Genomic DNA, 115,343 nt, shown 5'->3' on the forward strand with positions numbered 1-115,343 from the left:
GTCGTGAGTGGCCATCAGGACGGTCGTTCCGGTGCGGTTGATGCGGTCCAGCAGCTTCATGATGCCGACCGAGTTCTGCGGGTCGAGGTTACCGGCTCCGGAGAGCACCGGCCCACCCCTCCCGGCCGTCGGCGGCGCGGACGCCTGCCGGTTACTTCACCGGCAGGGCGGTGCGGCCCCAGAGGCTGTTGGTGAGGGTGGCGGTGGCCCAGTACCAGGCGACCACCCCGGCGAGGGCGGCGATCCAGCCGGCTGCCTTGGCGAGCCCGCTGCTGCCGCCGAGGGTGGCGATGGCGGTGAGTAGCAGGGCGACCGTCAGCAGGCCGTAGAGCAGGCGGCTGAAGCGCCCGGAGGCCCAGCCGGCGACCGTGAGGGTGAAGGCGAGCAGGGCCCACAGCAGCAGGAAGAGCCCGGCGGCGTGCTTGCCGGTCCCGGCGGCCACGGACCAGGTGGCCCAGAAGGCGCCGAGGCTGGTGAAGGCGGTGCCGGTGAAGGTCTCTGAGCTGCGGAGCTGCCAGAGTCCGGCGATGAAGAGCGTGACCCCACCGACCAGGTGGGCGAGGGCGACGGCGTCCTTGACCCCGGCGCCGCTGAGGACGCCGGTGGCGAGTAGGCCGTATCCGAGAAGGGTGAGTCCGAGGGCCAGGTATCCGAGGGGACCCGCGTCGGCGGCTGCGGGTCGGGCGTTCGCCCCGGTAGCTTCAGTGCTCACCGGAGGCTCCTTTCACTCTGTGCGCAAGGTGGCGGCATGAGGACGGACGGGGGTTGCTGGGCGAGATGCCGTGCCTCAGGCGCACGGAAGCGGCACACGTCAGGAGGGGGACGGCTGCGGATGCGGGGCGCGGGGCACCGGGACACGAGGTGTCGGGCACGTGGTACTGGGCGCGGACGCACCGGGCATACGGCTCGGGACGCGTGGAGAGGCGTGCGGCGGCTGCGGCTGAGTGGGGAACCGGCGCGTCCGGCCGGTGGAGCCGGAGGCGGTCTGGTGGTCGATGTCCGCTGCGGGGAATTCCCCGGCGTATCCGGTGTACCCGCCTCCGGACCGCTTGCACCCTTGTGAATGTTACGATTTGTGCACCGGTGCGCTTCGGACGGTAACGACTATCGGTCGCCCAGGGGGAGCGGGCGGATGCCGCGTCGGCTCAGTCGACCCGCGGGCCGGGCACCCGGAGGGTGAGGATCGCCATGTCGTCCGAGGGCGGCTCGGGCGCGAAGCGTTCCACCGCCCGCTGGACGCGTGCCGCGACGGCTCCGGCGGTGAGCCCGGTGCAGCCGCTGAGGACCTGGGCGAGCCCGTCGTCGCCCAACATCCGTGAGCCTTCGCGGCGTTCGGTGACACCGTCGGTGACGCAGAGCAGTACCTCGCCGGGATGAAGCACCAACTCCTCGGCCTCCAGCTCCAGTTCGTCCAGCACGCCGAGCAGTGGCTGCGGTGAGGCGGCCGGTTCGACCTGTCCGTCGGTGCGTAGGCGCAGCGGCAGCGGGTGGCCCGCGCAGACCAGGGACAGCGCGGTGCTGCCGTCCGGTCGGGGCGTCAACTCCCCGTACAGCAGGGTGAGGAAGCGGCTGCGGGTGCCTTCGTCGAGGATGGCCGCGTTGAGCCGGGCGAGGACCTGCGGTGCGTCCAGGCCTTCGCGGGCGAGGAGGCGCAGCGAGTGGCGGGCCAGGCCGGTGACCGAGGCGGCCTCGGGGCCGGTGCCGCAGACGTCGCCGATGGCGAAGCCGTAGGTGCCGGGGCGGATCTGGAAGATGTCGTAGAAGTCGCCGCCGACCTCGTTGCCCTCGCCTGCGGCCTGGTAGAAGACCTCCACCTCGACGCCTGGGACCTTGGGCAGGTCGGGCGGCAGCAGGGCGCGTTGGAAGGCCTGGCTGGTGGCGGTGCGCTCGGAGTAGAGGCGGGAGTTGTCGAGGGCGAGGGCGGCTCGGCGGGAGAGGTCCTCGGCGAGTTCGAGCATTTCCTGGCGGAACCGGACACCGGTGCCGACACCGAGGACCAGCAGGCCGATCACCCGGTTGCGGGCGGCGAGCGGCAGGACCACGGTCTCGCCGAGCAGTCCGGCCAGTTCGGGGCTGTCGGCCAGGCCGGCGGCGCGGGCGGTCTCCAACGGGCCCTTCCAGAACCGGGCGCCGGGTGCGGGCTCGGTCTCGGGGGCAGGGGTCTTGTCGAGCAGGGCGCGCAGCGGGTCGATCCGGTCCTCGTCCTCGTGCAGCACGAAGGCGAGGTCGGCGCCGCCGTTCTGGTCGGCGGTGGTGTAGACGGCGCACCAGGCGGCCAGGGTGGGGACGGACATCTGGGCCATCAGGGCGAGGGTCTGCTGGTGCTCAAGGGTGCCGGCGAGCAGGTCGGAGGCCTCGACCAGGAAGGAGAGCGAGCCCCTGCGCAGGCGTTCGAGCTCGGTGAGCCGGGCGCTCTCCAGCGCGAGGGCGATCCGGTCGGCGGCGAACTGGAGGCGCAGCGCGTCCTCGTTGTCGTAGCGCCCGGGGGTGGCGGCGGCCACGCCGAGCGAGCCGGTGAGGCGGCCCTCGACCTTGAGTGGGACGGTGATCAGCGAGCGCAGGCCGGTGCCGCTGAGCAGTGGTGCCGAGCCGGGCCGCACCGAGAGGTCCTCGTGCACGGCGGGCAGCCGGGCGGAGTCGAAGCCGCGGCCGGTGCCGGCCGCGACCGGGATCGGGCCGCTCTGGCGTCCCAGCGGGCTGAGCCCGGTGGCCGCGCGGACCTCGAACTCGGTCTCGTCGTCACTGGTGAGCATCAGGTACGCGGCGTCGGCGTCGAGCAGGTCGCGGGCGCGTTCGACGACGCGCTGGAGCAGGCCGCCGAGGTCGTGCTGGTCGATCGGGCCGACCAGCAGGTCCAGCGGTTCGATGGCCGACGGGGTCTCGACGGCGGTGCTGGGGGAGCGCAGCACACCGCGGTCGATCTCACGGACCAGCAGGCAGAGGGTGGACGGGGTGCCGTGGGTGTCGCGGACCCGGACCTGGAGGCCGTACACCTCGGTGACCCCGCCGTCCGCGTGGCGCAGCCCGAAGCCGCCCTCCCAGCGGGCCAGCCGGAGGGTCTCGGCGAGGCCGAGGCCGATCCCGGCGCTCTGCGGCCAGACGGCCAGCTCGCTCCAGGGGCGGCCGACGACCCGGTCCGCGGGGTGCTGGAAGAGCGCCTCGGCGTCCGGGTTCCAGGCGCGGACCAGGCCGTGGTCGTCCACCTGCACGACGGCGACCCGCACCGGGGCCTCGGCGTCGGGGAGTTCGCCGCCGGGGAGGCTGGGCAGGGCGTAGCGGGTGCCGGTGACGTGTTCGGGCAGCGGCAGCCGGAACCAGACGGTCTTCTGTCCGGCCGCGTACTCGACGCCCCAGCGGCTGGAGAGCGCGGAGCACATCAGCAGGCCGCGGCCGCCCTCGCCGTCCGGGTCGGCGTAGCGGTCGGAGGAGGTGGCGGGGACGTTGGCGAAGGACGGCAGGCCGCGTTCGGGGTGGCGGTCGGTCACCTCGATCCGTACCGAGTCCTCCTCGCGCAGGCAGGCGACCTCGGCGGCGGTACCGGCGTGCACCACGGCGTTGGTGACGAGTTCGCTGACCAGGACGACGGCGTCGTCGACGACCTCGGGGAGCCCCCAGCCGAGCAGGGCGTCGCGGACGAAGCCGCGCGCGGCGGCGGCCGAGCGGCCGACCGGTTCGAAGGTGGCGGATGCGCGCGCGGTGACCACGTGCCACTTCTCCCATCAGGTCGCTCGACGGCTCTGCTCCGGCCCGTTGGCACCGGCCGGGAGAGACTTCCCGTTGGTGCCGGCCGGGAACCCCCTCCCGGCCCGGCCGACCTGGCGGCGGGTGTCGGAGCGGCGGCGGGGAGCGCCCATGGCCAGGTGCAGCGCTCCACCCTACTTTCCGCTTGGTACCCCGTGGGCCCGGGGCACCGAAACAGCCACGAGAAGGTGATTCTGGCCACCAGTTTGTCCGGCACTGGTGGAGACCCTGTGCAACGGGCCGGACACGGAGCGCCGGTGCTGCCAGACTGGGGGGTCCGCCGCATGCGGCGACGCAGTACGGTCGGTGGGGTGTGCCGGCGGCTGTCCGCAGCGGCCGGGGCGATGTTCGGGGGCGGGCCGGTGCCCGTTCCCGATCGGACTTGAACAGTCACGACGTGGGAGGGCCCGTTGAGTTCGGCCACCAAGGACGTACCCGGTACGACTCCGGCGACCGCGCGCGGTGGCCGGGCCGCGCAGGCACGCGGCAGCCAGGGGCGGCGTCCGAGTCACAACCGGGGAGCCGAGCCCGCGGATCTGCGCAAGCTGCTGGCGGCGCTGACGGCGATGCGGGACGGCAACTTCCGCCGCCGGCTCACCGTTCCGGGGGACGGGCCGCTGGCCGAGATCGCGGCGGTGTTCAACGAGGTCGCCGAGCGCAACCAGCACCTGACCGGTGAACTGGCCCGGGTCCGCCGGGCGGTGGGCCGGGAGGGACGGCTGTCCGAGCGGCTGGAGAGCGGGGTCGGCGAGGGCGCCTGGATGGCGGCGGTCGACAACTGCAACGCGCTGATCGACGACCTGGCGCGGCCGATGGCCGAGGTGGGCCGGGTGCTCTCCTCGATCGCCGAGGGCGACCTGGACCAGCGGATGGAGTTGCGCTCGGTCCATATGAACGGGGTGAGCTACCCGCTGCGCGGGGAGTTCCTCAAGGTCGGCCGGACGGTCAACGGACTGGTGGACCAGCTCTCGGAGTTCACCGACGAGGTGACCAGGGTCGCCCTCGAGGTGGGTACCGAGGGCAAGCTCGGCGGCCAGGCCAGGGTGCGCGGTATGTCGGGCAGTTGGAAGGACCTGGCCGACTCGGTCAACACCATGGCCGGCCGGCTGACCGCGCAGGTGCGCAACATCGCCGAGGTGACCACGGCGGTGGCCAAGGGCGACCTCTCGCACAAGGTCACGGTGGACGTGGCCGGCGAGATGCTGGCGCTGAAGAACACCGTCAACACGATGGTGGACCAGCTCAACTCCTTCGCCGCTCAGGTCACCAGGGTGGCCAGGGACGTGGGCACCGAGGGCCGGCTCGGCGGGCAGGCGCAGGTGCCGGGCGTCGCCGGGGTGTGGCGTGATCTCACCGACTCGGTGAACTTCATGGCCAACAACCTGACCGCGCAGGTGCGCAACATCGCCGAGGTGACCACGGCGGTGGCCAAGGGCGACCTCTCGCGCAAGATCGAGGTCGATGCCCGGGGCGAGATCCTGGAGTTGAAGAACACCATCAACACCATGGTCGACCAGCTCTCCGGCTTCGCCGAGCAGGTGACCAGGGTGGCGCGCGCGGTGGGGACCGAGGGCATCCTCGGTGGCCAGGCGCAGGTGCCGGGCGTCGCGGGGGTCTGGAAGGACCTCACCGAGAACGTCAACTCGATGGCCAACAACCTGACCAACCAGGTGCGCAACATCGCGCAGGTGACCACGGCGGTGGCCAAGGGCGACCTGTCGCAGAAGATCCAGGTGGACGCCCGGGGTGAGATCCTGGAGTTGAAGAACACCATCAACACCATGGTCGACCAGCTCGGTGCGTTCGCCGACGAGGTGACCAGAGTCGCCAGGGACGTCGGCACCGAGGGCATCCTCGGCGGTCAGGCGAGTGTGCCGGGGGTGTCCGGTACCTGGAAGGACCTGACCAACAGCGTCAACTTCATGGCGTCCAACCTGACCAGTCAGGTGCGGAACATCGCAGAGGTGACCACAGCGGTGGCCCGCGGCGACGTCTCCAAGAAGATCACCGTCGACGCGCGCGGCGAGATCCGTGAGCTGGTGATGACCGTGAACACGATGGTGGACCAGCTGTCGGCGTTCGCGGACGAGGTCACCCGGGTGGCCCGCGAGGTCGGTACCGAGGGCATCCTCGGCGGTCAGGCCCGAGTGAGCGGGGTCTCCGGTATCTGGCGGGACCTGACCGACAACGTCAACTTCATGGCGTCCAACCTGACCAGTCAGGTCCGCAACATCGCCGAGGTCGCCTCGGCGGTCGCCCGGGGTGACCTCTCCAAGAAGATCACCATCGAGGCGCAGGGCGAAGTCGCGGCCCTGGCGGGCACCTTGAACACCATGGTGGACCAGCTGTCCTCGTTCGCGGTCGAGGTGACGCGGGTGGCGCGCGAGGTGGGCACCGACGGCATCCTGGGCGGCCAGGCCAGCGTCCCCGGCGTCGCCGGCATCTGGAAGGACCTGACCGACAACGTCAACCAGATGGCCAACAACCTGACCGGGCAGGTGCGGAACATCGCCCTGGTCATCACCGCGGTGGCCCGCGGCGACCTCTCGCAGAAGATCGACGTGGACGCCCGGGGCGAGATCCTGGGGCTCAAGACCAGCATCAACACGATGGTCGACCAGCTCGGCGCCTTCGCCGACGAGGTCACCCGGGTCGCCCGCGAGGTGGGTACCGACGGCCGGCTCGGCGGCCAGGCCCGGGTCCCCGGGGTGGACGGCACCTGGCAGGACCTCACCGAGTCGGTGAACGAGCTCGCCAACAACCTGACCCGCCAGGTGCGGGCGATCGCCCAGGTGGCCACCGCCGTGACCAGGGGCGACCTGAGCCTGAAGGTCGACGTCGACGCGTCCGGCGAGATCGAGGAGCTCAAGGACAACATCAACCAGATGATCGCCAACCTGCGCGACACCACCCGCACCAACCAGGAGCAGGACTGGCTCAAGACCAACCTCGCCCGGATCTCCGGCCTGCTGCAGGGCCGCCGGGACCTGGAGGCCGTGGCCTCGCTGATCATGAACGAGTTGACCCCGGTGGTCTCCGCCCAGCACGGCGCCTTCTTCCTCGCCCAGCCGGCCGGGCGCACCGCCGAACTGATCACCGAGGACGACGACGAGAACGACACCGTGCTGCGCCTGATCGGAAGTTACGGCTACCAGCGCCGGGCGATGCCGACCACCTTCCGGCCCGGTGAGGGGCTGGTCGGCCAGGTGGCGGTGGAGAAGCGCTCGATCATCCTCAAGGAGACCCCGCCCGGCTACCTGAAGATCGCCTCCGGCCTCGGCGAGGCCAGCCCGGCCCATGTGGTGGTGCTCCCGGTGATGTTCGAGGGCCGGCTGCTCGGTGTGATCGAGCTGGCCACCTTCAGCTCCTTCACCACCGTCGCGCTGGACTTCCTCAACCAGATCGCCGACCTGATCGGCGTCACCGTCAACACCATCAGCGTCAACACCAAGACCGAGGGCCTGCTGCTGGAGTCCCAGCGGCTCACCGCCGAACTCTCGATGCGCTCCGCCGAGTTGGAAGCCCGCCAGGAGGAGCTGGAGCGCACCAACGAGGAGTTGCAGGAGAAGGCCGAGCAACTCGCCCAGCAGAACCGCGACATCGAGATCAAGAACGGCGAGATCGAGGAGGCCAGGCAGGTCCTGGAGGAGCGCGCCGAACAGCTCGCGCTCGCCTCGCGCTACAAGAGCGAGTTCCTCGCCAACATGTCGCACGAGCTGCGCACCCCGCTCAACTCGCTGCTGATCCTGGCCAAGCTGCTCTCCGACAACAACGAGGGCAACCTCTCCAGCAAGCAGGTCGAGTTCGCCGAGACCATCCACGGCGCGGGCTCCGACCTGCTCCAGCTGATCAATGACATCCTCGACCTCTCCAAGGTCGAGGCGGGCAAGATGGACGTCCGCCCGGCCAAGATCGCGCTGGTCCAGCTGGTCGACTACGTCGAGGCCGCCTTCCGCCCGCTCACCGTGGGCAAGAGCCTGGACTTCGCGGTGGTGGTCTCCCCGGACCTCCCGGTCACCCTGCACACCGACGAGCAGCGGCTCCAGCAGGTGCTGCGCAACCTGCTCTCCAACGCCTTCAAGTTCACCGAGTCCGGCGCGGTCGAACTGCGGATCCGCCGGGCGGGCGGCGCCCCGCAGCACATCCGGGAGCAGCTGCTGGAGAGCGGGTCGATCACCGACCCCGACGAGCCGCTGATCGCCTTCTCGGTCTCCGACACCGGTATCGGCATCCCGGACAACAAGCTGCGGGAGATCTTCGAGGCATTCAAGCAGGCCGACGGCGGCACCAGCCGCAAGTACGGCGGCACCGGCCTCGGACTCTCCATCAGCCGGGAGATCGCCAGGCTGCTCGGCGGTGAGATCCACGCCGAGAGCGAGCTGGGACAGGGCTCGACCTTCACCCTCTACATGCCGCTGCGCAGCGAGGCCCCCGGCTCGGCGGTCACACTGGAGCGCCTGCCGTCGCCGCAGGTCAGGGCCAGCATCGCGGTGACCCCGGCCGGGACTCCGGTGCCGGTGGGCGAGAACCCGGCGGAGCACTGGGCACAGGAGGTGCGCGAGCTGGCGCAGGAGCGCCGCCGGGGCGAGGCCGAGCGGCGGCGGGCGGCCGAGGAGCAGGCCGGCGGCCTCGGCGGAGAGCCGGTCGCGCGGCAGAACGGCGTAGAGCAGTTCCAGGGCCGCTTCGACGGCCAGCGGGTCCTGATCGTGGACGACGACGTCCGGAACGTCTTCGCGCTGACCAGCGTGCTGGAGCAGTACGGGCTGACGGTGCTGTACGCCGAGAACGGGCGGGCCGGCCTGGAGGTGCTGGAGCAGCACGAGGACGTGGCGCTGGTCCTGATGGACATCATGATGCCGGAGATGGACGGCTACGCGACCACCGAGGCGATCCGCCGGATGCCCCAGTTCTCCGGCCTGCCGATCATCGCGCTGACCGCCAAGGCGATGAAGGGGGACAAGGAGAAGAGCCTGGAGGCCGGGGCCAACGACCACGTCACCAAGCCGGTCGAGACCGATCACCTGTTGGCGGTCATGCGCCAGTGGCTGACCGGCAAGTAGTCGCCAACGGCGCTGGCAATCCGGAACGCGCGCCGGGCGCGTCTGACCATGCGTGTGAGGGAAGGGCGCGGCGCAGCGCTCCCGGAGGCGAGTGGAACCGAAAAATATGGGGAATCCGGGTTTCCGGCTGGGCTGGCGGGCCGAGCCGGGAACCGGGTAAGGTCACCCATCGTTGCGAACGGTGACCGGATGGTGACAAGGCGCGGTCTCGGGTCGGTCGCGGTTCGGAGTGTCTCCACGAAGTCTGCGGGCCGCATTTGCGCACAGCGATGTGGCGGGCGAGGGGGTGCGGCTAGCATGACCGGGGCAGTGGTGGGCGGCACGCGGGTGCCTTCCCTCGGAAAACAACCGGCAGGAGGGCGGGTCCTGGTGCAGAAGGCGAAGATCCTCCTGGTCGACGACCGGCCGGAGAACCTGCTCGCGCTGGAGGCGATCCTCTCCGCGCTGGACCAGACCCTGGTGCGCGCCGCGTCCGGCGAGGAGGCGCTGAAGGCGCTGCTCACCGACGACTTCGCGGTGATCCTGCTGGACGTGCAGATGCCCGGGATGGACGGCTTCGAGACGGCCGCCCACATCAAGCGCCGGGAGCGGACCAGGGACATCCCGATCATCTTCCTGACCGCGATCAACCACGGCCCGCACCACACCTTCCGGGGCTACGCGGCCGGTGCGGTGGACTACATCTCCAAGCCCTTCGACCCGTGGGTGCTGCGCGCCAAGGTCTCCGTCTTCGTGGATCTCTACACCAAGAACTGCCAGCTCAAGGAGCAGGCGGCGTTGCTGCGGCTGCAGTTGGAGGCGGAGGAGCAGCCGGCGATCGGCAGTGTGCTGCTCGGCGAGCTGTCCGCCCGGCTGGCCTCGGTGGAGGAGCAGGCGGAGGCGCTCACCAAGCAGCTGGCGGGGTCCAGCGAGGCGGGCGCGGCAGTCACGGCCGCGCATCTGGAGCGCAAGCTCTCCAGTCTGCGCCAGGCGCTCGAAGCCTTGCGACCGGGCGCGAACTGAGCTTCGCGCGCCCCGCGTGCGCCCCTCAAAGACGACAGTGGAGCGTGACCTCTCGGAGCCTGGCGAGTCGGCGCGTCGGCCGGGGCTGGTGCCCGGCCGGCTGTCACCGGATCCTCGCCTGACGGGGCGTCGGCGACACGTGGCGATCGGTCACATGTGCACCATGAGCGGCCCCCGGTAGGCTGCTGACTCATGGCCACACGTACGCCCGGCAGTGCCGCACGCAACTCGAAACCCGGGCCGGCCAAGCAGGCCTCCACCGCCAAGCCCGCCGCGAAGAAGGCTGTTGCGAAGAAGCCCACCGCCAAGCCCACCGCGAAGCCCGCGGCGAAGAAGGCCGTCGCGAAGAAGCCCACCGCCGCCAAGCCGGCGGCCAAGCGCGCCCCCGCGAAACGGACCGCGGCCAAGCCCGCCGCCAGGGTCGCGGCATCGCCGCCGCCGCGGCCGATACTCTTCCGGGCCGTCCGGGCGGTCTGGCTGGGAATGGCGCACAGCATCGGCGCGGTCTTCCGGGGCTTCGGCGACGGCGCCAGGAACCTCCACCCCGACCACCGCAAGGACGGGATGGCGCTGCTACTGCTCGCGCTGTCCCTGGTCACGGCGGTGGGTACCTGGTTCAGCCCGCAGGGCTGGCTGGGCGAGGCGGCCACCGACGTGGTGTCGGGGCTGTTCGGCCGACTCGATGTACTGATGCCCCTGCTGCTCGCAGTCCTGGCGGTCCGTCTGATGCGCCACCCGGGGGTGCCGGAGGCCAACGGCCGGGTCGCGATCGGGCTGAGTGCGCTGATCGTGGGCGTCCTCGGCCTGGTGCACATCGGCTGCGGCGCACCCGGGATGTCCTCCGGTGCGACCCGGATACGGCTGGCCGGGGGCATCCTCGGCTGGGCGGTGTCGACGCCGATGATGGCCGCCGCCGGACCGCCGCTCGCGGTGCCGCTGCTGTTGCTGCTCGCCTTCTTCGGCCTGCTGGTGGTCACCGCCACCCCCGTCAACCGGATCCCCGAGCGGCTGCGCCTGTTCGGGGAGCGCCTGGGCATCGTCGAGTCGCCGTACGCCGAGTACGACCAGGAGTACGGGCACGAGTACTCCACCGAGCCGCCCGAGGACGCGGACCCGGACGCGCTGCCGTTCACCGTCGGGAACGAGGACGCCCCCGAGGACGAGGTGGCGGCCCGGCGGCGGCGCCGGCGCAAGAAGGCGGACGAGGCCGAACAGGCGGCCGCCGACGACGCGTTCACTCCGGACCCGTACGCGACCCGGGACATCGCCGCGGGGGTCGCCGCCGAGTTGGGCAGCGCCCTGGCGCACGGGGTGCCCGCCTCGCCCGCGGTGGCCGGAATCATGCACCAGGTCCAGGACCGCACCGCTCCGCCGGAGGAGCCCGCGGTCCCGGCCGCCCGCACCGCCGACCGGGTCGACCTGTCCAAGCACGGGGCGGACCCGGTCCGGATGGAACAGCTCCAACTGCCCGGCGGCGGCGCGTACCAGCTGCCACCGTCGGACCTGCTGGAGCACGGTGCGCCCGCCAAGGCCCGCAGCGCCCTCAACGACGAGGTGGTGGCCCAGCTCAGCGGCGTCTTCGCGGAGTTCAAGGTGGACGCCAGGGTGACCGGCTTCACCCGCGGCCCGACGGTGACCCGCTACGAGGTCGAGCTCGGCCCCGCCGTGAAGGTCGAGCGGATCACCGCGCTGGCCAAGAACATCGCCTACGCGGTGGCCAGTCCGGACGTGCGGATCATCAGCCCGATCCCCGGCAAGTCGGCGGTCGGGGTGGAGATCCCCAACCGGGACCGGGAGATGGTCAACCTCGGCGACCTGCTGCGCTCGCGCAGCGCCGTCGAGGACCCGCACCCGATGGTGGTCGGGATGGGCAAGGACGTCGAGGGTCAGACCGTGACGGCCAACCTCGCCAAGATGCCGCACATCCTGGTGGCCGGTGCGACCGGTGCGGGCAAGTCCTCCTGCATCAACTGCCTGATCACCTCCGTGCTGGTCCGCGCCACCCCGGACGAGGTCAAGATGGTGCTGGTCGACCCCAAGCGGGTCGAGCTGACGGCGTACGAGGGCATCCCGCACCTGATCACGCCGATCATCACCAACCCCAAGAAGGCCGCCGAGGCCCTCCAGTGGGTGGTGCGCGAGATGGACCAGCGCTACGACGATCTGGCGGCCTTCGGCTTCCGGCACGTGGACGACTTCAACGCGGCGATCCGGGCGGGCAAGGTCACCCCGCCGCTGGGCAGTGAGCGCGAGCTGAAGCCGTACCCGTACCTGCTGGTGATCGTGGACGAGCTGGCCGACCTGATGATGGTCGCCCCGCGCGACGTCGAGGACTCGGTGGTCCGGATCACCCAGCTGGCCCGGGCGGCCGGAATCCACCTGGTGCTGGCCACCCAGCGGCCCTCGGTGGACGTGGTCACCGGTCTGATCAAGGCCAACGTCCCGAGCCGGCTGGCCTTCGCCACCTCGGCGATGGCCGACTCCCGGGTCATCCTGGACCAGCCGGGCGCCGAGAAGCTGATCGGCAAGGGCGACGCGCTCTTCCTGCCGATGGGCGCCGGAAAGCCGGTCCGGATGCAGGGGGCCTTCGTCACCGAGGCCGAGATCGCCAAGGTGGTCCAGCACTGCAAGGACCAGCTGGCCGCGACCTACCGGGACGACGTCATGGTCGGCGGCGGGTCGAAGAAGGAGATCGACGAGGAGATCGGCGACGATCTGGAGCTGCTGATCCAGGCCGTCGAGCTGGTGGTCTCCACCCAGTTCGGCTCGACCTCGATGCTCCAGCGCAAGCTGCGGGTCGGCTTCGCCAAGGCCGGGCGGTTGATGGACCTCATGGAGTCGCGCGACATCGTCGGGCCGAGCGAGGGTTCCAAGGCCCGCGACGTGCTCGTCAAACCGGACGAACTGGACGCCGTCCTGCTCACCATCCGCGGCTGACGGCAGCGGGGCCTCACTCGTTCGGAGGAAGCGGGTGAGGCCCGGTAGACGTGGAACCACCGACTCGGCCCGGGACGTCCACCGGGAAGGGGAGCCGGTGTGCCCGCCCGGTTGACCGCGGGTCAGCGCCCACCGGCAACAGGGGGCGCGTCGGGGTCCGCTCCGCTTGAGAAAGGCTCCGCCCCCGCCCCTAAACTGTCTTCTCAGCAGATGGCCAACGTCGAAAGGCGCTCTCCAGTGACCATCGGCAAGTCCCTCCGCCGCGCCAGTCGCCGGTCCTCCGCCACCCCCTCGGGGGCCGTTCCGGAGCAGCTGCCGTCCGCCGGGCCCGCCGCCGAAGCGGGGAGCATCGGCCGGGTACTCGCTGCGGCCCGGCTGGCCGCCGGGATGACGGTCGATCAGGTGAGTTCCGGTACCCGGGTCCGGGTGCCGATCGTGCGCGCCATCGAGGACGACGACTTCAGCCGCTGCGGCGGAGACTTCTACGCCCGCGGCCACATCAGGTCGATCGCCCGGGCGGTCGGTGTCGACGCCGAGCCGCTGGTCGCCAGGTACGACGCCGCGCACGGCGGACCGCCGGGGCTGCAGCGCCCGCGCCAGCTGCTGGACACCGGGCCGATCAAGGTCGCCGACCACCGGCGCCCGAACTGGACGGCCGCGATGACGGTTGCGATCGTCGTGGTGGTCGCGCTGATCGGCTTCAACCTGTTCGCCGGCAAGCCGAGCCGTTCCACGGCCGGCTCGGCCGACACCCCGCGGTCCGCCGCCGCCTCGACCGCGCCACGGTCCGGCCGGCCGTCCGCCACCACGGGGAGCGCCGCGTCGAGCGCCGCGGCATCGAGCCCTGGCGCGATCGCTGCCGCCCCGGCCGACAAGGTCACCGTCAAACTGGTCGCGGAGAAGGACACCAGCTGGGTTTCGGCCACCGACAGCAACGGTAAGTCGCTCTTCCAGAACAACCTGGACCAGGGCACCGACCAGACCTTCACCGACCCCAAGCAGATCAAGCTGGTGATCGGCAACGCGGCCGCCGTACACGTGTACGTCAACGGCAAGGACCTCGGCCCGGCGGGCGCCGACGGCCAGGTGGTGCACCTCACGTACACCCCGGGAGACCCGCAGACGGGCTGAGCGGACCCGTACATTCCGGGCGCGCGGCCTCCGGGGCGAACGGCACCGGAAGTCGCGCGTTAATCTTGGCCCTATGCCTGAACGCCGTACAGTCGCCCTTGTCACGCTCGGATGCGCCCGCAACGAGGTGGACTCCGAGGAACTCGCCGGGCGACTGGAGGCCGACGGCTGGCAGCTCGTCGACGACGCCTCCGAAGCCGACGTCGCCGTCGTCAACACCTGCGGGTTCGTCGAGGCTGCCAAGAAGGACTCCGTGGACGCCCTGCTGGAGGCCAACGACCTCAAAAACCACGGTCGTACCCAGGCCGTCGTCGCGGTCGGCTGCATGGCCGAGCGATACGGCAAGGAGCTCGCCGACGCGCTGCCCGAGGCGGACGGCGTGCTGGGCTTCGACGACTACGCCGACATCTCCGCCCGCCTGCAGACCATCCTCTCCGGCGGCCACCACGCCCCCCACATCCCGCGCGACCGCCGCAAGCTGCTCCCGCTGACCCCGGTCGAGCGCCAGGCGGCCGCCGCGGAGGTCGCGCTGCCGGGCCACGGCGCCCCCGAGGACCTCCCGGAGGGCGTCGCCCCCGCCTCCGGCCCGCGCACGCTGCGCAAGCGGCTGGACGACAGCCCGGTGGCCTCGATCAAGCTGGCCTCCGGCTGCGACCGCCGCTGCTCGTTCTGCGCCATCCCCGCCTTCCGCGGCTCCTTCATCTCCCGCCGCCCCTCCGACGTGCTGAACGAGGCCGCCTGGCTGGCCGGGCAGGGGGTGCGCGAGGTGGTACTTGTCAGCGAGAACAACACCTCGTACGGCAAGGACCTGGGCGACATCCGCCTGCTGGAGACGCTGCTGACCGAGATCGCCGCCATCGAGGGCATCGAGCGGGTCCGGGTCAGCTACCTGCAGCCCGCCGAGATGCGGCCCGGCCTGATCGACGCGATGACCTCGACCTCCGGCGTCGTCCCGTACTTCGACCTTTCCTTCCAGCACTCCGCCCCGGCGGTGCTGCGCCGGATGCGCCGCTTCGGGAACACCGACCAGTTCCTGGAGCTGCTGAAGACCATCAGGGACAAGGCCCCGCAGGCCGGCGCCCGCTCCAACTTCATCGTCGGCTTCCCCGGTGAGACCGAGGAGGACTTCGCCGAGCTGGAACGCTTCATCACGCACGCCGGGCTGGACGCGATCGGCGTCTTCGGCTACTCCGACGAGGACGGCACCGAGGCGGCGACCTACGACGGCAAGCTGCCCGAGGACGTGATCGCCGAGCGGCTGGCCAAGCTGTCCCGGCTCGCCGAGGAGATGACCGCGCAGCGCGCCGAGCAGCGGATCGGCACCGAGGTCACGGTGCTGGTCGAGTCGGTCGAGGACGGCGTGGTCGAGGGCCGGGCGGCCCACCAGGCTCCCGAGACGGACGGCCTGACCACCCTGCTGGGCGCCGAGCACGCCAAGGTCGGCGAGTTCCACCGCGCCGTCGTGGTTGGCACCGAGGGCGTCGACCTCGTCGCGGAGCTGATTCCGGCCAACACGGCCAGTGCGGACAGCGCGGACAACGCCGGGGCCGAGGCATGACCCAGGGGCCGGGCGCCCCAGCAGCGCCGCACCCGGGCCGCCCGGGGGCGGCGCTGCCGCCGCAGCCGGGCCTCTGGAACATCGCCAACGTCCTGACGATGGTCCGGCTGCTGCTGGTGCCGGTGTTCGTGGCGCTGCTCTTCGCGGCCGGCGGCCATGATCCAAAGTGGCGCTCGGTCGCCTGGGCCTCGTTCGCCATCGCGATGATCACCGACCTGTTCGACGGGGAACTGGCCCGCCGCAAGGGCCTGGTGACCGACTTCGGGAAGATCGCCGACCCGATCGCCGACAAGGCGATCATGGGCTCCGCGCTGGTCGGCCTCTCCGTCCTCGGCGACCTCGCCTGGTGGATCACCGTGGTCATCCTGGCCCGCGAGCTCGGCATCACCCTGCTGCGCTTCTGGGTGATCCGCTACGGCGTCATCCCGGCCAGCCGGGGCGGCAAGCTGAAGACCCTCACCCAGGGCATCGCGGTCGGCATGTACGTGCTGGTGCTCACCGGCTGGCTGGCCACCGGGCGGGCCGTGCTGATGGGCCTCGCCGTGGCGCTCACCGTCGGTACCGGGCTGGACTACATCGGACAGGCGATCCGGCTGCGCCGTGCCGGCATGGCCAAGGAGCGGGCCGAGCAGTGAACGACACCACCCCGGCGGACCGCGCGGCGGCACCGGACCACGGACTGGCCGAGCAGGTGCATGCCGCACTGCGCGGGCGCGGTGCCACACTGGCCGTCGCGGAGTCGCTGACCGGTGGCCTGCTGGCGGCGGCCCTGGTGGACGTCCCCGGCGCCTCCAGGACCTTCCGCGGCTCGGTCACCGCTTACGCCACCGACCTGAAGGCGTCCGTGCTCGGGGTGGACGAGGGCCTGCTGGCCGTCCACGGCCCGGTGCACCCCGTGGTGGCCCGGCAGATGGCCGACGGCGTCCGCAGACTGCTGGGCGCCACCTACGGACTGGCCACCACCGGAGTGGCCGGACCCGAGCCGCAGGACGGCCGGGAGGTCGGTACGGTACACGTGGCGCTGGCCGGGCCGGAGGGAACCTTCGTCGTCTCGCCCCGGCTGTCGGGAGCACGTGACAGAATCCGTGCCACTGCGGTGACCGCCGCGCTGGAGTTGCTCAGCGACCACATAGCGGCCGAATCCCCGTCGCGCTGAGATTGCCGGCAGTTTTCCTGAACCGGTACTGAACTGGCTGTCAGGGCTGGAGGATCGTGTTACACCAGATGGCCTGGTTGGGCAGAAACCAGGTAGCCGGGAAGTCGCGTGGCCTCGGCTGCGGGTCCAGAGCGGGCGCGTGGACGGTCCGGCCGGGGAACAAACAGGGGAGGGGACAGCCTTGCAGCCCACAGTGAACACGACCAGGGTCCCCGCACGCGATGCGGACAAGGCGGTACGGTGGGGGCGTGACATCTCGATCCGCAGTCCGAGGAGGGAGGCACCGATGATCCTGCTCCGTCGCCTACTGGGCGATGTGCTGCGTCGGCAGCGCCAGCGCCAGGGCCGCACACTCCGCGAGGTGTCGGCGGCCGCCAGGGTTTCGCTCGGGTACCTCTCCGAGGTCGAGCGGGGGCAGAAGGAGGCGTCCTCCGAACTGCTCTCCGCCATCTGCGACGCGCTTGATGTCCGGATGTCCGAGGTCATGCGCGAGGTCAGCGACGAGCTGTCGCTCGCCGAACTTGCGGCAATGGCCACCCTCTCGGATGGTGAACTGCTGAGGCCGGTACTCGAACCGGTTCCGCTGCCCGCTCCCGGCGTCGACCGGATGAGCGGTATCTCGCCCAAGGCTGCGGCCGTGGACGTGGTGGCGGCCTGACCGGACCTCGCCCTCCCCGCGTCAAGCGGGGGACGAGTGAAGGAGGCCGGCGATGCGGATGGTCCGGGCGGCCTGTGCCGCCGCACGACGATTCGTTCCCGCCCCTGGGCGAATAGAACTCGACCGGTGTTGGGGCCTGGCCGTGCCATCGACCGCGGCGGGCTTGGCACTCCTGTCGGCCCACGGGCTGCCGAGCGGTGATGCGGTGCTCGGGGTACTGGCGCTGGGCGGGTGGGGCATCGGACTCGTACCGGTGCACAGCAACCGCCGTCCGCTGACCGGGTCACAACACCGTACGGGTGAACCGCCCGAGGCGGAACCGGCGCCGCCGTTCGACGGCTAGCGCGTCCGGTTCCCAGGGGAAGCCAGGACCGCTCAGGCCCGCAGACGCAGGCCGCGCGGGGTGGGGTGGAAGCCGGTCTGCTCCAGGAGGCGGCCCAGGTCGGAGGTGAGCGCCGGCTCGCCGTTGGCACGCTCGATGGTGACGCTGCTGCCCAGGGCGCCCTGCCGGACCGCATCGGCCAGCGCCTCGACCGCCGCCGGCAGCGGCTGCCAGGCCAGCAGGGACTTCCCGCCGCGCTCGACGTACAGCACCAGCTCGCCGTCTATCAGCACCACCAGGGCACCCGCCTTGCGGCCGGGGCGGTGTGCGGCGGCGGTCGCCTTGCCACCCGACGGGGTCGGGGGCTCCGGCCAGGGCAGTGCGGCGCCGTAGGCGTTGGCCGGATCGGCCGCCGCCAGCACCAGGACCTGGGGCGGCTCGACTCCGGTGCCGCTGCCCGGCCACCCGGTGGCGGCGGCCCGCTCCAGCCGGCCGTTGACCGAGCGCAGCCGGTCGGCCGCGCCGTCCATGGCGAACTGGGCGCCGCCGAGGCCCTCCACGAAGTAGCCCCGCCGGGCCCGGCCGCGCTCCTCGAAGGCGGCGAGCACCCGGTACACCCCCGCGAAGCCTCCCGGAACGCGCTCGGCGGCGACCGTGCCCCGGGTGAGCACACCGTGCCGGTCGAGCAGGCTCTGGGCCTGTGCGGCGGCCCGGACCGTAGCGTCCTCGGTGAACACGGGCAGCAGCGACCAGCGCCCGGCCGCCGTCGGCGGGCCGGAGCGCAGTGCGCTCGTCGGGCGGCCGAAGCCGCGCCCGGCCCCGCCGTAGCGGCCGCGTGGGGTGGCGCGGGGCGTGCGGTGCGCGGTGGCGCCGGCGGTGCGGCCGGAGCCGAGCAGGGCCCGCAACGGGGCCAGGGTGTCGTTGGTGACGTACCCGGCCCAGACCAAGTCCCAGAGGGCTTCGGTGAGTTCCGCGGCGGGTGTGTCCGGCACCCGGTCGGCGAGCTGGCGGAAGAACAGGCCGTATCCGCCGGCCAGGGCGTCCAGCAGGGCGGTGTGCACGGGTGTCAGCGCGGGCGGCACCGGCTCGGGGCGGAGCAGGTGGGCGGACTCTGGCAGATGCAGGCTGATCCAGCCGTCCTTGCCGGCCAGCGCGCCCGCGCCGGACCAGCCGACCTCACCGGCCGCCATCAGCTCGTCCAGCATTCCCGGGGTGTAGCCGGACAGCCGGGCCGGCAGGATCAGCTTCTCCACGGCGGAGGCGGGCAGCGCGGAGCCCTGGAGCTGTTCGACCACGCGCAGCAGGCCGTCGAGACCGCGCAGCCGGTGGCCGGCCAGGTGCTGCCACTGGGGCAGGAAGGCGGCCAGCGTGCGCGGCGGGACCGGCTCGACCTCCTGGCGCAGCGCGGCCAGCGAGCGGCGGCGCAGCCTGCGCAGCACCTCGCTGTCGCACCACTCGGCGGTGGCGGTGTGGCCCTCACGGGGGGCGGCGTGAAGCGCCTCCCAGGACGGGTGGTGGGGGGCGACGGGCGGGCGGAACTCGCCCTGGACCAGGCGGCCGGCGGCAGTGAGCCGGTGCAGGGCGCCGGTGACCACGGCCGCGCCCAGGCCGAACCGTGAGGCAGCCTCAGCCGCCGTGAACGGCCCATGGGTACGGGCGTACCGCGCGAGCAGATCGCCCAGCGGGTCCTTCACCGGCTCGGTGAAGGCCTCCGGAACGCCGACCGGCAGCGGGGTGCCGAGGGCGTCGCGGAGCCGTCCGGCGTCCTCGACCGCCGCCCAGCGCGGTTCGCCGCCGATCCGGACCCGGATGGCGCGGCGGGCGGCCTCCAGCTCCAGTGCCCAGATCGGCTCGGCGCCGCGTGCCGTCAACTCGGCCTCACTGAGCGGGCCGAGCAGGCGGAGCGCGTCGGCGACGCCCTCCATGTCCTTGATCCGCCGGTCGGGGGTGAGGCGTTGGAGCTCGGCCTCCAACTCGGCGAGCACGTCCGGGTCCAGCAGTTCACGGAGCTCGGCCTGGCCGAGCAGCTCGGACAGCAGCCGGGAGTCCAGCGAGAGGGCGGCGGCGCGGCGCTCGGCGAGCGGGGAGTCGCCCTCGTACAGGAACTGGGCGACGTAGCCGAAGAGCAGGGAGCGGGCGAAGGGGGAGGGTTCAGGGGTGGTGACCTCCACCAGGCGTACGGCGCGCGACTCCAGATCGCGCATCAACTCGACCAGACCCGGGACGTCGAACACGTCCTGGAGACATTCGCGGACGGCCTCCAGCACGATCGGGAAGGAGCCGTACTCGGCAGCCACCTCAAGGAGTTGGGAGGCGCGCTGTCGCTGCTGCCACAGGGGCGTGCGCTTGCCGGGGCTGCGCCGGGGGAGCAGTAGCGCGCGCCCGGCGCACTCGCGGAAGCGCGAGGCGAACAGTGCGGAGCCGCCGACCTGGTCGGTGACCAGCTGTTCGATCTCCTCGGCCTCGAAGAGCGCGGCGTCGGCGCCGACCGGAGCCTCGTCCGAAACGGGCCCCTCGGACGGGAAGTCGAGCAGGTCGGCGTCCGGCAGGCGGAGCACGATGCCGTCGTCGGCGTGCATCACCTGCGGGTCCAGGCCGTGCTTCTCGCGCAGGCGGGCACCGAGGGCCAGCGCCCAGGGAGCGTGCACCTGAGCGCCGAAGGGGGAGTGGATGACGATCCGCCAGTCGCCGAGCTCGTCGCGGAATCGCTCGACCACGATGGTGCGGTCGTCCGGCAGGTGGCCGCAGGCGGCGCGCTGCTCGGCAAGGTAGGTGAGCAGATTGCCGGCCGCCCAGTCGTCGAGACCGGCCGCCTTGAGGCGGGTGGTGGCCTCCTCGGGTGTCAGCGAGCCCAGCTCGCGGACGAACGCGCCTACCGCGCGGCCGAGTTCGAGCGGACGACCGAGGGCGTCGCCCTTCCAGAACGGGAGCCGCCCGGGGATGCCGGGGGCCGGAGTGACCAGCACCTTGTCGTGGGTGATCTCCTCGATCCGCCAGGAGGTGGTGCCCAGGGTGAAGACATCGCCGACCCGGGATTCGTACACCATCTCCTCGTCCAGCTCGCCCACCCGTCGCCCGCCGCCACCCTTCTTCGGGTCGGTGCCGGCGATGAAGACGCCGAACAGGCCGCGGTCGGGGATGGTGCCGCCGGAGGTGACGGCGAGGCGCTGGGCACCGGGTCGGCCGGTGACCGTGCCGGCGACCCGGTCCCACACCAGACGGGGCCGCAACTCGGCGAAGGCGTCGGAGGGATAGCGGCCGGCGAGCATGTCCAGCACGCCGTCGAAGGCGGACTGCGGCAGGGTGGCGAAGGGCGCGGCCCGGCGGACCAGGGCGAGCAACTCGTCCACGTCCCAGGTGTCCAGGGCGGTGATGGCGACCAACTGCTGCGCCAGCACGTCCAGTGGGTTGCGCGGGATGCGCAGCGCCTCGATCCGCCCGGCGCGCATCCGCTCCGTCACCACCGCCGACTGCACCAAGTCGCCCCGGTACTTGGGGAAGACCACGCCGGTGGAGACGGCCCCGACCTGGTGGCCCGCCCGGCCGACCCGCTGCAGGCCGGAGGCGACCGAAGGCGGTGACTCGACCTGGACCACCAGCTCCACCGCGCCCATGTCGATGCCCAGCTCCAGGCTGGAGGTGGCCACCACCGCCGGCAGTCGACCGGCCTTCAGCTCCTCCTCGACCAGGGCGCGCTGCTCCTTGGAGACCGAGCCGTGGTGCGCCCTGGCCAGTACCGGGGGCGCGCCCTTGGCGACACCGGACTCGCCCATCAGCTGCGCCGGGGCGTGCGATTCGGTTGGCGCCCCGGCGCGGCCCCGCGAATCGGACTCGGTGCCGGCGGCGCGCTCGACGGCGATCTCGTTCAGCCGGTTGCAGAGCCGCTCGGCGAGGCGGCGCGAGTTGGCGAAGACGATGGTCGAGCGGTGGGCCTGGACCAGGTCGACGATCCGCTCCTCGACATGCGGCCAGATCGAGCTCTGCCGGGCCGGGTCGCCGTCCGCGCCGGCGGGCAGCTCGTCCAGATCGGCGACCGGAACGACCACCGAGAGGTCGAACCGCTTGGCGGCGGGCGGCTGGACGATCGCGGCGCCGCGCTGCGGGCTGAGGAACCTGGCCACCTCCTCGACCGGCCTGACGGTGGCGGAGAGGCCGATCCGGCGGGCCGGGCGCTCCAGCAGTTCGTCCAGCCGCTCCAGGCTGAGGGCGAGGTGGGCGCCGCGCTTGGTGCCGGCGACGGCGTGCACCTCGTCCAGGATCACGGTGTCGATGCCGCGCAGCGCCTCCCGGGAAGCGGAGGTGAGCAGCAGGAACAGCGACTCCGGGGTGGTGATCAGGATGTCCGGCGGATGGCTCGCGAACCGGCGGCGGTCGGCGGCGGGGGTGTCGCCGGAGCGGATGGCCACCTGGACCTCCGGCTCCGGCAGGCCCAGCCGGACCGCGGCCTGGTGCAGCCCCGTGAGCGGCGCGCGGAGGTTGCGCTCGACGTCCACCGCGAGGGCCTTGAGCGGCGAGATGTAGAGGACCCGGCAGCGGCGCTTGGGGTCGGCGGGCGGCGGGGCGCTGCTGAGCCGGTCGAGCGCGGAGAGGAAGGCCGCCAGCGTCTTCCCGGAACCGGTGGGGGCGACCACCAGGACGTCCGTCTCCCGCCGGATGGCCGCCCAGGCCTCGGACTGGGCGGTGGTGGGTGCGGTGAAGGCACCCGTGAACCAGGCCCTGGTCGCGGGGGCGAACCCCGCGAGCGGGTCGGGAGCCGAGTCCTCTCCGGTGCGTCGCGCCATGCCCCAATGGTGCAGCCCGGCACTGACAACCGGAGCGGCCCCGCCGGTGCGGGCCGCCGGAGCCGCGGTACGGGCCGTCGGCGGTGCTGCCGGGGGCGGAGCCGGGCGACCGTCTGACCTAGTCCAACGGGTCAATTGGGATAAACCGCTCATATTGTGATGATTCAGTCCGGTGATCGCTGGAGCCGAGGAGCGGAGGCGGCGCGATGGAACGGGTCGGTCCGGCCTGTGGCAAGCCCGCGAAGCGCTCCGGCGGCCCGGCACGCGTCCTGCTGGCCATGCTGCTGACCGCCCTGCTGCTCGGCGCCGTCCCCTACATCTCCGGGCCCGGCCGCTCCTACCTCAGCTACCTGGTGCTCGCCGACCGGCAGGACGCCGGGGGAGCCACCCGGGCCGCCGGGCTCACCCGGGCGGCGGGCGGGCAGGTGGTCCAGGAGTACCCGCAGATCGGCGTGGTGCTCGCGTACGCCGACGACGGGTTCGCCGGACGGCTCCGCGGGCAGCCCGGGGTGGCGGCGGTCGGGGCGACCAGGACGGAGGCGGTGCCCGGTCCGCCGGGCTCGTTGGCCGGCATCGGCGACTTCCAGCGCGGCGACGCACTGGGCCCGGGGGCGCGGGCGACCGGGCAGCTCCGCGGCGGGCCGGCCGCGCGGTTCCCCGAGCCAGGGGACGGTTGCCGTGACCGGGCCGGGTGCGACGGCCTCACGCCGGGACCCGCGTCCGACGGCACCATGGGGTCCGCCGAGGCCGCCGTGCCCGACCCGCGGGAGGCCGCCGAGTGGAACCTCGCCATGATCGGTGCGGTCGAGGGCCCCGAGAGCGCCACCACCCTGCTGCGCGGCCCGGCCCTCGACCGCGGCTCGGACCGGCCGCTGCCCTCCGCCCAGCAACTGCGCCGGGTGCTGGTGGCGGTGCTGGACTCGGGGGTCGACGACACCCACCCGGACCTGCGCAGCGCCGTGGACCCGCAGGCGTCGGCCTCCTGCGCCGACGGCCGCCCCGATCCCCGGTACGGCGCCTGGCGCCCGGACGAGGGCGTGACCGAGAGCGGCCACGGCACCCACGTCGCCGGGATCATCGGTGCGGCCCGGGACGGCAAGGGCGTCACCGGGGTCGCCCCGGGCGTCAGGATCGCCGCCGTCCGGCTGCTCGGGCCGCTCGGCCAGTACTACACCGAGAACATCGTCTGCGGCCTGCTCTGGGCGGCCGACCACGGGGCCAAAGCGATCAACGACAGCTACTTCGCCGACCCCTGGAAGTACAACTGCCCCGAGGACCCGGACCAGGCCGCGCTGATCACCGCGGTCGGCCGGGCCGTCGCGTACGCCCAGCGGCAGGGCGCCGTGGTGGTGGCATCCGCCGGCAACGACGGGCAGGACCTCGGCGCCGCCCGGGCCGACCAGCGCAGCCCGAACGACCGGACCTCCGGACCCGCGGAGGACCGGCGCCTGGGCACCGAGTGCATCCGCCTCCCCGGCGAGCTGCCCGGTGTGGTGGCGGTCGGCGCGGTGGACCGCAGCGGGATGCCGACCGGGTACTCCAACTACGGCCACGGCCGGATCACCCTGGCCGCACCGGGCGGCGATCCGGACGGCGGGGCGCTCGGCGGGATCGTCTCGGACTGGCCCGGCGGCCGGTACGCCGCGCTCGCCGGCACCTCGATGGCCGCCGCCCATGTGACCGGCGCGATCGCGGTGGCGGCCGCCGAGCACCCCGACTTCGGACCGGACCGGACCGTCGCGCTGCTCATCCTGGCGGCCGCGGCCAACTGCCCGCTCGGACAGGGCCGTTGCGCGGAGCGCGACTACTACGGCGCCGGGGTGCTCGCCCTGCCCAGGGGGTGAGGGCCGCAGCCGGCCCGGCGGCCGCGGCGGCGGACCGGGGAAAGGGCGTGCGGCCGGGTGGACGGTTCGGGCAGCATTGGCGGATGCACGTTCATCTGGAGACCGAGCGCCTGATCCTGCGCCGCTTCACCCCCGAGGACGTCGACCTCCTGATGGAACTCGACTCCGACCCGGAGGTGATGCGCTACCTGTCCGGAGGCCGGGCCACGCCCCGGGAGGAGGTCGAGGAGCGGATCCTGCCGCTGTACTTCTCCTACTACCGGCGCTTCCCGGCGCTCGGTTACTGGGCGGCGCTGGAGCGGGCCGGTGGCGGGTTCCTGGGCTGGTTCGAGTTCCGGCCGCCGGATCCGGACCGTCCGGACGAGGTCGAACTCGGCTACCGGCTGCGGCGCCCGGCCTGGGGCCGCGGCTACGCCACCGAAGGCGCGCGGGCGCTGATCCGCAAGGGATTCGGCGAACCCGGCGTGGAGCGGGTCTTCGCCCAGACCATGACGGTCAACCGGGGCTCCCGCCGAGTGATGGAGAAGGCCGGGCTGCGCTACGTGCGCACCTTCTTCGCCGACTGGCCCGAGGCGATCGACGGCTCCGAACACGGCGAGGTCGAGTACGCGCTGGAGCGGGCCGAGTGGCACCGGCTCCAGCCGGGTCCGCGCTGACGGAGGGGATACTGGGGCCATGAGGCTGACCGAGTTCTGGCGACGGATGTACGAGCACTTCGGCGAGGCGTACGCCGAGTCCTTCGCGAGCGACCACGTGATGAGCGAACTCGGCGGACGGACGGTCCGGCAGGCGCTGGAGGCCGGCTGGGAGGCCAAGGACGTCTGGCGGGTGGTCTGCGACAGCCAGGGGGTCTCGGCGCTGCTGCGCTGAGGCCACGGGCCGTCCGGTGCGGCGGAGTCCCGGCGCACCGGGGCGCAGGCCGGCCAGCACCGGCCGGCCATGGGTGAGACTGGGCTGGTGGTTAGTAGCGCAGAGCCCCAGAAGACCGACCGGACCGTCTCGGACCAAGACTCTCCGCCCGCCCGCCGCACCGCCCTGCGGGGTGAGGCGATGCCTCGTTGGCTACCCAGGGCGATGATGCTGGCGCTGCTCCTGGTGGGCGCGTTCAAGCTCGCCGACTGGGCGTTCCACCAGCTCATCGACCTCTTCGTGATGCTGCTGGTGGCCTTCTTCCTGTCACTGGCGATCGAACCGGCGGTGGACCGGATGGCCGCCCGCGGGGTGCGGCGCGGCCTCGGTACGTTCCTGGTCTTCATCGCCCTGGCGATCGCGGTCGCGGGCTTCCTCACCTCGCTCGGCACGCTGCTGGTGGACCAGGTGGCGAGGATCGCCGGCGATCTGCCCCACCTGGTCGACAACCTGATCGGCTGGATCAACCGGACGTTCCACCAGGACCTGTCGCCCGGGCAGCTCCAGCAGCGGGTGCTCCGGGACTCCGGGAGCATCGAGAAGTACGCCCAGCAGGCCGCCGACAATGTGTGGGGCCTGTCCAGCACACTGGTCGGCGGGCTGTTCCAGGCGTTCACGGTGGGCCTGTTCACCTTCTACCTGACCGCGGACGGGCCCCGGGTGCGGCGGACCGTCTGCTCGCTGCTGCCGCCCGCGAAGCAGGCGGAGGTGCTCCGGGCCTGGGAGATCGCGCTGGCCAAGACCGGCGGCTACCTCTACTCCCGGGCGCTGCTGGCGGTGGCCTCGGCCGTCGCGCACTGGGTCGTGTTCGCGCTGCTCGGACTCCCGTACGCGGGGGCGCTGGCGATCTGGGTCGGGGTGATGTCGCAGTTCGTCCCGACCATCGGCACCTACCTGGCCGGGGCGCTGCCGGTGATCGTCGCGCTCACCGTGAAGCCGGTGGACGCGCTCTGGGTGCTGACCTTCGTGATCGTCTACCAGCAGATCGAGAACTATCTGCTGCACCCGCGGATCACCGCGAAGACGGTGGACGTGCACCCGGCGGTGGCCTTCGGCTCGGTGATCGCCGGGGCGGCGCTGCTCGGCGCGGTCGGCGCGCTGATCGCGATCCCGGCGGCCGCCACCCTGCAGGGCTTCGTCGGGACGTACGTCCGCAGGTACGAGGTCGCCACCGACCCGCGGATCGACCGCGGCGAGGAGCGTAGGCGGCTGGCCAGGGAGCGTACGAGGGAGACCGCGAGCCGGTTGCGACGCCTGGTCGGTTCCGATGGACCGGAGGATTCCGCAGGTCAGAGTGGTGACGGCGAGGGAAGCTAGGCAGTTCGTTCTATTCGAACGCCTGTTCCCTATACTGTTCAGTGGCGAGTTATCCACAGGCTGAGCCCGATTCGGGTCGATTGTCGGTGGGACGCGCTAGCGTCGAGGACGATGAAGCGCACAGCACAGAACCCGAGGGTGGAAGCCATGGCAGGTACGGACCGCGAGAAGGCTCTTGAGACCGCACTCGCCCAGATTGAGCGGCAGTTCGGCAAGGGCTCGGTGATGCGCCTGGGCGAGAAGGCCAACGAGCCGGTCGACGTGATCCCCACCGGGTCCACGGCCCTCGACATCGCGCTCGGCGTCGGCGGTATCCCGCGCGGCCGGGTCATCGAGATCTACGGCCCCGAGTCCTCCGGTAAGACCACGCTCACCCTGCACCTGGCGGCCAACGCCCAGCGCGCGGGCGGCACGGTCGCGTTCGTGGACGCGGAGCACGCACTCGACCCGGAGTACGCCAAGAAGCTCGGCGTGGACACCGACGCCCTGCTGGTCAGCCAGCCGGACACCGGTGAGCAGGCCCTGGAGATCACCGACATGCTGATCCGCTCCGGCGCGATCGACCTGGTGATCATCGACTCCGTCGCGGCACTGGTGCCGCGCGCGGAGATCGAGGGCGAGATGGGCGACTCGCACGTCGGTCTGCAGGCCCGGCTGATGAGCCAGGCTCTGCGCAAGATCGCCGGCGCGCTGAACCAGTCGAACACCACCGCGATCTTCATCAACCAGCTGCGCGAGAAGATCGGTGTGATGTTCGGCTCCCCGGAGACCACGACCGGTGGCCGGGCGCTGAAGTTCTACGCCTCGGTCCGACTGGACATCCGCCGGATCGAGACCCTGAAGGACGGCACCGAGGCGGTCGGTAACCGTACCCGGGTCAAGGTCGTCAAGAACAAGGTGGCGGCCCCCTTCAAGCAGGCCGAGTTCGACATCCTCTACGGCATCGGCATCAGCCGCGAGGGCGGCCTGATCGACATGGGCGTCGAGCACGGCTTCATCCGCAAGTCGGGCGCCTGGTACACCTACGAGGGCGACCAGCTCGGGCAGGGCAAGGAGAACGCCCGCAACTTCCTGCGGGACAACCCGCAGCTGGCCGACGAGATCGAGAAGAAGATCAAGACGAAGCTGGGCATCGGTGTGAAGGGCGGCGCCGAGGACGACACCGCCCCGGCCGCCGAGGCCGATGGCGCCGCCAAGCCGATCACCGCCACGGCCACCAAGACCGCGGCGGCGAAGAAGGCGGCGGCCAAGGCCTGAGTCGGTCGAGGCACGAGTGAGGTACGAGGACGAGTGGTCGCCGGGGGCCGCCCCCGGCTCCGGTGACCACGGCCCACCGGACTGGTGGACGGGAAGCGCGGAGGAGGAGACTCCGGACGACTTCGCGGAGCTCGGGGTGGTCCGCGCTTCCGAGCTGCCCTCCGGGCGGCGGCGGCGGAGGACGGCCGTGGCCGCTGAGCAGCCGGCGGTCATCGACGAGCCCGCCTCCGAGGAGCCGGTCGGAGAGCGGCGGCGCAGCCCCCTGGGAGAGGGGCGGCGCGGTCGCGGGGAGGGGCACCCGGAGCGGTCCGGCCGGCCGGAGCGCTCGGGCGGGGCGGCTCGCGCGAAGAGGGCGGAGCGGTCGGCGCGCGAGGAAGCGGTCGACCCGGAGGCCAGGGCACGGGACATCTGTCTGCGCCTGCTCACCGGCGCGGCCAAGACCCGTAAGCAGTTGGCCGAGGCACTCCGCAGGCGGGAGATCCCGGACGAGGTCGCGGAGGAGGTGCTCTCGCGCTTCGAGGAGGTCGGGCTGATCGACGACGCCGCCTTCGCCGAGGCGTGGGTGGAGTCGCGGCACACCGTTCGGGGCCTGTCCCGGCGGGCGTTGGCGCAGGAGCTCCGGACCAAGGGGGTGGCCGGTGACCTGGTCGAACAGGCGGTCGCCCAACTGGGCGAGGACGACGAGACGGAGGCTGCCCGGGCGCTGGTCGACCGGAAGCTGCGGTCGACCCGGGGGCTGGAGCGGGACACCCGGATCCGCCGCCTGGTCGGCATGCTCGCCCGGCGCGGCTATTCGGAAGGCCTGGCCTTCCGAGTGGTGCGGGACGCGCTGGACGCGGAGGGCGACTCCGCGGGGGCTTGGTAGTGCCGACCGGGGGATCACGGCTGGTCGGGCTGCCCTCGGAGCGCGGGGGGATCGCGGAACGGAAGGGCGGGCCGGGTACTCCGGCGGGCAGGGGCGCCGCCCCACCAGGGGCCGTCGTGCAACCTGCTCCCGGAGCCCGGAGCCCGGAGCCCGGAGCCCGGAGCCCGGAGCCCGGAGCCCTGCCAGCCGTCGGTGTCTTCCGAACCGCGCCGTTCCCGCTGCCCGAAGAGTTGACCCACAGTCCGAACGGCTTCACCCCAGCGCCGACCGGAGGGGCTTCCCTGCTGCAAAGGGCCTTCCCCAGGCCTCCGCCCGGGGCGTCAGTTCCCGGCGCTGGCCAGCGAGGGCGGCCCGCCGCGGGCGCGGTCGGCGAGTGCCTGGAGGTCCTCGCCACGGCAGCCGTGGGTGGTGCCGACCAGATGGCCGTCGGGACGGATCAGCAGGACGGTGTGCGGATCGGCGCCCGGGTACTGCTCGGTGACCAGGACTTCGGCGGGCACCGGCAACGCTGCTGCCACCTCGGCGAGTTGGGGCATCATCCCGGCACCCAGCCAGTGCTGCGAGGCCCACACGGCGGTCCCGGGAGCGACCAGCAGCAGCAGGAAGCCGGCCCCGAGCCTGGCCCGCAGCGAGTCGGGCACCCCTTCCGTGGTGAGGACGGGAACGTCGGGGACGAGCACACCCGGTGCGGTTGCGGGCAGGTTCTCGCTGAGCGTGGTTCCGCGACCGCTCCCGCGCTGCACCGGCACCCGGCCGGGTACGCCGGACGGTGCCGCCGGGTAGGCGGGCGCGCCGCCGAAGCGTCCGGTGCCGAGCTGTCCGTCGGCGAGCAACGGGGCGTGCTTGCGGAAGGAGCCGGTGAACAGCGACCGCCTGGTGTGCTGCCAGCCGCGCAGCGGTCGCAGCAGCGGCATGGCCTGGTCGACCGCGCGCAGCCGGGCGCCGACCGCGCCGCGCCGCTCGGCTTCGTACCCGTCGAGCAGCGAGCCATCGGGCTGCGGCCCGCCGGAGTGCAGGTGCCAGGCGAGGGCGAGCCGCCAGGAGAGGTTGTCGGCGTCCCGCAGTCCGTCGACCAGGTTCTGCATGCCGAGCGCGCCGTGCAGGTGGGCGGCGTCCCCGGCGAGGAAGCAGCGGCCGACCCGGAAGCGGGCGGCGAGGCGCTGCTGGTAGGTGTGGTCGGCGGCGGCGAGCAGCTCGTACGGGGGCAGTTCGCCGCACCAGCCGGTGAGCGTGGACTTGACCCGGGCGAGCAGGGTGTCACCGGTGACGATGCCGGGCCAGGTGGCGTGCGGGTCGATCGGTGCGGTGGGTGCCGGGCGGCCGGGCGGCAGTCGCCAGTCGAGCCGCCAGAGGCCGTCGGGCAGTGGGCGGGCGGAGGCCTCGCGGTCGCCGCGCCACGGCGGCTCGCGGTGCAGCCGGGCCTCGCCGGGGAACGGCAGGTTGACGCGTACGGTGGCGACGGCGTGCCGGTCCACCGCCGGGCGGCCCGGGAAGCGGATCTTGAGCAGCTTGCGGACGGTGGAGCGGGCGCCGTCGCAGCCGACCAGGTGGCTGCCGCGCCACCAGGTGCTGGTGCCGTCCTGGGTGTGGTGGGTGCGTACGCTGACGCCGTCCCGGTCCTGTTCGAGTTCCAGGACCCGGCTGAGCGGGGTGAGCTGGATCAGTGGCGTGGCGGTGACCGCGTCGCGCAGGCCGCGCTGCAGACGGTGCTGCGGCAGGTGGAGCACCGGGTCGGCGCCCAGGTCCAGCCGCAGCACCTCGGAGCGGTGGCGCCAGATGCCGAACGCGTCCCAGCGGGCGGCGTCGGAGGCGGCCCTGGTGTAGCCGAGGCGGGTGAGCAGGGCGGTGCTGTCGCCGCCGAGGACGACGGTGCGCGGCCCCTCCGGGCAGACGCCCGCGCCCTCGTCCAGGACGATGCTGGGCACCTCGTGCCGGGCGAGGGCGAGTGCCAGGGCCAGTCCGACCGGTCCGGCGCCGACCACGATCACGGGGTCCACGCGCGGACCTCCGTCCGGCCTCGGATCCCCACGGGTGCCGCCGCGCGCGCCGGGACCTCCGGGTGTACGGGGCATACGGAGGACACGGCGTCGGCTGCGGTGCAGGAGGTCCCGGGTGCTGTCACGAAGAGCAATGCAACAGATCGCCTGGGTGTCCGTCAAGCAGCGGCAGTTGTACGCCGGTTCGCGCCGCGGCGCCCGCGCGCCTCGAGCCACTTGGCCAGCGCCGTGAGCGCCAGGCACATGCCGATGTAGATCACGCCGATCACGATGGTGACCGGAATGTAGGGGTAGCCGTTGGGGGTGGAGGTGTTGCTGGCGATCAGCTTCCCGGCGTAGAGCAGCTCGGTGTAGGTGATGAGGAAGCCGAGCGAGGTGTCCTTGAGGGTGACCACCAGCTGGCCGATGATCGTCGGGAGCATCGAGCGGACGGCCTGCGGCACCAGGATGGTGAACAGCACCTGGGTCTTGCGCATGCCGAGCGCGTAGGCGGCCTCGCCCTGGCCGCGCGGCACCGCGTTGACGCCGCTGCGGATGATCTCGGCCTGGACGGCGCCGTTGTACAGGGTCAGCCCGGTCACCAACGCCCAGAGCGGGGACGTGGCGAACACCGAGTGGTAGAACGCGAAGATCATGATCAGCAGCGGCATCGCGCGGAAGAACTGCACGATCGCCTTGGCCACCGCGCGCACCGGCCTGTGGTCGGAGAGCTGTCCGGCCGCCAGTAGCGAGCCCAGGGCCAGCGAGAGGACGGCGGCCAGGCCGAAGGCGGTCAGGGTGCTCTGCAGGCCGTCGAGGATCCGCTGCTGGATGGCGGTGTACTGGAACGGGTCCCACATCGCGGCGGCGAACTGCCCGGCGCCGGCCAGGCTGTCGTACGCGTACCAGAGCAGGGCGGCGATGCCGAGCAGCGAGAGCACCCCGAAGGCGCGGTAGCGCGCCCTGGCACGGGGACCGGGGGTGTCGTAGAGGACGGTCGAGGTCAGGGCGCTGCTCATCGGGCCACCGCCAGTCGGGTCTCCAGGAGACGGAAGATCACGGCGACCACGGCGCTCACCAGCAGGTAGGCGGCGGCCAGCCAGAAGAAGATCGAGAGGATGTTGTAGCCGCGCTCGGTGAGGGTTCCCTGCACGCTGAAGAGCTCGGAGACGCTGAACGCGCCGGCCACGGCGGAGTTCCTGGGCAGGGCGATGAAGACGCTGCTCATGGGACCCAGCACCGAGCGGGCCGCCTGCGGCAGCACTATCAGGCCGAGGGTCTGGCCGAAGTTCATGCCCAGGCTGCGGGCGGCCTCGGCCTGCCCGAGCGGCACGGTGTTGATGCCGGAGCGCAGCACCTCGCAGACGAAGCTGGCGGTGTAGGAGCCGAGTGCGATCACGGCGAACACGAAGCTGGAGAAGTGGACGTCCAGTCGGGGGAGCCCGAAGGCCACCGCGAAGAACAGCAGTGTCAGCGGGGTGTTGCGGAAGACGTTGACCCAGACGGTGCCGAAGACGCGCAGGGCCGGGACGGGGGAGACCCGGAAGGCCGCCAGCAGGGTGCCGAGCAGCAGTGCGAGCAGCGCGCTCAGTGCGCTGAGCTCGACCGTCTGCAGGAATCCGGCGCGGAAAAGCGCGAAGTTGCCGTCCTCGAAGAGTATGCCCATGCCGGCGGCCCTCCTCTCGATCAAAGGGGCTGTCAGGTGGTCAGAACTGTCGGCGTGTCAGGCCGGAGTCTCAGTAGCGTTCCAGGGCCGGGACGGCCGAGGCCGGGGCGCCGGAGAGGCCGAGGGTGGCGTCGTACGCCTTCTTCCAGTCGCCGTTGTCCTCGTGGGCCTTCAGCGCGTCGTTGATCGCGTTGCGCAGGACGGAGTCGTCCTTGGCCAGGCCGACGCCGTAGGGCTCCTTGGTGAAGGGCTTGCCGACCACCTTGAGCTTGTCGGGGTTCTTGGCGGCGTAGCCCTTGAGGATCGCGTCGTCGGTGGTGACCGCGTCGACCTCACCGGTCATCAGCTTGTCCACGCACTGCGAGTAGGTCTCGTACTTGGTGATCTTGGCGCCGTAGGGCGTGATGTTGTCGATCGAGGTGGAGCCGGTGACGGAGCAGACGGACTTGTCCTTGACCGACTCGGGGCCGGTGATCGTGGTGTTGTCCTTCGCGACCAGCAGGTCCTGGCCGGCCACCAGGTAGGGGCCGGCGAAGGAGACCTGCGCCTTGCGCTTCTCGTTGATGGTGTAGGTGCCGACGTAGAAGTCGATCTGGTGATCGCCATCGCCGGAGAGGGCGTTCTCGCGGTTGGCCGAGGCGATCGTCTTCCACTCGATCTGGTCCGGGCCGAAGCCGAGGTCGGCGGCGACCATTCTGGCGATCTCGATGTCGAAGCCCGAGCGGGCGCTGGCGCCGGAGCCGGCCGAGAGGTCCTCGAAGCCGAGGAAGGGCTGGTCGGACTTGGCGCCGATGACCAGGTGCCCGCGCTTCTTGGCGTTGTCGAAGGTCTTCGAGCCCGTCAGCTTGACGTCGGTCTTCACCTGGTACGTGGGGGGCTTCGGGGCGGCGCTGCCGCCGGCCGCGTTGTCGCTCGGGGATCCGCTCTTGCCGCAGGCCGCGACGGCGGTCAGCGCGAGTACCGACATGGCGGCGGCGATGGTGCGACGGGTCCTCATGAGGGTTGCTCTCCTCGGTCTTGGCCACGGTCAACCGGGCCGCTGGGCTTAGGGGTTCCTGGCGCGGTGCCCGCGCGCCAACCATTCCGGCGGAGTTCGGGCACGCCCTCGGGCCCGGTTCCAACGGAATCGGGTCAGACGCTAGATCAGTTGTGGCCTCAGTGGTGCAGGATCTTCGAAAGGAAGTCCTTGGCCCGGTCGGTGCGCGGCGCGGTGAAGAACGCCTCGGGGGTGTTCTGTTCGACGATCCGGCCGTCCGCCATGAACAGCACGCGGTTGGCGGCGGAGCGGGCGAAGCCCATCTCGTGCGTCACCACGACCATCGTCATGCCCTCGGCTGCGAGCGAACGCATCACCTCCAGCACCTCGTTGACCATCTCGGGGTCGAGGGCGGAGGTGGGCTCGTCGAACAGCATCACCTTGGGCTTCATGGCCAGTGCGCGGGCGATCGCCACCCGCTGCTGCTGGCCGCCGGAGAGCTGGGCGGGGAACTTCTCGGCCTGCGCGCCCACTCCGACCCGCTCCAGCAGCTCGCGCGCGGTCTGCTCGGCCTCGGCCTTCGGGATCCCGCGGACCTTGACCTGGGCGAGCACCACGTTCTCCAGCACGGTCTTGTGTGCGAAGAGGTTGAAACTCTGGAACACCATTCCGACTTCGGCCCGCAGCTTGGCCAGTTCCCGCCCCTCGGCGGGCAGCGGCCGGCCGTCCACGGTGATGGTGCCGGAGTCGATGGTCTCCAGCCGGTTGATCGTCCGGCACAGGGTCGACTTCCCGGAGCCGGACGGGCCGATCAGCACCACCACCTCGCCCCGGGCGATCTCCAGGTCGATGTCCTGGAGCACGTGCAGCGCCCCGTAGTGCTTGTTGACACCGCTCAGTGCGACCAGGGGGTCGGGACGGGAGTCGGTGCCGGTGGTCTCGGTCATCGCGCCTTGCTCCCTCGGGTCCGACCCGGGCGACCCCCGGGGCTGCGGTGCTCGTGCTGGTGTCGTCTGCGCCGGGGGCCGGTGAGCCGGCGGAGCCCGACGGCCCCCGGTTGGGCAGACCCTAGAAGCGTCGACGATGTCATGTCAGCCGATCTGAGGGGAACTTGAGCATCACGATCCGGCCACGTGGCGGGGTCGGAGCGGGGGCTGGGCCCGCTGTACGCCCGGCGGTTGCGGGTGGGAGTGGCCGTGCGCGAACGATCGGACGGCGGTGGCCTGATGACAGGACCCGGCGGACTCGACCATACTCCGCAAGGACCGGGCCAAATCCGGACCGATCCCTCACCGGACAGACCACGGAAAGGAGGCAGGAGGTGCGCCTGCTGCTCGTCGAGGACGACGAACGGGTCGCCGCCGCGCTGGTCGCCGTGCTCGGTAGGCACGGCTTCCAGGTCCGCCATGCCCGCAGCGGGCACGAGGCGCTGGACGCACTGGTGCCCGACGGCAACGAGCCGTACCGGGTGGTCCTGCTCGACCTCGGGCTGCCCGACCGGGACGGCTTCGAGGTGTGCAGCCGGATCCGTGCGCACAGCGGGGTCCCGGTGATCATGGTGACCGCGCGGGCCGACGTCCGCTCGCGGATCCACGGCCTCAACCTCGGTGCCGACGACTACGTCACCAAGCCCTACGACATGGGCGAACTGCTCGCCCGGATCCACGCGGTGGTACGGCGCTGGCCGGCCACGGGCGCCGGGACCGAGCCGGGCGACCAGCCCGCCCAGCCCGGCCCGCTGGAGTCCCGCGGCATCTCGATCGACCGGGAGCGCCGCCGGGTCAGTGTGGACGGCCGCGACGTACCGCTCACCCGCAAGGAGTTCGACCTGCTGGCGCTGCTCTCGCAGAGCCCCGGCGTGGTCTACCGGCGGGAGCAGATCTTCAGCGAGGTCTGGCGCAGCGGCTGGGAGGGCAACGGCCGCACCCTGGAGGTGCACATCGGATCGCTGCGCAACAAGCTAGGCCTGCCCGGACTGGTCGAGGCCGTCCGCGGCGTGGGCTACCGGCTGATCGCCGAGCAGCCCCGGACCGACCCCGCCAGCCCGGACTCGGGGCGCTGACCTCTCGTGCGCAACCGTCTGCTCGGCATCCTGCTCTCCCTGATGGCCTGCGTGCTGGCGGCCCTGGGGGTGCCGCTCGCGGTGTTCATCGCGGCCGCCGAGCAGAGCACGGTGGTGGTCGACCGGCTCGACGACGCGGCCCGCTTCGCCCAGGATCTGCCCACCCAGGGCTACCTCGGGGCGGACACCGCGATGAAGGGCGACTCGACGCCCGACCCGGGAGACCCCGGCCGCCGCAACGCACTGGCCGTCGAGGCGGAGCGCTACCACGGCCTGTACGGGATCCGGATCGGGATCTTCCAGCGCAGCGGCGCCACCGCGGCCAGCTCGCCGGAGGGCTGGCGGGTACCGGACGCCGGCCCGGGCCGGCAGGCCTTCCAGGAGGCCCTGGACGGGCGCCGCAGCCACAACCCGCCACAGGTCTGGCCGTGGACCCCGGAGCGGACCCTCACCGTGGCCACCCCCGTGGTCCGGGACGGCGACGTGGTCGCCGTGGTGCTCACCGACTCCCCGACCGGACCGCTGCGGGCCCGGATCCTGCACCACTGGCTGGTGCTCGGCGCGGGCGAGGCGCTGGCGATGATCGTGGCCGTACTGCTGTCGGTGCGCCTCACCAGCTGGGTGCTGCACCCGGTCCGCACCCTGGACCGGGCCACCCACGACATCGCCACCGGACGGATGAACGCACGGGTCGCGGCCAGTGCGGGCCCGCCCGAACTCCGGCGGTTGGCACGCTCGTTCAATCACATGGCGGACAACGTGGTGCTCGCCCTGGACCAGCAGCGGGCCTTCGTCGCGGACGCCTCGCACCAGCTGCGCAACCCGCTCGCCGCCCTGCTGTTGCGGGTCGAGCTGCTCGGCCTGGAACTGCCCGAGGGACACGAGGAGGAGCTCGGCCAGGTCCGTGAGGAGGGCGTCAGGCTGGCCCGGGTGCTCGATGACCTGCTTGGCCTGGCCACCGCCGAACACGCCCGCCCGGAGCCCGAGCAGGTCGACCTCACCGCCCTGGTGCTGGCCAGGATCGACGCCTGGCGTCCGGTCGCCGGTCAGCGCGGGCAGCGGCTGGAGTGGGAGGGGCCGCCGTCGGCGGTCGGGCTGGCCGATCCGATCGGGTTCGGCAGCGCGCTGGACGCGGTGCTGGACAACGCGCTCAAGTTCACCCCGGACGAGGGTCGGATCGGGTTGCGGATCGCGACGGGCAAGCGCGAGGTCGCGGTGACCGTCACCGACGCGGGCCCCGGGCTGACCGAGGAGGAGCTGGCCAGGGTGGGCGACCGCTTCTGGCGCAGTCCCCGGCACCAGAACATCGACGGCTCCGGGCTCGGCCTCTCGATCGCCCGGACCCTGCTGCTGGCGGGCGGAGGCTCACTCGACTTCGCCCCCGCCGAGCCGACGGGCCTGGCGGTGACGCTCGCGGTGCCCAAGGGCGACGGCTGAGCCGCCGGGCGAGCGGGGGAGCGGCCTCCTCGACGAGCGGGCCCTGGGAAGCAACGGCACAACCGGCAGCCTCAGGGTTTGACCGAGGTGTAGTAGCGGCGGGCGCCCTCGTGGAGGGGGAGCGGGGCGGTGTAGACGGCGGTGCGCAGATCGACCAGCTGGGCGGCGTGCACCTTGGCGCCGATCACGTCGCGGCTGTCGATCACCGCCCTGGTCAGGTCCTCCACCAGGCGGGGGGCGACGTCGTCCCTGGTCACCAGGAGGTTGGGCACCGCGAGCGTGGGCACCGCCGCGTCGCTGTTCTTCGCCTTGGGATAGGCGTCGGGCGGAATGGTCGCGGCTCGGTAGGCGTCGGTGCCGCCGCCCTCCTGCTGGTGCACCGACTCGGCCAGGTCGCCGAGCGGCACGATCCGGATCGGGAACTGCTCCGACAGGTCGGCGAGGGCGGAGGTCGGCAGCCCGCCGGACCAGAAGAAGGCGTCCAGCTTGCCCGCCTTCAGCTGGTCGGCGGCGTCACCGACGCCGAGCATGACCGGGTGGATGTCGTGGTCCGGATCCAGACCGGCTCCGGCCAGTAGCCGTCTGGTCACCAGGTTCACGCCGGACAGGCTCTGGCCGACGCTCACCCGCAGCCCGCGCAGGTCCGCCGCCCGGTGCACCGGTGAGTCGGCCGGGACGACCAGCTGCAGGTAGTCGTCGTACAGCCGGGCGATGGCCCGCAGCCGGGACTTCTGCGGTCCCTGGTACTCGGCGACCGCGTCGGCGGTCGCTATCGCGAACGCGTCCCGGCCGGAGAGCACCCGCTCCAGGTTGTCCACCGAGCCCTCGGAGTTGTCCAGCTGCAGCTTCAGCGCGGGCAGGTGCGTGCCCAGGTAGTCGTGCAGCAGCAGCCCGTACTTGTCGTAGACCCCGCGCGGCACACCGGTCGCGAGTCTGGGCGGGCCGCCCGGGTAGACGTCGCCGTCAGCCGAGGCCAGCCACCAGCCCGCCAGCGCGCCGACGACCAGCAGCAGCGCGGCGGCCGCCCGGCCGAGCCGGCTGCGGGCCACCACGCGCAGCACGGTGCCCGGCGCGAAAGTCATGCGGGGGATCCTGCCAGGACTGGGCCATGATCGGGAGAGGTTCACGCGGGTGGACTGCGGTCTCGTACCCTTGGGTCCGTGGGTACGAGCCAGGAACCGAAGAGCTACAAGGTCGTCACGTACGGCTGCCAGATGAACGTCCACGACTCCGAGCGCCTCGCCGGACTGCTGGAGGACGCCGGATACGTCAAGGCCGAGCAGGGCGGTGGCGACCCTGACCTGGTCGTCTTCAACACCTGCGCGGTGCGCGAGAACGCCGACAACAAGTTGTACGGCAACCTCGGCCAGCTGGCGCCCGTCAAGAACCGCCACAAGGGAATGCAGATCGCCGTCGGCGGCTGCCTGGCGCAGAAGGACCGCGACTCCATCGTGCAGAAGGCACCGTGGGTCGACGTGGTCTTCGGCACCCACAACATCGGCCACCTGCCCGCGCTGCTGGAGCGCGCGGCGGTGGAGAAGAAGGCCCAGGTCGAGATCCTGGAGTCGCTGGAGACCTTCCCCTCCACGCTGCCCACCCGCCGCGAGTCCGCCTACGCCGCCTGGGTCGCCATCTCGGTCGGCTGCAACAACACCTGCACCTTCTGCATCGTGCCCGCACTGCGCGGCAAGGAGGAGGACCGCCGTCCCGGCGACATCCTCGCCGAGATCGAGGCGCTGGTCGCCGAGGGCGTCGTCGAGGTCACCCTGCTCGGCCAGAACGTCAACGCGTACGGCTCCGACCTGGGCGACCGGGAGGCGTTCTCCAAGCTGTTGCGCGCCTGTGGGCAGATCGAGGGCCTGGAGCGGGTCCGCTTCACCTCGCCGCACCCGCGCGACTTCACCGACGACGTGATCGCCGCGATGGCCGAGACCCCGAACGTGATGCACCAACTGCACATGCCGCTGCAGTCCGGCTCGGACACCGTGCTGCGGGCGATGCGCCGTTCCTACCGGCAGGAGCGCTTCCTTGGGATCATCAGATCGGTCCGCGAGGCGATGCCGGACGCCGCGATCTCGACCGACATCATCGTGGGCTTCCCCGGTGAGACCGAGGAGGACTTCGAGCAGACCCTGCACGTGGTCCGCGAGGCCAGGTTCACCAACGCCTTCACCTTCCAGTACTCCAAGCGGCCCGGCACCCCCGCCGCCGAGATGGAGGACCAGATCCCCAAGGCCGTGGTGCAGGCGCGCTACGACCGGCTGATCGCGCTCCAGGAGGAGATCTCCTGGGAGGAGAACAAGAAGCAGGTCGGCCGCACCCTGGAGATCCTGGTCGCCGAGGGCGAGGGCAAGAAGGACGACAAGACCGACCGGCTCTCCGGCCGCGCCCCCGACAACCGGCTGGTGCACTTCACCCGGCCGGCGGAGCCGGTACGGCCCGGTGACATGGTCACGGTCGAGATCAGCTACGCGGCCCCGCACCACCTGCTCGCCGAGGGGCCGGTGCTCTCCGTGCGCCGCACCCGTGCGGGGGACGCGTGGGAGAAGCGGCAGGCCGCGCCGGCGGCGAAGCCGGCCGGGGTGATGCTCGGTCTGCCGACGATCGGTGTGCCGGCCGCACCGGCCGCGCCCAGCGGCGGGTGCAGCACCTGCTGAGGCGTCCGTAGGACGGCTGTCGAGGGGCGCGGTCCGCCGACCGCGCCCCTCGGTGCATGCGGTCGCGGTCTAGAGTGATCGACATGCTGGTTGCCGCCGCCGTCTGCCCCTGCCCCCCGATGCTCGTACCGGAAGTGGCCGCCGGTGCCGCGCCCGAACTGGAGGTGCTGCGCACCGCCTGCGCGGAGGCGGTGCGGGAACTGCTCGACTCCGGGGCCGAGCTGCTGGTGGTGGTCGGGACCGGCCCGCGGGCCCAGGTCTGGACCGAGGGCGGCGCGGGCTCGTTCCACCGGTACGGCGTGGACCTGGCCGTCCGGCTGCCCTCCGGCGGCGTCGACGGACCGCCGCTCGCCCCCTCGCTGACGCTCGGCGCCTGGCTGCTGACCGAGGCCGGTGCCGCGCTGCCCACACACGCCTGCGCGGTGCCCGCCGACGCCCCGCCCACCCGGATGCTGAGCCTGGGCAAGGGGCTGGCCGACCTCGCGGACCGGGTGGGCCTGCTGGTGCTGGGCGACGGCAGCGCCTGCCGTTCGGTCAAGGCACCCGGCTATCTGGACGAGCGCGCCGAGGGCTTCGACGCGGACGCCGCCCGCGCCCTGGGTGCCGCCGACACCGAGGCGCTGGCCGCCCTCGACCCGAAGCTCGCTGCCGAGCTGCTGGCGGACGGCCGCGCGCCCTGGCAGGTCCTGGCGGGAGCAGCCGAGGACGCCGGGCTCGGCGGGCGGCTGCGGTACGCCGAAGCGCCGTACGGGGTCGGCTACTTCGTGGCGTCCTGGTGCTGACCGCCGCGCCCGGGGCCGTACCGCACCGGGGCTGACCGCACGGCGCCGGTCCACGACCGGAACCGGTCAGCCGGCCGGCGGCCGGTCCTCCTCCGCGGAGGACTCGTCCCTGGGCTTGGCGGCGAAGCTGTCCACGACCTCCTTGGTCTTGGCCGTGCCGTGCTCGATCTTGTCGGTGTACCTGTGCTTGGTCGCCTTGTCGACGGCCTCGCCGGCCTTCTCCACCATGTGGTCGATCGTCTCGTTGTGCTTACCCGCGAGCTCGCTGGCCTTCTCCTTGAGCTCGTCGGCCCTGCTCTTGAGGGTGTCCATCAGGCCCATGGCAGTCTCGCTCTCCTGGTGGGTCGGCTGTTCCGAAAGGTTCAACGTCGGGGACACCCTCGTTGTTCTCCGGAACGATCTCCAGTACCGGCGCACGGTGTCCCGGCCGACTTTGCGAGACTTGGACCGTGAGCAGCTCCCGTGTCAATCCTCCCCGCGTCGTCTCCGTGGTCGGCGCGACCGCCGCCGGAAAGTCGGACCTGGCGGTCGCCATCGCCCGCAGCCTCGACGGCGAGGTGATCAACACCGACTCCATGCAGCTGTACCGGGGGATGGACATCGGGACGGCCAAACTCACCGAGGCCGAGCGCGGCGGCGTTCCGCACCACCTGCTGGACATCTGGGAGGTCACCGAGGGCGCCAGCGTCGCCGAGTACCAGCGCCTCGCCCGAGCCGAGATCGACCGGCTGCTCGCGGCCGGACGGACCCCGGTGCTGGTCGGCGGCTCGGGGCTGTACGTCCGGGCGGCGATCGACGAGATGGAGTTCCCGGGCACCGACGCCGGGGTGCGGGCCGGGCTGGAGCAGGAGCTGGACGAGCACGGATCCGGCCTGCTGCACCGCCGGCTCGCCGAGCTCGACCCGGTCGCCGCCGAGGCGATCCTGCCGAGCAACGGCCGCCGGATCGTCCGGGCGCTGGAGGTCATCGAGATCACCGGCCGCCCGTTCACGGCCAGTCTGCCGGGCCACCGGTCGGTGTACGAGACGGTGCAGATCGGGGTCCGGGTGCCGCGTCCCGAGTTGGACGAACGGATCGCGCTGCGGGTTGACCGGATGTGGGCGGCCGGACTCCTTGACGAAGTGCGGGAGCTGGAGAAGCTCGGGCTGCGCGAGGGCCGTACGGCCAGCCGGGCGCTCGGGTACCAGCAGGTGCTGGACCACTTCGCCGGCGAGTGCACCGAGGACGAGGCGCGTGCCGAGACCGTCCGGGCCACCAGGCGGTTCGCCCGCCGCCAGGAGTCCTGGTTCCGCCGGGACGAGCGGATCCACTGGCTGGACCGTCCCGCCGGTGCCGATCCGGTCGAGCTGCTCGGACGGTCGCTGGAACTGATCGCCGGCTGAGGCCGGTGTCACCGGTGGTCTGATCCGGCCTCAGGACCGCCGGATTCCGGCCACCGGGGGATGCACCTGCATGTGCATGGCGAACTCGGGGTTACGGCCTCATCACGTCCTGGCCACGGATCACCCGCCGACCCCTCGGGACGCCCTGTGCCCACCTCTGGACATGCCATCATCGAGGGCATATGGGGTCAGTCGCGTGGGCCGACCTCACCGTTCACGAGTCCGTGAGCTCGTGTCGAACCGTCAGGGGAGGCGGCGTGTCGCCGGGTACCGGCCCCGAGATCGAGCAGCTGCCGAACGACGCCGAAGACAGCGCCGAGATCACGCTGCCCGAGCTCGCCGTACCCACCACCTCGTACGCAGTCGCCGTGCCCGCGATCGGGGACCTGGCGGTGCCCGGTGTGGTGCACGAGCGGGAGATCCGGCCGCGGCGCAGGCTGCGCTGGTGGCAGATCCTGCCGATCGCCCTGGTCGCCACCCTCGGCTCGCTGATGTTCGCCTTCCCGCTCGCCTTCGGTTCGAGTGACAACGCCTCGGCCATGATCGGGATGCTCGGGCTGCTGCTCACCGCCGCCTCGGTCGGTTGGGGCGCGATGGCGGCCAGGGTCGCCGGGTACAAGTGGCCGGGGCTGCCGCGCCGGGGAACCGGGCAGCGGGCCAGCCGCCGGGCCATCGCGGTCTACACCCTGATCGCGATCGTCTCCGTGGTGCTGGCGGTCTGGCGGGTCGTCCGCCTCAGCGGCTGAGCCGAGGGCCGGCCCACCGGCCGGACACGGTGACCGGGCCGCGTGGGCGGTCAGTACCATCGGCACTGTGAGTGCTACCGCGACGGGCCTGCCCTTCCTCAAGGGCCACGGCACCCAGAACGACTTCGTGATCGTCCCCGACCCGGACGGCCTGCTGGACCTGGGCCCGGACGTCGTCGCCCGGCTGTGCGACCGCCGGGCCGGCATCGGCGGCGACGGGCTGCTGCGCGTGGTGCGCTCCGCCGCCGACCCGGCGGCCGCCGGGCAGGCGGACCAGGCCGAGTGGTTCATGGACTACCGCAACTCCGACGGCTCGATCGCCGAGATGTGCGGCAACGGCGTCCGGGTCTTCGCGCGCTACCTGGTGCACGCGGGGCTGGTCGAGCCGGGCCCGATCGCGGTCGCGACCCGGGCCGGGGTGCGGCGGGCGGTCATCGCCGAGGACGGCGTCGACGGGACGCCGGGCGCGGTCACCGTGGACATGGGCCGCGCGCTGCTGCCGGGGCCGGACGGGATCGAGGTCTCGGTCGGCGACCGCAGCTGGCCCGCGCGGAACGTGAACATGGGCAATCCGCACGCCGTCGCCTTCGTCGACGACCTCGCGCAGGCGGGCGAACTGCGGACGGCGCCGCGCACCACACCCGGGAGCGCGTACCCCGAGGGCGTCAACGTCGAGTTCGTGGTGGACCGGGGGCCGCGGCACGTCGCGATGCGGGTGCACGAGCGGGGGTCGGGGGAGACGCTCTCCTGCGGCACCGGAGCCTGCGCCGTCGCGGTCGCAGCGGCACGGCGGGACGGGCTCGACCCGGCGGTCACCGGCGAGGCGGTCTCCTACACCGTGGACCTCCCGGGCGGCAGCCTGGTCATCACCGAGCACCCGGACGGCCGGGTCGAGATGACCGGCCCCGCGGAGATCGTCGCCGCCGGCACCATCGACCCGGCCTGGCTCGGCGTGCTTCCGCTCCGCTGAGGGCTCGCGGGGGCGGCGGTGAGTTCCTTGCGGGTGGGTCCTCCGGCTCGGAGGGCTGCCCGGGTGCCCCGGCACCTCCGCAGCTCACCACGGGCCGGAACGCACCGCCGCAGGGGAACCGAGCGGGACGCCGGGCGGCGGCGCGCCGTGTTCCTGCGGGCGCTTCGCTTTGCCCCGTAGCGGGGTAGCCGAATCCGCCCGATCGGGTGATCTCGGTGACGGGTGGGAAGCAGGGCATCGCGGAACGTGTTGTGCTCGGTAGCATGGACCACCGGGGTCGGGAGCCGCTCCGGTGATCGCTGCCGGAGGTGCAGATGACCATCGACGCAGGCCGACCCCTGACCGGTCAACCAGCAGTCGGCCCATCCCCGCTCGGCCAACCCGTCATCGACAGCCACGGCGCGCCCGCGGGCCCGCCCGCCCGGGCCGGCCGGGCCTCGTTCGGCCGCGCCGCGCTGGGCCGGGCCGGCCGGGCCGCCCTGCTGGCCACCGGCCGCACGCCGGTCCCCGACGCGATCGAGCCGATCGTGGAGGCGCACCGCCGTCACCACCCGCACGCCGACCTGACCCTGCTCAGCCGCGCCTACCGCACGGCCGAGGCCAGCCATCGGGGCCAACTCCGCAAGAGCGGTGAGCCGTTCATCACGCATCCGCTCGCGGTGACGATGATCCTCGCCCAACTCGGCGCCGGTACCACCACCTTGGTGGCCTCGCTGCTCCACGACACCGTGGAGGACACCGAGATGACACTCGCCCAGGTCAGTGCCGAGTTCGGCCCCGAGGTGGCGTATCTGGTCGACGGCGTCACCAAGTTGGAGAAGGTGGACTTCGGTGCCGCGGCCGAGGCCGAGACCTTCCGCAAGATGCTGGTGGCCACCGGGGACGACGTCCGGGTCATGGTGATCAAGCTGGCCGACCGGCTGCACAACATGCGGACGATCCGCCACATGAAGCCCGCCAGCCGGATCAGGATCGCCAAGGTCACCAGGGACGTGTTGATCCCGCTGGCCGAGCGGCTCGGAATCCAGGTGCTGAAGGTCGAGTTGGAGGACATCGTCTTCGCCACCCTGCACCCGGAGGAGCACGCCCGCACCCGTGCCCTGGTGGCCGCGCACGAAGCGGAGCCGGACACCGTGCTCCAGCCCTTCGCCCAGGCGCTCACCCGGCAGCTGGCCGAGTCGGGGGTGGCGGCGAGCGTCACCGTCCGGGCCAGGCACTGCGTCTCGGTGCACCGGTTCCTGCTCAAGCGCGCCGCCGCCGCGGGGCCGGACGGCCGGCCGCAGGGCCTGCGGCCGGCCGACTTCGGGCGGCTGCTGGTGACGGTCGAGGAGAACGCCGACTGCTACGCCGTCCTCGGCGAGCTGCACACCTGCTGGACGCCGCTGCCGGGCGAGTTCAAGGACTTCGTCGCGGCGCCGAAGTTCAACCTCTACCAGTCCCTGCACACCGCCGTGACGCTGGCCGGCGGCGAGGTGGCGGAGGTGCTGGTGCGGACGCGGCAGATGCACCGGGTGGCCGAGTTCGGCGTGGTCGCGCTGGGGGACCCGCTGGTCCCCGGCGGCCAGCCCGGCGAGCCCGAGCGGGCGGACGGGGCGGATCCGGCCCGCCCGGGCTGGCTGAGCAGACTGCTTGAGTGGCAGCAGGAGACCCCGGACCCGGACACCTTCTGGTCAGCCCTCACCGCCGACCTCTCCGACGACCGTGAGATCACCGCCGTCACCGAGGACGGTCTGACCCTCCAGCTGCCCGCCGGGGCCAGCTGCGTGGACGCGGCGTACCTGCTCGGTGAGGAGACCGGCCACCGCTGTCTCGGTGCCCGGGTGAACGGGCGGCTGGTCGCCCTCTCCACGGTGCTCGGGGACGGCGACGTGGTCGCGGTCCTCACCGAGCAGGCCGGTCCCGGCCCCGGCGCCGAGCCTTCGGGGCCGGCTCCCGGGTGGCTGGAGTGCACCAGAACGCCGGCCGCCAGGCTCGCCATCGAGCGCTGGCTGGCCGAGCATCCGGCCGGCGCCCGCGAGCCCGCTCCGGAGCCCGCCCCGGCGGCCGGTCCGCCCCCGGGGCGCCCGCCGGGGTTCCCGCCCGCCCCGGTCACCGCCCGCGGCGAGCGGTCCCCGGTGGCGGTGCCCGGCCGTCCGGGCGCACCGGTCCGGCTCGCCCGGTGCTGCACGCCGGTGCCGCCGGACGTCGTGGTCGGGTACGAGATCAGGGGCGGCGCGTTCGCGGTGCACCGGGTCGGCTGCCCGGCGGGGGAGCGGTTGCGGGAGGCCGGCCGCAGCCCGGTCGTGCCCGACTGGGTGCCGGGGGTCTGTCCGCCCTGCGGCTTCCGGGTCACCCTGGAGGCCCAGGCGCTGAACCGGCCCCGGCTGCTCGCCGACCTGACGGCGGTGATGTCGGCGGAGGGCATCGGCATCGTCTCGGCCGCCGTGGAGCCCCCGCAGGACCTCCAGGTGCGGCACACCTACACCATCGAGCTGCCGACCCCCGGGACACTGCCGCTGGTGATGCGGGCGATGCTGCGGGTCTCCGGGGTCTACGACGTCTACCGGGCGGGGCTGCCGAGGCTCCCCCCGGCCGGCCGGGGGGAATGAAGCGGGCGGGGGCGGGCGCCGCCGGGTGAAATGAGGATGACCCACCCAGGTCGGGCATGCGACCATTCAGGGGAATTCACGGCCGGTCCACGGCGTTCACCGGTACGCAGTAGTGCCGGTGCGGACCGTGGCCCGCAGGGGTAGCTCATCATCTTCGTCCGGTAGCAGGGGCGGGTTTCTGGGCAGGCTCCGGGGTGCGCAGGGCTGCGCACCGGCCCTCCCGACACGCAAAGGATGAGATGACCTCCACGTTCGACAGCCGCAACCATTCCGACAAGTCCGCGAGCCGTCTGTACGGCCTGCGGGCGGGAGCCCTCATGGACGAGGACCTCGCGGCGATCGACGAGGACCTCGACCAGCACTTCGACGGCGAGCAGTACGACCGCACCGAGCGTGCCGCACTCCGCCGTGTCGCCGGTCTCTCCACCGAGCTCCAGGACGTCACCGAGGTCGAGTACCGGCAGCTCCGCCTGGAGCGGGTCGTTCTCGTCGGCGTCTGGACGGACGGCACGGCGGACGAGGCCGAGAACTCCCTGGCCGAACTCGCGGCGCTGGCCGAGACGGCCGGCTCCGTGGTTCTCGACGGCGTGATCCAGCGCCGTGACAAGCCGGACGCCGCGACCTACATCGGCTCCGGCAAGGCACAGGAGCTGCGCGACATCGTCGCCGCCACCGGCGCCGACACCGTCGTCTGCGACGGTGAGCTCACCCCGGGCCAGCTGATCCACCTCGAGGACGTCGTCAAGGTCAAGGTCGTCGACCGGACGGCCCTGATCCTGGACATCTTCGCCCAGCACGCCAAGTCCCGGGAGGGCAAGGCGCAGGTCTCGCTCGCGCAGATGCAGTACATGCTGCCGCGACTGCGCGGCTGGGGTCAGTCGCTCTCCCGGCAGATGGGTGGTGGTGGCTCCGGCTCCGCCGGCGGTGGTATGGCCACCCGTGGTCCCGGTGAGACCAAGATCGAGACGGACCGCCGCCGGATCCGCGAGAAGATGGCGAAGCTCCGCAAGGAGATTGCCGAGATGAAGAAGGGCCGGGACACCAAGCGTCAGGAGCGCAAGCGTCACCAGGTCCCCTCGGTGGCCATCGCGGGCTACACCAACGCGGGCAAGTCCTCGCTGCTCAACCGGCTCACCGGCGCGGGCGTGCTGGTGGAGAACGCGCTGTTCGCCACCCTGGACCCGACCGTGCGCCGGGCGCAGACCCCGAGCGGCCGGATCTACACCCTGGCCGACACCGTCGGCTTCGTCCGGCACCTGCCGCACCACCTGGTCGAGGCCTTCCGCTCGACCATGGAAGAGGTCGCCGACGCGGACCTCATCCTGCACGTGGTGGACGGCTCGCACCCCGAGCCGGAGACCCAGCTGGCCGCCGTCCGAGAGGTGATCGTATCGGTCGAGGCACAGGACGTGCCGGAGATCGTGGTGATCAACAAGGCCGACGCCGCCGATCCGCTCGTGCTGCAGCGGCTGCTGCGCCGCGAGCCGCACGCCATCGTGGTCTCGGCCCGTACCGGGCAGGGCATGGCGGAGCTGTTGCAGCTGATCGACGACGAGCTGCCGCGCCCCGCGATCGAGGTTCAGGCCCTGGTGCCGTACACCAGGGGCGATCTGGTCTCCCGGGTGCACGCCGAGGGCGAGCTGCTCGGCACCGAGCACACCGGTGACGGGACGCTGCTGCGCGCCAAGGTCTCCGCCGAGCTGGCGGCCGAGCTGGAGCGCTTCGCGGTCGTCGCCCAGGGCTGACAGCGGCGGGCAGAGACGACGAGGGCCCGGGCCCGTCCGCACTTGGACGGGCCCGGGCCCTCGGTGTCTGTCAGCCCTGCCGCTTGCTGATGAAGTCGAACACCGACTTCGCCTCATCACCCAGCGAGGGACCGGCCATCCAGGCCGCCGGGCGCGGGCCGATCGAGTTGTTGCTGATCAGCGCGGGCTTGCCGTCCTTCACGACGAACCAGCCACCGCCGCTGGCACCGCCGGTCATGGTGCAGCCGATGTTGTACATGGTCGGGCGGCTGGCGTCGAAGGAGAGTCGGGCCGGCGGGACGCTGGAGTCGCAGTGCTCCAGCTCGCGGCCGTCGAACGGCGCGGCCTGTGGGTAGCCGTACGAGGAGACCGTGCTGACCTGGTTGCGCGGGGCGTTGAACCAGACCGGTATCGAGCCGCCCACGGTCTCCTCCAGCGACTTGCCGCCGCCCTCCTCGTTGTGCACCCGGATGACCCCGAAGTCGTACTGGCTCACCGGGCCGCCGCGCTCGCCGCCCTCCTCGGTCCACTGCGGCGAGACGACGGCGTAGTCGGCGTCCCACACGCCGTACGGGACGACCTGCTGCTGGGAGCCGGTCTTGCCGTTGCTGGCGGCGCCGCTGCGGTTGAAGGACGGCATGAAGCTGATCTTCTTGAACCAGTCCTTGCCCTTGCCGCCGTGCAGGCAGTGGGCCGCCGTCCAGACGAGGTTGCTCTTGCCCGGGTGGGCCGGGTCGCTGACCACGGTGCCGGAGCAGACCGCGGCCTCCTGGTCGTCGACCTGCATGTAGATCTTGCCGAGCACGGCGGTGTTGGTGGAGTACGGGTGCGGCTGCGGCTTGGCCTGGATCGGGGCCGGCGCGGGGTCGTTGTCGGACGCCGTCCGGCTGGACTGGACACCGGCCTCCTGGTTCTCCATGCCCTTGGCGGCCTGCATCTTGGCCTGGTCCCAGAAGCCCTTGATCACCTCAGGCTTGAAGCCGTGCTGCTCGGCCCACTTGGTCCAGTCGTCCGCGCTCCAGTTCTTGATGTTCTGCAGAACCTTGGACAGGTCGATGCCGCCCTTGCTCGCGGTTGCCGTCGCGGTCACCGACGGCGAGGCGACGGCCTGCGAGGAGCTGTCCTTCTTGTCCGGACCGCAGGCGCTCGCGGTCAGCACCAGGACGGTGGCGACGGCGGCGGTCAGCCCGGCGCGGCGGCGCGGGCTTGTGCTGTGCGTAGAGGTGGTGTTCATGAGGTTCCCCGTTTGCCGATACTGATCCGAGCGGTCAAGTCCCGCTCGTCGGTTACTTCTTGCTGATGTAGTCGAGCGCCTGGCTGGCCACGCTCTCCAGGTAGGGGCCACTGAGCGAGGTGTGGTCCGAGGCGCCGAGCGAGGTGTTGCTGACCAGGGCCTGGCGGCCGTCCGGCATCGTGGCGAACCAGCCGCCGCCGCTGGAACCGGCGGTCATGGTGCAGCCGATGGTCAGCATCGGCGGCCGCTGCGGGTCGAAGGAGAGCCGGACCGGCTTCCCGCCGTCGCACCGGTCCAGCTCCTGACCGTCGAAGGGCTTCACAGCCGGGTACCCCCAGGCGGAGACGGACAGTTGATCACGCGGCGCGTCGAACCAGACCGGAAGCGCGGTGCCCACCGTCTCCTCCAGCGACCTGCCGTCGCCGTCGGGGTTGTGCACCTTCAGCACCGCGAAGTCGTACTGGTTGGCCGCGCTTCCGCCGTGACCGCCCTCGGCCGTCCACTGCGGCGAGGTGATCACGTTGTCCGCCCACCACATGCCGAGCGGCGCCACGTCCTGCGGAGCGGGCTTGTGGCCGGCACTGGCCGCCCCCGAACTGTTGTAGGCCGGGACGAAGACGATGTTCTTGAACCAGTCGCCGCCCTTGCCCTCGTGGACGCAGTGCCCGGCCGTCCAGACCAGGTTGCTCCTGCCCGGGTGGGCCGGGTCCTGGACGACGGTGGCCGAACACTGGCCGGTTCCTCCGCCCGGCGCGGTCGAGAAGACCTTCCCGGAGGCCGCATACCTGGTGTAGGGGCGGGGCACCGCCACCGCCTGGACCGGAGCCGGCTCGGGGTCGGTCACCTCGGAGTCGGCCGGGGGCTTGGTGGCGACCGGCTCAGGCTGCTGGGGCTGGGCGTTCTTCATCCGGTCCGGGTTCCACAGGTCCCGGATGACCGGATTGTTGAAGACGTGCTTGGAGGCCCAGCGGTCCCAGTCGTCGTACTTCCACTTCTTGAGCTCGTCCCAGCTCTTCGGCAGCCCGTCCAGCAGACCCGAGGGCAGGTCGGACGGCAGGTGCAGCTTGGCGCCGGGGCCCGCGCTCGCCGTGTCGCCCGGTGTGGGCGAGGTGTTCGTGGGCCCGTCGCCGCCGCACCCGGCGACCGTGAACAGGGCCGCCGCGGCGAACAGCGCACAGGCCGCACGACGTTTCGATGACATAGCCATTCCCCCCGTGGCTTCTGGACCAGCGGCCCCGGACGCGCCTCGGGCCCTGTGGATTTTCCCACCCCGGAGCATGACGGACGCGACCGCCCCCTGGTTGCCAGTGCTGACGGATGGTCATTGATCCGTGACCCGACCGGTCTGTCGGCCAGTCAAGCCCGGCGAGTCACCCCCAGGAATGAGGGATCCGACGGTATTCACCGGAACGAGTGAGTGGATCTTGTGATCACCCGTCGGGGATAGGTACCCCTTGCCTGTCGCCTGCCGGAAGCGCGCCGCACCACCCCCGCGCACCCCCATGACCCCCTGCGCCCCCGATCGCTCGCGTCCGCAGCCCCATGCGCCCCAAGGAGCAACCTTGAGCACCGCCCTCACCGGAGCCCCACCCGCCGACGCCCCCCACCGGGTCACCGACAGCGACCCGCTGCTCCACCCCGATCCGGCGGCCGCCGCCGAGCACGCCGCGGTGGAGAGCCTGCTGCGCTGCTGGGCCCGGGAGACCGGGGCGGCGCCCGGGGCCGACGGGCTGCTGCGGATCCCGGTGCTGGGCGGGGCGGCCAGGCTGGCCGCGCCCGTACGGTACTGGTCGGCCTGCGGCTGGCACCGCTTCGACCCGGCCACCCTGGAGGGTGAGGCCACCCCCGTCGACGCGGTCACCCTCGCGGCACTGGTCGCCGGCGCCGCCGCCACCCGCCCCGACTCCGGACAGATCGCCGACCTGGCCGCCCGGGTCGCCGACTCCGTGGTCCGCACCGCCGACGTGCTCGCCCACCGCCGCCGGGTCGCCGAGGCCGTCGACTGGCCGTTCCTGCAGGCCGAACAGGCGCTGCTGCTCGGCCACCCCCTGCACCCGACCCCGAAGAGCCGCGACGGCCTGGGCCCGGCCCAGAGCGCGGCGTACTCGCCCGAACTGCACGGCGCCTTCCGGCTGCACTGGTACGCCGTGGACCGCGACCTGCTGGCGGCGGACTCGGCCACCGGGCGGCCCGCCGAGGAGCTCACCGCCGAACTGCTCGGCGACGAGCGCCTGTTGCCGCCCGGCACCGCCGCGCTGCCGCTGCACCCCTGGCAGGCGAGGGAGTTGGCGCTGCGCCCCGAAGTGGCCGGGTTGCTGGCCGACGGACTGCTCCACGACCTCGGCGCACACGGCGGGTTGTGGCACCCCACCTCCTCCGTCCGCACCGTCTGCCGCCCGGGCGCACCCTGGATGCTCAAGCTCTCGCTCGGCCTGCGGATCACCAACTCCCGCCGGGAGAACCTGCGCAAGGAACTGCACCGGGGCGTCGAGGTGCACCGGCTGCTGGAGAGCGGCCTCGGCGCCGAATGGCGCGCCGCGCACCCCGGCTTCGACATCGTCCGCGACCCCGCGTGGATCGGCGTCGACCTCCCCGCGCTCGGCGATCCCAACGGCCTGGACACGGTGCTGCGCAGCCAGCCCTTCGGCCCCGCCGAACGGGTGCTCTGCGTGGCCGGTCTGGTCGCCGAGCGCCCGCTCGGCCCGGGCGGAACGCTGCCGTCCTGGCTGGGCGACGTGCTGCGCGGCCTGGCCGCCCGCAGCGGGCGGCCGGTGCAGGCGGTGGCCGCCGAGTGGTTCCTGCGCTACCTGGACACCGTGGTGCTGCCGGTGCTCTGGCTGGACGGCCGAGCGGGCATCGCCCTGGAAGCACACCAGCAGAACAGCCTGGTCCTGCTGGACGAGGACGGCTGGCCGGCCGGCGGCCGCTACCGCGACAACCAGGGCTACTACTACCGCGCCTCGCACGCCGGGAAGCTGGCCGCCCGGCTGCCCGGCATCGGCACGCACAGCGACACCTTCGTCGACGACGGGGTGGTCGACCAGCGTTTCGCCTACTACCTCGGCATCAACCACGTGCTGGGACTGATCGGCGCCATGGGCTCCCAGGGCCTGGCCGAGGAGGACGTCCTGCTGGCCGCCCTGCGCCGCTTCCTCGCCGGAGAGCGGGCCGCGGCCACCGGTTCGGGCCTGCCGCGACTGCTGCTGGACGAGCCCGTCCTGCGCTGCAAGGCCAACCTGCTCACCCGGCTGAACGGCATGGACGAACTGGTCGGCCCGGTGGCCACCCAGTCCGTGTACGTGGGCATCCGCAACCCGGTCGCCAGCCGATGAGGCCCCCGAGTGCGGCCCGTGGCGGGCTTGAGGGGATCCCCTTCCGGGGGCCGGTGGCGACCGGCGCCGGGGAGTTCCGGCTCCGCCCGGTCCGGCTGCCGCAGGACCTGCCGCTGCTGACCGCCTGGATGAACGACCCGGAGGTGGCCGACTTCTGGGAACTGGACGGGCCGGCCGAGGTCACCGCGCGGCACCTGCGCGCCCAGCTCGACGGCGACGGCCGCAGCCTCCCCTGCCTGGGCCTGCTGGACGGCCTCCCGATGAGCTACTGGGAGATCTACCGCGCCGACCTCGACCCGCTCGCCGAGCACTACCCCGCCCGGCACCACGACATCGGCATCCACCTGCTGCTCGCCGGCACCGCACGCGGCCGCGGCCTCGGCAGCGTGTTGCTGGCCGCGCTCGCCGCCCGCATCCTCGACGCCGAGCCCGCCTGCCGGCGGGTCGTGGCCGAACCGGACGTCCGCAACGCCAGGTCCGTCCGGGCCTTCACCGGCGCCGGGTTCGAGCTCACCGCCGAACTCGACCTGCCCACCAAACGCGCGGCTCTGATGATCCGCGCCCGCTCCTGACACCCCCTTGGACACCATGGACAACCTGCAGCCCGAGCCGTACGACCTGCTCGGTGTCGGCCTCGGCCCGTTCAACCTGTCCCTGGCCGCGCTGGCCGACCAGGTCAGCGGCCTCAGCTCGCTGTTCTGCGAGGCCAGAGCGGAGTTCAGCTGGCACCCCGGGATGCTGGTGGACGGGGCGCGGATGCAGGTCCCGTTCCTGGCCGACCTGGTCTCGCTGGTCGACCCCACCAACCCCTGGTCCTTCCTCAACTACCTGCGCCAGCAGCAGCGGCTCTTCCCCTTCTACTTCGCCGAACGCTTCCAGCTGACCCGCCGCGAGTACGACCACTACTGCCGGTGGGCCGCCGAACGCCTGCTCAACTGCCGCTTCGACACCGCCGTCACCGCCCTGCACTGGTCCGCCGAGGAGGAGCTGTTCCGGGTCGAGACCTCGGCCGGCCCCTTCCGGGCCCGCAACGTCGTCCTCGGCGTCGGCACCCGGCCCGCGTACCCCGAGCCGTTCGCCCCGCTGCGCGGCAACCCCCGGATCTGGCACTCCGCCGACTACCTGGCCAAGCGCCACTCACTCGCCGGAGCGCGGGACATCACCGTCGTCGGCTCCGGCCAGTCCGGCGCCGAGGTCTTCCTCGACCTGCTGCGCACCCGGGGAACCGACGGCACCCGACTGCGCTGGCTCACCAGGACCAGGGCGCTCGCCCCCATGGAGTACTCCAAGCTGGGCCTGGAGCACTTCACCCCCGACTACACCCGCTACTTCCACACCCTCGCGCCCGCCGTCCGCGACCGCCTGGTCCAGTCCCAGTGGCAGTTGCACAAGGCCGCCAGCGCCGAGACCCTGGCCGAGATCCACGACCACCTCTACGAGCGCACCATCGGCCGCCCGATCGACGCCGACCCGGTCGAGATCATCCCCGGCACCGCCGTCACCGAGACCCTGGCCGGCCCCTGCGGCGGCTTCGAGCTGCTCTGCCGCCACCCGGACTCCGGCACCGAGCACACCGTCCGCACCGACGCCGTGGTGCTCGCCACCGGCTACCGCGCCGAACGCCCCGCGGCCCTCGACCCGATCGCCGAACTGATCGACTGGGACGAGCAGGGCCGGTACCGGGTCGACCTCGACCACCGGATCGCCACCGGCCCCCGGCTGAGCGGCGGCCTCTACGTCCAGAACGCCGAGCTCCACACCCACGGCGTCGGCACCCCCGACCTCGGCCTCGGTGCGCACCGCGCCGCCGTCATCCTCAACGCCGTGGCCGGCAAGACCGTGCACCAGCTGCCAGAGCGCGCCGCCTGGACCAGCTTCGCGCCGCCCACCGCCACCACCGTCCTTCCCCGACCCCAGGAGCGGAACCGTGCCGCAACACCAACCCGCTGACCATCCCTCCTCGCCGGACATCGGCCGGGTGCCCCCGTCCCCCGGCCTCCGGCCGGACGGACCCATCCCCCAGCCTCCGGCCGGGGGGACTCCCAGCCAGCCTCCGGCCGGGGGGACTCCCAAGGCCCGGAGGGCGGGGGGCGAGGGGTCCTTGCTCCACCGGCCGGCCGAGCTCACCGAGGAGCACTGGCAGCGGGCCTGCCGGGCGATGCTGGCCAAGATGCTCGGCGAGTTCGCGTACGAGGAACTGATCACTCCGGCGCCGGAGGCGGACGGCTACCGCCTGGAACTCCCCACCGCCGACTACCGCTACACCGCCCGGCGCGGCGCCTACGGCAGCTGGCAGGTCGACCCGGAATCGATCACCTCCACCGCCGGGGTGGACCCGCTGCGCTTCGTCCAGCACGCCCGGCACACCCTCGGGCTCACCGGCGACACCCTCGGCCACCTGCTGCGCGAGCTCACCGCCACACTGCTCGCCGATACCCGCCAGCTCGCCACCGAACTGACCGCCGCGGAACTCGCCGACCTCGGCCACGCGGAGCTGGAGGGCCGGCAGACCGGCCACCCCTGGATCGTTCCCAACAAGGGCCGCATCGGCCTCTCCGCCGGCGACGTCGCCGAGTGGGCCCCCGAGGCGCGCACCCCCAAGCGGCTGCCCTGGCTGGCCGTCCACCGCAGCCTCGCCCAGTACCGGGGCCCCGCCGACCTGTACCGCAGCGAGCTGGACAACCTGGCGGAGCTCCGGGCGCCGCTCGGCGAGCGGGCCGAGGAGTACCACCTGCTGCCCGTCCACCCCTGGCAGTGGGACGAGGTGATCCTTCCGCTGTTCGCCCCGCAGATCGCCGCCGGGCTGATCGTCCCGCTGCCCGGCGACGGCGACCTGCGGCTGCCCCAGCAGTCCATCCGCAGCTTCTTCAACCTCAGCCACCCCGAGCGCTGTACCGTCAAGCTGCCGCTCTCCATCCTCAACACCCTGGTCTGGCGCGGACTGCCGACCGAGCGCACCCTCGCCGCCCCCGCGGTCACCGCCTGGATCCACCGTCTGCGCGACAACGACCCGTTCCTGCGCGACGAATGCCGGGTGATCCTGCTCGGCGAGATCGCCTCGGTCACCGTGGACCACCCGATCTACCGCGAACTGCCCGAAGTCCCCTACCAGTACAAGGAACTGCTCGGCGCGATCTGGCGCGAACCGCTGGGGCCGGGGCTGCGACCCGGCGAGCGGGCCCGCACCCTGGCCGCGCTGCTCTCGACCGGCTCCGACGGCCGCGCCCTGGCCGCCGAACTGGTCGCCCGCTCCGGCCTGCCCGCCCGGGACTGGCTGCGCCGGCTGTTCGCCGTGATGGTGCCGCCGCTGCTGCACTTCCTCTATCAGTACGGCACCGTCTTCTCCCCGCACGGCGAGAACGCCATCGTGGTCTTCGACGAGTACGACCGCCCGGCGCGCCTGGCCGTCAAGGACTTCGTCGACGACGTCAACATCAGCGACCAGGACCTGCCCGAGTTCGCCGACCTCCCGGCCGAGGTGGAGGCCGTACTGCTCCGCCAACCCCCGGAGTACCTCTGCCAGTTCCTGCACTCCGGCCTGTTCATCGGGGTCTACCGCTACCTCGCCCCGATCGCCGAGCGCCAGCTGGGCGTCGCGGAGGACGAGTTCTGGACCCTGCTGAGTGAACGGATCCTGGCCCACCAGCGCCGCTTCCCCGAGCTGGCCGACCGCTTCAAGCTCTTCGACCTCTTCACCCCGCGGATCGACCGGCTCTGCCTCAACCGCAACCGTCTGCTGCTGGACGGTTACCGGGACCGCCCCCAGCGCCCGCACGCCGCCGTGTACGGCCAGGTCGACAACGCGCTGAACCCCGGCGGCCCGAGCGCTCCCGTCTGCCAGCGAGACCGGACTGTCACTCCCGCGCCGTAGGGTTGGAGTGCCATGACCAACGACTCCGCACCCCAGCCCCTGCCCGGCGCATCCGAGGCCCCGGAGCCCGTCTCCCGCGCCCTCGTCCCGCAGCTGCTGCACGCCGCCGTCACCGCCGTCGGCGGTGTTGAGCGCCCCGGCCAGGTCCAGATGGCCGAGGCCGTCGCCGACGCCGTCGAGCACGGCGAGCACCTGCTCGTCCAGGCCGGCACCGGCACCGGTAAGTCCCTCGCCTATCTGGTGCCCGCCCTCGCCCACGGCGACCGGGTGGTGGTCGCCACCGCCACCCTGGCGCTGCAACGCCAGCTGGTGGAGCGGGACTTGCCCCGGACGGTGGAGGCGCTGCACCCGGTGCTGCGCCGCCGGCCGCTGTTCGCGATGCTCAAGGGCCGCTCCAACTACCTCTGCCTGCACCGGGCCAACGAGGGCACCCCGAGCGACGAGGGTGAGGGCCTGTTCGACCCGGTGGAGGCCCTCGGCGGTCCCACCGGCAAGCTCGGCCAGGACGTGCTGCGGCTGCGCGAGTGGGCCGAGGAGACCGAGACGGGGGACCGCGACGACCTCTCGCCCGGTGTCTCGGACAAGGCCTGGGCCCAGCTCTCGGTCACCTCCAAGGAGTGCCTGGGCGCGACCAAGTGCGCCTACGGGCAGGAGTGCTTCGCGGAGAAGGCGCGTGAGCGGGCCAAGCTGGCGGACGTCGTGGTCACCAACCACGCGATGCTGGCGATCGACGCGATCGAGGGCGCGCCGGTGCTGCCCGAACACGCGATGCTGATCGTCGACGAGGCGCACGAGCTGGTGAACCGGGTGACCGGCGCGGCCACCGCCGAGCTGACGGTCGGCGCGGTCAACCGGGCGGTCAAGCGGGCAGCCAAGCTGGCCAACGAGAAGGCGGTGGACCAGCTCCAGGCCGCCGCCGAGAACTACCACGGCCTGATGGAGACCGCGCAGGCCGGCCGGGTCGAGGAACTGCCCGAGTACCTGGTCTACGCGGTCGCGGGGATCCGGGACGCCTGCCGCCAGATCATCACCTCGCTCGGCGAGACCAGGGACAAGGGGCTCACCGACGAGGACGCGGTCCGCAAGCAGGCGATGGCCTCGGCCGAGACGCTGCACGAGACGACCGAACGGCTGCTCGAGGGGTCCTCGTTCGACGTGGTCTGGATCGAGCGCAGCGACCGCTACGGCCTCGGGCCCGCCTCGCTGCGGGTGGCCCCGCTGAGTGTCTCCGGCCTGCTGCGGGAGAACCTCTACAAGGAGCGCTCGGTCGTGCTGACCTCCGCCACCCTCAAGCTGGGCGGCGACTTCAACGGCGTCGCCGCCTCCGTCGGCCTGCCGGCGGAGGGGCGGCTGCCGGACGCCCGCGGCGCGGACGAGCCCGAGCCGGAGCTCGGTGAGGACGCCCCGCCGTACTGGCGCGGCATCGACGTCGGCTCGCCGTTCTCGTACCGCAAGCAGGGCATCCTGTACGTCGCCAAGCACCTGCCGCAGCCCGGACGGGAGCCGGACCGGCCGGAGATGCTCGACGAGCTGGCCGAGCTGATCGGCGCGGCCGGCGGCCGGACGCTCGGCCTGTTCTCCTCGATGCGGGCCGCGCAGGCGGCCGCCGAGGCGCTGCGCGGCCGGCTCGACAACCGGATCCTGCTGCAGGGCGAGGACACCCTGGGCGAGCTGATCCGGGAGTTCGCGTCCGATCCGGAGACCTGCCTGTTCGGCACGCTCTCGCTCTGGCAGGGCGTCGACGTGCCGGGCTCCGCCTGCCAGCTGGTGGTGATGGACCGCATCCCGTTCCCGCGCCCGGACGACCCGCTGATGAGCGCCCGTCAGAAGGCGGTCGAGCAGGCCGGCGGCAACGGCTTCATGGCGGTGGCGGCCACCCACGCCGCGCTGCTGATGGCACAGGGCGCCGGGCGGCTGGTCCGGGCGGCCGACGACCGGGGTGTGGTTGCGGTGCTCGACTCACGGCTGGCCACGGCCCGCTACGGCGGCTTCTTCCGATCCTCGATGCCGGACTTCTGGTACACCACGGACCGCAACCAGGTCCGCCGCTCCCTGGCCGCCATCGACGCCTCGGCGTCGCCGATCCGGCCGGTCGCCAAGCGCGGCGCCTAGGACCTGTCCTGGCGACGGCACGTTTCAGCAGGGGCGGGGAGAGCCCGGTGCCTCCGGTGGCTCTTCCCGCCCCTGCTGAAAGGGCTTGCGCCGTGGTGCCGGCGGCGCCGTTCAGAGCCGGCGGAGGACTGCGACGACCTTGCCGAGGATGGTGGCGTTGTCCCCGGGGATGGGCTCGTACGCCGGGTTGTGCGGCATCAGCCAGATCCTGCCGTCCTCGCGCTTGAGCCGTTTGACCGTGGCCTCGCCGTCGATCATCGCGGCCACGATGTCCCCGTTCTCGGCGACCGGCTGGCGGCGTACCGTGACCCAGTCGCCGTCGCAGATGGCGGCCTCGATCATCGAGTCACCGCGCACGGTCAGCGCGAACAGCTCGCCGTCGCCGACGAGTTGACGGGGCAGCGGGAAGACGTCCTCGACCGTCTGCTCGGCCAGGATGGGCCCGCCGGCGGCGATCCGGCCGACCAGCGGGACGTACGAGGTGGAGGGCCGGCCGGCGGCCTCGGCGGTGTTGGGCCGGGCGACCTCGACGCCGCGGACCTCGTACGCCCGGGGGCGGTGCGGGTCGCGGCGGAGGAAGCCCTTGCGCTCCAGGGCCATCAGCTGGTGGGCGACGGAGGAGGTGCTGGAGAGGCCGACCGCCTGGCCGATCTCCCGCATGCTCGGCGGGTAGCCGCGCCGTTGGACGGAGTCCCGGATCACCTCGATGACCCGGCGCTGGCGCTCCGTCAGCCCGGCTTCGTCGGTGCGGATGCCGGGGGGACGGCCGGGGAGCGAGCGGGTGGGGGTCGCGACTCCGAGCGGGGAGTCCGGGGCGACGGCGTGTTCGATCGACTGGTCCGGGAGGCGGCCCGATCCGGTCGGACCGGCCAGCGTGGCACCGGCCAGGCGCTGGTCTTCGCTACGGCTCATGCTGACGTCCACGCTCTGCTGGTCCATGGTGCGCTCGGAACGCTCCTGCACCGGGATGGAGTTGCTCTTGGTATCGACGGTGTTCATGGCGGCCCCTCTTCTCGACAGGCGTTCTCCCTCTTGTCCAACTCAACTGGTGCACCTATCGAAAGGTTGCGCCAAACACACGTTCGAGTGAATTATTTCGAAGTGGGCTGACTCGATCAAGGCTTTGGGTGTACATCGATTAAATGTTCGATGGCGACAGTCTATTTCACTCCCTGTGAAGATCTCGACCCGCAGCGGCGTGGCGAGCGTCCAGACCTAGATCTTGTGGCTAGTGTCCTCGCCTGGGCCCACAAGTTGTGGTTCAGCCTCCTCTATCGCGTACAGTGGTCCAGGTCTGCTGTCACGCCTGGTTGGGAGTCCTCGGGATGCATTGCCCCTTCTGCCGGCACCCGGACAGCCGTGTTGTGGACAGCCGCGCCAGTGACGACGGGAGCTCGATCCGCCGTCGTCGCCAGTGCCCGGACTGCAGTCGCCGCTTCACCACGGTGGAGACGGCCACCCTGATGGTCATCAAGCGCAGCGGTGTCACCGAACCGTTCTCCCGGGAGAAGGTCATCTCCGGCGTCCGCAAGGCGTGCCAGGGCCGACCGGTCACCGAGGACGCGCTGGCCCAGCTCGGCCAGCGGGTCGAGGAGTGCGTCCGGGCCAGTGGCAGTGCCGAGCTCTCGACCCACGACGTGGGTCTGGCCATACTCGGCCCGCTCAAGGAACTGGACGTGGTCGCGTACCTGAGGTTCGCCTCGGTCTACCGCGCCTTCGACGATCTCGAAGACTTCGAGGCCGCCATCGCGGAGCTCCGCGCCGAGCGGCCCTTCACCGCGGACGGCGCCGAAGCCGTGCCGTCCCCCGCTGCCGCGCCCTAGTAGGGCCGGTCGGCACCAGTTGGCCCGTCGTGGCCGACGCGCGCCCGAAAACGGTGCGCAGAACAACACAAACCGTGCACAGGCTGCCGGCACCTCCGGCTGCCCGCACACCAGGAAAAGCGAGCCAGCGATGCCCGGAAGCATCGGGGCATCCGGGGCGTTTGCCCAGGAGGAGGAGAAAGTGACAGACACGACGAGCGGTTCCGCACGCGGGTCGAAGTCCGAGAAGGCGACCAAGGCGGCCGGCAAGGCCCCCAAGGGCGGCCTCCGGATCGAGCGCATCTACACCACCCCTGGCGTTCACCCCTACGACGAGGTCACCTGGGAGCGGCGTGACGTCGTCATGACCAACTGGCGTGACGGCTCGATCAACTTCGAGCAGCGGGGCGTCGAGTTCCCCGACTTCTGGTCGCTCAATGCCGTGAACATCGTCACGTCCAAGTACTTCCGCGGTGCCGTCGGCAGCCCGCAGCGCGAGTGGAGCCTCAAGCAGATCATCGACCGCGTGGTGCTCACCTACCGCGCCGCCGGTGAGAAGCACGGCTACTTCTCCACCTCCGAAGACGCCGAGATCTTCGAGCACGAGCTGACCCACGCCCTCCTCCACCAGGTGTTCAGCTTCAACTCGCCGGTCTGGTTCAACGTCGGCACCAAGCAGCCGCAGCAGGTCAGCGCCTGCTTCATCCTGTCCGTCGACGACTCCATGGAGTCGATCCTCGACTGGTACAAGGAAGAGGGCATGATCTTCAAGGGCGGCTCCGGCGCCGGCCTGAACCTCTCCCGCATCCGCTCCTCCAAGGAGCTGCTCTCCTCCGGCGGCAACGCCTCCGGTCCGGTCTCCTTCATGCGCGGCGCCGACGCCTCGGCCGGCACCATCAAGTCCGGTGGCGCCACCCGTCGGGCGGCCAAGATGGTCGTGCTCGACGTCGACCACCCGGACGTCGAGGCCTTCATCGAGACCAAGGTGAAGGAGGAGGAGAAGATCCGCGCCCTGCGCGACGCCGGTTTCGACATGGACCTCGGCGGCGACGACATCACCTCCGTGCAGTACCAGAACGCCAACAACTCCGTCCGTGTCTCGGACGAGTTCATGACGGCGGTCGAGAACGGCGACACCTTCGGCCTGCGCGGCCGGCTGACCGGCGAGGTCATCGAGACCGTCGACGCCAAGAAGCTGTTCCGCAAGATGGCCGAGGCCGCCTGGGCCTGCGCCGACCCGGGCATCCAGTACGACTCGACCATCAACCACTGGCACACCTGCCCGGAGTCCGGCCGCATCAACGCGTCCAACCCCTGCTCCGAGTACATGCACCTGGACAACTCCAGCTGCAACCTGGCCTCGCTGAACCTGATGAAGTTCCTGCGCGAGGACGACTCCTTCGACGCCGCCACCTTCGCCAAGGTCGTCGAGCTGGTCATCACCGCGATGGACATCTCCATCTGCTTCGCCGACTTCCCGACCGAGAAGATCGGCGAGACCACCCGCGCCTTCCGCCAGCTCGGCATCGGCTACGCCAACCTCGGCGCCCTGCTGATGGCCACCGGCCACGCCTATGACTCCGAGGGCGGCCGCGCGCTGGCCGGTGCCATCACCTCGCTGATGACCGGTACCGCCTACCGCCGCGGTGCCGAACTCGCCGGTGTGGTGGGCCCGTACGACGGCTACGCCCGCAACGCCGCCCCGCACCAGCGGGTCATGCAGCAGCACGCGGACGCCAACTCCGCCGCCCGCGCCCACGACGACCTGGATGCCCCGGTCTGGGCCGCGGCCAGCGAGACCTGGCAGGACGTGCTGCGCCTCGGTGCGCAGAACGGTTTCCGCAACGCGCAGGCCTCGGTGCTCGCCCCGACGGGCACCATCGGCCTGATGATGGACTGCGACACCACCGGCGTCGAGCCCGACCTGGCCCTGGTCAAGTTCAAGAAGCTGGTCGGTGGCGGCTCGATGCAGATCGTCAACGGCACCGTCCCGCGCGCCCTGAAGCGCCTGGGCTACCAGGACGAGCAGGTCGAGGCGATCGTCGCCCACATCGCCGAGCACGGCAACGTGGTGGACGCCCCCGGCCTGAGGGCCGAGCACTACGAGGTGTTCGACTGCGCGATGGGCGAGCGCTCCATCTCGCCGATGGGCCACGTGCGGATGATGTCGGCGATCCAGCCGTGGATCTCCGGCGCCATCTCCAAGACGGTCAACATGCCGTCCACTGCGACCGTCGAGGACGTCGAGGAGATCTACTTCGAGGCGTGGAAGCTGGGCGTCAAGGCGCTCGCGATCTACCGCGAGAACTCGAAGGTCGGCCAGCCGCTCTCGGCCAAGAAGGCCAAGGAGGAGGAGAAGGCCGCAGAGCCCGCGGTCGAGAAGGTGGTCGAGTACCGCCCGGTGCGCAAGCGCCTCCCGAAGGGCCGCCCCGGCATCACCACCTCCTTCACGGTGGGCGGCGCCGAGGGCTACATGACCGCCAACTCCTACCCGGACGACGGCCTGGGCGAGGTCTTCCTGAAGATGTCCAAGCAGGGTTCGACCCTCGCGGGCATGATGGACGCCTTCTCCATCGCGGTCTCGGTCGGCATGCAGTACGGCGTCCCGCTGGAGACGTACGTCTCGAAGTTCACCAACATGCGCTTCGAGCCGGCCGGTCTGACCGACGACCCGGACGTGCGGATGGCGCAGTCCATCGTGGACTACATCTTCCGCCGCCTGGCGCTGGACTTCCTGCCCTTCGAGACCCGCTCCGCGCTCGGCATCCACTCCGTCGAGGAGCGCCAGCGTCACCTGGAGACCGGTTCCTACGAGCCGATCGATCCCGAGGACGTCGACGTGGAGGGCCTGGCCCAGTCCGCGCCGGTCGCGGCCAAGCCCGTCGTCCAGCAGCCGGTGGCCGAACATCCGAAGGCCCCCAAGGTCCAGGCTCACAACTCCACCGAGCTGCTGGAGATCCAGCAGGGCCTCAACGCGGATGCACCGCTCTGCTTCTCCTGCGGCACCAAGATGCGCCGGGCCGGAAGCTGCTACCTCTGCGAGGGCTGCGGCTCGACCAGCGGCTGCAGCTGATCACTTCCGGATCCGCTGAGCTGAACCCGTCCTGAGGGGCGGTTCCGAAGGCGGGGCGAGGACTTTCGAGTCCTCGCCCCGCCTTTTCGCATTCATCGGCAGGAGGTTCGTCGAGCAGGTCGGCGATGCGCGGGGGCTGGGGTGGTCCTGGCAGGAGATCGCGGCCTGCTATTGCTCGCGCTCCAGGAGGCCGGCCGGGCGGGCGGTGGCCGGAGCGAGGCCGGGCACATCCTGTTGGGGCTGCTGCGTGAGGGCGGTGGCGTCGCGGTTCTGGCGATCAGGGAGCGCGGACTGGATCCGGCCGCCGTGGAGCAGGGGGTCAACCGGGCGCCCTCGGCTCAGGCGGCCCCTGACACCCCGTCCCCCGGAGGCCAGTTGGGGCCAGCCGGTTTCCGATACGGAGCGCGAACGAGTGAGACGGTCTGTCAACTGGACAGTTGAGCAAATAGGGTGAATGGATATGATCTGTTGACTGCGTGTATTTGTCGACTGTTCGGAGCCTTCCCCCCGTCGGGCCCCGGACAGTGGCGCGCTGTCGTTCGGTCCGCACTGACGCCCGCCCCCGAGGATCAGGTTGATGAGAGCTCGCACGCGCCTCTACCGCGTGGCGCACCCGCACCCGAACGGCAGGACCGCGCTCTGGGCGGCGGCCGGGATCCTGGTGGGAGCGGCCACCGGGGCCGTCGCCATCGCGGTCGTCTCGGACGCCGAGCGGACCGCAGTCGCCGCGACCGTGGCGGGCGGCATGGTCCTGTGGTCGGCACTGGTCGTGGTGGCGTGCCGACAGGCCGAGCGCTTCCGCCGGATCCGCGAGGAACTCGCCACCGCCCGCTACGAGCTGACGGACATCCGCTCCCGGTCCACGGCGCTGCAGTCGGAGCTGGCCACCACCCGGGCCACCGTGACCGCACTGCGCACCAACCTCACCGCAGCGCAGAACGACGCCGAGTCCGTCCGGGCCGAACTCGCCGCAGCCGGCACCGCGCTCGCGGACGCCGAGGCGGCGACGGTGGAACTGCGCGAACGGAGCGAGGCCGAACTCGCGGCGCTGCGCGAGCGGATGGACGAGACGGCGGCCGAGCTGCGCGAGCGCACCGAAGCCGCTGAGCACGAGCGCGCCGAACTAGCCCGGCTCACCGACGAGGTGCTGCCCGAGGTGGTCGCCCGGCTGCGCTCCGGCAGCTCGGTGGACTCCGCACTGGCGCCGCACACCGCCGTCACCCACGCCGGGCTGCTGCGTACGGTGGCCGAGGAGGTCGGTCGCGGCGAACGCCAGCGGGCGGCGGCCCTCGCGGTGTGCGCCACGGCCGCCGGCCGGGTGCAGGCGCTGGCCACCAGCATGCACGCCGAGCTGCGCGAGATGCAGCACCAGCACGGCGAGGACGTCCTCGGCGACCTGCTCAGCCTGGACCACTCCACCGCCCAGGTCGGCCGGATGGCGGACAGCATCGCGGTGCTGACCGGCGCCCGCTCCGGGCGACGCTGGACCAAGCCGATCGGCGTCGAATCGATTCTGCGCGGTGCGCTCGGCCGGATCGGCGCCTACCAGCGGGTGCGGCTGCACTCCGCCAGCACCGCCGCGGTGGCCGGTTTCGCGGCCGAGGGCGTGATGCACGCGCTGGCCGAGCTGCTCGACAACGCCGCCAACTTCTCGGCTCCGCCGGCCGAGGTGCACGTCTACGTCGAGGAGGTCCACTCCGGCCTGGTGATCACCGTCGAGGACGGCGGTCTCGGGCTGAGCGAGAGCTGGCTGCGCCGCGCCGAGCAGGCCGTGTCGGCTGCTCCGCTGGACCTCACGCAGCTCTCCGCCGGTACTCGGCTCGGCCTCGCGGTGGTCGGTTCGCTGGCGCGCAAGCACGGCCTGTCGATCTCCTTCCGGCCGTCGGCCCGGGGCGGGACCGGCGTGGTCATGCTGATCCCCGAGCGACTGGTCACGCACCCGGGCCCCGCCGCAAGCCGGGCTCTGGCGGCCGCCCGTACCGGTGCGGAAGACGGGCCGCAGGGCCGGGCCGAGCACGGCCGCACCGAACGGCCGCGGGCCGAGCAGGTCCGGCCGGAGCGGATGCGCCCCGCGCTCGAACCGAGCCGTTCGCCCTCCGCCCTCATGTCGGGCACCCGCTCCGAGCAGGGGCGGTCCGAGGCGGCGGCCGGTACCGCGGCCACCGGCGACTCGGGGACGAGTGACGGCCGGCCCGCCACGGCCGGCAGCCTTCCGCAGCGCCGCCGGGGCCAGACCCTGGCGGCGGCCCAGCCGTCGGCCAAGCCGTCCGCGCCCGCGCTGTCGGCGCAGCCCGTACCAGCCGACTCGGCCGTCTCCGCGGCCCGGTTCGGCGCCTTCCGCAGGGCCCTCCAGCAGGGGCCCGACACCACCGACGCCCTCCCGAAGGATGACTCCCGATGAGCAGCAGCACCGACCGCGACCTCGACTGGCTGTTGGAGAACCTGCTGTCCGGTACGCCCGGCGCCCGGCACGCGCTGGTGCTCTCGGCCGACGGTCTCAAGCTCTGCCACACCTCGGGTCTCGGCATCGACCAGGCCGACCAGCTGGCGGCGATCGCCTCCGGGATGCAGAGCCTGGCCCACGGGGCGTCGATCGAGTTCGGTGACGGCACCGGCGGGGTCCGGCAGTCGATGACGGAGTTCCACGGCGGGATCCTGTGCATCGTGGCGGCCGGTGAGGGCGCGCACCTGGCCGTGGTCACGGACGACGACGCGGACGTCGGCGTGGTCGGCCACAACATGCACGGTCTGATCGAGCAGATCGGCACGCTGCTGAGCGCGCCGCCGCGGACGGACGTGACCGGGAACGAGGCCGCGGTGTGACCGGGCGGCCTGGACTTCCGGGCCTGCCGGGCCGTGACGAGGACCCGGACCGGCTCTACACCGTCACCCGGGGACGCAGCCGCCCGCCGGAGCACGCCTTCGACCTGGTCACGCTGATCGTCAGCGAGCAGGCGCCGGTTCCGGGCATGCAGTCCGAGCACGTCCGGATCCTGGAACTGTGCCGGACTCCCACGGCCGTGGTGGAGATCGCGGCCGAGCTCGCCCTGCCGGTGAGCATCGTCAAGATCCTGCTGGGGGATCTGTTGGAGACCCACCGGATCACCGCGCGGCACCCCCGGTTCGCGCCGACCAAGGCCCGGCTGCCCGACCTCGACACGCTGAAGCAGGTGCTGCATGGACTCCAACGGCTCTGACACCCACGGCAGGGAGCCGCGCGGTATCGCCCCGCTGCGCAGTACGGCGGAGAACGGTCTGAAGATCGTCGTGGTTGGTGGTTTCGGTGTCGGCAAGACCACCCTGGTCGGTTCGGTGAGCGAGATCCGTCCGCTCAACACCGAGGAGACGATGACCAAGGCGGGTGAGGGCATCGACGACCTGTCGGGGATCCAGAGCAAGCGCTCGACCACGGTCGCCTTCGACTTCGGCCGGATCACGCTGAACGACCGGAACGTGCTGTACCTGTTCGGGGCCCCGGGCCAGGAGCGCTTCTGGTTCCTCTGGGACCGCCTGTTCACCGGCGCCCTCGGCGCCGTGGTGCTGGTGGACACCCGGCGGATGGAGGACTCCTGGTACGCGATCGACCGGCTTGAGCACCACGGCACGCCGTTCATCGTGGCCCGCAACAACTTCACCGGGCCCGAGCACACGCTGCAGGAGGTCCGGGCGGCGCTCGACCTCCCCGACGAGGTGCCGCTGGTGGACTGCGACGCCCGGGACCGGGAGTCCAGCAAGCAGGTGCTGATCGAGCTCGTCCGCCATCTGTACCGCCTGGCGGGTGCCGAGGCCGAGCTGTCCGCTTCGTTCGCGCTGTCTGCTTCGTCCGAGCTATCCGCTTCGCCTGCGCTGTCCGCTTCGTCCGTGCTTTCGGCTGAGTCCGCGTTGCCGGCCGAGCCTGAGCCGGTGTCCGATCGGCCGGTGGGGCCGTTCGCCGGGACGCCTGCGGAGTTCCCCGCTGATCTGCCCGCCGAGTTCCGCCTAGAGGAGTGCACCCCGTGACCGAGCCCGCGATCACCCCGCCGCCGGGATGCCCGGCGCACGCGAACGCGGCCCCGCTGTACGGTCCCCGATTCCAGACCGACCCCGGGCAGCTCTACCAGGAGCTGCGCGAGACCCACGGCCCGGTCGCGCCGGTCGAGCTGGCGGGCGGCGTGCCGGCCTGGCTGGTGATCGGGTACCGCGAGCTGCAGCTGGTGACCAGCCAGCCCAAGGTCTTCGGACGGGACTCCACCCGCTGGAACATGTGGTCCAGGATCCCGGCGGACTGGCCTCTGAAGCCGATGATGGAGCCGGCGCCCTCGCTCCTCTACGTCGAGGGCGAGGAACACCAGCGCCGGAAGGCCGCGGTGACGGACGCGCTCGCGGGCGTGGACCCGTACGAGCTGAAGAAGCACTGCGAGGAGATCGCCGACGGGCTGATCGACGAGTTCGCGGGCCGGGGCGAGGCGGACCTGGTCGCGGAGTACGCGCACCGGCTGCCGCTGCTGGTGCTCTGCCGTCTCTTCGGGCTGGGTGAGGACGAGGCGCCGAGGCTGATCAGCAGCCTGCTCGCGATGCTGGACGGCGGTGCCGACGCGCTCGCGGCGGCGCAGCAGCTGCTGGACATCATGCTGCGGCTGGTGCGGGAGAAGCGTGAGCGTCCGGGCGCGGACGTCACCTCGTGGCTGCTGGCGCACGAGGCCGGGCTGAGCGACGAGGAGGTCATGCGCGACATGCGGGTGATTCTGATCGCCGGCCACCAGCCCAGCGCCTACTGGATCGCCAACGCGATGCGGTTGATGCTGACCGACGAGCGCTTCGCCGCCTCGCTCTCCGGTGGCCGACGGAGCATCAGCCAGGCACTGGCCGAGGCGCTCTGGGAGGACACCCCGACCCAGATCTTCGCGGGCCGCTGGGCGACCAGGGACACCCAGCTCGGCGGTCAGCGGATCGCGGCCGGGGACATGGTTCTGCTCGGCTTCGCCGGAGCCAACGCCGATCCGACCGTCCGGCAGGAGAACGGTGTCCCGGCGGAGGGCAACCGGGCGTACATGAGCTTCAGTTACGGTCCGCACAGCTGCCCTTTCCCGGCACAGGAGGCGGCTGAGGTGATCGCCGCGACGGCCATCGAGGTGTTGCTGGACCGGCTGCCGGACGTACAACTGGCAGCGGCCGAGAGCGCCCTGGTCTGGCGGCCCTCCGCCTGGGTACGGGCGCTGGTGGCACTGCCGGTGGCTTTCACCCCGGGGCACGCGCTCGGTTGAGCACGGCCGCCCGCCCGATGCTGTCCGGGGCGGCGTGCTCCGACCCGGGCTGCTGATACGGCCAGCCCGCATCGGGGCGTCCGAACCGGGTGCCTGATTCGGGCTGTCCGATTCCGGCGGCCTGATTCGGACCGCTGACCCGGTCAGCTCCGGGCGGGCCGTCCGATTCAGTCCGCCCGGGGTGGACCGCCTGGTTCGGTCCGTCCGAACCATCTCGTCCGATTCAGTCTGTCCACCCGAGGATCGCCTACCTGAGGAGAGAGCGGATGACCGCCCCGATAGTGATGGACCCGTTGGCCCGTGACAATGCGGCCGAAGGTGCGCTGCTGCGTGCGGCAGGGCCGGTGGTGCCCGTGGAGTTGATGGGGGTACGGGGTTGGGCGGTCACCCGGCACGCCGCCGCGCGTGATCTGCTGACGGATCAGCGGCTGGCGAAGAGTGCCGAGCACTGGGCGGCGTATCGGCGTGGGGAGGTTCCGAAGACCTGGCCGCTGATCGGGTTGGCGCTGCCCCGCCGGAGCATGGTGACCACGGACGGTGCGGAGCACCGTCGGCTGCGCGCGCTGGTCGCGCAGGCGTTCACGCCCCGCCGGGTGGAGCTGATGCGTCCGGCGGTGGAGAAGATCGCTGCCGAACTGCTCGACCGGCTGGCCGATCTGGGGCCGGTGGTCGACCTGAAGACCGCGTTCGCCTTTCCGCTGCCGATGACCGTGATCGGTTCCCTGCTCGGCGTGCCGGAGGCGGACCACGCCTATGTGCGCGAGCTGTACGAGCGCTTCTTCAGCAGCGTCAAGGACCCGGTTCAGGTTCAGCAGACGATCACCGCGCTCAATGCCTTCGTCGACGATCTGGTCGCCAAGCGCCGGGCGCAGCCGGGTGACGACCTGGCGAGCGCTCTGCTGGCGGCCGGCACCGAGGGCGCCCTGGAGGGCGGTGCGCTGAGCGACGAGGAGGCGGCGGCCACCCTGCGGGTGATCATCGCGGCCGGCCACGAGACCACGGTCAACCTGATCACCAACGCGGTGCGCGCCCTGCTCACCCACCCCGACCAGCTGGCACTGGTCCGCTCGGGCGAGGTGGAGTGGACGGCGGTGGTCGAGGAGTCACTCCGCTGGACGCCACCGACCAGCAACTTCCTGTTCCGCTTCGCGACCGAGGACATCGCGTACGGGGACACGGTGATCCCCGGAGGGGATGCGGTGCTGGTCTCGTACAACGCGATCGGCCGGGATCCGGCGCAGCACGGTGTCACCGCCGAGATCTTCGACGTCACCCGGGACCCGGCCCGGCACCTCTCCTTCGGGCACGGGCCGCATGTCTGCCCGGGCGCGCAGCTGGCCCGGCTGGAGGCGTCGATCGCGCTCCCGGCCCTGTTCGAGCGTTTCCCCGGCCTGCAACTGGCAGTGGAGGAAAGCGAGTTGCGACCCACTCCGGCGATGGTCGTGAACAGCCTGCGGGAGCTGCCGGTCCGGTTGTGATCGGACGGTGCGCGGTGGGGCCGGCCGGTGGCGGTCGCCGGCCGGTCCCCAGCACGGCCCGGTCACAAAGCGGGCACCGGCGGATGAAGGTCGAACGCACACCTTGGCGCCGGGTGACCAGTGGGTTAACGTCTTCAAGCCAGCCCAGGCCGGTCGGCCTTTTCCACGCGGCCTTCCGCCCGCTCCGCAGCCGATCTCGGATTCGGCCGGCCTCAGGTCCGCCGCTACCGGGCCTGCCGGCCTCAGGTCCGCCGTTCTCAGGTTCAGCGCAGTCAGGTCCAGTCGATCTCCGGTACAGCGCAGCGTAGTTCTCTCTCACCGCAGGCATCCAAAGCCCTGGCAAGGAGGACCGCCATGACCCTCGCCACGATCGCCACCACAGGCCGCCGATGATCCGGAACCCATGGCCGGCCCTGTCCGCCCGCCGCCGTTCACTCGCCGTACCGGCCATCCTCGCGCTTGTGCTCGCCGCAGCCTGTTCCAACAGCACGTCCGGTTCGAAGGGCAGTAGCGGCGCGGTTCCGACCCTGACCGGCGGCTGCGCCAAGTACCAGGCGTACGCGGGGCATTCGGGAACCAAGGTGACGATGTACGCCTCGATCCTCAGCCCGGAGTCGGACTCGTTGGAGAAGTCCTGGGCCGAGTTCAGTACTTGTACGGGCATCAAGATCTCGTATGAGGGCTCCAACGACTTCGAGTCGCAGCTTCAGGTGCGCGTGACCGGCGGAAACGCTCCGGACTTCGCGATCATCCCGCAGCCCGGCCTGCTGGCCCAGATGGTGAAGAGCGGCAAAGTCGTGAAGCCGCCCGCCCAGACAGTGGCCAACGAGGACGGGTGGAATCCGGCCTGGAAGACCTATGGCTCGGTCGACGGCACCTTCTATGCGGCGCCGATGAGCGCCAACATGAAGTCGCTGGTCTGGTACTCGCCCAAGGCGTTCAAGGCAGCGGGTTACCAGGTACCGCAGACCTGGGCCGAGCTGATGGCACTCAGCGACAGGATTGCCAAGGCCGGTGGCGGGAAGCCGTGGTGCGGTGGCATCGGCTCCGGCACCGCGACCGGCTGGCCGGCCACCGACTGGTTGGAGGAGGTGGTGCTCGGTTCGTACGGCGGCGACGTCTACGACCAGTGGGTCAGCCACCAGGTGAAGTTCAGCGACCCGAAGATCATCACGGCTATGCAGACGGTGGCCGGCTGGATGCAGAACCCGGCCTGGGTGAACGGCGGGTTCGGTGACGTGAAGTCGATCGCCACCACCACGTTCCAGGATGCCGGGGCGCCGATCCTCACCAACAAGTGCTGGATGCTGCAGCAGGCTTCCTTCTACCAGGCGCAGTGGCCCAAGGGCACGAAGATCGGCCCGGACGGCGACATCTTCGCCTTCCGCCTTCCCGCGGTGAACCCGGCGGTGCCCAGCCCGGTCGAGGGCGGTGGCGAGTTCGTCACCGCGTTCTCCAACCGGCCCGAGGTGCAGGCGGTGCAGAACTACCTCTCCAGCTCGGACTGGGCGAGTAGTCGGGTGAAGGTCTCCACGGGCTGGGTCTCGGCCAACCAGGGTGTGGACAAGAGCCTCTACACCGACCCGATCGACAAGCTCTCCGCTGAGGCACTGACCGACCCGGCTGCGACGTTCCGCTTCGATGCCTCCGACATGATGCCGCCAGCTGTCGGCGCCGCACAGGAGTGGAAGTCGCTGACCAAGTGGTTCGCCGAGGGACAGGCCATCCCGAAGGTGGCGGCTGACATCGATGCGGCCTGGCCGCAGTAGACAGTCGCCACGGGCGGCGCGGGGCCACCCGCCTGCGCCGCCCGTTTCGGACTCTGCCGTTGTTCCACTGGCCAGCTTCGGTGTGTCTTGCGCCTTCACACCCGCACGCTCGGACCCGCGTGCTCCGTATCCGTACGTCGTGCGGCGGCTGCGCTTCCTGGTGCCCCGTCTCCCGCTTGTGCGGCTTCCGTTCCTGCGACTCCCTGTTCTGCGCCGCGCGGTTGGGTGCCTCCTGGTTCTGCGCTACCCGGCTTTCTGCTCCTCGGTTCTCTGCTCTCCGGTTCTCTGCTCTCCGCTCCTGCGCTTTTCGCTCCTGCGCTTTTCGCTTCCGTGCGTCTGGGCTTCGAGGAAGGGAGTTCTCTATGCGCGCGGCCCTGCTGGCCGACTCTGCGTGGACCGACGTCACCGTCAAACTCGGGAACAGCATCGGCGCCATCGCCGCCTTCCTGGGTGTCTTGCTGGCGATCTTCTTCGCTGCTGGACGTGCGACGGGCCGGTTGGGGCGTCCACTGGCCGTCCTGGTCTTCCTGGGCCCGGCCGTCATTCTGCTGATCGTCGGTTTGGTCGCCCCGCTGGTCCGTACGATCTACCTCAGCTTCCGCAATGACGACTCCGCCCGTTTTGTGGGCGGGAGGAACTACGGCTGGGCGCTGACCACCGATTCCATCCACCAGGTGCTGCTCAATACGGCGCTCTGGCTGGTGATCGCGCCGCTGGCGGCCACCGCGCTGGGGCTGGTGCTGGCGTTGCTGATCGAGCGGATGAAACGGCAGGCGGTCTACAAGTCGCTGATCTTCATGCCGATGGCGGTCTCACTGGTCGGCGCCGGCATCATCTGGAAGTTCGTCTACGAGGCCCGTGACCCCTCCCAACCACAGATCGGTCTGCTCAGCCAACTGGCCATCAGTCTGGGCTGGTCGCATCCGCCGAACTGGATCCTCTCCCATCCGTTGAACAACTTCCTGTTGATGGCGGTGATGGTCTGGGTGCAGACCGGGTTCGCCATGGTGGTGCTGTCGGCCGCGATCAAGGCGATCCCGGACGAGGTCACCGAGGCGGCCAGGCTGGACGGGGCGCGCGGGCTGCAGCTGTTCTGGTTCGTCACGGTGCCGATGATCCGGACCACGGTGGTGGTGGTACTCACCACCGTCATGATCACCACACTGAAGGCATTCGACATCATCCGGACCATGACCGGCGGTAACTTCGGTACCCAGGTGCTGGCCAACGAGATGTACTCGCAATCGTTCGAGCAGTACAACCTCGGCCGAGGTAGCACCCTTGCGGTGGTCCTCTTCCTCGCTGTCCTTCCGCTGGTGGCCTACAACATCGTTCAGCTGCGCAAGGAGCGTGAGACCCGATGAGCGACGCGGCCGTGCCCGCCTCCGAACCCGCTCCGGAGACCCAGCCCGCTCCGGAGACGCGGCCCATCCCGGACGTGCGACCCACCCCCGGGGTACAGCCTGTGGCGAAGGCGCAGTCGACGTCGGGGAGGAAGGCGGCACAACCCGTGCGCCCCGGGGTGAAGGCTGTGCGTAAATCCTTCAGCAGCCCGCTCGCCTCGGTCTTCGTGGTCGCCGTGACGGTGCTCTGGACACTACCCACCTTCGGTCTGCTGGCCACCTCACTCCGCCCCAAGGAGGCGGTGTCGAGCAGTGGTTGGTGGGAGGTCTTCGTTCACCCCGACCTGATCCTCTCCAACTACCACACCGTGCTGTTCGAGGGCGGGTTCGGCGTCAGCGGTGGCATGATGCCCTATCTGGTCAACTCGCTGGCCATCAGCGTTCCGGCGACCGTGTTCCCGCTGGTGCTGTCCGCGATGGCCGCGTACGCGCTGGCCTGGGTGCGCTTCAAAGGAAGCGATGCCGTCTTCTTCGTGATCTTCGCGCTGCAGGTGGTGCCACTGCAGATGGCGCTGATCCCGTTGCTCCAACTCTTCTCCGGTGGTGCCCATCTGGGCAGCCTGACCATCCTTCCGGCTCTGGACATGGGAGGAACGTACGTACCGGTCTGGCTCGCGCACACCATGTTCGCGTTGCCGCTGGCCACCTTCCTGCTGCACAACTTCATCTCGCAGCTGCCTAGAGATCTGATGGAGGCGGCGGTGGTGGACGGGGCATCGCACTTCAAGATCTTCAAGTCGATCGTGCTGCCGCTCTGCACACCGGCCTTGGCCTCGTTCGCGATCTTCGAGTTCCTCTGGGTCTGGAACGACCTGCTGGTCGCGCTCACCTTCGCCGGCGGCACCCCCGAGGCCGCGCCGATGACCGTTCGGCTGGCTCAGCTCTCCGGGTCCTTCGGAGGCCGCTGGGAACTGCTGACGGCCGGGGCGTTCCTCTCGCTGATGGTTCCGCTGGTCGTCTTCTTCAGCTTGCAGCGCTACTTCGTCCGGGGGCTGCTGGCCGGATCGGTCAAGGGCTGAGCGGCTCGGGGTGCGGGCCGAGTCGGCCGGGTCCGCGCCCGGCGCCGTTGCACACCGGCTGGCTCTCCGGAGGTGGTGGGGTGGTCATCACGGCCCATCCCGCCACCCCCGGGCGCCGGTCAGTGCATCGCGGCCACTGCGCCTTCGTGCTGCCACCCCGGCCACCGCGAGGAGCATGACCGGGACGAAGATCAGGCTCATGCCGAAACCGAAGATCACTGAGGGGCCGAGTATGCCGTCGACATAGCTGCTGCCGGCGTTCATCTGAGTGAGCCAACTCAGACCGATGGTGACCAGCAGGGCGCCGCCGGCCATGAACAGCTTGGGCCCGTACTTCGCCTGCAGTGCGGAGGCGAGCTGAGCCGCGCTTGATTGCGACGCTGATGGGCAAGAAGGCCACGCCGGTCTTCAACGGGCTGTAGTCGAGGACCCGTTGGACGAAGATCGTGACGTAGAAGAAGATGCCGAACATGGCTGCCGACAGGCAGAGCATCATCACCAGGCCACCGGTCCGGTTCCGGTTGGCGAACAGGTGCAGCGGAGTGATCGGCCGTGAGGTGCGCCGCTCGATGATCAGGAATGTCGCCAGCAGGACAGCGCCGACCGCGAACGAAACCGTCGAGAGCGAGTCGCCCCAGCCGTCGGAGGCGGCCCGGATGAAACCGTAGACCAGGCCGACCAGGCCGAGCGTCGAGGTCAGCGCGCCGGGCAGGTCGAAGCGGCCCTCGTTCCGCTCCGATTCGCTGATGTACAGCGGTGCCGCGAGCGCGATGAGGACGGCGATCGGGACGTTCACGAAGAGAACCCAGCGCCAGTTGAGGTACTCGGTGAGCAGGCCGCCGGCCAGCAGTCCGATGGCCGCGCCGGAGCCCGCCACCGCCGAGAAGACCCCGAAGGCCCGGTTCCGCTCGGGCCCCTCCTCGAAGTTGGTGGCGATCAGCGCGAACGCGGTCGGCGAGCTGATCGCACCGCCGATGCCCTGCAGGGCCCGGGCGGCCAGCAGCATGCCGGAGTCCTGCGCGAGACCGCCGAGCAGTGAGGCCAGGCCGAAGACCAGCACGCCGGTGATGAAGACCTTGCGGCGTCCGAGGATGTCGCCGGCCCGACCGCCGAGCAGCAGAAGCCCGCCGAAGGTCCTGGACGCCCTCGGTTCCGCTCTGCCACCGCCCGCCGACATCCCGGATCTCGGGTCCGTGCGAGCCGAGCTGACGCAGCTCATGGAGTTCTTCAGTGCCGCATTGGACTCCCGGGCGGGAGCCGCGATGCGCGCCCTGATGGCCGAGTTGGAACATGAACAGGCCCGCACCTTCAAGGGCTTCATCGTGGAGCGGGTGCTGGAACCGGCCACCCTGCAGATCCTGCACCGGGGCGAAGTCCGCGGCGACGTCAGGCCGGGGGCCGCGACCAAGTTGGCGGCCGAGGTCGTCCCGGCCATGCTGCTCTACCGGGCCAAGCTCTGCGACGGGCAACTGGAGCCGGACTTCGGTGCGGCGATGGTCGACGAGGTGCTGTTGCCGATGGTGCGCCCGGTCCATCTCGGCTGAGCGTTGGCCGTGGCCGTGCGCTCTCCGCGCGGTTCCTTCGGGGCGCGGACGGGTCCAAACCGGCTGGGTTACGGGGTGAGCACCAGGACGTAGGCTGGGGAGGCGCCCAGGACACAGCCGAAGGACCTCCGATGCCCTACGATCCGCCGACCCACTCGGTCGAACGCTCCCTCCGTCGGGCCGGTGCCCGGTTGGTGGCAGGCCTCGATGAGGTCGGGCGCGGAGCCTGGGCAGGCCCGGTCACGGTCGGGGCGGCGGTGACCGGTCTGCGCAAGCCTCCGGAGGGTCTGACCGACTCCAAACTGCTCACCGAACGCCGCCGCACGGCACTCGCCCCGGTCCTCGCCGACTGGGTCACCGCCTATGCGCTCGGCCACGCCTCGCCGCAGGAGTGCGACGAGCTCGGCATGACCGCAGCCCTGCGCCTTGCCGCCGTGCGCGCGCTGGAGGCACTCCCGGTGCGGCCCGACGCGGTCATCCTCGACGGTAAGCACGACTACCTCGGCGGCCCCTGGCGGGTGCGCACCGTGATCAAGGGCGACCAGTCCTGCATCTGTGTCTCGGCCGCCTCCGTCCTCGCCAAGGTGCACCGGGACGGTCTGATGGCAGAACTCGGCGAGGCGTACCCGGCGTACGGCTTCGCGGAGAACGCGGGCTACCCGTCCCCGGTGCACCGGCTGGCGCTGGAGGAGTACGGGCCCACCGAACACCACCGGCTGTCCTGGGCCTACCTCGATGCGCTGCCCAAGTGGAGCCACCTGAAACGGGGGAGGGTGGCGGAGCCGCAGGACGAGCAGCTTTCGCTGGGATTCTGACGTCTTCTGACGAATCGTCCTCCTGTCTGCGCGGGTGGCCGGTCTCCTGGCGGGTGCCCGACAGGTGGGGCGCCCGTGCGCATCCGACCGGCGTTTGATAGATATCCGGGTATGCCTGTCTTCCCCGAGGAGCCGGAGATTCACGAGACCATTCCGGGCCCCGGCGTTCCCTTCCTCCGCGAGTCGGACGCACGCGCCCCCCGCAAGCCCGCTGTCGTGCCCGGGCCGCGGCCCGCGGCACCGCGCCCGGCCCCGCCGAGCGGCGGGCCCCGACCGACGCCGCCTCCGGCTCGCACGCCGATTCCCAAGCCGACGCCCGGTGTTCGCCGCCCCGCGCCCGCGGCCGGCCGCCCGGCCGGGCAGCCCGAGGTGCGCATGGTTCCGGCCGCCGTGGAGGATGTCATCGAGCGGGCGGACGAGACTGTGGACCTGCTGTTGGAGTCCGGATGCCGCCCCGGCGACATCCTGGTGCTGACGGTGGGTGAGCCGCACCCGTGGCAGCAGCACGAACTCTCCTTCGGCGCGGACCGGTACTGGGCCCAACTCGCCGAAACCGGAGACGTCTTCTATGCGGAGGCCGCCGCGACCAATCCGCTTCGGCGTGACGTGGTGGTACTGGTCGTCAACGCGGCCCGGTCCGCACGGGTCGATCAGCTGGCCCGGAAGGCGCTCGGCCACGCCGGGACGCTGCTGGTGGTCTGCGGTGAGCCCGAGTTGACGGCAGCGGTCTTCCCGGACGCGAACCGGCCGGTCCCGGTCTGAGCCGGCCTGCTCTGACACCGGTCCGCCCCTGCCGCACGAGTTCAGCTTGAAAGGCCCAACTCGTAACAGCACGGGCCAAGTGGCCGGTTCCGCCAGGCAGTCCCGCCCGGTACGGGCCGGTCAGGCTTGCGGTGGGCCGGAGCCGGCCCGGTCGGCCGATCCGGCTGGGCGGGGCGGCCTCCCACGTCGGTCTCCCCCTCGGGTCTGTGAGTCGGCATCTCCTCGCTGACGTCGGCTCACACCGGCCGCCTTACGGTGGCCCGGTACTCCGGGCCGTCCTGCCGGTGTCCTCGGTTCTGCCGAGTCCGTCCGGCCCGCGGTCCGGCACCTCACGACGGCCGCTCGAGGAAAACCCTCGACACGCCCTCAGCGCGCGGCTGTGCGGCGGGCGGTCTTGAACGAGGTGACACCGGCCGGCCGCCAGGCCCATTCCGGGGCGGACTCCCGGGCGGAACGCGGCGTGAGTTCGCTGACGGTGTGCAGGGGGCCCTCGGCCCAGGAACCCGAGTGCGGTGTGCGGCCGTGACGGCCGTCGCCGAGCGACCGCCAGCCGGTCGGCGTCAGGGCGATGTACGAGCCGCACCGCAGACCGTGCAGTGTGGCCGCGTCGCGCAGCGCCCACATCCAGGAGCCGTCCTGCTCCGTCCAGTCGCCGGAACCCTCGCGGCAGTGCAGCAGGACTGCGGTTCGGGTGGGCCGCGCCAGCCGCAGATCGTGCGCGGTGATCTGTCGGAGGTGGGCAAGGATCGCGTTCCGGTGGTGCCAGCCGTCCTCGACATGCGGCCGTACGGCGAACGATGCGGAGGCCGTCGCACGGTGCCGGGCGTCCAGCACGGCCACCACGGTGGTGCCCGGCTGGGGCAGGTGCAACCGGTGCAGTTCGGTGACGAGCTCGCGTGGGGCGCGCAGCAACGGGATCCCGGAGTCGGTCCAGGTCTCCAGGTCGATGGACCGTTTCCGGGCGGAGGAAGACCGAGGTCGGTCGATGCGGCTGATCGCGATCCTCCTGACCCGCCCGCCGGGCGTACCGGTACCCGCGTACGCCGGAGGCCAGGTCCACTGGACCGCGAGCGGGGTACGGACCAATTCTCAGGTCAGACCGGTCCGACCGGCAACGACGACTAGAGGTATGCCGCCCGCATTCGGACGATCTGCCATACATATTCCGCAGCCGGACCTGAACCATTCGCCTGACGGGCCAACCGGTGGCCGGAGCCGGTGCGCGGCCGGCGGGCGAGCACCGTCAGGACGAGTGGGCGACCGGTCAGGCCTGGACCGCCAGCACGAGTGGCAACACTGCGCTCGCCCCAGCCTGTCGTAGCAGTCGTGCCGCCACCGTGACCGTCCAGCCGGAGTCGACCAGGTCGTCGATCAGCAGCACGGGACCGGGCGCGGCCGCCAGTGCCGAGGAGAGACCGACCGGTACCACCAGCGTGCCCGCGAGAGTGTTCAGTCGCTGGGCGCTGTTGCTGCGCGGACCGTGCGGCGGTCGGCCGGAGACGTACTCCAACCGGCCCAGCAGTGGTAGCCGTCCGATCGCGGCGAGCTCCGCAGCGAGACTCTCCACCAGCATCGGCCGGGTGGACGAGGCCATGGTGACGACCCCGACCGGCCGGGTGAGCCGGCTGCCGTCGGCTGTCTCCGGGCCGGCCCAGCCACCGGGGCCGCGCGCCCAGTCGGTGAGCACGCTGACCAGCGCGTCCCGTACCTCGGCCGGGACAGGACCGTCGGGGGTCTGCTCCGAGAGCAGCGTGCGCAGCCGGGTGCCCCAACCGATGTCCGAGAGCCGACCCAGGGCCCGGCCGGTCTCGGCCTGCTCGGTCGCCGGGATCCTCCCCTTGAGCCCCACGCCGAGCGCGTCCATCCCGGTGGGCCAGAGCCGACGCGGCTCGAAGGTGACGCCGGGACGTCCGAGCGCGGCCCTGGCCGCCGCCAGCGCCTCGGCGGAGACCTCCGAGGAGTGCCGTGCCCCCGCGCAGTTGTCGCAACGACCGCACGGCGACGCGGCCTCGTCGTCCAGCTGCCGCCGGAGGAACTCCATCCGGCACCCGGTCGTCGCCGCGTACTCGCGCATCGCCCGCTGCTCGGCCTCGCGGGACTCGGCGACCTTGGCGTAGCGCGCCGCGTCATAGGACCAGGCCGCGCCGGTGGCGGTCCAACCGCCACGCACCCGGCGGACCGCGCCGTCGACGTCGAGGACCTTGAGCATGGTCTCGAGCCGTGCCCGGCGGAGGTCGACCCGCGGCTCCAGAGCGGCAGTGGAGAGCGGCCGCCCGGCCTCGGCGAGGGCGTCGAGCGTCCGGCGGACCTGCTCTTCGGCCGGGAAGCCGAGCGAGGCGAAGTACCGCCAGATCGCCTCGTCCTCACGGCCGGGGAGCAGCAGCACCTCGGCCCGCGCCACGCCGCGCCCGGCCCGGCCGACCTGCTGGTAGTAGGCGATCGGCGAACTCGGTGAACCGAGATGCACCACGAAGCCGAGATCCGGCTTGTCGAAGCCCATGCCCAGCGCGGAGGTCGCGACCAGGGCCTTCACCCGGTTGGCCAGCAGATCCGCCTCTGCGGCGCGCCTTTCGGCGTCCTCGGTGCGTCCGGAGTACGAGGCGACCTGGTAGCCGCGGGCCCGCAGAAAGTCCGTGACCTCGTCTGCGGCGGCCACGGTGAGGGTGTAGATGATGCCGGAACCGGGCAGCTCGGCGAGGTGGTCGGCCAGCCAGCCGAGCCGGTGTGCGGGGTCGGGCAGCGACAGGACGCCGAGGCTGAGGCTCTCCCGGTCGAGCGGACCGCGCAGCACCAGCGCGCGGGTGTCGGCACCCGGCGTACCCACGGTGCTGGGGGCGGTCGCGTCATCCGGCCCCATGCCGGAGCGGGTCGCGCTCACCTCGGGCGCGCCCGTCCCCAACTGCTCGGCGACATCCGCGGTGACACGCGCGTTGGCGGTGGCCGTGGTGGCCAGCACCGGCACGCCGGGGGACAGCTCGGCGAGCATGGTCCGCAGCCGGCGGTAGTCGGGCCGGAAGTCGTGGCCCCAGTCGGAGATGCAGTGCGCCTCGTCCACCACCAGCAGACCGGTGGCGGCGGCGAGCTTGGGGAGCACCTGGTCGCGGAAGTCGGGGTTGTTCAGCCGCTCCGGGCTGACCAGCAGGACGTCCACCGCGCCGGCGGCGATCTCGGACTGGATCTCGTCCCACTCCTCGGGGTTGGCCGAGTTGATGGTCCGGGCATGGATCCCGGCCCGGCCGGCCGAGTCGACCTGATTGCGCATCAGGGCGAGCAGTGGAGAGACGATCACGGTCGGGCCCGCACCGCGGGCGCGCAGCAGGGCGGTGGCGATGAAGTAAACGGCCGACTTGCCCCAACCGGTGCGCTGGACCACCAGGGCGCGGCGATGGTCGATGACCAGGGCCTCGATAGCGAGCCACTGGTCCTCGCGCAGTGCGGCGCCGGGACCGGCCAGCTCGCGCAGCACGGCCTCCGCCCGGGCCCGGACGGCGGCGCGGTCGGGGGTGGTGTCTTGGGCTTCGATGGGTGCGTGCATGGCTCCATGGATACCGGGTGAGACGGACAAGCAGCGAATGCCGGGAATGGGCAGGGTTCTGAATATCAGAGGACAGTCCGCCAAGTTGGTGCCTTTTATCCGGAAATGTTGCCAATTTTAATTCACCCGAATGAGTGAGTTAGTGCTGTAACCCCCGGTTTGTCCACAGGTTGGAGCCGGCCCCGGCCACAGGGTGCCGAGCTGCGGCACGCTTCCCGGCATGAACGAGGACTTCACTTCCGCCGTGCCCTTCGGGCCCGTTCCGCGACGCCTCCCCACCCAGCTGCCCGTCCGGATGCGAGGGCCGGCCGACATGGCAGAAATGCTGCCCTACCTGCTGGGTTTCTTCCCCGACGACAGCATCGTCGCCGTGGGCCTGAGCGGCCCCCACCTCCAGCAGGGCGGGGTGATCAGGCTGGACATCCCCGACGACCCCGTCCGGTGGCAGTCGATGGGGACGGAGGCGGCACGGCTGCTGGTCGAGCTGTCCGAGCAGCGCGATCGCCGCCCCGAGCAGGTACTGCTCTACCTCTGCCGAGACCCCGCGAGCGGTGACGGCCGCAGCGTGGTCGCGGAGCTCAAGCCGCTGGCGCAGTACCTGGCCCAGGCGTTCGGTGACCTGGACGTCGTGGTGAAGGAGTCCCTGTGCGTCTCGGCCGGCCGCTGGTGGTCCTTCCTCTGCGCCGGGACGGGCTGCTGCGACCCCAGCGGCGTACCGGTCCGTCCGCCCGGGATGGTGAGCCCGGCCGCTGCGGCGGCCACCTTCGCCGGGCTGGCCCCCAGGGGCAGCCGGAAATCGATCGTCGCGGGTCTGGCGCCGATCGGACCGCCCGACGACGAGCCGCAGCGGGTGGCGATCGAGCGGGCGGGCCCCCAGCTGCTCCGCGAGATGACCGAGCCGGGCGGCCGCCAGGCCGCGGTGGCCCGCACGGTCGAGCTGCTCGACGAGAGCATGGCCGAGTTCCAGGCAGGTGCGCGCGAGATCGCCCCCGAGCGCGTGGCGAGGCTGCTGGTCGGCCTGCAGGACAAGATGGGCAGGGACCGCGCCGCCGAGTACGCGGAGTCGGAGGAACTCGGCTCCGCTCAGCGGCTCTGGCGCTTCCTCGCACAACGCTGCGTCCCGCCCTTCGAACACCTCGCGGCGGCGCCCCTGACGCTGCTCGCCTGGACGTCCTGGCTCGCGGACGACTCCGCGACGGCACGGGTCGTGCTGGCGAAGGCACTCGATCTCAACCCCGAGTACACGCTGGCACAACTGATCTACGAGTCGCTCAACGGCGGGTTGCTGCCGGACCAGCTGCTGGAGAGCGTGCGCCGGGAGCGGGCAGTCCGCCGCGACCCGGAGCTGCCGTCCAGGGCTCCCTCGCCCGCCGATCAGCCGCCTGCGCCGGACGTCGGGACCGGGCGGGTCACTGGAACCGGCTCGGTCGCCAGCACGGCGAAGCCTGAAACACCGGCGCCTGAAACGTCGATCGACGGGACACCCGCCGGTGGATCGCCGTCCGAAGAACCACCGGCCGCTGCCCCACCGGGCACAACACGGGCGGGTGATCGGCTGCCCGACGAACAGGTCACAACAGCGGTGCCCGACGAGGAGGCCGGAGGCACCGCGAAAGTCAGGGAGGGCACTCCGGTTGTCCCGGACCTGGACTGTGCGTTGCCGGCTGTTGCGAGCGGGGTGGCATCTTCCGGCGCCGACGAAGGTCGGGGGCCAGGCGAGGTCCGGGGTCCCGAGGCCGGCTACGGCCGGTCGGACCGGGCTGCCGATCGTGGAGACCCGAGCCGCCCCGGCCGAGGCGGCCTACGGAGTCAGGTTCGTCAGGCGGGCCGGCGGCTGTCGGGCAGGCTTCGACCGGAGAGGCCGGGGGCGGCGGTGACTCAGCGCGCTGCCGTCCAGCAGCACGGCGGTGCTTGCCGACGTCGCGCTCCCAAGTGGAACAGGAAGCCGGCATGAGCGAGTGCTCGCCCCAGGCGACCTCGCCCGCCCGGGCCGGAGGCGTGGCCACTGCGAAGTGGCCACCGCCCCGGCGCCGATGGGGCCGTGTGCCGTCGACCGAGCGGATCACCCGCCTCAGCCGCTGGCTCACGGATCGGCTACAGCTCGCCGCGCGCCATCCTGATCAGCCGGTCCAGCACCGCTCCGCCGCTCACCCGCAGACCGTCGTGCTCCCATTCGTTGGTCACCCAGGTGCGCAGCCCCCGGACAGCCTGTGCCGTCTCCAGGGAGTCGGCGGTGTCCACGTACATGTCGTCGTGGAAGACCACCGCGAAGACCGGCACCTGGTTGCCGGCCAGCCGCACCGGGTCGTACAGATCGGGCCAGTTGCCACGCTCGGCGAGGAACTGCGCCGTCTCACGCAGCGGTTGGAGCGCCGGGTCGGTCTCGAACAGCGCCGGGAAGATCATCTCGCCGGTGAACAGCACCGGCCGGCCCTCCGCCAGCGCCTGCTCGGCGTCGAACTCCGGGAACTCCTTGCGGACACTTTCCGCCGCCCACTCCGTCCCGGCCGGGTCCACCGAACGCTGGCCGTAGATCGACTCGTGCAGCACGGCGTACAGAGGCCCATGAGCGAAGGACAGCTGCGCCTGGACACCGGCGAGGAAGGTGTCCGACAACTCCGGCCCGTCCAGGCCTTCGACCCAGGCCTCTTCGAGCAGGTAGTGCAGCGTGTGCGAGCCGGTCCCGAATCCGAGCAGCATGCCGAGCCCCTGGAACGCCTCGACGGTCAGCAAGCCACCGTCCGGAAGCCGGGCCGCTGCCTGGACCAGGTGCGCGGCGATCCGCCGAACGCGTTCCACATCCTGCGGGTAGCGCGCGTAGTGCGCCTCGTTCTTCCTCGCCACACGCGGGTAGGCGGCGCGGTACACGTCCTCCGCCGAGCTGCGCAGCCCCGCCAGTCCGCCGGTCACGAACGCCTCGCGAAGGCCCTCCGGGGCCAGCGACAGGTAGGTGAGCGTGCAGAAACCGCCGAAGCTCTGGCCGAGCACGGTCCAGCGGCCGTCCTCGCCGAGCAGCCGACGGCGGATCACTTCGGCGTCCCGGACGATCGAGTCGGCTCGGAAGTGGGCGAGGAAGTCCGCCTGTTGCTCGGGGGTTCCGCGCCGAGCGAGCGTCTGCCGGTTCGCCGGAGTGGAGCGTCCGGTACCGCGCTGGTCGAGCAGGAGCACCCGGTAGTCGTCCAGGGCCCGGGCCAGCCAGCTGTCCCGGCCCAGCGGGCGTGCGGCCTTGCCGCCGGGGCCACCCTGGAGGAACAGCAGCCACGGCAGCTCGTCCGATTCCCGTCCGGCGGCTACCACTTCACGGGCGTACACCTCGATCTGCTCACCGTCGGGCAACTGGTGGTCCAACGGCAGCTGGAAGACGTGGTCGGTCGTGACGATCCCGGGCAGTCGGCTGGTGGTGGACATGCAATTCCTCGGTATGAGCTGGTCATGGGCGCGGCACGGCGGATACCAACGCGGATTCCGGTGAGGGGCCCGCCGCCCACGCACCGTACCGTGCTGCCGTACCGGGACCCGGTGCGGCAGCCGGCACCGAGGCAACCGGTCTCGGGGAACGGCTCCGTCCTCCGGATGCACGACCGCCGGGAACGGCCGTCGGAACCCAGCGTGCGAATCAGGGCCACAACCCGGCTCGGAGTCGAACGGACTTGCCGCTCGAGAAGATTGATCGAACCTTCCCTCGATTGGAGCCGGCTCGGAGCGACACCGGCGGTCCAGCAACAGGGTGTTGGTAGAGCGGTTGTCATTGCTCCGGCGTGACCTGGGGGAGGTGAGCCGCGTTCATCCTGCGGGGTGTCGCCCTGCGGGGTGTTGCCACCGATCGGACTGGTGCCGAGTGCTCGGGAGGCGGAGGTGTACGGGACTGGCCGTCTCGTACCCGTCCTGGGGTGGGTCGTGTCGGTGCTCGCGGAGCCCGGCCCAGGCCGGGACGGGTGAGGAGCGGGTAGGCCGGTTCCTGGGTCTGACCGGCCCGCCGGAGCCCGCCCGCCGCGCAAGGCCGGACAGGCGACGTGAGTGGGTGCCGTCGGGGGAGGCACCGAGTGCAGGGCGAAGAGCCCAGTCGTCGGCGGGTGTCCGCCCGTGACGGCGGTAGACATCAGATCGCTATCGAGCACGCTCGCGGCCGACCGGTACGGCCAGCCGTCGGTCGGCCGAGGGAGGAGAGCCAGGTGACCGCCATCAGGCCGCCAGAGGCAGTGCCACAGACGGCGCCGCCGACCGCACCACCATCCGCATTGTCAGCTCGGGCCGTTCCCCGCTCAGAAGCGGCGCCGGTTTCCGCGGCAGCGGTGCCGACGTCAGCCGCACCGCCGATGCCACCCGAACCGCTGCCGGCTGTCGCGTCGTTCGAGGAATCGCGATTCGGATTGCTGCCGACCCGACCAGGCATGGCTATCGCCACCGCCCTTACCGCCGCTCCCGGGGCCGCCCCGGCTGAGGCCCCGGCACGTCCAGCGGTGCCTCCCGATCGGCCGGTCAGGGGCCTGGCGCGCCCGGCGCACCAGGCACGTCCCCAGCAGACGCCCCTGCACACCGCTGCCCACGCCGGAGTTCTGTGCGTCAACGCCCCGGCAATGGCCGTCTCCGGGACCGATGGCCAGCTCCGCGGCCAGAGCCTCCACGGCTTCTACCGCTCGGGGATCCGAGTACTGGCCCGAATGGAACTCCGGCTGGGCGGACTCGAGCCGCTGCCCCTCCAGGGGGCCCTGACATCGGCGGCCGAGGCGCGCTTCGTCGGTGCGGTCCGCATCCCCGGGGATCCTGACCCGGACCCTGCGCTGACCGTCGAGCGGCTCCGCCACGCCGACGGTGTGGAGACCATCACCGTACGGAACACGGGAGGCCGTCCGGCCCGCCTTCCGCTGGAGATCGCCCTTGGGACGGACCTGGGGTCGCTGGCCGACATCGCCGCCGGGCGGCGGCTGGCCGACCTCTCGGGCCAGGTCCAGTCAGCCGGGCTGCGGTGGGTCAGGCCGGGACGCAGCACCACCGTCGCAGCACGTCCGTCCCCGCACGCCGTCCTTGCCGGCGCCGGGGTGCTGCGTTGGGACTTGGAACTGAAACCCGGCGCCCGCTGGTCGGTCGAACTGCAGGCCGAGGCCGAGTCCTCGGCGGCGGCCTTCCGCCCCCCGACCGGTCGTGCCCAGGGCGTGCCACTGCCCTGGTCGGAGCCAGGGGTGCGGTGCGACGACCCCCGGGTGGAACTGCTCGTCCCACGTTCCCTGGACGCACTCGGCGGTCTGCTGCTGGCCGATGCCGACCGGCCGACGGACCTCTACACAGCGTCCGGGGTGCCGTGGCGGTTCGGTCTGACCGCGGCCGACGCGATCTGGGCAGCCAGGCTGATGCTGCCCCTCGGCACACGTCTGGCAGCCGGGACACTGCGTGCCCTGGCGCGGCGTCAGCACCACAGATCCAACAACCCGGGTGGTCGAGCAGCCTCCGGCATCACCGCAGGCTCGACGTCCACGGTGGCAGTGCCGGCCGCGTCGACCGTGACCGGGGCAGAAGGTGCGGCGGGTATCGGGCCAGGGCCGTGGGCCGGGCCGGAGGGTCTCCTCCCGGGCGGACTGAGACACGGTGGCCCAGAACTTCCGCCGTCCTGCACGGCCACCGAGGCCACACTGCTCTTCGTGACCCTGTTGGCCGAGGCCTGGCGCTGGGGGTTGCCCGAGCAGGAGGTCGCCGAGCTCCTCCCGGCTGCCGAACGTGCTCTCGCCGCCTTGCGCGCCAATGTCAGCGACGAATCGGGGGCCTTCCTGTCCGACGGACCGGGCAGTTTCGTGACGGACCTCGGACGTTCTCCCGAGGAGCGGGCCGCCCGTCCACTGCCGCCGCGCTGTGAGGTGCAGGCACAGGCCTACCGGTGCGCGCTGCAGGGGGCCGAGCTGCTCGACGCCTTCGGCCGTCCCGGCGGTGCGGAGTGGCGGGCGTGGGCGATCAGCCTGCGCGAACGCTTCCGAGAACAGTTCTGGATCGATGACCTGTCAGGCGGTCGTCCAGCAGCGGCACTCGTGGGCCCGGGGCATCCGGTGTCCGCGGTCGCGGCCTCTTTCGTGCACCTCCTCGACTGCGGGCTGTCGGCCGATGGCGCGTATCACGAAAGCCTGCTCGACCGAGAACAGACCCGGGCGCTCGCACAGCGTCTGGTCGCCCCCGAGTTCGACTGCGGTTGGGGCCTGCGCACCCTGAGTGCGAAGTCCCCGCGTTTCAACCCGCTCGGGCACCGCAGCGGCGCGGTCCGGGTGCACGAGACCGCGCTCGCCGTCGCGGGGCTGGCCGAGGCCGGGTTCGAACGGGAGGCCGGGGTACTGCTGGAGGGCCTGTTGAGCGCGTCCGTGCAGTTCGAGGGCCGGCTGCCCGAGATGTACGCCGGCGAACAGCGGACGACGGGCTGCCCGCCGGTGCCGCACCCCGCCGCCTGCCGCCCGGCGGCGGTCTCAGCAGCCGCATCGGTCCACCTGGTGCTGACGCACGCCGGAGTACGTCCCGATGTCCCAGCAGGCCGGGTGGTGGTGCGCCCTGCCAGCACGGCTCCGCTGGGCGAGCTGGAGCTCACCGGACTGCGCGTGGCGGGGGAGCCGTTTTCGGTCAGGATCAGCCGGATCGGTGTCGCCGTGGTGGAGGAGGCACCGCCGGCACTTCAGCTGGGTACGCGCTGAGCCGCGTGTCCATGGTCCGACACGATGCCGGATGGACAGGCCGGTGCGGAGGGGAGACCGGGAGAAGGAGGACAGAGACGAGGCGGGACGGTGACGGCGGAGGCGGAGATCACGGAGGAAGCGGGTGACTCGATGCTGGAGCGGCGCGAGTCCGCACAGGAGGAACCGGTGCGGCGATCGACACGGACAGCCTGTCGACGGGCAGGAGCAGCGCGATGGTGTAGTCCGACAGATCAGCCCCGTCTGTCCCGCACAACCCTGTGTTTATCGTCAGAAAGACGACTATGATCGTCGCCATGTCGCGTTATGACCGGTCGGCCTTCCCCCCGTTCGCTGTCACGGTCGACTTGGTGGTGCTGACGGTGCGCGAGCACGCGCTGTGTGCACTGCTGGTACGTCGTGGTGAGCCTCCGTTCCAGGGGTACTGGGCGCTGCCCGGGGGCTTCGTCCGTCCGGACGAGGGCCTGGCTGAGGCGGCCTCCCGGGAGCTGGCCGAGGAGACCGGCCTGCGCGCGCACTCCACTCCGGGGCACGGTGCGGCCGGTGCTCACCTGGAGCAGCTGGCGACCTACGGTCACCCTCAGCGCGACCCCCGGATGCGAGTGGTCAGCGTGGCGCACCTGGCGCTGGCGCCCGACCTGCCCACCCCGCGCCCCGGCGGAGATGCTCGCAGTGCCCGCTGGGCGCCGGTCGCCGAGCTGCTCGGGCCGGGCCAGACCGAGGGGGTCCCCCTGGCTTTCGACCACGGCGAGATCCTCGCCGACGGTGTGGAGCGGGCCCGGTCCAAGATCGAGTACTCCTCGCTCGCCACCGCGTTCTGCCCGCCGGAGTTCACCGTCGGCGAGCTGCGCCAGGTCTACGAGGCGGTCTGGGGCGTGGCCCTGGACCCGCGCAACTTCCATCGCAAGGTCACCGGCACCCCGGGATTCCTGGTGCCCTCCGGCAGCACGACGACCCGCCAGGGCGGCCGCCCGGCACAGCTCTTCAAGGCGGGCGGAGCGACCGACCTCAACCCGCCGATGCTTCGTCCCGAGTCCTGACAGGTCGGCCGGCGGCCAAAGCTGGACGAGAGTGAACTGATCACCTTGCGGATCTGTCGCCTGATTGAGTGAGCTGCGCGGCCATGCCGTGCATGATTCATCCGCAATGTCCGAACAATCTCGTGGTGCGGCCTAGTGTGCTGGCGCGGGTACGCCCCCGGGGACCATCCGTGGTGCCCGCAGACCCAGTCGACCTAAGGCATGGGAGCAGGCAGCGATGATTCAGATCACCGGACTGACCAAGGTCTACCGCCGGGATCGCCCGCCGGCTCTGCTGGACCTGACCTTCGACGCCCGCCGGGACACCGACCGCCGCTTCGTCCTCGGTACGGTCCTGCTCGGCGACGCCGCCGTCGCCGCGGTGCTGGCCCACCAACTGCCTGCGGGCGCCCTCTCGGTGCCGGCCGCAGTCCGGTCGGTGACCGCGGTCGTCCCGCTGCTGCCGCTCCCGATCGCCGCACTCGGAGCGGGCGCGCTGGGAGGCGCTCTCGTACGGGCACGAGGCGGGCACGAGGTCAGGCACCCCGGTCTGGCGGCCTTGCGGGTCTCGTACCGGCACAGGAACGGGCTGCTCGCGGGGAAGCCGGCGGTGATCGGGCTGTTCGCGGCGGCGCTCGCCGTCGCCACCACCGCGCTGGACGCCGTGGTGTTGCGGTTCGCCCTGCCAGCGGACGTGGACGCGGGGCGGCCGTTCACCGGGGACGTCCCGAGGCTGGCGGCCGCGGGCACGATCCTCGCGGTGTACGGGGTGCTGATGGTGCTGGCCGGCTGGGCCGGGCTGCTCGCGACCCCGCTGGTGCGCAGTGCGGCCGCGGGGCTGCTCATCCTCTGTGCGCTCCCCGCACTGTTGGAGCCGGCGCTTGTGCCGGTGCTCCGTCAGCCGGGTCAGCCGCTGCCCGACCAGATCCGTGAGCTGCTGCCGTTCCAGTACGGGCTGGACTGGCTGGGGGCCGCTACCGAGGGGGCAGCCGCGGCGCCCGGTCCGGCGCCGGCCCCCGCACTGCAGCCGCTGTTCCCGGCCGTCTTGCTCGCCTCTGCGGTGGCCTTCGTGGGCGTCTGCCTTCTGGTGCAGGCCGGCGGCGCGCCTTCTGACTGAACGTCGGCGCCTTCCGCCGGCCGCCGCCGAGGGCGTCGGTACGACGGGCCCGGGCCCGTCCCGGGACAGCGCGCCGCGATGTGATCCGGACCGGCATGGCGCGGCACAGCCCACGGTGACCTGGTCGGACAGGGGGCGTGCAGCGGGTCGGGCGGCCGCCCTGGGGTGGCGACCCGTCACGGCAGTCGAAGAGGAGAGATCGAAAAGAGCGGTTTCTGCCTGATAAGAAGTCAATTATCCGGTCAGGGGCGATCACCCTTTCGTGTGCTTTTCACGAGAATTCTCAAGCCGACACCACCGATCGCCGACAAAGGACGTGTGAGTACCCTTGCGCACCCCACCATGACCGCAGCTCGTTCGGCAGACCCAGTCGGCGCCGGCGAGCTTGACCGCTTCTCGTACGCCGATCGGCCCACTCCGCCCCCGCCACGCTGGGAGGGCGCGGAGGCCGACCTCGGCAGGGTCGGCCGGAAGACCACCAGCAGCCGCGGCCGCGGTCTGCATGGCCAGTTGGTCCAGCAGCTCGGCCAGATGATCGTCTCGGGCGACCTCGGGGCAGACCGCCCGCTGGTCCCCGAGGAGATCGGCCAGCGGTTCGAGGTATCCCGCACCGTCGTCCGCGAGTCGCTGCGGGTGCTGGAGGCCAAGGGCCTGGTCAGCGCCCGGCCGAACGTCGGCACCCGGGTCCGCCCGGTCAGCGACTGGAACCTGCTCGACCCCGACATCATCGAGTGGCGGGCCTTCGGCCCGCAGCGGGACGAGCAGCGCCGCGAGCTGTTCGAGCTCCGCTGGGCGATCGAGCCGCTCGCCGCCCGCCTCGCCGCCGGACACGGCCGGGAGGACGTCCAGCAGCGGCTGGTGGAGCTCACCGAGGTGATGGGCCACACCGCGGCCCAGGGCGACCTGGTCAGCTTCGGCCGGGCCGACACCGAGCTGCACGCACTGGTCCTGCAGCTGGCGGGCAACCGGATGCTGGAGCACCTCTCCGGGATCGTGGCCTGCGCCCTGCAGGTCTCCGGCGGCTCGGCGACCACCTGCGAGCGGCCCTCCGATGCCTCGGTCAGCCTGCACGCCCGGCTGGTCGACGCGCTCGGCACCGGCGACGGCACCGCTGCCGAGGCGGCGGTCCGGGCGCTGCTCACCGTCCATCCGGAGATCGAGCCCTCGGTGCCGGGTCCGCGCGAGCACTGATCCGGCCCGGCTTGAACCGGGCTCCGGACCGGGCACATCCCGGAGAAGCCCGGGGGCCCGTCCGGAGGAGACCGGGCGCCCGTCCGGAGAGGACCGGGTGGCTCCCGGACGCGAGATCGGGCACCGCCCGGAGACAATGGCATCACGGCCCTTCGGCCGAACCGACCGAGCTCCGCGACCGCCGCAGTCCCCGGACCGCCGCGGTCGCGCGGCCGTCCGGGCCGGCCGGGAGGGCCGTCTTTGCGCCGACGCACCGGTGTGACCGGCGCCACGACGGCCATGCGTAACACTTGAGGGGCGGCAGCGATGTGTACGGAGCGGAAGCAGCTCCGGAATACCAGCCCAGTGTCAGAATGCTGTGTTGGTCTGCGGCGCTGCTGCCGTCCTACAGACCCAGTCCTGGGGCTCCGAGCCGGTCGGAATCGACACCGCGCGTCATCGCGTGTCACTTCCCGCTCCTCGGGTGGCCAGGTACGGGGTTCGAGTCCACTCATCGTCCGAGAGGTTGTTCGTGTCGGCCAGCACATCCCGTTCGCTTCCCCCCGAGATCGCCGAGTCCGCGGCTCTGCTCGCGCTCATCGAGCGGGGCAAGGCCCAGGGGCAGATCGCCGGTGACGACGTGCGCCAGGCGTTCGAGGCAGACCAGATCCCGGTCACCAAGTGGAAGAACGTCATGCGCAGCCTCAACCAGGTGCTGATTGAGGAAGGGGTGGACCTGATGGTCAGCGCTGCTGAACCCGCCGGGTCCAAGCGCAAGAGCGTTGCCGCCAAGAGCACCACCAAGCGCACCGCGACCAAGGCCGTCACCACTCGGACCCCGACCGCCCCCACCCGGCCCCCGGTACGGATCGCTCCCGCGGCGACCCCGGCGGCCCCGGCCGTTGCCGCGGTGGTCTCCACCACCGAGGTCACGGTGGTGGAGAGCGTCGAGACCGCCGAGCTGAAGGCCGTGGCCAAGAAGGTCGCTGCCCCCGCGAAGAAGGCCGCCGCGAAGAAGACCGCCGCGCCCGCCAAGAAGACCGCCGCCAAGAAGACCGCCGCCAAGGCGGCCAAGGGTGACGAGGAGCTGCTCGGTGACGAGGAGCTGCTCGACGATGTCGCACTGCCCGGCGACAAGGCCGAGGGCGACGCTCCGGAGGAGGAGTCGGAGGGCTTCGTCCTCTCCGACGACGACGAGGACGACGCGCCGGCCCAGCAGGTCGCCGTCGCCGGTGCCACCGCCGACCCGGTCAAGGACTACCTGAAGCAGATCGGTAAGGTCCCGCTGCTCAACGCCGAGCAGGAGGTCGAGCTCGCCAAGCGCATCGAGGCCGGTCTGTTCGCCGAGGACAAGCTCAGCGCGGCCGACAAGCTCGCCCCGAAGCTCAAGCGCGAGCTGGAGATCATCGCCGAGGACGGCCGTCGCGCCAAGAACCACCTGCTGGAGGCCAACCTCCGCCTGGTGGTGTCGCTGGCCAAGCGCTACACCGGCCGCGGCATGCTCTTCCTGGACCTGATCCAGGAGGGCAACCTGGGTCTGATCCGTGCGGTCGAGAAGTTCGACTACACCAAGGGCTACAAGTTCTCCACCTACGCCACCTGGTGGATCCGCCAGGCGATCACCCGCGCGATGGCCGACCAGGCCCGCACCATCCGCATCCCGGTGCACATGGTCGAGGTCATCAACAAGCTGGCCCGCGTCCAGCGCCAGATGCTCCAGGACCTGGGCCGCGAGCCCACCCCGGAGGAGCTGGCCAAGGAGCTCGACATGACCCCGGAGAAGGTCATCGAGGTCCAGAAGTACGGCCGAGAGCCCATCTCGCTGCACACCCCGCTGGGTGAGGACGGCGACAGTGAGTTCGGTGACCTGATCGAGGACTCCGAGGCGGTCGTCCCGGCCGACGCGGTCAGCTTCACCCTGCTCCAGGAGCAGCTGCACTCGGTGCTCGACACCCTGAGCGAGCGCGAGGCCGGCGTAGTCTCGATGCGCTTCGGCCTCACCGACGGCCAGCCGAAGACGTTGGACGAGATCGGCAAGGTCTACGGCGTCACCCGTGAGCGCATCCGCCAGATCGAGTCGAAGACCATGTCGAAGCTGCGGCACCCGTCGCGTTCGCAGGTGCTTCGCGACTACCTGGACTGATTCCCGGACCGCCCCCGAAGGGCCCGGAGCCTTGCGCTCCGGGCCCTTCGGCCTGTCCGGACACCGACGGCGTAGGGGTGCGCGTCATCCAGCCCTGCGCCGGATCGCTCGTGCGGGTGGTGCGGCGACGGGCGTCGGAACTTTGCGTAGTCGATCACATACGCTGTGCCGGTTGTCCGCTGCCGAACCTGTCTGGAGAAACCGGTGCTGCCCACCCTGGACGTCCATCCGGCCACACTGCCGCCTCGCAGGCGCCGCCGCCGGGTGGTGACGCTGGCGCTACTCGCCGCCCTGCCGGCCTCGCTGATTGCAATGACCGTCGCCGCCGCGCCCGCCGAGGCACAGCGACGCGTGGTGGGCGGCGGGATGGTCACCACCGCCACCCATCCCTGGATGGTGGCGGTGGCCAGCCGCAGGGAGTTCGGCAACTCCCGGTCCGGGCAGTTCTGCGGCGGCACCCTGGTGGCGCCGACCAAGGTGGTGACGGCCGCGCACTGCTTCTACGACGAGCACACCGGCCGGCGGGTGGACCGGCCGGGGTTGCGGGTGGTCGCAGGCAGGGACGACCTCACTCGGCGTACCGGTAGGGAGATCGAGGTCCGCGAGGTGCTTGTCCACCCCGGCTACTCGTACGCGACCAACATGCAGGATGTGGCGGTGCTCACGCTCGCCGAGGCCCAGCCGGCGTCCGCCGCGCTCGACTACGTGGCGCCCGGCGAGACGGAGCCGTACGCGCCGAGCACTCGGGCGCAGGTCTACGGCTGGGGTGACACCAGGGGAGACGGTAGTTACTCCAACACCCTGCACGGCGTCGATGTGCCGATCGTCCCGGACGAGGTCTGCGCACGCGCGTATCCGGGCGGCCCGGAAGGGGCGTTCGACGCCAGGGGAATGGTCTGCGCGGGGGAGGAGCGCGGCGGCAAGGACGCCTGCCAGGGCGACAGTGGCGGTCCGCTGTTGGTGGGTGGCCGGCTTGCCGGGCTGGTTTCCTGGGGCACCGGTTGCGCCGACCCCAATCACCCCGGCGTCTACACCCGGCTGGCGGCGGTGTCCGACTGGCTGCACTCGGTGATCTGACGACCGCTCTCCGTACTCCCGTACTGACCTTGGGTGTTGCGGTGGGCACGCTCCGACAGCGTGTCAGTTCGGTCGTGGGGGCGGGGGCGGGAAACGCCGCAGCCGGACGGCAAACCCCTTGCGGGGCCTGCCGTCCGGCTGGTGTCGGCCTGGCTCGACTCAGCTCGCCGGGCGAGCGTCGAGGTCAGCGCTCGTCGTCGGAGGCCGAGGCGGAGGTCGTCGAGAGGCGACCCGTCTCGTCCTGTATTTCGACGGCGATCTTCTTGAGCTCGGGCTCGAACTTCCGGCCGTGGTGGGCGCAGAAGAGCAGCTCCCCGCCGCTTGCGAGTACGACGCGCAGGTAGGCCTGGGCGCCGCAGCGGTCGCAGCGGTCAGCCGCGGTGAGCGGGCTCGCAGGTGTCAGAACAGTAGTCACGTCGCCTCTTCTCTAGCTCGACGAGCTGTCGTACCAGGGTGAACATCCAACCAGGTCGAAATCGTTCCCGCTCGTGGCTTTTCTTCTCTGAGGATTCTGCTGTGTTGTTGCTGAGGACGTGCCCAGGGCTTCGGTGGTTCATGCGTACCGATTCCCAGGATCCGCCCCGGCCCTCGAACGCCCTGACGAAGCGGGATCGGGGTCCGCGTAGCATAATCCTCAGCTGGGTTGGAGCATAAGCCCCGTCCCCGGCACCGGTAGCCTGCATCACAGCAGTTCCGCCGCCTGTCGTTGGCGTCTCGGTGCGCCAGGACCCTTGGTGGCAGGTGGAGATGGCGCTCCCGGGTACCGGGCTCCGGCGCGGGTCTTGTTCGCGCAGCGCGTACAAGCTGCGCGGGCCGAGCCGTCTGTGTCTCAGGCATTGGGAACACTGTGCGAGTCGGCCTGTGGACCGGGCCGGAAGTCAGTCGAGCGTCGGACGGAAGTCGGACGGGTCAGAACTTCGATGAGGAGCACCGCGTGAGCGCTGAAAAAACCGTGCCGTCCGGCTTGTTGGCCGGAGACGACGGTTCCAATTACACCGCTCGGCACCTGCTCGTCCTGGAGGGCCTGGAGGCTGTCCGCAAGCGTCCGGGCATGTACATCGGGTCGACCGACAGTCGCGGTCTGATGCACTGCCTGTGGGAGATCATCGACAACTCGGTGGACGAGGCGCTCGGTGGTTTCTGTGACCGGATCGAGGTGCTGCTGCACGAGGACGGCTCGGTCGAGGTGCGCGACAACGGCCGTGGCATCCCGGTCGACATCGAGCCGAAGACCGGGCTGTCGGGTGTCGAGGTCGTGATGACCAAGCTGCACGCCGGCGGCAAGTTCGGCGGCGGCTCCTACGCCGCCTCCGGTGGTCTGCACGGTGTCGGCGCCTCTGTGGTCAACGCGCTCTCCGCGCGCCTGGACGTCGAGGTGGACCGCGGCGGGCACACCCACGCGATCAGCTTCCGGCGCGGCACCCCCGGCATCTTCACCGAGCTCAGCCCGGACGCGCCGTTCGAGGCGACCAGCGGGCTCACCAAGAAGGGCAAGGCGCCCAGGGGCCGCACCGGTACCCGGATCCGCTACTGGGCCGACCGGCAGATCTTCCTCAAGGACGCCCGACTCTCCCTGGAGAGCCTGCACAACCGGGCCCGCCAGACCGCCTTCCTGGTCCCGGGCCTGACGATCGTGGTCCGTGACGAGCGGCTGACGGAGAGCGACAAGGTCGAGGAGACCACCTTCCGTTTCGACGGCGGCATCGGCGAGTTCACCGAGTTCCTGGCTCCCGACCGGGCGATCTGCGACGTGCTGCGGCTGCACGGCGAGGGCAGCTTCAAGGAGACCGTCCCGGTCCTGGACGAGCGCGGGCACATGACCCCGACCGAGGTCACCCGTCACCTCGGGGTGGACATCGCGCTGCGCTGGGGCGCCGGTTACGACTACACCCTGCGCTCCTTCGTCAACATCATCGCCACCCCCAAGGGCGGCACCCACGTCACCGGCTTCGAGCGCTCGCTGGCCAAGACCGTCAACGAGGTGCTGCGGGCAACCAAGTTGCTGCGCGTGGCCGAGGACGACATCACCAAGGACGACGCCACCGAGGGCCTCACCGCGGTGGTCACCGTCCGGCTCGCCGAGCCGCAGTTCGAGGGCCAGACCAAGGAGGTGCTCGGCACCTCGGCGGCCAACCGGATCGTGGCCGCGGTAGTGGCCAAGGAGCTCAAGGCGTTCCTGAGCTCCGCCAAGAAGGAGCAGAAGGTCCAGGCACGGGCCGTGCTGGACAAGGTGGTCGCCGCCGCCCGTACCCGGGTCGCCGCGCGCCAGCACAAGGAGGCGCAGCGCCGGAAGACCGCGCTGGAGACCTCCTCGCTGCCCGCCAAGCTGGCCGACTGCCGCAGCGACGACGTCGACCGCAGCGAACTGTTCATCGTGGAGGGCGATTCGGCGCTCGGCACCGCCAAGCTGGCCCGCAACTCGGAGTTCCAGGCGCTGCTGCCGATCCGCGGCAAGATCCTGAACGTGCAGAAGGCGTCCGTGAGCGACATGCTCAAGAACGCCGAGTGCGCCTCGATCATCCAGGTGATAGGGGCGGGTTCGGGCCGTACCTTCGACATCGACCAGGCCCGCTACGGCAAGGTCATCTTCATGGCCGACGCCGATGTCGACGGTTCGCACATCCGCACCCTGCTGCTGACGCTCTTCCACCGCTACATGCGCCCGATGGTCGAGCAGGGCCGGGTCTTCGCCGCCGTCCCGCCGCTGCACCGGATCGAGCTCACCAACCCCAAGCGCGGTCAGGAGAAGTACCACTACACCTACTCCGACGCCGAACTGCGCAGCACCCTGCTGGAGTTCCAGCGCAAGGGGCAGCGCTGGAAGGACCCGGTGCAGCGGTACAAGGGCCTCGGTGAGATGGACGCCGACCAGCTGGCCGAGACCACCATGGACCCGCGCCACCGCACCCTGCGCCGGATCAACCTCGGCGACCTGGAGCAGGCCGAGAAGATCTTCGACCTCCTGATGGGCAACGAGGTCGCGCCGCGCCGGGAGTTCATCGTGGACTCGGCCGCCACCCTGGACCGCTCGCGCATCGACGCCTGACGGTCGCCGGTTGGAAGGGGCCCTCCACCTACGGGTGGAGGGCCCCTCGCCCTTCCGGATCAACCCTGGCTCCGAGGTCTCGACGGCCCGCGCTCCGTAGCGTCGGTGGTGTCAAGGAAGCACCCCCGTCCGGTCGGAGAAAGCGATGCCCGCCCTCACCAACGTCCTGATCGCGATCGCGGTGGCCGCACTGATGGTCGGCCGTCAGCTGCGTGCCCGCAAGATCGACACCGAGCGCCGGTTCTGGATCCTCCCGGTGGTCCTGGCCGGGCTCGGGCTGCGCGATCCCGCGCTGATCGACTCCACCCACCGGGCCGAATCCGTCGGACTCCTGGCCACCTCGATCGTCGCGGTGCTCGCGGTGGGTTCGGCGTGGGGCTGGACCGTCCGGCTCTGGCAGGAGAGCGACGGCAGCGTGTGGGCCAAGGGAACCATGGCCACCGTCGCGGTCTGGGGTGTCATGATCGCCATTCGGGTCGGTCTCTACGGCCTCGGCTCGGCACTCCACGTGCACCAGAGCAGCAACGCCCTGCTGCTCAGCGTCGGGGCGCTGCTGCTGGTTCGCGGCCTGGTACTCAACTGGCGGGCCCGTAGCCTGGAACGGCCCTGCGGTGCCGGTGTTTGATCCGGCCGTCCCAGTAACGAGAGGACCGTCCGTGCCGCTGGAGGAGTGGACCCGCTGGCCGCCCCGGGAGGGGCTGCGCCGCGAGGAGAGCATGCCCCGGCGGATCATCGCGTGGGCCACCAGGGCCGTGGTGTTCACGGTGATGATCTGGGGCACCTTCTCACGCGGCCGCTTCGGGTTCTGGACGGCCGCCGCGGTGGTGGCGGAGATCGTGGCGGCCGCGGTCCTCGCCACCGCCCTGCACCGGTGCAGCCGCGACCAGCGGTTCTGGCCCACCATGGCGGCCACGGCCGGGCTGCTCGTGGTGGGCGCGCTGGCCGAGTGGCAACACGCCGTGCCGCTCTCGGACATCATCTGGCTCGGCCTCGGGGTGACCGTGCTGGTTCGGCTGCCGCGTGGGCCGGCCGTGCTGGCGGCGGCAATCTCCTTCGGTACGTACGCCGCGGTGAGCTGGGCGAGCTGGCTGTCCACCGTCTCCACCGTCGGCGGCCTGGCGCTGCTCGGATGCCTGCTGAGGCTGGACGCCGAGTCCCGGGCTACCGCGCACCGGCTGCTGGTCCAGGAACGGGCAGCGCACAAGGCCGAGGCGGAGAACGCGGCGCTGGCCGAACGGGCCAGGATCGCCCGGGAGATCCACGACGTACTGGCGCACAGCCTCTCCGCACAGCTGGTCCACCTGGAGGCGGCCCGGTTGATGCTGGACACCGGGGCGGAGCGCGAGCAGGTCAGGGAGCGGGTGGTGGCGGCCCGGCGGATGGCGCAGGACGGCCTGACCGAGACCCGGCAGGCGCTCTCCGCGCTGCGCGGCGAGTTCACACCGGTGGGGGAGTACCTGGTGGAGCTGACGGGGCAGGAGGGCGCGGAGCTCATCGTGCGCGGCACGGCCAGGCCACTGGCCGCCGAGGCCGGGCTGGCGGTGCGGCGCACCGCCCAGGAGGCGCTCACCAACGTTCGCAAGCACGCGCCCGGCAGCCGCGTCACGGTCCGGCTCGGCTACCTGGAGGGCCGTGTGGAGCTGGAGGTGCGCAACACCCGTCCGCCGCGCGGTGCGGGCTCGGGAGAGCTCGCTGCCAGCGGAAGTGGGTACGGTCTGCTGGGGATGCGTGAACGCGCGGAGCTGCTCGGCGGCGAGTTGCTGGCGGGCCCGGAGGACGGAGGCTGGCGCGTGCTGCTGCGGGTGCCGGCGTGAATGAGGTGGGGCATGAGTGAGCGGCCGACCAGGGTGGTGGTCGCCGATGACCAAACGGTGGTACGCGAGGGGATCGTGATGCTGCTGGGGCTCCTGCCGAACATTGAGGTGGTCGGTGCGGCGGCCGACGGCGAGGAGGCCGTCCGGCTGGTGGCCGAGCAGGAGCCGGACGTGGTCCTGATGGACCTGCGGATGCCGCGCTGCGACGGGGTCGAGGCCACCCGCCGGATCCGGGCCGAGCATCCGAACACCGAGGTCGTGGTGCTCACCACCTACGCCGACGACGACTCGCTCTTCCCCGCCCTGCAGGCCGGTGCCCGCGGGTACCTGACCAAGGACGCCGGCGCCGAGGAGATCGCCCGGGCCGTCGCGGACGTCTGCTCCGGCGCGGCGGGACTCTCACCCCAGGTGCAGCTGCGGCTGCTGGAGCGGCTGTCGCAGCCTCCAGCGCCACCGGCGCTGGGGCAGGACGGGCCGGCTCCGGGGGCGCCGAAGCCGGCGGCCCGGCCCGAGCTGCCCGACGGGCTCACCGTCCGGGAGGCCGAGGTGCTGGCGCTGATCGCCGACGGGCTGTCCAACGCGGAGATCGCGCGGGAGCTCTTCGTCAGCCAGGCGACGGTGAAGACGCACATCAACAACCTCTTCGCCAAGACCGCCGTCCGGGACCGCGCGCAGGCGGTGGCGTACGCGTTCACCCATGGGATTAGGCGCAGTTTGTGAGCTGACGTTTCGCTCACCTGATCAGGTGAACGTATCTGCAATCGGCCATAAGGGTGTGCGCAAGGGCTCCATCATGGTCCGGTCAGCGGGCGTGCGGAACCGCATACTCCGCCACCTGCACCAGCACACCGACGCCCCACCCCCCTCGTGGCGTCCAGGTCCAGGAGCAGCATTGGCACAGCAGGAGAGGTACGACTGGTGGGCGGCGCGGCCCATCAGGCGCAAGGCGGTCCTCGGGTCGCCGGCGGTACGCCTCGCACCGAGGCGGTCGGCGGTGAGGCCGGCCGTCGAGTCGGCGGTGGAGGCCTCACCGGCGCCCGGGCCGGCCGGGACGGCTCCGGCGACCGACGCCGCCGAGGTCTACCGGGCGGTGCAGGCCAGCGCGCCGTTCCAGGAGATCCGGCGCGGCTACCGCGGCTTCGTGTTCCCGGCGACCGCGGCCTTCCTGCTCTGGTACCTGCTCTACCTGGCCGCGCAGGCCGTCGCCCCGGGGCTGATGCGCAGCCAGGTGGCCGGCCCGGTGAACGTCGCGTGGCTGCTGGGCCTGTTGCAGTTCGCCTCCACCTTCCTGCTCGCCTGGCTCTACGCCAGGCACGCCCGTGACAAGCGGGACCGAGCCGCGCTCGGCCTCCGCTGGGACACCCAGGACCAGCTGCGATGACCCCGGCCCCGAACCCCCGCCTGGCGCCCACGGCGACCGCCCAGCCGGAAGCCTCGTACCTCGCCCCGCACCCGGCACCGCTCACCACCACACCGCCGCAGCCGGCCTCCGCCCCCACGCACACCGGGAGCGGGATGCTGACCGGCGGCGCGCACCACGACCTGGCCGTCGTCCTGTTCGCGGTCATCGTCCTGGTCACCCTCGGCATCACGCTCTGGGCCGGGCGTCGTGGTCAGGCCGCCGAGGACTTCTACACCGGCGGGCGCGGCTTCACCTCGCTGCAGAACGGCTTCGCCCTCTCCGGGGACTACCTCTCAGCCGCCTCCTTCCTCGGCGTCACCGGCCTGATCGCGCTGTACGGCTACGACGGCGTGCTCTACAGCATCGGCTTCCTGGTCGCCTGGCTGGTGGTGCTGATGCTGGTCGCCGAACTGGTTCGAAACGCCGGGCGGTACACCCTGGCCGACGTGCTGGCCCTGCGGATGCGCCAACGCCCGGTGCGGGCCGCCGCGGGCACGGCCGGCGTGGTCGTCACCCTCCTCTACCTGATCGCGCAGATGGTGGGCGCGGGCAGTCTGGTCGCCCTGTTGCTCGGTACCGACAGCGGCCTCGCCAAGACGCTGACCATCATCGGGGTCGGCGCACTGATGATCATTTATGTCACGGTCGGCGGGATGCGGGCCACCACCTGGATCCAGATCGTCAAGGCCGGGCTGCTGCTGACCGGCGCGGCGCTGCTCACCGTGCTGGTGCTGGTCCGCTTCCACGGTGACCCGTCGGCGCTGATGCGGGCCGCCGCCCGGAACAGCGGCGTCGGCCGGGCCTACCTGGAGCCGGGGCTCAAGTACGGCGCCAGCGCCGTCAGCCGGCTGGACCTCTTCAGCCTCGGCCTCGCCCTGGTGCTGGGCACGGCCGGTCTGCCGCACATCCTGTCCCGCTTCTACACGGTGCCCACGGCCCGGGCGGCCCGTCGCTCCACGATGTGGGCGATCGGCCTGATCGGCGGCTTCTATCTGATGGCCATCGTGCTTGGCCTCGGCGCCACCGCGGTGATCGGCGCGAAGACCGTACGGGCCGCCAACCCCGCCGGGAACACCGCGGTCCCGCTGCTCGCGCTGGATCTGGGCGGCGGTATGGGCAGTACCGGTGGCGTGGTGCTGTTCGCGCTGATCTCGGCGGTGGCCTTCGCCACCATCCTGGCCGTGGTCGCCGGGCTGACCCTGGCCTCCTCCGCGGCCTTCGCCCACGACCTCTACGCGAGGGCCTGGCGGCGCCCCGGCGGCCGGGAGGTGACGGAGCGCCAGGAGGTGATGGCGGCCCGGGTGGCGGCGGTGGCCATCGGGGCGACGGCGATCGTGCTCAGCCTCTTCGCCCAGCAGTTGAACGTGGCCTTCCTGGTCGGACTCGCCTTCGCGGCGGCCGCCTCGGCCAATCTGCCGACGCTGCTCTACACCCTGTTCTGGCGCCGCTTCACCACCCGTGGTGTGGTCTGGTCGGTGTACGGGGGGCTGGTCCCCGCCGTCCTGCTGGTGGTGTTCTCGCCGGTGGTGTCCGGGACACCGGCGGCGCTCTTCCCCGGGGTGGACTTCCACTGGTTCCCGTTGGAGAACCCCGGTCTGGTCTCCATTCCGATGGGTTTCCTGGCGGGCTGGATCGGTACCGTCACCTCTTCCGAGGTCGCGGACGCCGACCGGTACGCCGAGCTGGAGGTCCGGTCGCTGACGGGCGCTGGCGCGGCTTAGGGCCTGTCCGGTCGCCGGGGGTGTGGGGAGCCGAGCCGCGGCTCCCCACACCCCCGAGGCATCAGCGGGTACAGGTGGTGATCTGCTCCTCGGCGCTCACCGCCGGGCCACCGGTCGCACAGACCACCGTTCGGTACTCGGTGACCACCGAGGGCGTGGACAGCTGTATCGTCCCGCTGCGGATCATGGTGGTGGAGACGACGGTCTCCCAGGGACTGCCCCAGGCGCGCTGGATCTTCACCTCCACCCGGAGCATGGTCAGCTGGTCGTCGGCGGCGTAGACCCTGGCCGAGCCGACGATTCCGGAGCCGCTGCCGCTCGCCTGCTGCCAGGCGCAGGGGCGGTTCAGGGCAGCGAGGCATGCGGGGGTCACGGCCTCCGGGGTAGCCGGGGCGGCGAGCGAGGGTCCTGCCGCGGCTGCCAGGATCGCCGCCGTGCCGACCACCAGACCTGCGATACGCGAGATCATGGCACTGTTCTCCTTTGAATCAGAGCCGGATGTGCTTGCTCTGCCGACTATTTCATCCGCGTAACGCGCTAGTCACTATGGGTAACGTCACGTTTCGTGATCGGTCATAGTGAGAAGAGTTACCAGTTTCGGAAATTCCTGTCAGGTTCGCGTAGAGCGCGGGTGTTGAAACGATCGGCTTTGAACGGTCGACGGCGTGTACCGGCGGGCGGCGGAGGGGGTGACGGGTCAGTCGCGGGACGACAGCAGGTAGCGGTGCTCGGGGCACCCGGTGTCGCCGTAACGCGGACTCAACCGGCTGTCGCGCTCCAGCTGTTTGAGGTGGCGCTGGGCGGCGGAGCGGCCCAGCCCGGAGCGGTCGGCGACCTCCTGGGCGGAGAGCGGACGGCCGGCCCGTCTGAGGGCGCCGAGCACCAGGTCGGTGGTGGGCGCCGAGTGACTTCGACCGTGCCGCCGGTGAGCGCGTCGAGTGCGTTGTCGACCAGGTTGCCCAGCACGTTAGTGCGCCGAGGCGATCAAGGCCCCCTGTCGATGTTCACCGCTGACGGGGTGATGCCGCCCGACGGGCCGAAGGCCGTCCTCGCCGTGCTCGGCGCCTTCCCCTCGGACGTCAAGGGCAAGGAGGGGTCGATCGACCCGAGCAGGACCTACAGCACCGAGTTCGTCAGTAGGGCCGGCTGAGCCAGTGGTCGGCCGGCGGCCCGTCCCCCGCCCATGGCGGATGACGGGCCGTCACCGCTGCGGCGGTATCTCCCGCAGTGAGACCATGTCCATCCGGGACGGGGTGCCCGGGGCCTTCCCGCAGCTCTCCGGGCGGGCCGGCTCGCTCGCCCGCTCCGCGACCTCGGCCAGCCAGCGGCGACCGTCGCTGTGCCGCACCTCGATCGCGTCTCCCGCCCGGCCGACCGCGAGGGCGTCGGCCGAGGTCTCACCGGTCAGCAGCCGTACCGCGTGCTCCGCCGCCTGGCCGGGGCGGTCCCAGTACGAGCGGCCCCGCGACCACTCGGGAAGCATGTGCCCCGCGGCCGTCGCCGCGAGCACCTCCTTGGCCGCCGTTCCGGTCAGCCGCCCATAGGCGTAGCCGTACGGCAGGACCAGCATGGTGGGGGAGAAGCGGTGACCGCCCAGGTGGGTGATCTCCCAGACCTCGCTGTGCCCGGCCGCCGCGAGCTCGGCCGCCAGCGGACGGCCCAGCAGCGCGCAGCAGCGGTCCCGGCGGCCGTTGGTGCACACCAGCGCGATCGGGCCGCCCACGTGGGCCTCGCCGAAGCCGCCGTGCTCGCCGGCGCCGAGGGCCGCGAAGTCCAGTTCCAGCAGCTCCGCCGGATCCTCCACGGCGGCCCGGCGCACCCAGGCGCGGCCGGGGGCGGTGTGCGCCACGATCGCCTCGTGCCGGACGGCGGGCAGGCAGTCCGCGTGCCGTCCGGGGTGGCGGATCAGCGCGATCCGGACACCCGTACCCGCGCAGGCCGCGTCCAGGGCCCGGCCGACCTCGGCGTCCAGATGGCTCTCGGTGAGTGCCTTGGCGCCCCACGGCCCGGACTGCTCGATCAGCAGCCAGGTGGCGGCGGTCGCGGCGGTGGCGGCCAGCGGCTCGGTCAGTTCGCGCGACAGCGTCGTACAGGTGATCACCCGGGCAACCCTACCCGCGGGTGGTGTGGGCCACGAGGGTGACGGAGAAGCGGGAGCGGTGCCGGCGAGTGTTTCGGACAGTCGTCCGATCCCGGCGTCGCGACGCCATGCTGACCGGCATTACCAAAACTTGACTGTTCCTTGGGGGAGTCTTGGGCTTATACTTCTCGGTCGAGATCGGCGATCTCGACAGACTGCTCGCGGATCTGCACCGGAGTCAGGACGAGTTGCGGACCGCGCTCAACGCGATGCGGGACACCGGCCCGAAGGCCACCGGCAGCAAGACCCTCGACCATGCCTGCGGCGAGTTCCACGACGGCTGGGACGACGCGATCAAGAAGATCGCCGACGCCACCCGGCAGGTCGAGGAGGGCCTCACCATCACCAAGCGGGGCTACGCGGAGACCGAGCAGGTACTGCGCGGCGCCTTCAGTGGAGGCGCGGCATGAGCGAGACCGCGCAGTTCCCCGCCCTCGGCTTCGACCCGGCGCCCGGCAGTCCGGCGAGCGTCGACGCCCTGGTCGGCAGGCTGACCACCGCGGCGGGCGCCCTGGAGAGCGCCCAGCAGTCCCTCTCCTCGCTCAACAGGGCCGGCGGCTCCTGGCAGGGCGACGCCGCCCAGGCCTTCGCCGGAAAGGTCACCGAACTTCCCGGGCTGCTCAGGGACAGCGACGACGCGGTGCGGACCGCGGCTCGGCAACTCCAGTCCTGGCGCGACCAGCTCACCTCCTACCAGGACACCGCCCGGCGCTACGAGGCCGAGGCGCAGGCGGCCAAGCAGCGCCGCGAACAGTGCGAGAAGACCGAGCAGCAGGCCCGGATCCGCTACGACAGCGCGGCCGACTCCCCGGCCTTCGCGTTGGCCGGCCGGTACTTCGCCGACGAGGCCCAGCTCCGCGACGCCCAGGCCGGGATCGACAGCGCCCAGCGGGAGTTGAACCAGGCGGGCAGTGAACTCGACGACGCCAGAAGGGCGTTGGGGGACGCCCAGGACGCCTTCGAGGCGATAGTCAAGCATGCCGGGGAACTCAGGGAGGACCACCAGGACTCCGCCGCCAAGGTGGCCAAGGCACTGCGCACGGCCAACCAGAGCGCCCCCGAGACCAGCCTCTGGGACAAGGTCAAGGACTCTCTCGAGCGGGCCGGGCACGCCATCAAGGAGTGGGCCACCAAGCACGCCGACCTGCTGAAGAGGATCGGCGACTGGCTCTCGATCGCCTCCACCGTGCTCGGCGTCGCCGCACTCGTCACGGCCTGGTGCCCGCCGCTCGCGGGTGCCCTCGTCCTGGCGGGTGGCGTGCTCTCGGCCGGTGCACTGGCCACCCACGGCCTGGCCAAGCTGGGCGGCGCCGACGTCGGCGCGATGGACCTGATCGGCGACGGGCTGGGCATCCTGCCCGCCGGCAAGTTCTTCGGTACCGCCCTCAAGGGCGGTACCAAGGTCACCACCAAGCTGGTGCCCAAGGTGGTCAACGGCGCGCGCTCCTCCACCGGGATGGTCCGCGAGGTCGGCAAGAGCCAGCTCGTCCGGCACATCGGCGACGCCACCCGCGGCAGCGCCGTCCGGACCACCCAGGCCGCGGAGCGGGGCGCCGACCTGGTCACCGAGTTCAAGGCGCTGCCCGGCCTCGGCAACCGGATGAAGCTCGCCTGGGAGACCCACGTCGGGGTCACCGCGGGCGAGACCCTGGTCGAGGGCTTCAAGACCAGCAAGCTGGCCCAACTCCCGGTGCTGCGCGACATACCGTCGCTCAAGGCGGCGATCCGCGCCGACGGATCGCTCGACCCGATGTCCTGGTGGTCGCGCGGCCCGCTCGTCGTCCCGCAGCTGCCGGGCATCGTCACCGACGTCCGCGACGCCGTGAAGGGGGAGTAGATGTACGGCCACGCCGCTGTGCCCCTGCCGCCCTCGGCCGGGCCGAGGTCCAGGCTGGGCCTGCTCCTCTGGCTCCCGGTCCAGGTCGTCTGGGTGCCGGTCGACACCCTGCTCCGGCTGCTGGTGATGCCCTTCCTGGAACTGAGCTCGTTCCTCACCGACGGCGAACGGCCCGACGCCGAGTCGCTCAGATTCGCCCTCCGCCCGCTGACCCGCTGGGTCGGACCGGTACGCCTGGTCCGGGAGTGGGGCACGGACCCGGCCCGCCGGGACGCGCACATGAACCGGCTCTGCTCCGCGGCGCTACGGGCGTACGGGCCGAACGGCCTGCGCCGGTGGTCCACCTGGCGGTACGGCGTGCTGGGGGACGCCGTGGTGATCTCGCCGAAGGACTACCGGGGCCTGACCGCCGAGCGGATCCACGCGATCGCGGCCTCCCGCGGCCTGCGAGCCCGGTCCGCCGGACCGTCGGGGGTCAGCCTGACCCCCACCGGATGGGTTTCGAAGTAGGAGGCAGGCCATGACCGACACCAGAGGCGAGACGGGACCCGGGCCGCAGCGCGGCTTCGACTTCGACGTCCCGGTGCACTTCCACGACCTGGGCATGCACCTCACCGACGAGCAGCGCTGGGCGCATCTCTCCGAGGTGGCCGCCGAGATCTGGTCCGGCGGCACCGGGTACCAGCGGAAGACCGTCCAGCGGCTGTACGCCGACCTGGCCGGTGCCGCTGCCGCCGACGGCGCGAGCTACGCCGGGATCTGCATGTTCGCCACCGAGGACGACCGGGTCAGCAGTGCGTCGCTGATCGTGCGCAGCGAGACCATCGAACCCGCGGACGTGGAGACCGTCGCCTCCGTGCTGCACGAGACGCTCTCGCTCAACCCCGACTGCGACGTCTACCGCACCGAGGTCGAGGCGGGACCCGCGATCGTGCGGTTCACCGGTATCCAGTGGACACCGCCCCCGGCCGCCGAGGGCGCACCACGGCCCGCCGCGATACCCATGGCGCAGATCGACGTCCACCTGCCGCTGCCCGAGGTCTCCTCGCTGCTGGTGATGTCGCTGACCACGCCCTCGCTCCCGGACCTGCCGCACTACGTCGCCCTGCTCTGTGAACTCGCCGAGAGCGTCCGACTCCTGGACGACGAGCCGGACCGGCAGCCCACCGGGAGCGAAGCCAGGATCCAGGCCGCCTTCGGATGAGACGCAGGGAGGCGGAAGCTCGGTGAAGGGGGCCGCGCGAGACATCGGTGATGATCTCGCGCGGCCCCGGCACTGCTCCGACTACCTGGCCGGGCCGGCCACCGCGACGATCGGCTTCGACACCGGCGTACCCGAACCGTCGCGGCGCGGGTCGCGCTCCGGCAGGTCCACCGGAGCCCCGCCGGCCGCCGAGGCCAGCGCCGGAGCCGGACCCGCCCAGGCGAAGGCCAGCGCACTCTCGCCACGAAGGAAGCGCTGGCAGCGCACCCCGCCCGTCGCCCGGCCCTTGCGCGGGTACTGCTCGAACGGCGTCACCTTCCAGCTGGACTGCACCTCGCCCGCCAGCGTCCCCGGGGAGCCCGCGACCGAGACCACCACCGCGTCCGCGGCCGGGTCCACCGCCGTGAACGAGATGACCCGCGCCCCGTCCGAGAGCTTGATGCCGGCCATGCCGCCCGCCGGGCGGCCCTGCGGACGCACCTGGCCCGCCGGGTAGCGCAGCAACTGCGCGTCCGAGGCGATGAAGACCAAGTCCTCCTCGCCGGTGCGCAGCTCCACCGCGCCGACCAGCTCGTCACCCTCCCTGAGGGCGATCACCTCGAACTCGTCCTTGTTCGCGGGCCATTCGGGCACCACCCGCTTCACCACGCCCTGCACCGTGCCCAGCGCGAGCCCCGGCGAGGACTCGTCCAGCGTGGTCAGCGCCAGCGCCCGCTCGCCCTCGTCGAGCCGCAGGAACTCGCCCACCGCGGCGCCGCCGGACAGCGACAGCGAGGGCGCCGGCGGCAGCGCCGGCAGGTCGATCACCGGCAGCCGCAGCACCCGGCCGAGTGACGTCACCACACCCACGTCGCCCCGCGCCGTGGCCGGCACCGCCGAGACGATCACGTCGTGCTTCGAGCGCTTCCCCACGGGCTCCGCCAAGTCCAGCGGCTCACTGTCCATCGTCCGCGCCAGCAGGCCGGTGGCGGACAGCAGCACCCGGCACGGGTCGTCCGCCACCTCCAGCGGCACCGACAGCGCCGCACTCGGCACCGCCCCCGCCTCCAGCAGCACCGTGCGCCGCTCGGTGCCGAACTGCTTGGCCACCGCACCCAGTTCGCCCGACACCACGCCGCGCAGCTTGGTGTCCGACTCCAGGATCTCGGTCAGCTCGGCGATCTCGGTGTTCAGCTTGCGCTGCTCGTCCTCCAGCTCCACCCGGTCGAACCGGGTCAGTCGGCGCAGCGGAGTGTCCAGGATGTACGAAGTCTGAGTCTCCGACAGCGAGAAACGCTCGATCAGCCGCTCCTTCGCCTGCGCCGCGTTGTCGCTGTTGCGGATGATCGCGATGACCTCGTCGATGTCGACCAGCGCCACCAGCAGGCCCTCGACCAGGTGCAGCCGCTCCTGCCGCTTGCCGCGCCGGAACTCGCTGCGCCGGCGGACCACCTCGAAGCGGTGGTCGACGTAGACCTCGAGCAGCTCCTTCAGACCGAGCGTCAGCGGCTGGCCGTCGACCAGGGCGACGTTGTTGATGCCGAAGGTCTCCTCCATCGGCGTCAACTTGTAGAGCTGCTCCAGCAGCGCCTCCGGGACGAAACCGTTCTTCACCTCGATCACCAGGCGGAGACCGTGCTCACGGTCCGTCAGGTCCTTGACATCCGCGATGCCCTGGAGCTTCTTCGAGCCCACCAGGTCCTTGATCTTGGCGATCACCTTCTCCGGGCCCACCGTGTACGGCAGTTCGGTGACCACGATCCCCTTGCGGCGCGCGGTGACGTTCTCGATCGAGGCCGTCGCGCGGATCTTGAAGGTGCCGCGGCCCGAGGCGTACGCGTCCCGGATGCCCGAGAGCCCCACGATCCGCCCGCCCGTCGGCAGGTCCGGACCCGGGATGAAACGCATCAGCGTCTCCAGGTCCGCGTTCGGGTGCTTGATCAGGTGCCGGGCGGCGGCCACCACCTCGGAGAGGTTGTGCGGCGGCATGTTGGTCGCCATGCCCACCGCGATCCCCGAGGCGCCGTTCACCAGCAGGTTCGGGAAGGCCGCGGGCAGCACCAGCGGCTCCTGCTCGCTGCCGTCGTAGTTCGGCCCGAAGTCGACGGTGTCCTCGTGGATCGACTCCACCATCGCCATCGACGCCGCCGTCAGCCGCGACTCGGTGTACCGCATCGCGGCCGGCGGGTCGTCGTTGCCCAGCGAACCGAAGTTCCCGTGGCCGTCGATCAGCGGCAGCCGCATCGAGAACGGCTGCGCCATGCGCACCACGGAGTCGTAGATCGACGCGTCACCGTGCGGGTGCAGCCGGCCCATCACCTCGCCGACCACACGGGCGCACTTCACATGCGCCCGGTCGGGACGCAGGCCCATCTCGTTGGCCTGGTACAGGATTCGGCGGTGCACCGGCTTCATGCCGTCGCGGGCGTCCGGCAGGGCACGCGAGTAGATGACCGAGTAGGCGTACTCCAGGAAGGAACCCTGCATCTCGTCGACCACATCGACGTCGAGGATCCGCTCCTCGAAATCTCCGGGCGGCGGGGTGGGCGAACTACGGCGGGCCATCGCGGCGGGGCTCCCTTGTGTCTGGTTGTCGGCTGCTCGGTCGGCTGCGTGGATCCTGTGATAACTGACTCAAACCGTACGAGGGCACGGCGCCCCCCATTGTGGACCCTCCCGCTGACAGCAACTGTCAAGGGCTACCCGCAGCCCTTCCCCCGGCCGCACTTCCGCCCCTGGCGAACGCCCCGAGAACACGGACACATCCCCGCCCTTCGCGCGTTGGACCACAATGGGGACACGGTACGTACCCCCCGACCAGCAGTCGAAGACGGGAAGGACCCCAACGCATGGCCAACCCGGCCCCCGCCGCATCCCAAGGCCTCGCCATCACCGAACACCGCCTGGCCAACGGCCTGCGCGTCGTGCTCTCCGAGGACCACCTCACCCCCGTCACCGCCGTCTGTCTCTGGTACGACGTGGGCTCCCGCCACGAGGTCAAGGGCCGCACCGGCCTCGCCCACCTCTTCGAGCACCTGATGTTCCAGGGCTCCGCCAACGTCTCCAACAACGGCCACTTCGAACTGGTCCAGGGCGCCGGCGGCTCCCTCAACGGCACCACCAGCTTCGAGCGCACCAACTACTTCGAGACCATGCCAGCCCACCAGCTGGAGCTCGCCCTCTGGCTGGAGGCCGACCGCATGGGCTCCCTGCTCGCCGCGCTCGACGAGACCTCCATGGAGAACCAGCGCGACGTCGTCAAGAACGAGCGCCGCCAGCGCTATGACAACGTCCCGTACGGCACCGCCTTCGAGAAGCTCACCGCGCTCTCCTACCCGGACGGTCACCCGTACCACCACACCCCCATCGGCTCGATGGCCGACCTGGACGCCGCCACCCTCGAGGACGCGCGCGAGTTCTTCCGCACCTACTACGCGCCCAACAACGCCGTCCTCGCCATCGTCGGCGACCTCGACCCCGAGCAGACCATCGCCTGGGTCGAGAAGTACTTCGGCACCATCCCGGCCCACAGCGGCAAGCAGCCCCCGCGTGACGGCAGCCTCCCCGAGACCATCGGCCGCGAGATCCGCGAGACCGTCGAGGAGGACGTGCCCTCCCGCGCGCTGATGGCCTCCTACCGGCTCCCGCACGACGGCACCCGTGAGGCCGACGCCGCCGATCTCGCCCTCACCATCCTGGGCTCCGGCGAGTCCAGCCGGCTCTACAACCGCCTGGTGCGCCGTGACCGCACGGCCGTTGCCGCCGGGTTCGGCATGCTCCGCCTCGCCGGTGCACCCTCGCTCGGCTGGCTCGACGTCAAGACCTCGGGCGACGCCACCATCCAGCAGATCGAGACCGCCGTCGACGAGGAGCTCACCCGCTTCGCCGCCGAGGGCCCCACCGCCGAGGAACTCGAGCGCGCCCAGGCCCAGATCGAGCGCGAATGGCTCGACCGGCTCACCACCGTCGCCGGCCGCGCCGACGAACTCTGCCGCTACGCCGTCCTGTTCGGCGACCCCAAGCTGCTGAACGCCGCGCTCGCCAAGGTCCTCGACGTCACCGCCGAGGAGGTCAGGGCCGTCGCCGCCGCCCGGCTGCGGCCCGACAACCGGGCCGTCCTGGTCTACGAGCCGACCACCACCGCCGACAACGACCAGAACGAGGAGGCGGCGGAATGACCGACCACACCCCGACCATGACCTTCCACCCCCAGCCCACCCCCGGCACCCCGACCCCGTGGGCCTTCCCGGCACCCGAGCGCGCCGCCCTCGGCAACGGGCTCACCGTGCTGCACTGCCACCGCCCGGGCCAGCAGTTGGTCGCCGTCGAAGTCCTCCTCGACGCCCCGCTCGCCGTCGAACCGGCCGGCCTCGACGGCATCGCGGGCATCCTCGCCCGCGCCTTCAGCGAGGGCACCGACACGCTCGACGCCGAGCAGTTCGCCGGCGAGCTCGAACGCGCCGGCGCCACCCTCGACGCCCACGCCGACCACCCCGGCATCCGGGTCTCCCTGGAGGTCCCCGCCTCCCGGCTGGAGCGCGGCCTCACCCTGCTCGCCGACGCGCTGCGCGCCCCCGCCCTCCCCGAGGACGAGATCGACCGCCTGGTCGCCAACCGCCTCGACGAGATCGTCCACGAGCTGGCCAACCCCGCCCGCCGGGCCGCAAAGGCCTTCTACGCCACGCTCTTCGACGAGACCGACCGGCTCTCCCGCCCGCGCAGCGGCACCGCCGAGACCGTCAAGAACGTCACCCGGGCCGCCGTCCACGCCTTCTACCAGGCCCACATCCGGCCCGCCACCAGCACCGTGGTGGTCGTCGGCGACCTCTCCGGCACCGACCTGCTGCCGCTGCTCGAGAGCACCCTCGGCGCCTGGACGGGCAGCACCGCCGAGCGCAGCGTGCACGCCCCGGTCACCGCCGACGACACCGGCCGCGTCGTGATCGTCGACCGGCCCGGCTCGGTGCAGACCCAGCTGCTCATCGGCCGCATCGGACCCGACCGCCACGACTCCCGCTGGGCCGCCCAGATCCTCGGCACCTACTGCCTGGGGGGCACCCTGACCTCTCGCCTCGACAAGGTCCTGCGCGAGGAGAAGGGCTACACCTACGGCGTCCGCGCCTTCGCCCAGCCGCTGCGCTCCGCCGCCGACGGCAGCGGCCGTGCCCTGCTCGCCATCAGCGGCTCGGTGGACACCGCGTCCACCGCCCCCGCGCTGGCGGACACCTGGACCATCCTGCGCACCCTGGCCGCCGAGGGTCTCACCGACAGCGAGCGCGACGAGGCCGTCCAGTACCTGGTCGGGGTCGCCCCGCTCAAGTACGAGACCGCGGCCTCCGTCGCCGTGACCCTCGCCGACCAGGTCGAGCAGGGCCTGCCCGACGACCACCAGGCCGAGATCTACCGGCAGCTCGCGGCCCTCCCGACCGCCGCCGCCACCGAGGCCGTCGTCGCCGCCTTCCCGCCCGACCGCCTGGTCGCCGTCCTGGTCGGCGACGCCGCCGCCATCGCCGACCAGGTCAGGGAACTCGGCATCGGCGAGGTCACCGTCCTCACCTCCTGACCGCTGCCCGCCGGTGGGCCCGATGGAGCATCAGCTCCGCCGGGCCCACTCGCGTTTATCCGCTTGCGCCCTCCCCGGCCGGCGTGGATAGATATCCACCGCAGCACGGAACACCCGGCACGGCAGGAGAGGAGGCGATCACCATGCGGGTCGAGCCCACCATGTACCGGCGCTCCCCACGATCGCGCTATCTCCGCCGCCGCCCTGCCTGAGCGCCGACGCTCTCTTCGGACTTCCCCGAGCCACGCCGGAAGCTTCGCGTGGCACCACACCACACCCAGGCTCGAACCAACCGACCTTTGGAGGTCGTGCAACCATGTCGTACACCGAGGTACCCGGCATCCGTGTCCCGATCCGGATGTGGACCGACCCGGCCACCGTCGAGGGCCAGGCCCTGCAGCAGCTGCGCAACATCAGCTCCCTGCCCTGGCTGCACGGCCTCGCCGTGATGCCCGACGTCCACCTCGGGAAGGGCGCCACCGTCGGCTCCGTCATCGCCATGAAGGGCGCGGTCTGCCCGGCGGCGGTCGGAGTGGACATCGGCTGCGGAATGAGCGCCGTCAAGACCTCGCTGACCACCGAGGACCTGCCGGACGACCTGTCGCGGCTGCGCTCCAGGATCGAGCAGATGATCCCGGTGGGCCGGGGCATGCACTCCGACCCGGTCGACCCGCGCAAGCTGCACGGTCTGGCGACCGCCGGGTGGGACGACTTCTGGCAGCGCTTCGACGGCATCGCGTCCGAGGTGCGGTGGAAGCGGGAGCGGGCCGCGCAGCAGATGGGAACGCTCGGCTCGGGCAACCATTTCATCGAGTTCTGCCTGGACGAGACCGGGACCGTCTGGCTGATGCTGCACTCCGGATCGCGCAACATCGGCAAGGAGCTGGCGGAGCACCACATGGGTGTCGCCCGTTCGCTTCCGCACAACCAGGGCCTGGTCGACCGCGACCTCGCGGTCTTCATCGCGGACACTCCGCAGATGCGGGCCTACCGCGAGGACCTGTTCTGGGCGCAGGAGTACGCCAAGAACAACCGGGCGATCATGATGGCGCTCTTCCAGGACGTCGTCCGCCGCGAGTTCCCGAAGGCGAAGGTCGCCTTCGACGAGGTGATCAGCTGCCACCACAACTACGTGGCGGAGGAGCGCTACGACGGAGCCGACCTGCTGGTGACCCGCAAGGGCGCGATCAGGGCGGGCTCCGGTGATCTGGGGATCATCCCGGGCTCGATGGGCACCGGTTCGTACATCGTCCGCGGTCTCGGCAACGAGGCGGCCTTCAACTCGGCGTCGCACGGCGCGGGCCGGAAGATGAGCCGCACCGCCGCGAAGAAGCGCTTCACCACACAGGACCTCGTGGAGCAGACCAAGGGCGTGGAGTGCCGCAAGGACGCCGGGGTCGTCGACGAGATCCCCGGCGCCTACAAGCCGATCGAGCGGGTGATGGCTCAGCAGAAGGACCTGGTCGAGGTGGTCGCACACCTCAAGCAGGTGGTCTGCGTCAAGGGCTGAACCGTGGGGCCGGGGTGCGCCGGGGCGCACCCCGGCCCCACTCGTGCGGGCCCCCGGTGCCGCTCACCCCGCCGCCAGGCGGAAGCTGACGGTGCCGAAGGTGACCAGATCACCGGGGCGGACCCGGACGGCGCCGATGATGCGCAGGCCGTTGACGTGGGTGCCGTTGGTGGAGCCCAGGTCGTGGAGGGTCCAACCACCGTCGTGGTGGCGGAGTTCGGCGTGCTGACGGGAGACCGAGCTGTCGGTGAGGCGGAGGTCGGAGCCGGGGATGCGGCCTATCCGGACGGGCTGGTCGCCGGGGGCGGGGAGGCAGAGACCGGGGGCCTGCTCGGTCCGCCAGGCGCCGCGGAGGCGGGCGCGGAAGGCGGAGAGCCCGCCGACGGCGCGCAGCAGCAGACCGGGCAGCCTGCCGCCCTGGGGCAGGTCGCTGAGGACGGCGTCGAGTTCGGCCCGACTGCGGGCGTTCAGGACGAGTTCGAGCCGGCCCAGGAAGGTGTCGTGGGACAGCCGGCCGCTGCCGACGCCATCACGCAGGACGGAGACCGCATGGTCCCGCTCGGCCTCGGTCGGCCGGGGGACCTGGGTGCGGATCTCTGGAAGTGCCATGTGGAAATTGTCGGTTGTCGCGGTGTGAGGTGTCCAGAACTCGGCCGGGCGCCCGGTGCGGGTGGCGGGAGGGTGCGAGCCTCGCGGCTGACGGGCCGCCGGGCGACCAGCGGGGCCCTTCGCGATGAACGGCGGGCGGCGACCGTCGAGTCGCGTAGGCGCTGGACCCGGCCTGGAGCTCAGCCGGCGGGCCGGGAGGCGGTGCCCACGCCGGACGAACCGGGAGTCGAGCAGGGGCCGCCCGGCGACGGCAGTGCGTACCGGGTCGGCGGGGCGCCTCGACGGTGGGTCCGTCCGACTCACCCGAGATGGGAGTGTCTCCACCGATGGGGAGGAATATCACCATTCCGGGCGGACCGGATTCCGGGCGGACCGGCAGAATGGCTGGGTGGACTACCAGCAGTTGTTGCACGACGTGATGGAGACGGCCCGCCGGGCTCCCGCGCGAGGTCGGCCGGCGGATTACATACCTGCGTTGGCGGAGGCGAACCCCGAGTCGTTCGGGATGGCCCTGGCCACCATGGACGGTGAGGTGTACGGGGCGGGGGACTGGGAGCAGCCGTTCTCGATCCAGAGCGTCTCCAAGCTGTTCACGCTGGCGCTGGCGCTGGCGGAGGGCGGCGACGACCTGTGGCACCGGGTGGGGCGGGAGCCGTCGGGCAACCCGTTCAACTCGCTGGTCCAGCTGGAGACCGAGGCCGGTATCCCGCGCAATCCGTTCATCAACGCGGGTGCGCTGGTGGTGACGGACCGCCTGCTGGAGCTGACCGGTGACGCGGCGGGTGCGGTGCGGGAGTTCCTGCGCGCGGA

87 protein-coding genes and 3 pseudogenes (1 of these 90 running past the window's edge) are annotated in these 115,343 nt (G+C 71.6%); 66 read left to right on the plus strand and 24 right to left on the minus strand.

Annotated elements, in window-relative coordinates; translation table 11 throughout:
• The 3 genes and pseudogenes from ACWDAK_RS16315 to ACWDAK_RS16325 all read right to left on the minus strand — a co-directional run.
• Positions 1-93: pseudogene (locus tag ACWDAK_RS16315) on the minus strand (cell division ATP-binding protein FtsE); the annotation flags it as partial.
• Between the two features lie 58 nt (positions 94-151).
• The gene (locus ACWDAK_RS16320; RefSeq protein ID WP_344638523.1) at positions 152-712 is read right to left on the minus strand and encodes an acetate uptake transporter; all 561 of its coding nucleotides are present in this window, start codon (positions 710-712) and stop codon (positions 152-154) included.
• A gap of 433 nt (positions 713-1,145) precedes the next feature.
• Positions 1,146-3,704 carry a SpoIIE family protein phosphatase gene (locus tag ACWDAK_RS16325; protein ID WP_344638524.1) on the minus strand — a complete coding sequence of 853 codons (2,559 nt, stop codon included), beginning with the start codon at positions 3,702-3,704 and terminating at the stop codon, positions 1,146-1,148.
• 603 nt (positions 3,705-4,307) lie between these two features.
• Between ACWDAK_RS16325 and ACWDAK_RS16330 the strand changes: the two genes are divergently transcribed.
• The 9 genes from ACWDAK_RS16330 to ACWDAK_RS16370 all read left to right on the plus strand — a co-directional run bounded on the left by ACWDAK_RS16330 (position 4,308) and on the right by ACWDAK_RS16370 (position 17,586).
• Positions 4,308-8,801: a HAMP domain-containing protein gene (locus tag ACWDAK_RS16330; protein ID WP_425557751.1), complete on the plus strand. Its 4,494-nt coding sequence runs from the start codon at positions 4,308-4,310 to the stop codon at positions 8,799-8,801.
• Positions 8,802-9,167: 366 nt separating this feature from the next.
• On the plus strand, positions 9,168-9,803 hold the full coding sequence (locus tag ACWDAK_RS16335; RefSeq protein WP_344638613.1) for a response regulator: 636 nt from the start codon (positions 9,168-9,170) through the stop codon (positions 9,801-9,803).
• A gap of 192 nt (positions 9,804-9,995) precedes the next feature.
• Entirely contained in the window at positions 9,996-12,740 is a 2,745-nt protein-coding gene (locus ACWDAK_RS16340; RefSeq protein WP_427393776.1) for a DNA translocase FtsK, read from the plus strand.
• 210 nt (positions 12,741-12,950) lie between these two features.
• Complete coding sequence (locus tag ACWDAK_RS16345; RefSeq protein WP_344638526.1) at positions 12,951-13,871, plus strand: helix-turn-helix domain-containing protein; 921 nt, start codon at positions 12,951-12,953, stop codon at positions 13,869-13,871.
• A 73-nt stretch (positions 13,872-13,944) separates the two neighbouring features.
• A complete protein-coding gene (rimO, locus tag ACWDAK_RS16350) occupies positions 13,945-15,429 on the plus strand; it encodes a 30S ribosomal protein S12 methylthiotransferase RimO (protein ID WP_427393775.1) in 1,485 nt (494 codons plus the stop codon).
• Positions 15,426-16,064, plus strand: a complete 639-nt coding sequence (gene pgsA, locus ACWDAK_RS16355) for a CDP-diacylglycerol--glycerol-3-phosphate 3-phosphatidyltransferase (RefSeq protein ID WP_344638528.1) — start codon at positions 15,426-15,428, stop codon at positions 16,062-16,064. The genes rimO and pgsA overlap by 4 nt, the downstream gene beginning before the upstream one ends.
• Entirely contained in the window at positions 16,061-16,585 is a 525-nt protein-coding gene (locus ACWDAK_RS16360) for a CinA family protein (protein ID WP_425557747.1), read from the plus strand. The genes pgsA and ACWDAK_RS16360 overlap by 4 nt, the downstream gene beginning before the upstream one ends.
• A 286-nt stretch (positions 16,586-16,871) precedes the next feature.
• Entirely contained in the window at positions 16,872-17,243 is a 372-nt protein-coding gene (locus ACWDAK_RS16365; protein ID WP_344638529.1) for a helix-turn-helix domain-containing protein, read from the plus strand.
• 163 nt (positions 17,244-17,406) lie between these two features.
• Entirely contained in the window at positions 17,407-17,586 is a 180-nt protein-coding gene (locus ACWDAK_RS16370) for a hypothetical protein (protein WP_427393774.1), read from the plus strand.
• Between the two features lie 32 nt (positions 17,587-17,618).
• Here ACWDAK_RS16370 and ACWDAK_RS16375 read toward each other — a convergent pair whose 3' ends face one another.
• A complete protein-coding gene (locus tag ACWDAK_RS16375) occupies positions 17,619-22,346 on the minus strand; it encodes an ATP-dependent helicase (protein ID WP_427393773.1) in 4,728 nt (1,575 codons plus the stop codon).
• A gap of 206 nt (positions 22,347-22,552) precedes the next feature.
• Between ACWDAK_RS16375 and ACWDAK_RS16380 the strand changes: the two genes are divergently transcribed.
• The 6 genes from ACWDAK_RS16380 (at position 22,553) to recX (ending at position 28,538) form a co-directional block, all read left to right on the plus strand.
• Positions 22,553-24,190 (plus strand): S8 family peptidase, encoded by a 1,638-nt coding sequence (locus ACWDAK_RS16380; protein WP_344638531.1) that lies wholly within the window; start codon positions 22,553-22,555, stop codon positions 24,188-24,190.
• A gap of 83 nt (positions 24,191-24,273) precedes the next feature.
• Complete coding sequence (locus ACWDAK_RS16385) at positions 24,274-24,846, plus strand: GNAT family N-acetyltransferase (protein WP_344638532.1); 573 nt, start codon at positions 24,274-24,276, stop codon at positions 24,844-24,846.
• Positions 24,847-24,865: 19 nt separating this feature from the next.
• Positions 24,866-25,060 carry a DUF3046 domain-containing protein gene (locus ACWDAK_RS16390; RefSeq protein ID WP_344638533.1) on the plus strand — a complete coding sequence of 65 codons (195 nt, stop codon included), beginning with the start codon at positions 24,866-24,868 and terminating at the stop codon, positions 25,058-25,060.
• Between the two features lie 69 nt (positions 25,061-25,129).
• Positions 25,130-26,416, plus strand: a complete 1,287-nt coding sequence (locus ACWDAK_RS16395; RefSeq protein WP_449806475.1) for an AI-2E family transporter — start codon at positions 25,130-25,132, stop codon at positions 26,414-26,416.
• Positions 26,417-26,563: 147 nt separating this feature from the next.
• Positions 26,564-27,673: a recombinase RecA gene (gene recA, locus ACWDAK_RS16400; RefSeq protein ID WP_344638535.1), complete on the plus strand. Its 1,110-nt coding sequence runs from the start codon at positions 26,564-26,566 to the stop codon at positions 27,671-27,673.
• Positions 27,674-27,689: 16 nt separating this feature from the next.
• Complete coding sequence (gene recX, locus ACWDAK_RS16405) at positions 27,690-28,538, plus strand: recombination regulator RecX (RefSeq protein ID WP_344638536.1); 849 nt, start codon at positions 27,690-27,692, stop codon at positions 28,536-28,538.
• A 320-nt stretch (positions 28,539-28,858) separates the two neighbouring features.
• Here recX and ACWDAK_RS16410 read toward each other — a convergent pair whose 3' ends face one another.
• From ACWDAK_RS16410 to ACWDAK_RS16430, 5 genes are all read right to left on the minus strand, one after another.
• Positions 28,859-30,535, minus strand: coding sequence for an FAD-dependent monooxygenase (locus ACWDAK_RS16410; RefSeq protein ID WP_344638537.1), 1,677 nt, complete (start codon positions 30,533-30,535; stop codon positions 28,859-28,861).
• Positions 30,536-30,693: 158 nt separating this feature from the next.
• Positions 30,694-31,533 (minus strand): amino acid ABC transporter permease, encoded by an 840-nt coding sequence (locus ACWDAK_RS16415; RefSeq protein WP_344638538.1) that lies wholly within the window; start codon positions 31,531-31,533, stop codon positions 30,694-30,696.
• Positions 31,530-32,180 carry an amino acid ABC transporter permease gene (locus tag ACWDAK_RS16420; protein WP_344638539.1) on the minus strand — a complete coding sequence of 217 codons (651 nt, stop codon included), beginning with the start codon at positions 32,178-32,180 and terminating at the stop codon, positions 31,530-31,532. The genes ACWDAK_RS16415 and ACWDAK_RS16420 overlap by 4 nt, the downstream gene beginning before the upstream one ends.
• Before the next feature lie 70 nt (positions 32,181-32,250).
• Positions 32,251-33,177, minus strand: a complete 927-nt coding sequence (locus ACWDAK_RS16425) for a glutamate ABC transporter substrate-binding protein (RefSeq protein WP_344638540.1) — start codon at positions 33,175-33,177, stop codon at positions 32,251-32,253.
• Between the two features lie 158 nt (positions 33,178-33,335).
• The gene (locus ACWDAK_RS16430; protein WP_344638615.1) at positions 33,336-34,064 is read right to left on the minus strand and encodes an amino acid ABC transporter ATP-binding protein; all 729 of its coding nucleotides are present in this window, start codon (positions 34,062-34,064) and stop codon (positions 33,336-33,338) included.
• Positions 34,065-34,477: 413 nt separating this feature from the next.
• Here ACWDAK_RS16430 and ACWDAK_RS16435 point away from each other — a divergent pair, with 413 nt between their 5' ends.
• Together ACWDAK_RS16435 and ACWDAK_RS16440 are read left to right on the plus strand one after the other, a co-directional pair.
• On the plus strand, positions 34,478-35,218 hold the full coding sequence (locus ACWDAK_RS16435) for a response regulator transcription factor (RefSeq protein ID WP_344638541.1): 741 nt from the start codon (positions 34,478-34,480) through the stop codon (positions 35,216-35,218).
• Positions 35,219-35,224: 6 nt separating this feature from the next.
• Entirely contained in the window at positions 35,225-36,655 is a 1,431-nt protein-coding gene (locus ACWDAK_RS16440) for a HAMP domain-containing sensor histidine kinase (RefSeq protein ID WP_427393772.1), read from the plus strand.
• Between the two features lie 71 nt (positions 36,656-36,726).
• Here the strand turns inward: ACWDAK_RS16440 and ACWDAK_RS16445 are convergent, their stop codons facing one another.
• Positions 36,727-37,737, minus strand: a complete 1,011-nt coding sequence (locus tag ACWDAK_RS16445; protein WP_344638543.1) for a TAXI family TRAP transporter solute-binding subunit — start codon at positions 37,735-37,737, stop codon at positions 36,727-36,729.
• A 78-nt stretch (positions 37,738-37,815) separates the two neighbouring features.
• Between ACWDAK_RS16445 and miaB the strand changes: the two genes are divergently transcribed.
• Positions 37,816-39,312, plus strand: a complete 1,497-nt coding sequence (gene miaB / locus ACWDAK_RS16450) for a tRNA (N6-isopentenyl adenosine(37)-C2)-methylthiotransferase MiaB (RefSeq protein WP_344638544.1) — start codon at positions 37,816-37,818, stop codon at positions 39,310-39,312.
• A gap of 83 nt (positions 39,313-39,395) precedes the next feature.
• On the plus strand, positions 39,396-40,094 hold the full coding sequence (locus ACWDAK_RS16455) for a class III extradiol dioxygenase subunit B-like domain-containing protein (RefSeq protein WP_344638545.1): 699 nt from the start codon (positions 39,396-39,398) through the stop codon (positions 40,092-40,094).
• A gap of 66 nt (positions 40,095-40,160) precedes the next feature.
• Here the strand turns inward: ACWDAK_RS16455 and ACWDAK_RS16460 are convergent, their stop codons facing one another.
• Positions 40,161-40,460: an antitoxin gene (locus ACWDAK_RS16460; RefSeq protein WP_344638546.1), complete on the minus strand. Its 300-nt coding sequence runs from the start codon at positions 40,458-40,460 to the stop codon at positions 40,161-40,163.
• 83 nt (positions 40,461-40,543) lie between these two features.
• Between ACWDAK_RS16460 and miaA the strand changes: the two genes are divergently transcribed.
• The 5 genes from miaA (at position 40,544) to hflX (ending at position 47,525) form a co-directional block, all read left to right on the plus strand.
• Positions 40,544-41,476 carry a tRNA (adenosine(37)-N6)-dimethylallyltransferase MiaA gene (gene miaA, locus ACWDAK_RS16465; RefSeq protein ID WP_344638547.1) on the plus strand — a complete coding sequence of 311 codons (933 nt, stop codon included), beginning with the start codon at positions 40,544-40,546 and terminating at the stop codon, positions 41,474-41,476.
• 257 nt (positions 41,477-41,733) lie between these two features.
• Positions 41,734-42,222 carry a hypothetical protein gene (locus tag ACWDAK_RS16470; protein ID WP_344638548.1) on the plus strand — a complete coding sequence of 163 codons (489 nt, stop codon included), beginning with the start codon at positions 41,734-41,736 and terminating at the stop codon, positions 42,220-42,222.
• A 58-nt stretch (positions 42,223-42,280) separates the two neighbouring features.
• On the plus strand, positions 42,281-43,192 hold the full coding sequence (gene dapF / locus ACWDAK_RS16475) for a diaminopimelate epimerase (RefSeq protein ID WP_425557752.1): 912 nt from the start codon (positions 42,281-42,283) through the stop codon (positions 43,190-43,192).
• A gap of 314 nt (positions 43,193-43,506) precedes the next feature.
• Positions 43,507-45,780 (plus strand): RelA/SpoT family protein, encoded by a 2,274-nt coding sequence (locus ACWDAK_RS16480; RefSeq protein WP_427393771.1) that lies wholly within the window; start codon positions 43,507-43,509, stop codon positions 45,778-45,780.
• A 239-nt stretch (positions 45,781-46,019) separates the two neighbouring features.
• A complete protein-coding gene (gene hflX / locus ACWDAK_RS16485; protein WP_427393770.1) occupies positions 46,020-47,525 on the plus strand; it encodes a GTPase HflX in 1,506 nt (501 codons plus the stop codon).
• A 70-nt stretch (positions 47,526-47,595) separates the two neighbouring features.
• Here hflX and ACWDAK_RS16490 read toward each other — a convergent pair whose 3' ends face one another.
• Positions 47,596-48,759: a trypsin-like serine peptidase gene (locus ACWDAK_RS16490; protein ID WP_344638552.1), complete on the minus strand. Its 1,164-nt coding sequence runs from the start codon at positions 48,757-48,759 to the stop codon at positions 47,596-47,598.
• A gap of 52 nt (positions 48,760-48,811) precedes the next feature.
• Positions 48,812-49,960: a trypsin-like serine peptidase gene (locus ACWDAK_RS16495; protein ID WP_344638553.1), complete on the minus strand. Its 1,149-nt coding sequence runs from the start codon at positions 49,958-49,960 to the stop codon at positions 48,812-48,814.
• Positions 49,961-50,321: 361 nt separating this feature from the next.
• Between ACWDAK_RS16495 and ACWDAK_RS16500 the strand changes: the two genes are divergently transcribed.
• From ACWDAK_RS16500 to ACWDAK_RS16520, 5 genes are all read left to right on the plus strand, one after another.
• Positions 50,322-52,091, plus strand: coding sequence for an IucA/IucC family protein (locus ACWDAK_RS16500; protein WP_427393769.1), 1,770 nt, complete (start codon positions 50,322-50,324; stop codon positions 52,089-52,091).
• Positions 51,983-52,663 (plus strand): GNAT family N-acetyltransferase, encoded by a 681-nt coding sequence (locus tag ACWDAK_RS16505; protein ID WP_344638616.1) that lies wholly within the window; start codon positions 51,983-51,985, stop codon positions 52,661-52,663. Before ACWDAK_RS16500 ends, ACWDAK_RS16505 begins: the two co-directional genes overlap by 109 nt.
• A 16-nt stretch (positions 52,664-52,679) precedes the next feature.
• On the plus strand, positions 52,680-54,041 hold the full coding sequence (locus ACWDAK_RS16510) for a lysine N(6)-hydroxylase/L-ornithine N(5)-oxygenase family protein (RefSeq protein WP_344638555.1): 1,362 nt from the start codon (positions 52,680-52,682) through the stop codon (positions 54,039-54,041).
• Between the two features lie 208 nt (positions 54,042-54,249).
• Entirely contained in the window at positions 54,250-55,962 is a 1,713-nt protein-coding gene (locus ACWDAK_RS16515) for an IucA/IucC family protein (RefSeq protein ID WP_344638617.1), read from the plus strand.
• A 12-nt stretch (positions 55,963-55,974) separates the two neighbouring features.
• The gene (locus ACWDAK_RS16520) at positions 55,975-58,074 is read left to right on the plus strand and encodes an ATP-dependent DNA helicase (protein ID WP_344638556.1); all 2,100 of its coding nucleotides are present in this window, start codon (positions 55,975-55,977) and stop codon (positions 58,072-58,074) included.
• Between the two features lie 111 nt (positions 58,075-58,185).
• Here ACWDAK_RS16520 and lexA read toward each other — a convergent pair whose 3' ends face one another.
• Complete coding sequence (gene lexA, locus ACWDAK_RS16525; protein ID WP_449806476.1) at positions 58,186-58,986, minus strand: transcriptional repressor LexA; 801 nt, start codon at positions 58,984-58,986, stop codon at positions 58,186-58,188.
• A gap of 413 nt (positions 58,987-59,399) precedes the next feature.
• Here lexA and nrdR point away from each other — a divergent pair, with 413 nt between their 5' ends.
• The 12 genes and pseudogenes from nrdR to ACWDAK_RS16585 all read left to right on the plus strand — a co-directional run bounded on the left by nrdR (position 59,400) and on the right by ACWDAK_RS16585 (position 73,861).
• Positions 59,400-59,897 carry a transcriptional regulator NrdR gene (gene nrdR, locus ACWDAK_RS16530; protein WP_344638558.1) on the plus strand — a complete coding sequence of 166 codons (498 nt, stop codon included), beginning with the start codon at positions 59,400-59,402 and terminating at the stop codon, positions 59,895-59,897.
• A gap of 181 nt (positions 59,898-60,078) precedes the next feature.
• The gene (locus ACWDAK_RS16535; protein ID WP_427393768.1) at positions 60,079-62,949 is read left to right on the plus strand and encodes a vitamin B12-dependent ribonucleotide reductase; all 2,871 of its coding nucleotides are present in this window, start codon (positions 60,079-60,081) and stop codon (positions 62,947-62,949) included.
• Positions 62,950-63,090: 141 nt separating this feature from the next.
• Positions 63,091-63,390: a Clp protease N-terminal domain-containing protein gene (locus ACWDAK_RS16540; protein ID WP_427393767.1), complete on the plus strand. Its 300-nt coding sequence runs from the start codon at positions 63,091-63,093 to the stop codon at positions 63,388-63,390.
• Between the two features lie 136 nt (positions 63,391-63,526).
• Positions 63,527-65,350: an ATP-binding protein gene (locus ACWDAK_RS16545; RefSeq protein WP_344638560.1), complete on the plus strand. Its 1,824-nt coding sequence runs from the start codon at positions 63,527-63,529 to the stop codon at positions 65,348-65,350.
• Positions 65,347-65,772 (plus strand): roadblock/LC7 domain-containing protein, encoded by a 426-nt coding sequence (locus tag ACWDAK_RS16550; RefSeq protein ID WP_344638561.1) that lies wholly within the window; start codon positions 65,347-65,349, stop codon positions 65,770-65,772. The genes ACWDAK_RS16545 and ACWDAK_RS16550 overlap by 4 nt, the downstream gene beginning before the upstream one ends.
• On the plus strand, positions 65,769-66,146 hold the full coding sequence (locus tag ACWDAK_RS16555) for a DUF742 domain-containing protein (RefSeq protein ID WP_344638562.1): 378 nt from the start codon (positions 65,769-65,771) through the stop codon (positions 66,144-66,146). The genes ACWDAK_RS16550 and ACWDAK_RS16555 overlap by 4 nt, the downstream gene beginning before the upstream one ends.
• A pseudogene (locus ACWDAK_RS16560) lies at positions 66,127-66,801 on the plus strand (GTP-binding protein); the annotation flags it as partial. The gene ACWDAK_RS16555 and the pseudogene ACWDAK_RS16560, both read left to right, overlap by 20 nt.
• Positions 66,802-66,944: 143 nt before the next feature.
• On the plus strand, positions 66,945-68,192 hold the full coding sequence (locus ACWDAK_RS16565; protein ID WP_344638563.1) for a cytochrome P450: 1,248 nt from the start codon (positions 66,945-66,947) through the stop codon (positions 68,190-68,192).
• A gap of 266 nt (positions 68,193-68,458) precedes the next feature.
• On the plus strand, positions 68,459-69,670 hold the full coding sequence (locus ACWDAK_RS16570) for a cytochrome P450 family protein (RefSeq protein ID WP_427393766.1): 1,212 nt from the start codon (positions 68,459-68,461) through the stop codon (positions 69,668-69,670).
• Between the two features lie 389 nt (positions 69,671-70,059).
• Entirely contained in the window at positions 70,060-71,439 is a 1,380-nt protein-coding gene (locus ACWDAK_RS16575) for an ABC transporter substrate-binding protein (RefSeq protein ID WP_427393765.1), read from the plus strand.
• Between the two features lie 362 nt (positions 71,440-71,801).
• On the plus strand, positions 71,802-72,803 hold the full coding sequence (locus ACWDAK_RS16580; protein WP_344638566.1) for a carbohydrate ABC transporter permease: 1,002 nt from the start codon (positions 71,802-71,804) through the stop codon (positions 72,801-72,803).
• A 167-nt stretch (positions 72,804-72,970) separates the two neighbouring features.
• Complete coding sequence (locus ACWDAK_RS16585) at positions 72,971-73,861, plus strand: carbohydrate ABC transporter permease (RefSeq protein WP_427393764.1); 891 nt, start codon at positions 72,971-72,973, stop codon at positions 73,859-73,861.
• Positions 73,862-73,972: 111 nt separating this feature from the next.
• Here ACWDAK_RS16585 and ACWDAK_RS16590 read toward each other — a convergent pair.
• A pseudogene (locus ACWDAK_RS16590) lies at positions 73,973-74,996 on the minus strand (MFS transporter); the annotation flags it as partial.
• Between the two features lie 58 nt (positions 74,997-75,054).
• Between ACWDAK_RS16590 and ACWDAK_RS16595 the strand changes: the two are divergent.
• The 3 genes from ACWDAK_RS16595 (at position 75,055) to ACWDAK_RS16605 (ending at position 76,982) form a co-directional block, all read left to right on the plus strand.
• The gene (locus ACWDAK_RS16595) at positions 75,055-75,405 is read left to right on the plus strand and encodes a TetR-like C-terminal domain-containing protein (RefSeq protein WP_427393763.1); all 351 of its coding nucleotides are present in this window, start codon (positions 75,055-75,057) and stop codon (positions 75,403-75,405) included.
• Positions 75,406-75,536: 131 nt separating this feature from the next.
• Positions 75,537-76,220 carry a ribonuclease HII gene (locus ACWDAK_RS16600; protein WP_344638569.1) on the plus strand — a complete coding sequence of 228 codons (684 nt, stop codon included), beginning with the start codon at positions 75,537-75,539 and terminating at the stop codon, positions 76,218-76,220.
• 390 nt (positions 76,221-76,610) lie between these two features.
• Positions 76,611-76,982, plus strand: a complete 372-nt coding sequence (locus ACWDAK_RS16605; RefSeq protein ID WP_344638570.1) for a hypothetical protein — start codon at positions 76,611-76,613, stop codon at positions 76,980-76,982.
• Between the two features lie 366 nt (positions 76,983-77,348).
• Here ACWDAK_RS16605 and ACWDAK_RS16610 read toward each other — a convergent pair whose 3' ends face one another.
• Entirely contained in the window at positions 77,349-77,969 is a 621-nt protein-coding gene (locus tag ACWDAK_RS16610; protein WP_425557753.1) for a hypothetical protein, read from the minus strand.
• 277 nt (positions 77,970-78,246) lie between these two features.
• Entirely contained in the window at positions 78,247-80,517 is a 2,271-nt protein-coding gene (locus tag ACWDAK_RS16615; RefSeq protein ID WP_344638571.1) for a RecQ family ATP-dependent DNA helicase, read from the minus strand.
• A gap of 220 nt (positions 80,518-80,737) precedes the next feature.
• Here ACWDAK_RS16615 and ACWDAK_RS16620 point away from each other — a divergent pair, with 220 nt between their 5' ends.
• Positions 80,738-82,471, plus strand: a complete 1,734-nt coding sequence (locus ACWDAK_RS16620; RefSeq protein ID WP_427393762.1) for a DUF4192 domain-containing protein — start codon at positions 80,738-80,740, stop codon at positions 82,469-82,471.
• A gap of 140 nt (positions 82,472-82,611) precedes the next feature.
• On the opposite strand, the gene ACWDAK_RS16625 is transcribed toward ACWDAK_RS16620, so the two are convergent.
• Positions 82,612-83,925, minus strand: coding sequence for an alpha/beta fold hydrolase (locus tag ACWDAK_RS16625; protein ID WP_344638573.1), 1,314 nt, complete (start codon positions 83,923-83,925; stop codon positions 82,612-82,614).
• A 1,169-nt stretch (positions 83,926-85,094) separates the two neighbouring features.
• Here ACWDAK_RS16625 and ACWDAK_RS16630 point away from each other — a divergent pair.
• The 6 genes from ACWDAK_RS16630 (at position 85,095) to ACWDAK_RS16655 (ending at position 93,708) form a co-directional block, all read left to right on the plus strand.
• Positions 85,095-87,182 carry an amylo-alpha-1,6-glucosidase gene (locus ACWDAK_RS16630; protein ID WP_427393761.1) on the plus strand — a complete coding sequence of 696 codons (2,088 nt, stop codon included), beginning with the start codon at positions 85,095-85,097 and terminating at the stop codon, positions 87,180-87,182.
• A gap of 296 nt (positions 87,183-87,478) precedes the next feature.
• Complete coding sequence (locus ACWDAK_RS16635; RefSeq protein WP_344638575.1) at positions 87,479-88,222, plus strand: NUDIX hydrolase; 744 nt, start codon at positions 87,479-87,481, stop codon at positions 88,220-88,222.
• A gap of 217 nt (positions 88,223-88,439) precedes the next feature.
• On the plus strand, positions 88,440-89,318 hold the full coding sequence (locus ACWDAK_RS16640) for a hypothetical protein (RefSeq protein WP_427393760.1): 879 nt from the start codon (positions 88,440-88,442) through the stop codon (positions 89,316-89,318).
• A 264-nt stretch (positions 89,319-89,582) separates the two neighbouring features.
• A complete protein-coding gene (locus ACWDAK_RS16645) occupies positions 89,583-90,509 on the plus strand; it encodes a FadR/GntR family transcriptional regulator (RefSeq protein WP_344638577.1) in 927 nt (308 codons plus the stop codon).
• 505 nt (positions 90,510-91,014) lie between these two features.
• Complete coding sequence (locus ACWDAK_RS16650; protein ID WP_344638578.1) at positions 91,015-92,631, plus strand: RNA polymerase sigma factor; 1,617 nt, start codon at positions 91,015-91,017, stop codon at positions 92,629-92,631.
• Positions 92,632-92,838: 207 nt separating this feature from the next.
• Positions 92,839-93,708, plus strand: coding sequence for a S1 family peptidase (locus ACWDAK_RS16655; RefSeq protein ID WP_425557754.1), 870 nt, complete (start codon positions 92,839-92,841; stop codon positions 93,706-93,708).
• A gap of 184 nt (positions 93,709-93,892) precedes the next feature.
• On the opposite strand, the gene ACWDAK_RS16660 is transcribed toward ACWDAK_RS16655, so the two are convergent.
• Complete coding sequence (locus tag ACWDAK_RS16660) at positions 93,893-94,123, minus strand: DUF7455 domain-containing protein (RefSeq protein ID WP_344638580.1); 231 nt, start codon at positions 94,121-94,123, stop codon at positions 93,893-93,895.
• Positions 94,124-94,642: 519 nt separating this feature from the next.
• Between ACWDAK_RS16660 and ACWDAK_RS16665 the strand changes: the two genes are divergently transcribed.
• The 6 genes from ACWDAK_RS16665 to ACWDAK_RS16690 all read left to right on the plus strand — a co-directional run bounded on the left by ACWDAK_RS16665 (position 94,643) and on the right by ACWDAK_RS16690 (position 101,691).
• Positions 94,643-96,754, plus strand: a complete 2,112-nt coding sequence (locus tag ACWDAK_RS16665) for a DNA gyrase/topoisomerase IV subunit B (RefSeq protein ID WP_344638581.1) — start codon at positions 94,643-94,645, stop codon at positions 96,752-96,754.
• Between the two features lie 145 nt (positions 96,755-96,899).
• Positions 96,900-97,379, plus strand: a complete 480-nt coding sequence (locus tag ACWDAK_RS16670) for a DUF1453 domain-containing protein (protein WP_344638582.1) — start codon at positions 96,900-96,902, stop codon at positions 97,377-97,379.
• Between the two features lie 91 nt (positions 97,380-97,470).
• Positions 97,471-98,568: a sensor histidine kinase gene (locus ACWDAK_RS16675; RefSeq protein WP_344638619.1), complete on the plus strand. Its 1,098-nt coding sequence runs from the start codon at positions 97,471-97,473 to the stop codon at positions 98,566-98,568.
• A 12-nt stretch (positions 98,569-98,580) separates the two neighbouring features.
• Positions 98,581-99,288: a response regulator transcription factor gene (locus ACWDAK_RS16680; protein ID WP_344638583.1), complete on the plus strand. Its 708-nt coding sequence runs from the start codon at positions 98,581-98,583 to the stop codon at positions 99,286-99,288.
• A 172-nt stretch (positions 99,289-99,460) separates the two neighbouring features.
• A complete protein-coding gene (locus ACWDAK_RS16685; RefSeq protein ID WP_344638584.1) occupies positions 99,461-99,949 on the plus strand; it encodes a DUF485 domain-containing protein in 489 nt (162 codons plus the stop codon).
• Positions 99,950-100,083: 134 nt separating this feature from the next.
• On the plus strand, positions 100,084-101,691 hold the full coding sequence (locus ACWDAK_RS16690) for a solute symporter family protein (RefSeq protein WP_344638620.1): 1,608 nt from the start codon (positions 100,084-100,086) through the stop codon (positions 101,689-101,691).
• Between the two features lie 61 nt (positions 101,692-101,752).
• On the opposite strand, the gene ACWDAK_RS16695 is transcribed toward ACWDAK_RS16690, so the two are convergent.
• Together ACWDAK_RS16695 and ACWDAK_RS16700 are read right to left on the minus strand one after the other, a co-directional pair.
• Positions 101,753-102,160 carry a hypothetical protein gene (locus ACWDAK_RS16695; protein ID WP_427393759.1) on the minus strand — a complete coding sequence of 136 codons (408 nt, stop codon included), beginning with the start codon at positions 102,158-102,160 and terminating at the stop codon, positions 101,753-101,755.
• Between the two features lie 228 nt (positions 102,161-102,388).
• A complete protein-coding gene (locus ACWDAK_RS16700; RefSeq protein WP_427393758.1) occupies positions 102,389-102,574 on the minus strand; it encodes a helix-turn-helix domain-containing protein in 186 nt (61 codons plus the stop codon).
• A gap of 117 nt (positions 102,575-102,691) precedes the next feature.
• On the opposite strand from ACWDAK_RS16700, the gene ACWDAK_RS16705 reads away from it, so the two are divergent.
• A complete protein-coding gene (locus ACWDAK_RS16705; RefSeq protein WP_427393757.1) occupies positions 102,692-102,841 on the plus strand; it encodes a hypothetical protein in 150 nt (49 codons plus the stop codon).
• A 51-nt stretch (positions 102,842-102,892) separates the two neighbouring features.
• On the opposite strand, the gene ACWDAK_RS16710 is transcribed toward ACWDAK_RS16705, so the two are convergent.
• Positions 102,893-103,792 (minus strand): sucrase ferredoxin, encoded by a 900-nt coding sequence (locus ACWDAK_RS16710; protein ID WP_427393756.1) that lies wholly within the window; start codon positions 103,790-103,792, stop codon positions 102,893-102,895.
• Positions 103,793-103,944: 152 nt separating this feature from the next.
• On the opposite strand from ACWDAK_RS16710, the gene ACWDAK_RS16715 reads away from it, so the two are divergent.
• From ACWDAK_RS16715 to ACWDAK_RS16730, 4 genes are read left to right on the plus strand one after another with little or no spacing between them, the layout of a single operon-like run.
• Positions 103,945-104,241 carry a hypothetical protein gene (locus ACWDAK_RS16715; protein WP_427393755.1) on the plus strand — a complete coding sequence of 99 codons (297 nt, stop codon included), beginning with the start codon at positions 103,945-103,947 and terminating at the stop codon, positions 104,239-104,241.
• Complete coding sequence (locus ACWDAK_RS16720; RefSeq protein ID WP_427393754.1) at positions 104,238-105,668, plus strand: putative T7SS-secreted protein; 1,431 nt, start codon at positions 104,238-104,240, stop codon at positions 105,666-105,668. Before ACWDAK_RS16715 ends, ACWDAK_RS16720 begins: the two co-directional genes overlap by 4 nt.
• On the plus strand, positions 105,669-106,178 hold the full coding sequence (locus ACWDAK_RS16725; protein ID WP_344638591.1) for a hypothetical protein: 510 nt from the start codon (positions 105,669-105,671) through the stop codon (positions 106,176-106,178).
• A gap of 10 nt (positions 106,179-106,188) precedes the next feature.
• On the plus strand, positions 106,189-106,872 hold the full coding sequence (locus ACWDAK_RS16730) for a hypothetical protein (RefSeq protein ID WP_344638592.1): 684 nt from the start codon (positions 106,189-106,191) through the stop codon (positions 106,870-106,872).
• 81 nt (positions 106,873-106,953) lie between these two features.
• On the opposite strand, the gene ACWDAK_RS16735 is transcribed toward ACWDAK_RS16730, so the two are convergent.
• Positions 106,954-109,416 (minus strand): DNA gyrase/topoisomerase IV subunit A, encoded by a 2,463-nt coding sequence (locus ACWDAK_RS16735; RefSeq protein ID WP_344638593.1) that lies wholly within the window; start codon positions 109,414-109,416, stop codon positions 106,954-106,956.
• Positions 109,417-109,700: 284 nt separating this feature from the next.
• Between ACWDAK_RS16735 and ACWDAK_RS16740 the strand changes: the two genes are divergently transcribed.
• From ACWDAK_RS16740 to ACWDAK_RS16750, 3 genes are all read left to right on the plus strand, one after another.
• Complete coding sequence (locus ACWDAK_RS16740) at positions 109,701-111,029, plus strand: M16 family metallopeptidase (RefSeq protein WP_344638594.1); 1,329 nt, start codon at positions 109,701-109,703, stop codon at positions 111,027-111,029.
• Positions 111,026-112,414 (plus strand): M16 family metallopeptidase, encoded by a 1,389-nt coding sequence (locus ACWDAK_RS16745; RefSeq protein WP_344638595.1) that lies wholly within the window; start codon positions 111,026-111,028, stop codon positions 112,412-112,414. The genes ACWDAK_RS16740 and ACWDAK_RS16745 overlap by 4 nt, the downstream gene beginning before the upstream one ends.
• A gap of 316 nt (positions 112,415-112,730) precedes the next feature.
• On the plus strand, positions 112,731-113,924 hold the full coding sequence (locus ACWDAK_RS16750; protein WP_344638596.1) for an RtcB family protein: 1,194 nt from the start codon (positions 112,731-112,733) through the stop codon (positions 113,922-113,924).
• 63 nt (positions 113,925-113,987) lie between these two features.
• Here ACWDAK_RS16750 and ACWDAK_RS16755 read toward each other — a convergent pair whose 3' ends face one another.
• Positions 113,988-114,533, minus strand: coding sequence for a DUF1707 and FHA domain-containing protein (locus ACWDAK_RS16755; RefSeq protein ID WP_344638597.1), 546 nt, complete (start codon positions 114,531-114,533; stop codon positions 113,988-113,990).
• 388 nt (positions 114,534-114,921) lie between these two features.
• Between ACWDAK_RS16755 and ACWDAK_RS16760 the strand changes: the two genes are divergently transcribed.
• Positions 114,922-115,343: the 5' end (the start) of a glutaminase gene (locus tag ACWDAK_RS16760; protein ID WP_425557750.1), read on the plus strand. The gene runs 490 nt beyond the window's last position; the window shows 422 of its 912 coding nt (coding positions 1-422); the start codon lies at positions 114,922-114,924; its stop codon lies beyond the right edge, outside the window.

It is taken from the genome of Kitasatospora sp. NPDC001175 (assembly GCF_053598215.1).

Coding starts and splice junctions, on each gene's coding strand:
- ACWDAK_RS16690 (WP_344638620.1), top strand. CDS start 100,084: ATGCTGACCGGCGGCGCGCACCACGACCTGGCCGTCGTCCTGTTCGCG.
- ACWDAK_RS16365 (WP_344638529.1), top strand. CDS start 16,872: ATGATCCTGCTCCGTCGCCTACTGGGCGATGTGCTGCGTCGGCAGCGC.
- ACWDAK_RS16375 (WP_427393773.1), bottom strand. CDS start 22,346: ATGGCGCGACGCACCGGAGAGGACTCGGCTCCCGACCCGCTCGCGGGG.
- hflX (WP_427393770.1), top strand. CDS start 46,020: ATGACCTCCACGTTCGACAGCCGCAACCATTCCGACAAGTCCGCGAGC.
- ACWDAK_RS16395 (WP_449806475.1), top strand. CDS start 25,130: ATGGGTGAGACTGGGCTGGTGGTTAGTAGCGCAGAGCCCCAGAAGACC.
- ACWDAK_RS16735 (WP_344638593.1), bottom strand. CDS start 109,416: ATGGCCCGCCGTAGTTCGCCCACCCCGCCGCCCGGAGATTTCGAGGAG.
- ACWDAK_RS16740 (WP_344638594.1), top strand. CDS start 109,701: ATGGCCAACCCGGCCCCCGCCGCATCCCAAGGCCTCGCCATCACCGAA.
- recA (WP_344638535.1), top strand. CDS start 26,564: ATGGCAGGTACGGACCGCGAGAAGGCTCTTGAGACCGCACTCGCCCAG.
- ACWDAK_RS16345 (WP_344638526.1), top strand. CDS start 12,951: ATGGCCAACGTCGAAAGGCGCTCTCCAGTGACCATCGGCAAGTCCCTC.
- rimO (WP_427393775.1), top strand. CDS start 13,945: ATGCCTGAACGCCGTACAGTCGCCCTTGTCACGCTCGGATGCGCCCGC.
- ACWDAK_RS16515 (WP_344638617.1), top strand. CDS start 54,250: ATGCTGGCCAAGATGCTCGGCGAGTTCGCGTACGAGGAACTGATCACT.
- lexA (WP_449806476.1), bottom strand. CDS start 58,986: ATGAGCCGTAGCGAAGACCAGCGCCTGGCCGGTGCCACGCTGGCCGGT.
- ACWDAK_RS16570 (WP_427393766.1), top strand. CDS start 68,459: ATGACCGCCCCGATAGTGATGGACCCGTTGGCCCGTGACAATGCGGCC.
- ACWDAK_RS16490 (WP_344638552.1), bottom strand. CDS start 48,759: ATGAACACCACCTCTACGCACAGCACAAGCCCGCGCCGCCGCGCCGGG.
- ACWDAK_RS16745 (WP_344638595.1), top strand. CDS start 111,026: ATGACCGACCACACCCCGACCATGACCTTCCACCCCCAGCCCACCCCC.
- ACWDAK_RS16615 (WP_344638571.1), bottom strand. CDS start 80,517: ATGCACGCACCCATCGAAGCCCAAGACACCACCCCCGACCGCGCCGCC.
- ACWDAK_RS16520 (WP_344638556.1), top strand. CDS start 55,975: ATGACCAACGACTCCGCACCCCAGCCCCTGCCCGGCGCATCCGAGGCC.
- ACWDAK_RS16670 (WP_344638582.1), top strand. CDS start 96,900: ATGCCCGCCCTCACCAACGTCCTGATCGCGATCGCGGTGGCCGCACTG.
- nrdR (WP_344638558.1), top strand. CDS start 59,400: ATGCATTGCCCCTTCTGCCGGCACCCGGACAGCCGTGTTGTGGACAGC.
- ACWDAK_RS16620 (WP_427393762.1), top strand. CDS start 80,738: ATGAACGAGGACTTCACTTCCGCCGTGCCCTTCGGGCCCGTTCCGCGA.
- ACWDAK_RS16720 (WP_427393754.1), top strand. CDS start 104,238: ATGAGCGAGACCGCGCAGTTCCCCGCCCTCGGCTTCGACCCGGCGCCC.
- ACWDAK_RS16725 (WP_344638591.1), top strand. CDS start 105,669: ATGTACGGCCACGCCGCTGTGCCCCTGCCGCCCTCGGCCGGGCCGAGG.
- ACWDAK_RS16600 (WP_344638569.1), top strand. CDS start 75,537: ATGCCCTACGATCCGCCGACCCACTCGGTCGAACGCTCCCTCCGTCGG.
- ACWDAK_RS16495 (WP_344638553.1), bottom strand. CDS start 49,960: ATGTCATCGAAACGTCGTGCGGCCTGTGCGCTGTTCGCCGCGGCGGCC.
- ACWDAK_RS16695 (WP_427393759.1), bottom strand. CDS start 102,160: ATGATCTCGCGTATCGCAGGTCTGGTGGTCGGCACGGCGGCGATCCTG.
- ACWDAK_RS16635 (WP_344638575.1), top strand. CDS start 87,479: ATGTCGCGTTATGACCGGTCGGCCTTCCCCCCGTTCGCTGTCACGGTC.
- ACWDAK_RS16420 (WP_344638539.1), bottom strand. CDS start 32,180: ATGGGCATACTCTTCGAGGACGGCAACTTCGCGCTTTTCCGCGCCGGA.
- ACWDAK_RS16545 (WP_344638560.1), top strand. CDS start 63,527: ATGAGAGCTCGCACGCGCCTCTACCGCGTGGCGCACCCGCACCCGAAC.
- ACWDAK_RS16380 (WP_344638531.1), top strand. CDS start 22,553: ATGGAACGGGTCGGTCCGGCCTGTGGCAAGCCCGCGAAGCGCTCCGGC.
- ACWDAK_RS16625 (WP_344638573.1), bottom strand. CDS start 83,925: ATGTCCACCACCAGCCGACTGCCCGGGATCGTCACGACCGACCACGTC.
- ACWDAK_RS16750 (WP_344638596.1), top strand. CDS start 112,731: ATGTCGTACACCGAGGTACCCGGCATCCGTGTCCCGATCCGGATGTGG.
- ACWDAK_RS16755 (WP_344638597.1), bottom strand. CDS start 114,533: ATGGCACTTCCAGAGATCCGCACCCAGGTCCCCCGGCCGACCGAGGCC.
- ACWDAK_RS16680 (WP_344638583.1), top strand. CDS start 98,581: ATGAGTGAGCGGCCGACCAGGGTGGTGGTCGCCGATGACCAAACGGTG.
- ACWDAK_RS16510 (WP_344638555.1), top strand. CDS start 52,680: ATGGACAACCTGCAGCCCGAGCCGTACGACCTGCTCGGTGTCGGCCTC.
- ACWDAK_RS16330 (WP_425557751.1), top strand. CDS start 4,308: ATGCGGGACGGCAACTTCCGCCGCCGGCTCACCGTTCCGGGGGACGGG.
- ACWDAK_RS16675 (WP_344638619.1), top strand. CDS start 97,471: ATGCCCCGGCGGATCATCGCGTGGGCCACCAGGGCCGTGGTGTTCACG.
- ACWDAK_RS16575 (WP_427393765.1), top strand. CDS start 70,060: ATGATCCGGAACCCATGGCCGGCCCTGTCCGCCCGCCGCCGTTCACTC.
- ACWDAK_RS16340 (WP_427393776.1), top strand. CDS start 9,996: ATGGCCACACGTACGCCCGGCAGTGCCGCACGCAACTCGAAACCCGGG.
- ACWDAK_RS16630 (WP_427393761.1), top strand. CDS start 85,095: ATGGCCGTCTCCGGGACCGATGGCCAGCTCCGCGGCCAGAGCCTCCAC.
- ACWDAK_RS16390 (WP_344638533.1), top strand. CDS start 24,866: ATGAGGCTGACCGAGTTCTGGCGACGGATGTACGAGCACTTCGGCGAG.
- ACWDAK_RS16455 (WP_344638545.1), top strand. CDS start 39,396: ATGCTGGTTGCCGCCGCCGTCTGCCCCTGCCCCCCGATGCTCGTACCG.
- ACWDAK_RS16480 (WP_427393771.1), top strand. CDS start 43,507: ATGACCATCGACGCAGGCCGACCCCTGACCGGTCAACCAGCAGTCGGC.
- ACWDAK_RS16385 (WP_344638532.1), top strand. CDS start 24,274: ATGCACGTTCATCTGGAGACCGAGCGCCTGATCCTGCGCCGCTTCACC.
- pgsA (WP_344638528.1), top strand. CDS start 15,426: ATGACCCAGGGGCCGGGCGCCCCAGCAGCGCCGCACCCGGGCCGCCCG.
- ACWDAK_RS16580 (WP_344638566.1), top strand. CDS start 71,802: ATGCGCGCGGCCCTGCTGGCCGACTCTGCGTGGACCGACGTCACCGTC.
- ACWDAK_RS16550 (WP_344638561.1), top strand. CDS start 65,347: ATGAGCAGCAGCACCGACCGCGACCTCGACTGGCTGTTGGAGAACCTG.
- ACWDAK_RS16705 (WP_427393757.1), top strand. CDS start 102,692: ATGTTCACCGCTGACGGGGTGATGCCGCCCGACGGGCCGAAGGCCGTC.
- ACWDAK_RS16445 (WP_344638543.1), bottom strand. CDS start 37,737: ATGACTTTCGCGCCGGGCACCGTGCTGCGCGTGGTGGCCCGCAGCCGG.
- ACWDAK_RS16415 (WP_344638538.1), bottom strand. CDS start 31,533: ATGAGCAGCGCCCTGACCTCGACCGTCCTCTACGACACCCCCGGTCCC.
- ACWDAK_RS16640 (WP_427393760.1), top strand. CDS start 88,440: ATGATTCAGATCACCGGACTGACCAAGGTCTACCGCCGGGATCGCCCG.
- ACWDAK_RS16730 (WP_344638592.1), top strand. CDS start 106,189: ATGACCGACACCAGAGGCGAGACGGGACCCGGGCCGCAGCGCGGCTTC.
- ACWDAK_RS16425 (WP_344638540.1), bottom strand. CDS start 33,177: ATGAGGACCCGTCGCACCATCGCCGCCGCCATGTCGGTACTCGCGCTG.